This is a genomic window from Caulobacter sp. GW821-FHT09B08 (assembly GCF_059418225.1).
In genome coordinates, this window is sequence record NZ_JBWKPL010000003.1 from 325,114 (window position 1) to 439,198 (window position 114,085).

92 protein-coding genes and 2 tRNA genes (2 of these 94 running past the window's edge) are annotated in these 114,085 nt (G+C 69.3%); 35 read left to right on the forward strand and 59 right to left on the reverse strand.

What is annotated here, in order from left to right:
• On the reverse strand, window positions 1-498 hold the beginning of the coding sequence (locus tag AC07OA_RS12210; protein ID WP_494664076.1) for an S-(hydroxymethyl)glutathione dehydrogenase/class III alcohol dehydrogenase. 612 nt of this gene lie to the left of the window's left edge; 498 of the gene's 1,110 nt are visible here — the first part of the coding sequence; the start codon lies at window positions 496-498; its stop codon lies off the left edge, out of view.
• 116 nt (window positions 499-614) lie between these two features.
• On the opposite strand from AC07OA_RS12210, the gene AC07OA_RS12215 reads away from it, so the two are divergent.
• From AC07OA_RS12215 to AC07OA_RS12225, 3 genes are all read left to right on the forward strand, one after another.
• Window positions 615-1,484: a LysR family transcriptional regulator gene (locus AC07OA_RS12215; protein WP_494664077.1), complete on the forward strand. Its 870-nt coding sequence runs from the start codon at window positions 615-617 to the stop codon at window positions 1,482-1,484.
• Window positions 1,485-1,559: 75 nt separating this feature from the next.
• Window positions 1,560-1,973, forward strand: coding sequence for a hypothetical protein (locus tag AC07OA_RS12220; protein WP_494664078.1), 414 nt, complete (start codon window positions 1,560-1,562; stop codon window positions 1,971-1,973).
• Window positions 1,973-2,188, forward strand: a complete 216-nt coding sequence (locus tag AC07OA_RS12225; protein WP_494664079.1) for a helix-turn-helix transcriptional regulator — start codon at window positions 1,973-1,975, stop codon at window positions 2,186-2,188. Before AC07OA_RS12220 ends, AC07OA_RS12225 begins: the two co-directional genes overlap by 1 nt.
• Window position 2,189: 1 nt before the next feature.
• Here the strand turns inward: AC07OA_RS12225 and AC07OA_RS12230 are convergent, their stop codons facing one another.
• From AC07OA_RS12230 to AC07OA_RS12245, 4 genes are all read right to left on the reverse strand, one after another.
• On the reverse strand, window positions 2,190-2,615 hold the full coding sequence (locus AC07OA_RS12230) for a hypothetical protein (RefSeq protein WP_494664080.1): 426 nt from the start codon (window positions 2,613-2,615) through the stop codon (window positions 2,190-2,192).
• A gap of 41 nt (window positions 2,616-2,656) precedes the next feature.
• Window positions 2,657-3,940, reverse strand: a complete 1,284-nt coding sequence (locus AC07OA_RS12235) for a DUF1254 domain-containing protein (protein WP_494664081.1) — start codon at window positions 3,938-3,940, stop codon at window positions 2,657-2,659.
• A 79-nt stretch (window positions 3,941-4,019) separates the two neighbouring features.
• Entirely contained in the window at window positions 4,020-5,489 is a 1,470-nt protein-coding gene (locus AC07OA_RS12240; RefSeq protein WP_494664082.1) for an OmpP1/FadL family transporter, read from the reverse strand.
• A gap of 76 nt (window positions 5,490-5,565) precedes the next feature.
• On the reverse strand, window positions 5,566-6,387 hold the full coding sequence (locus AC07OA_RS12245) for an RNA methyltransferase (protein WP_494664083.1): 822 nt from the start codon (window positions 6,385-6,387) through the stop codon (window positions 5,566-5,568).
• A gap of 92 nt (window positions 6,388-6,479) precedes the next feature.
• Between AC07OA_RS12245 and AC07OA_RS12250 the strand changes: the two genes are divergently transcribed.
• Entirely contained in the window at window positions 6,480-7,493 is a 1,014-nt protein-coding gene (locus AC07OA_RS12250; protein ID WP_494664084.1) for a serine hydrolase, read from the forward strand.
• A 3-nt stretch (window positions 7,494-7,496) separates the two neighbouring features.
• Here the strand turns inward: AC07OA_RS12250 and AC07OA_RS12255 are convergent, their stop codons facing one another.
• Window positions 7,497-10,016: an ATP-binding protein gene (locus AC07OA_RS12255; RefSeq protein WP_494664085.1), complete on the reverse strand. Its 2,520-nt coding sequence runs from the start codon at window positions 10,014-10,016 to the stop codon at window positions 7,497-7,499.
• A gap of 207 nt (window positions 10,017-10,223) precedes the next feature.
• Here AC07OA_RS12255 and AC07OA_RS12260 point away from each other — a divergent pair, with 207 nt between their 5' ends.
• The 8 genes from AC07OA_RS12260 to AC07OA_RS12295 all read left to right on the forward strand — a co-directional run bounded on the left by AC07OA_RS12260 (window position 10,224) and on the right by AC07OA_RS12295 (window position 18,706).
• Complete coding sequence (locus AC07OA_RS12260) at window positions 10,224-11,438, forward strand: NADP-dependent isocitrate dehydrogenase (RefSeq protein ID WP_494664086.1); 1,215 nt, start codon at window positions 10,224-10,226, stop codon at window positions 11,436-11,438.
• Between the two features lie 406 nt (window positions 11,439-11,844).
• Entirely contained in the window at window positions 11,845-12,345 is a 501-nt protein-coding gene (locus tag AC07OA_RS12265) for a Csu type fimbrial protein (RefSeq protein WP_494664087.1), read from the forward strand.
• Window positions 12,345-13,061: a fimbrial biogenesis chaperone gene (locus AC07OA_RS12270; RefSeq protein ID WP_494664088.1), complete on the forward strand. Its 717-nt coding sequence runs from the start codon at window positions 12,345-12,347 to the stop codon at window positions 13,059-13,061. Before AC07OA_RS12265 ends, AC07OA_RS12270 begins: the two co-directional genes overlap by 1 nt.
• The gene (locus AC07OA_RS12275; protein ID WP_494664089.1) at window positions 13,039-15,435 is read left to right on the forward strand and encodes a fimbria/pilus outer membrane usher protein; all 2,397 of its coding nucleotides are present in this window, start codon (window positions 13,039-13,041) and stop codon (window positions 15,433-15,435) included. Before AC07OA_RS12270 ends, AC07OA_RS12275 begins: the two co-directional genes overlap by 23 nt.
• Complete coding sequence (locus AC07OA_RS12280; protein ID WP_494664090.1) at window positions 15,416-16,405, forward strand: Csu type fimbrial protein; 990 nt, start codon at window positions 15,416-15,418, stop codon at window positions 16,403-16,405. Before AC07OA_RS12275 ends, AC07OA_RS12280 begins: the two co-directional genes overlap by 20 nt.
• A 16-nt stretch (window positions 16,406-16,421) precedes the next feature.
• Complete coding sequence (locus tag AC07OA_RS12285) at window positions 16,422-16,928, forward strand: GAF domain-containing protein (RefSeq protein ID WP_494664091.1); 507 nt, start codon at window positions 16,422-16,424, stop codon at window positions 16,926-16,928.
• 79 nt (window positions 16,929-17,007) lie between these two features.
• Window positions 17,008-17,586: a DUF2939 domain-containing protein gene (locus AC07OA_RS12290; RefSeq protein ID WP_494664092.1), complete on the forward strand. Its 579-nt coding sequence runs from the start codon at window positions 17,008-17,010 to the stop codon at window positions 17,584-17,586.
• Window positions 17,587-17,722: 136 nt separating this feature from the next.
• On the forward strand, window positions 17,723-18,706 hold the full coding sequence (locus tag AC07OA_RS12295; RefSeq protein WP_494664093.1) for an AEC family transporter: 984 nt from the start codon (window positions 17,723-17,725) through the stop codon (window positions 18,704-18,706).
• Here the strand turns inward: AC07OA_RS12295 and eutC are convergent.
• Complete coding sequence (gene eutC, locus AC07OA_RS12300; RefSeq protein WP_494664094.1) at window positions 18,657-19,460, reverse strand: ethanolamine ammonia-lyase subunit EutC; 804 nt, start codon at window positions 19,458-19,460, stop codon at window positions 18,657-18,659. The genes AC07OA_RS12295 and eutC overlap by 50 nt on opposite strands.
• Entirely contained in the window at window positions 19,457-20,833 is a 1,377-nt protein-coding gene (locus tag AC07OA_RS12305) for an ethanolamine ammonia-lyase subunit EutB (RefSeq protein WP_494664095.1), read from the reverse strand. Before AC07OA_RS12305 ends, eutC begins: the two co-directional genes overlap by 4 nt.
• A 192-nt stretch (window positions 20,834-21,025) precedes the next feature.
• Here AC07OA_RS12305 and AC07OA_RS12310 point away from each other — a divergent pair, with 192 nt between their 5' ends.
• On the forward strand, window positions 21,026-21,892 hold the full coding sequence (locus AC07OA_RS12310; RefSeq protein WP_494664096.1) for a 3-keto-disaccharide hydrolase: 867 nt from the start codon (window positions 21,026-21,028) through the stop codon (window positions 21,890-21,892).
• Here the strand turns inward: AC07OA_RS12310 and AC07OA_RS12315 are convergent.
• From AC07OA_RS12315 to AC07OA_RS12325, 3 genes are all read right to left on the reverse strand, one after another.
• Window positions 21,889-22,542 (reverse strand): YidH family protein, encoded by a 654-nt coding sequence (locus tag AC07OA_RS12315; RefSeq protein ID WP_494664097.1) that lies wholly within the window; start codon window positions 22,540-22,542, stop codon window positions 21,889-21,891. The two genes, AC07OA_RS12310 and AC07OA_RS12315, sit on opposite strands and share 4 nt — an antisense overlap.
• A gap of 124 nt (window positions 22,543-22,666) precedes the next feature.
• Window positions 22,667-23,170, reverse strand: coding sequence for a hypothetical protein (locus AC07OA_RS12320; RefSeq protein ID WP_494664098.1), 504 nt, complete (start codon window positions 23,168-23,170; stop codon window positions 22,667-22,669).
• Window positions 23,171-23,263: 93 nt separating this feature from the next.
• A tRNA-Ile gene (locus AC07OA_RS12325) sits at window positions 23,264-23,339 on the reverse strand.
• A 166-nt stretch (window positions 23,340-23,505) separates the two neighbouring features.
• Between AC07OA_RS12325 and AC07OA_RS12330 the strand changes: the two genes are divergently transcribed.
• Window positions 23,506-24,252: an SIMPL domain-containing protein gene (locus AC07OA_RS12330; protein WP_494664099.1), complete on the forward strand. Its 747-nt coding sequence runs from the start codon at window positions 23,506-23,508 to the stop codon at window positions 24,250-24,252.
• A gap of 143 nt (window positions 24,253-24,395) precedes the next feature.
• Here the strand turns inward: AC07OA_RS12330 and AC07OA_RS12335 are convergent, their stop codons facing one another.
• Both AC07OA_RS12335 and panD read right to left on the reverse strand, forming a co-directional pair.
• Window positions 24,396-24,857: a hypothetical protein gene (locus AC07OA_RS12335; RefSeq protein ID WP_494664100.1), complete on the reverse strand. Its 462-nt coding sequence runs from the start codon at window positions 24,855-24,857 to the stop codon at window positions 24,396-24,398.
• The gene (panD, locus tag AC07OA_RS12340) at window positions 24,857-25,213 is read right to left on the reverse strand and encodes an aspartate 1-decarboxylase (RefSeq protein ID WP_494664101.1); all 357 of its coding nucleotides are present in this window, start codon (window positions 25,211-25,213) and stop codon (window positions 24,857-24,859) included. The genes AC07OA_RS12335 and panD overlap by 1 nt, the downstream gene beginning before the upstream one ends.
• A gap of 200 nt (window positions 25,214-25,413) precedes the next feature.
• Between panD and AC07OA_RS12345 the strand changes: the two genes are divergently transcribed.
• Both AC07OA_RS12345 and AC07OA_RS12350 read left to right on the forward strand, forming a co-directional pair.
• Window positions 25,414-26,097, forward strand: a complete 684-nt coding sequence (locus tag AC07OA_RS12345) for a hypothetical protein (RefSeq protein ID WP_494664102.1) — start codon at window positions 25,414-25,416, stop codon at window positions 26,095-26,097.
• 4 nt (window positions 26,098-26,101) lie between these two features.
• Window positions 26,102-27,001: a M23 family metallopeptidase gene (locus AC07OA_RS12350; protein WP_494664103.1), complete on the forward strand. Its 900-nt coding sequence runs from the start codon at window positions 26,102-26,104 to the stop codon at window positions 26,999-27,001.
• On the opposite strand, the gene AC07OA_RS12355 is transcribed toward AC07OA_RS12350, so the two are convergent.
• The 8 genes from AC07OA_RS12355 to glmU form a co-directional block, all read right to left on the reverse strand.
• Window positions 26,998-27,861, reverse strand: coding sequence for an alpha/beta hydrolase (locus AC07OA_RS12355; protein WP_494664104.1), 864 nt, complete (start codon window positions 27,859-27,861; stop codon window positions 26,998-27,000). The genes AC07OA_RS12350 and AC07OA_RS12355 overlap by 4 nt on opposite strands.
• A gap of 19 nt (window positions 27,862-27,880) precedes the next feature.
• Window positions 27,881-29,671: a long-chain-acyl-CoA synthetase gene (locus AC07OA_RS12360; protein WP_494664105.1), complete on the reverse strand. Its 1,791-nt coding sequence runs from the start codon at window positions 29,669-29,671 to the stop codon at window positions 27,881-27,883.
• Between the two features lie 46 nt (window positions 29,672-29,717).
• Window positions 29,718-30,659: an aspartyl protease family protein gene (locus AC07OA_RS12365; RefSeq protein ID WP_494664106.1), complete on the reverse strand. Its 942-nt coding sequence runs from the start codon at window positions 30,657-30,659 to the stop codon at window positions 29,718-29,720.
• Between the two features lie 69 nt (window positions 30,660-30,728).
• Window positions 30,729-32,108: a class II 3-deoxy-7-phosphoheptulonate synthase gene (locus tag AC07OA_RS12370; RefSeq protein ID WP_494664107.1), complete on the reverse strand. Its 1,380-nt coding sequence runs from the start codon at window positions 32,106-32,108 to the stop codon at window positions 30,729-30,731.
• An 84-nt stretch (window positions 32,109-32,192) separates the two neighbouring features.
• Entirely contained in the window at window positions 32,193-33,446 is a 1,254-nt protein-coding gene (locus AC07OA_RS12375) for an O-antigen ligase family protein (protein ID WP_494664108.1), read from the reverse strand.
• Complete coding sequence (gene gor, locus AC07OA_RS12380) at window positions 33,443-34,834, reverse strand: glutathione-disulfide reductase (protein ID WP_494664109.1); 1,392 nt, start codon at window positions 34,832-34,834, stop codon at window positions 33,443-33,445. Before gor ends, AC07OA_RS12375 begins: the two co-directional genes overlap by 4 nt.
• Before the next feature lie 75 nt (window positions 34,835-34,909).
• A complete protein-coding gene (gene rpiA, locus AC07OA_RS12385; RefSeq protein WP_494664110.1) occupies window positions 34,910-35,590 on the reverse strand; it encodes a ribose-5-phosphate isomerase RpiA in 681 nt (226 codons plus the stop codon).
• On the reverse strand, window positions 35,587-36,969 hold the full coding sequence (gene glmU / locus AC07OA_RS12390; RefSeq protein ID WP_494664111.1) for a bifunctional UDP-N-acetylglucosamine diphosphorylase/glucosamine-1-phosphate N-acetyltransferase GlmU: 1,383 nt from the start codon (window positions 36,967-36,969) through the stop codon (window positions 35,587-35,589). The genes rpiA and glmU overlap by 4 nt, the downstream gene beginning before the upstream one ends.
• A 69-nt stretch (window positions 36,970-37,038) precedes the next feature.
• On the opposite strand from glmU, the gene gph reads away from it, so the two are divergent.
• The 3 genes from gph to AC07OA_RS12405 all read left to right on the forward strand — a co-directional run bounded on the left by gph (window position 37,039) and on the right by AC07OA_RS12405 (window position 39,217).
• Entirely contained in the window at window positions 37,039-37,770 is a 732-nt protein-coding gene (gene gph / locus AC07OA_RS12395) for a phosphoglycolate phosphatase (protein ID WP_494664112.1), read from the forward strand.
• A 45-nt stretch (window positions 37,771-37,815) separates the two neighbouring features.
• Window positions 37,816-37,890: transfer RNA gene (locus AC07OA_RS12400), tRNA-Val, on the forward strand.
• Window positions 37,891-38,173: 283 nt separating this feature from the next.
• Window positions 38,174-39,217: a helix-turn-helix transcriptional regulator gene (locus tag AC07OA_RS12405; RefSeq protein WP_494664113.1), complete on the forward strand. Its 1,044-nt coding sequence runs from the start codon at window positions 38,174-38,176 to the stop codon at window positions 39,215-39,217.
• 123 nt (window positions 39,218-39,340) lie between these two features.
• On the opposite strand, the gene AC07OA_RS12410 is transcribed toward AC07OA_RS12405, so the two are convergent.
• From AC07OA_RS12410 to AC07OA_RS12430, 5 genes are all read right to left on the reverse strand, one after another.
• Window positions 39,341-44,791, reverse strand: coding sequence for an autotransporter domain-containing protein (locus AC07OA_RS12410; protein ID WP_494664114.1), 5,451 nt, complete (start codon window positions 44,789-44,791; stop codon window positions 39,341-39,343).
• A gap of 315 nt (window positions 44,792-45,106) precedes the next feature.
• The gene (locus AC07OA_RS12415; RefSeq protein ID WP_494664115.1) at window positions 45,107-49,726 is read right to left on the reverse strand and encodes an autotransporter domain-containing protein; all 4,620 of its coding nucleotides are present in this window, start codon (window positions 49,724-49,726) and stop codon (window positions 45,107-45,109) included.
• Window positions 49,727-49,904: 178 nt separating this feature from the next.
• Window positions 49,905-50,828 carry an AraC family transcriptional regulator gene (locus AC07OA_RS12420; RefSeq protein ID WP_494664116.1) on the reverse strand — a complete coding sequence of 308 codons (924 nt, stop codon included), beginning with the start codon at window positions 50,826-50,828 and terminating at the stop codon, window positions 49,905-49,907.
• Between the two features lie 65 nt (window positions 50,829-50,893).
• Window positions 50,894-51,931: an MBL fold metallo-hydrolase gene (locus AC07OA_RS12425; protein WP_494664117.1), complete on the reverse strand. Its 1,038-nt coding sequence runs from the start codon at window positions 51,929-51,931 to the stop codon at window positions 50,894-50,896.
• 39 nt (window positions 51,932-51,970) lie between these two features.
• On the reverse strand, window positions 51,971-52,633 hold the full coding sequence (locus tag AC07OA_RS12430) for a peroxiredoxin (protein ID WP_494664118.1): 663 nt from the start codon (window positions 52,631-52,633) through the stop codon (window positions 51,971-51,973).
• 150 nt (window positions 52,634-52,783) lie between these two features.
• Between AC07OA_RS12430 and pdxR the strand changes: the two genes are divergently transcribed.
• Window positions 52,784-54,274, forward strand: coding sequence for a MocR-like pyridoxine biosynthesis transcription factor PdxR (gene pdxR / locus AC07OA_RS12435; RefSeq protein WP_494664119.1), 1,491 nt, complete (start codon window positions 52,784-52,786; stop codon window positions 54,272-54,274).
• Window positions 54,275-54,401: 127 nt separating this feature from the next.
• Window positions 54,402-55,034 carry a cysteine hydrolase family protein gene (locus AC07OA_RS12440; RefSeq protein WP_494664120.1) on the forward strand — a complete coding sequence of 211 codons (633 nt, stop codon included), beginning with the start codon at window positions 54,402-54,404 and terminating at the stop codon, window positions 55,032-55,034.
• 72 nt (window positions 55,035-55,106) lie between these two features.
• Here AC07OA_RS12440 and AC07OA_RS12445 read toward each other — a convergent pair whose 3' ends face one another.
• The gene (locus AC07OA_RS12445) at window positions 55,107-56,378 is read right to left on the reverse strand and encodes a lipase family protein (RefSeq protein ID WP_494664121.1); all 1,272 of its coding nucleotides are present in this window, start codon (window positions 56,376-56,378) and stop codon (window positions 55,107-55,109) included.
• A 340-nt stretch (window positions 56,379-56,718) separates the two neighbouring features.
• Here AC07OA_RS12445 and AC07OA_RS12450 point away from each other — a divergent pair, with 340 nt between their 5' ends.
• The gene (locus AC07OA_RS12450; RefSeq protein WP_494664122.1) at window positions 56,719-57,669 is read left to right on the forward strand and encodes a LysR family transcriptional regulator; all 951 of its coding nucleotides are present in this window, start codon (window positions 56,719-56,721) and stop codon (window positions 57,667-57,669) included.
• 81 nt (window positions 57,670-57,750) lie between these two features.
• On the opposite strand, the gene AC07OA_RS12455 is transcribed toward AC07OA_RS12450, so the two are convergent.
• Window positions 57,751-60,045: a TonB-dependent receptor gene (locus AC07OA_RS12455; protein WP_494664123.1), complete on the reverse strand. Its 2,295-nt coding sequence runs from the start codon at window positions 60,043-60,045 to the stop codon at window positions 57,751-57,753.
• Between the two features lie 348 nt (window positions 60,046-60,393).
• On the opposite strand from AC07OA_RS12455, the gene AC07OA_RS12460 reads away from it, so the two are divergent.
• Complete coding sequence (locus AC07OA_RS12460) at window positions 60,394-61,713, forward strand: spinster family MFS transporter (RefSeq protein ID WP_494664124.1); 1,320 nt, start codon at window positions 60,394-60,396, stop codon at window positions 61,711-61,713.
• Window positions 61,714-61,811: 98 nt separating this feature from the next.
• Here the strand turns inward: AC07OA_RS12460 and AC07OA_RS12465 are convergent, their stop codons facing one another.
• From AC07OA_RS12465 to AC07OA_RS12475, 3 genes are all read right to left on the reverse strand, one after another.
• Complete coding sequence (locus AC07OA_RS12465) at window positions 61,812-64,001, reverse strand: TonB-dependent receptor (RefSeq protein ID WP_494664125.1); 2,190 nt, start codon at window positions 63,999-64,001, stop codon at window positions 61,812-61,814.
• A 152-nt stretch (window positions 64,002-64,153) separates the two neighbouring features.
• Window positions 64,154-65,512: a sensor histidine kinase gene (locus AC07OA_RS12470; RefSeq protein ID WP_494664126.1), complete on the reverse strand. Its 1,359-nt coding sequence runs from the start codon at window positions 65,510-65,512 to the stop codon at window positions 64,154-64,156.
• Between the two features lie 25 nt (window positions 65,513-65,537).
• Window positions 65,538-66,218, reverse strand: a complete 681-nt coding sequence (locus AC07OA_RS12475; RefSeq protein WP_494664127.1) for a response regulator transcription factor — start codon at window positions 66,216-66,218, stop codon at window positions 65,538-65,540.
• Window positions 66,219-66,383: 165 nt separating this feature from the next.
• Here AC07OA_RS12475 and AC07OA_RS12480 point away from each other — a divergent pair, with 165 nt between their 5' ends.
• A complete protein-coding gene (locus tag AC07OA_RS12480) occupies window positions 66,384-66,911 on the forward strand; it encodes a hypothetical protein (RefSeq protein ID WP_494664128.1) in 528 nt (175 codons plus the stop codon).
• Here the strand turns inward: AC07OA_RS12480 and AC07OA_RS12485 are convergent.
• Genes AC07OA_RS12485 through AC07OA_RS12505 form a run of 5 tightly spaced genes read right to left on the reverse strand, consistent with a single transcriptional unit; the run spans window position 66,908 to window position 71,567 of the window.
• Complete coding sequence (locus tag AC07OA_RS12485) at window positions 66,908-67,693, reverse strand: SDR family oxidoreductase (protein WP_494664129.1); 786 nt, start codon at window positions 67,691-67,693, stop codon at window positions 66,908-66,910. The two genes, AC07OA_RS12480 and AC07OA_RS12485, sit on opposite strands and share 4 nt — an antisense overlap.
• Window positions 67,694-67,705: 12 nt before the next feature.
• Window positions 67,706-68,524 carry an NAD(P)-dependent oxidoreductase gene (locus tag AC07OA_RS12490; RefSeq protein ID WP_494664130.1) on the reverse strand — a complete coding sequence of 273 codons (819 nt, stop codon included), beginning with the start codon at window positions 68,522-68,524 and terminating at the stop codon, window positions 67,706-67,708.
• Between the two features lie 4 nt (window positions 68,525-68,528).
• Window positions 68,529-69,287, reverse strand: a complete 759-nt coding sequence (locus AC07OA_RS12495; RefSeq protein ID WP_494664131.1) for an SDR family NAD(P)-dependent oxidoreductase — start codon at window positions 69,285-69,287, stop codon at window positions 68,529-68,531.
• Between the two features lie 10 nt (window positions 69,288-69,297).
• Window positions 69,298-70,080, reverse strand: a complete 783-nt coding sequence (locus AC07OA_RS12500; protein ID WP_494664132.1) for a carboxymuconolactone decarboxylase family protein — start codon at window positions 70,078-70,080, stop codon at window positions 69,298-69,300.
• Window positions 70,081-70,094: 14 nt separating this feature from the next.
• Window positions 70,095-71,567, reverse strand: coding sequence for an aldehyde dehydrogenase family protein (locus AC07OA_RS12505; RefSeq protein ID WP_494664133.1), 1,473 nt, complete (start codon window positions 71,565-71,567; stop codon window positions 70,095-70,097).
• A 185-nt stretch (window positions 71,568-71,752) separates the two neighbouring features.
• Between AC07OA_RS12505 and AC07OA_RS12510 the strand changes: the two genes are divergently transcribed.
• Window positions 71,753-72,451 (forward strand): FCD domain-containing protein, encoded by a 699-nt coding sequence (locus tag AC07OA_RS12510; RefSeq protein WP_494664134.1) that lies wholly within the window; start codon window positions 71,753-71,755, stop codon window positions 72,449-72,451.
• A gap of 3 nt (window positions 72,452-72,454) precedes the next feature.
• Here AC07OA_RS12510 and AC07OA_RS12515 read toward each other — a convergent pair whose 3' ends face one another.
• The 6 genes from AC07OA_RS12515 to AC07OA_RS12540 form a co-directional block, all read right to left on the reverse strand.
• On the reverse strand, window positions 72,455-73,129 hold the full coding sequence (locus AC07OA_RS12515; RefSeq protein ID WP_494664135.1) for a peroxiredoxin-like family protein: 675 nt from the start codon (window positions 73,127-73,129) through the stop codon (window positions 72,455-72,457).
• Window positions 73,126-73,500, reverse strand: a complete 375-nt coding sequence (locus AC07OA_RS12520) for a 4Fe-4S dicluster domain-containing protein (RefSeq protein ID WP_494664136.1) — start codon at window positions 73,498-73,500, stop codon at window positions 73,126-73,128. The genes AC07OA_RS12515 and AC07OA_RS12520 overlap by 4 nt, the downstream gene beginning before the upstream one ends.
• Window positions 73,500-75,068 carry an FAD-dependent oxidoreductase gene (locus AC07OA_RS12525; protein ID WP_494664137.1) on the reverse strand — a complete coding sequence of 523 codons (1,569 nt, stop codon included), beginning with the start codon at window positions 75,066-75,068 and terminating at the stop codon, window positions 73,500-73,502. The genes AC07OA_RS12520 and AC07OA_RS12525 overlap by 1 nt, the downstream gene beginning before the upstream one ends.
• A complete protein-coding gene (locus AC07OA_RS12530) occupies window positions 75,065-76,018 on the reverse strand; it encodes an ABC transporter substrate-binding protein (RefSeq protein WP_494664138.1) in 954 nt (317 codons plus the stop codon). Before AC07OA_RS12530 ends, AC07OA_RS12525 begins: the two co-directional genes overlap by 4 nt.
• Before the next feature lie 12 nt (window positions 76,019-76,030).
• Window positions 76,031-78,694 (reverse strand): TonB-dependent receptor plug domain-containing protein, encoded by a 2,664-nt coding sequence (locus AC07OA_RS12535; protein ID WP_494664306.1) that lies wholly within the window; start codon window positions 78,692-78,694, stop codon window positions 76,031-76,033.
• A gap of 105 nt (window positions 78,695-78,799) precedes the next feature.
• Window positions 78,800-79,645: a TauD/TfdA dioxygenase family protein gene (locus AC07OA_RS12540; protein ID WP_494664139.1), complete on the reverse strand. Its 846-nt coding sequence runs from the start codon at window positions 79,643-79,645 to the stop codon at window positions 78,800-78,802.
• 251 nt (window positions 79,646-79,896) lie between these two features.
• Here AC07OA_RS12540 and AC07OA_RS12545 point away from each other — a divergent pair, with 251 nt between their 5' ends.
• Window positions 79,897-81,234, forward strand: a complete 1,338-nt coding sequence (locus AC07OA_RS12545; RefSeq protein ID WP_494664140.1) for an LLM class flavin-dependent oxidoreductase — start codon at window positions 79,897-79,899, stop codon at window positions 81,232-81,234.
• Window positions 81,235-81,240: 6 nt separating this feature from the next.
• Here AC07OA_RS12545 and AC07OA_RS12550 read toward each other — a convergent pair whose 3' ends face one another.
• The 8 genes from AC07OA_RS12550 to AC07OA_RS12585 form a co-directional block, all read right to left on the reverse strand.
• Entirely contained in the window at window positions 81,241-83,073 is a 1,833-nt protein-coding gene (locus AC07OA_RS12550) for a DUF885 domain-containing protein (protein WP_494664141.1), read from the reverse strand.
• The gene (locus AC07OA_RS12555) at window positions 83,070-84,017 is read right to left on the reverse strand and encodes an ornithine cyclodeaminase family protein (protein ID WP_494664142.1); all 948 of its coding nucleotides are present in this window, start codon (window positions 84,015-84,017) and stop codon (window positions 83,070-83,072) included. Before AC07OA_RS12555 ends, AC07OA_RS12550 begins: the two co-directional genes overlap by 4 nt.
• Before the next feature lie 65 nt (window positions 84,018-84,082).
• Window positions 84,083-87,043: a TonB-dependent receptor domain-containing protein gene (locus tag AC07OA_RS12560; protein WP_494664143.1), complete on the reverse strand. Its 2,961-nt coding sequence runs from the start codon at window positions 87,041-87,043 to the stop codon at window positions 84,083-84,085.
• 254 nt (window positions 87,044-87,297) lie between these two features.
• Window positions 87,298-89,004, reverse strand: coding sequence for a M61 metallopeptidase family protein (locus AC07OA_RS12565; RefSeq protein WP_494664144.1), 1,707 nt, complete (start codon window positions 89,002-89,004; stop codon window positions 87,298-87,300).
• 194 nt (window positions 89,005-89,198) lie between these two features.
• Window positions 89,199-90,359, reverse strand: a complete 1,161-nt coding sequence (locus tag AC07OA_RS12570) for an aminotransferase class V-fold PLP-dependent enzyme (protein WP_494664145.1) — start codon at window positions 90,357-90,359, stop codon at window positions 89,199-89,201.
• Window positions 90,356-91,675, reverse strand: a complete 1,320-nt coding sequence (locus tag AC07OA_RS12575) for an APC family permease (RefSeq protein WP_494664146.1) — start codon at window positions 91,673-91,675, stop codon at window positions 90,356-90,358. The genes AC07OA_RS12570 and AC07OA_RS12575 overlap by 4 nt, the downstream gene beginning before the upstream one ends.
• A gap of 269 nt (window positions 91,676-91,944) precedes the next feature.
• The gene (locus AC07OA_RS12580) at window positions 91,945-92,340 is read right to left on the reverse strand and encodes a RidA family protein (protein WP_494664147.1); all 396 of its coding nucleotides are present in this window, start codon (window positions 92,338-92,340) and stop codon (window positions 91,945-91,947) included.
• A 123-nt stretch (window positions 92,341-92,463) separates the two neighbouring features.
• On the reverse strand, window positions 92,464-93,975 hold the full coding sequence (locus AC07OA_RS12585; RefSeq protein ID WP_494664148.1) for a M61 family metallopeptidase: 1,512 nt from the start codon (window positions 93,973-93,975) through the stop codon (window positions 92,464-92,466).
• A 225-nt stretch (window positions 93,976-94,200) separates the two neighbouring features.
• Between AC07OA_RS12585 and AC07OA_RS12590 the strand changes: the two genes are divergently transcribed.
• Entirely contained in the window at window positions 94,201-95,682 is a 1,482-nt protein-coding gene (locus tag AC07OA_RS12590; protein ID WP_494664149.1) for a S10 family peptidase, read from the forward strand.
• A 2-nt stretch (window positions 95,683-95,684) separates the two neighbouring features.
• Here AC07OA_RS12590 and AC07OA_RS12595 read toward each other — a convergent pair whose 3' ends face one another.
• Together AC07OA_RS12595 and AC07OA_RS12600 are read right to left on the reverse strand one after the other, a co-directional pair.
• Window positions 95,685-96,986 carry a metal-dependent hydrolase family protein gene (locus AC07OA_RS12595; protein WP_494664150.1) on the reverse strand — a complete coding sequence of 434 codons (1,302 nt, stop codon included), beginning with the start codon at window positions 96,984-96,986 and terminating at the stop codon, window positions 95,685-95,687.
• Window positions 96,987-97,008: 22 nt separating this feature from the next.
• On the reverse strand, window positions 97,009-97,989 hold the full coding sequence (locus AC07OA_RS12600) for an ornithine cyclodeaminase family protein (protein WP_494664151.1): 981 nt from the start codon (window positions 97,987-97,989) through the stop codon (window positions 97,009-97,011).
• Window positions 97,990-98,295: 306 nt separating this feature from the next.
• Here AC07OA_RS12600 and AC07OA_RS12605 point away from each other — a divergent pair, with 306 nt between their 5' ends.
• Window positions 98,296-98,778, forward strand: coding sequence for an Lrp/AsnC family transcriptional regulator (locus AC07OA_RS12605; RefSeq protein ID WP_165186719.1), 483 nt, complete (start codon window positions 98,296-98,298; stop codon window positions 98,776-98,778).
• Between the two features lie 122 nt (window positions 98,779-98,900).
• Complete coding sequence (locus AC07OA_RS12610) at window positions 98,901-100,181, forward strand: aminotransferase class V-fold PLP-dependent enzyme (protein WP_494664152.1); 1,281 nt, start codon at window positions 98,901-98,903, stop codon at window positions 100,179-100,181.
• 172 nt (window positions 100,182-100,353) lie between these two features.
• On the opposite strand, the gene AC07OA_RS12615 is transcribed toward AC07OA_RS12610, so the two are convergent.
• On the reverse strand, window positions 100,354-101,874 hold the full coding sequence (locus tag AC07OA_RS12615) for a S10 family peptidase (RefSeq protein WP_494664153.1): 1,521 nt from the start codon (window positions 101,872-101,874) through the stop codon (window positions 100,354-100,356).
• Window positions 101,875-102,125: 251 nt separating this feature from the next.
• Between AC07OA_RS12615 and AC07OA_RS12620 the strand changes: the two genes are divergently transcribed.
• From AC07OA_RS12620 to AC07OA_RS12630, 3 genes are all read left to right on the forward strand, one after another.
• Window positions 102,126-103,316 (forward strand): pyridoxal phosphate-dependent aminotransferase, encoded by a 1,191-nt coding sequence (locus AC07OA_RS12620; RefSeq protein ID WP_494664154.1) that lies wholly within the window; start codon window positions 102,126-102,128, stop codon window positions 103,314-103,316.
• 134 nt (window positions 103,317-103,450) lie between these two features.
• The gene (locus tag AC07OA_RS12625) at window positions 103,451-103,975 is read left to right on the forward strand and encodes a hypothetical protein (protein WP_494664155.1); all 525 of its coding nucleotides are present in this window, start codon (window positions 103,451-103,453) and stop codon (window positions 103,973-103,975) included.
• Window positions 103,976-104,083: 108 nt separating this feature from the next.
• Window positions 104,084-104,950 (forward strand): alpha/beta fold hydrolase, encoded by an 867-nt coding sequence (locus tag AC07OA_RS12630; RefSeq protein WP_494664156.1) that lies wholly within the window; start codon window positions 104,084-104,086, stop codon window positions 104,948-104,950.
• Here the strand turns inward: AC07OA_RS12630 and AC07OA_RS12635 are convergent.
• Window positions 104,947-106,563, reverse strand: a complete 1,617-nt coding sequence (locus AC07OA_RS12635; protein WP_494664307.1) for a GMC family oxidoreductase — start codon at window positions 106,561-106,563, stop codon at window positions 104,947-104,949. The two genes, AC07OA_RS12630 and AC07OA_RS12635, sit on opposite strands and share 4 nt — an antisense overlap.
• A 126-nt stretch (window positions 106,564-106,689) precedes the next feature.
• Window positions 106,690-107,475, reverse strand: a complete 786-nt coding sequence (locus tag AC07OA_RS12640) for a sterol desaturase family protein (protein ID WP_494664157.1) — start codon at window positions 107,473-107,475, stop codon at window positions 106,690-106,692.
• 153 nt (window positions 107,476-107,628) lie between these two features.
• Here AC07OA_RS12640 and AC07OA_RS12645 point away from each other — a divergent pair, with 153 nt between their 5' ends.
• Window positions 107,629-108,282: a TetR/AcrR family transcriptional regulator gene (locus AC07OA_RS12645; RefSeq protein WP_494664158.1), complete on the forward strand. Its 654-nt coding sequence runs from the start codon at window positions 107,629-107,631 to the stop codon at window positions 108,280-108,282.
• A 13-nt stretch (window positions 108,283-108,295) separates the two neighbouring features.
• Here the strand turns inward: AC07OA_RS12645 and AC07OA_RS12650 are convergent, their stop codons facing one another.
• Entirely contained in the window at window positions 108,296-109,021 is a 726-nt protein-coding gene (locus tag AC07OA_RS12650; RefSeq protein ID WP_494664159.1) for a glutathione S-transferase family protein, read from the reverse strand.
• A gap of 136 nt (window positions 109,022-109,157) precedes the next feature.
• Between AC07OA_RS12650 and AC07OA_RS12655 the strand changes: the two genes are divergently transcribed.
• Window positions 109,158-109,877 (forward strand): helix-turn-helix transcriptional regulator, encoded by a 720-nt coding sequence (locus tag AC07OA_RS12655; protein ID WP_494664160.1) that lies wholly within the window; start codon window positions 109,158-109,160, stop codon window positions 109,875-109,877.
• A 159-nt stretch (window positions 109,878-110,036) separates the two neighbouring features.
• On the opposite strand, the gene AC07OA_RS12660 is transcribed toward AC07OA_RS12655, so the two are convergent.
• The 3 genes from AC07OA_RS12660 to AC07OA_RS12670 form a co-directional block, all read right to left on the reverse strand.
• Entirely contained in the window at window positions 110,037-111,002 is a 966-nt protein-coding gene (locus tag AC07OA_RS12660; protein ID WP_494664161.1) for an alpha/beta hydrolase, read from the reverse strand.
• Between the two features lie 254 nt (window positions 111,003-111,256).
• Window positions 111,257-112,060: a TrmH family RNA methyltransferase gene (locus AC07OA_RS12665; protein WP_494664162.1), complete on the reverse strand. Its 804-nt coding sequence runs from the start codon at window positions 112,058-112,060 to the stop codon at window positions 111,257-111,259.
• Window positions 112,061-112,079: 19 nt separating this feature from the next.
• Complete coding sequence (locus AC07OA_RS12670; RefSeq protein ID WP_494664163.1) at window positions 112,080-113,351, reverse strand: MFS transporter; 1,272 nt, start codon at window positions 113,349-113,351, stop codon at window positions 112,080-112,082.
• 199 nt (window positions 113,352-113,550) lie between these two features.
• Between AC07OA_RS12670 and AC07OA_RS12675 the strand changes: the two genes are divergently transcribed.
• Window positions 113,551-114,085 carry the 5' portion of a LacI family DNA-binding transcriptional regulator gene (locus AC07OA_RS12675; RefSeq protein WP_494664164.1) on the forward strand. 527 nt of this gene lie beyond the right edge of the window, so 535 of the gene's 1,062 nt are visible here — the first part of the coding sequence; the start codon lies at window positions 113,551-113,553; its stop codon lies beyond the right edge, outside the window.

Here is a 114,085-nt window from a genome sequence, read left to right on the forward strand (position 1 = left end):
GTAGCAGGCGGTCTTGAACGGCGCGTCCTTGCGGATCTTGGCCACCGCGATCTCGGGCAGGACCGTGTAGTTCGAGAAGGTCGAGCAGCCCATGTAGTGGTGGATGGTCTGGCCCTTGTAGGAGAAGCGGCTGGTGCCGTCGGGCATCAGACCCTTGCCCTGGGTGGCGCGGATGGCCGTGCAGAGGTTGGTCTTGCCCGACAGGCAGCTTTTGCACTGGCGGCATTCGGGCGTGTAGAGCGGGATCACGTGGTCGCCGACCGCCACCGAGGTGACGCCCGCCCCGACCTCAACCACCACGCCCGCGCCCTCGTGGCCCAGGATCGAGGGGAACAGGCCCTCGCTGTCCAGGCCGTCCAGGGTGTAGGCGTCGGTGTGGCAGACGCCCGTGGCCTTGATCTCGACCAGCACCTCGCCGGCCTTGGGCCCTTCCAGGTCGACCTCGACGATCTCCAACGGCTGCTTGGCGGCGAAGGCGACGGCGGCGCGGGTCTTCATGGCGAGGTCTCCGGATTCTTGTTCAGCTCGTTCCTACGCCCCCAAGGCGTGGGCGATAATCCCGAACCGCGCAAAACATTATTGCACTGCTGGGACAATGGCCGCATGACCGCCCCATGAGCCGATGGGACGGGATCGACGAATTCGTGGCGGTGGCCGAGGCCGAGAGCTTCAGCCGCGCCGCCGCGCGCCTGGGCCTGTCGACGTCCGGGGTCAGCCGCGAGGTGGCGCGGCTGGAGGACCGGCTGCAGACGCGCCTGCTCTACCGCACCACCCGCAAGGTCAGCCTGACCGACGCGGGCCGCCTGTTCCTGGCCCGCTGCCGCGCCCTGATCCAGGAGCGCGACGCGGCCATGCAGCTGGTCGGCGAGGACGAGGGCGAGCTGAAGGGCCAACTGCGGATGACCTGCTCGTCGGCCTATGGCGAGCGCTACGTGGTCCCGGCCGTCAACGCCTTCGCCCTGGCCCATCCGCGCCTGTCGCTGCACATCGAGCTGGACGACAGCATCCGCGACCTGGTGGCCGATGGTTTCGACCTGGCCATCCGCTTCGGACGCCTGAGCGACAGCCGGATGATCGCCCGCCGCCTGGCCTCGCGCACCCGCCGCCTCTGCGCCGCCCCGGCCTATCTGGACAAGGCGGGCGCGCCGGAAACCCTGGCGGCCATCGCCGACCACGCCTGCGTCGTCGGGGCCAGCGAGACCTGGCTGTTCAACGAGGCCGGCCAGGAGGTGGCGGTCCGCCCGCGCGGCCGCTGGCGCTGCAACAGTGGCCAGGCCGTGCTGGACGCGGCCATCGCGGGCCTGGGTCTCTGCCAACTGCCCAACTTCTATGTCGACGGCCCCATCGCCGCCGGGACCCTGGTCCCGCTGCTGGAGGCGCACCGACCGGCCGACGAAGGCGTCTGGGCCGTCTATCCCCACCTGCGTCACCTGCCCGCCAAGGTGCGGCTGCTGGTCGAGCATCTGGAGGCCGCGCTGAAGTGATGTAAAATATATTTGACATCGAGGCGATCCGAGCGCACTCAATGTACAAGATTTTTTACATCACGGAGCGGGCCGATGCCCTATCGCGAAAAGAGCGCGTGGATTTCATTCTGGACCACCCTGGTGGTCTACGGCGCCTATTTCACCCTGTTCGCCAAGTCCGCCCTGGCCGGACAGCCCTTCGGGATCGGCCCGGCCTTCACCGCCACCATCGTGATCCTGGTGGTGCTGCAGATCGTCCTGCACGTGGCCGCCGCGATCCAGGCGCCCGACGACGCCAAGGCCGCCCAGGACGAGCGCGAGCGCCTGATCAGCCTGCAAGCCACCGCCGGGGCGTTCTACGTCTTCCAGGTGGCGGCCATGATGGCGGCGGTGACGGTCTATTTCTTCGACCGGACAGCCATGGCCAACGCCATGCTGGCCGCCCTGGCCGTGTCGGAACTGGCCCGGCACGGCGGCATCATCCTCGGCTATCGGCGAGCCTGCTGATGCCCGCCCCTCCGCCTATCAAGAACGACATCCGCCGCCTGCGCTTCGAGCACGGCGAGATGACCCAGGCCGACCTGGCGCAGCGCATCGGCATGACCCGCCAGACCATCGCCGCCATCGAGCAGGGCAAGTACTCGCCCTCGCTGGAAGCCGCCTTCCGCATCGCCCAGGTGTTCGGCGTGGGGATCGAGCGGGTGTTCCAGTGGGAGGGCTAGGTTAAAACTCCGCCACGCCGCCGCCTCCGAGCGCGACAATCGATGTCTCTCTATCGGTTGCCCGCAAGGTAGCCTGCCAGCCTTCATAGCCCGCCGAGTTGTTGAACAGATCCAATCGTGTGTTTCCGTCGAAGAGCACCCGCAAATCGGCGGTGACAGCGTCCAGCTCCACGCCCTGAACGATCCGCCCCTCGAAAAGGGCGTTGGCCTTCGCTTCACCGTCGACCGGCTCAGGCAAGCCAAATTGCTGAGCGTCATCTTCATCAGCAAGGGCGATCGTATCGTTACGGATGATCCGCCAAGGGACGGTAACGACGATCCTCGCCGCCTCACCGAACGAGAATGTCCAATCGTGCTCTCCGCGTCGTACCTGGCAAGCTCTTCGCTCTATCGCTCGCTGCAACTGGGTTTGCGGGTCAATCGACATGGGAGGAAGTTTTCATCACCTCCTCTTGGGCGCAACCCGCCTTAGACCTTCTCCACCGGCTTGAAGCGGAACCGCCCGTCCAGCAACTCGGCCCTGGGCAGGTAGGTTCGCAGGTACATCGCGAACGGGCCTGACTTCGGGGCAGGCAGCCAGTTGGACGAGCGGTCGCCGCCCGGGTCGGTGCGGCCGATCCACAGGTTCAGCGCACCGTCGGCCTCGCGCTTCAGACCCGCCGTGCGATCGCCGAGGGCGTAGCGCTTGAGCGGATTGTCGGTGAAGAAGAACTGGCCGTCGGCCGTGGCCTCGTACATCGACAGCGACCAGAAGCCGTCCAGCGGCAGGTCGGCGGGAAGGGGCAGGCGGTAGAGACCGTCGCCCGTGAACAGGCCCGCCCCGTCATCGCCGGCCGCCTTCATATACATGGCCTCGGCCACTGGCAGCGCGCCCAGCCCCGCCAGGGCGACCACCGCGCGATAGATATAGTCCTGGCCGTAGTCGCCCAGGTTGGCGCGCGGATAGGCCCAGCCGTCGTCGAAGGTCTGCCGTCCCTTGGCGAAGCGGGCGATCATCTGGGCCTGCTTGACGCCGACATCGGCCGCTCCGGCGTCGAAGGGTCCCGCGCCCAGGAAGGCGGCGGTCTTGCGCAGCACCTTCTGGTCGGTCGCCGGAGCAAGATCGGCGGCGAGCAGCTTGCGGGCCGTGTCGAAATAGTCGGTCGCCGGGGCGTCGCGCTCGACATAGGCCGGCGGCATGGGCGCCTTGGGTCCGGTCAGCTTGAAGCCGTCCTGCACCTTGTGGACCGCCGGCACATCGGCCTCGTCGACGACCAGCGTGCGGATCAGCAGCCAGGCGTGCGACGTGGCGATCCGCACCGGATTGGGCCCGTTCGACGGCTGGCCCGGCCCCACCAGGGTGAAGGTCCCGCCCTCCCCGCCCACGGTGCGCGAGCCCAGCACGGCGTTGTTGTTGGTGAACATGTCCATGATCGCCGCCGACCAGTAGCGCTTGCCGGTCGGCGGCACGGTCAGGGTGACCGGACCCCGGCTCAAATCGAGGAAGGCGGTGGAATAGAGCGTGTCGTTGTTGGGCGTGGTCACCCGGCGGGAGGTGTGGTCCGACAGCTCGCGGCCGTGGATCAGCGCGTTCATCGCCGCGCCGGGCGCCTTGAGGAACCGCGCGCGGGTGGTGGCCATCTCGACCATCGGCAGGGCGTAGAGCCAGGCCTCGGCGGCGGCCGAGATCTGGAAGCCCTGGGCGAGCGCGAAACCGCCCGCGCCCACCAGGCCCAGAGCACCGGCGCTCAGGAACAACTGTCGACGGTTCATGGCCGCCCCTCCCAACACTTGTTTGAGAGAAGAAGACGCCGGAACCGGGCGAGCGGCAAGCCCTCCCGGTTCCCAGCCGTCAGAACGTGAACCGCGCCCCGACGCCGCCAACCCAGCCCTTGCCCTCGGACCGGCCGCGCAGCGACAGGTTCATCGGGAAGGCCGTGCCGTCGTACAGCACCTGGTCGCTGTGGATCTGGCTTTCCTTCAGCTTCACGTAGCCGACGCTGGCGTCGAAATGCATGCCCTTCTTGGGGGTGATGGTCGAACCCACCGTATAGAGCATGCGGTCGCCGTCGGGTACGCGCGGGTCGCGGTACTCGTCGTTGGTGGGGGTCGGATCCTTCTGGACGCCGGCCCGCAGGGTCAGCCACTTGGCGGCGCGGAAGTCGGCGCCGACGGCGACATTGGTGGTGTCCTTGTAGAACTCGTGGACGGTGATCTGTTTGGGCAGCAGGGCCCCGGGCAGCAGTTGGCCCGCGCCCTTCAGGTCGACCACCACGTTGTCGAAGTCGCTCCAGCCGAAGCGCTGGACCTGGGCGTGCAGCGCCAGGTTCCGCATCGGCTTGACCGTCACCCCCGCCGTGGCGATCCACGGCAGGTCGAAGCTGGTCGTGGCCTCCTGCTTGCTGGTGACCAGCGAGAACGGCCCCTGGAAGCCGTAGATGGTCACGTCGCCGTCCAGGTGGTGCTTGTAGCCCGAGCGATAGCTGGCCCCGACCGTCAGGCGCTTGCCCGGATGCAATTGGGCGCCGGCGTTCCAGCCGAAGCGGGTGTCGCTGCCCTTGACCTCGATCTTGCCGTCCGGGAACGGGGCGGTCAGGTCGGGGCCCATCTGGCTGAAGGTGGCGTCGAAATAGTCGACATTGCCGCCGCCCGCGACGCTGAGCCAGTCGGTGACCCGCACCGACACCGCGCTCTGCAGGTTGATGTTCAGGAACCGCGACTTGATCGCGCCGTAGCGCACCCAGCTGTCGCCGTCATAGGTGGTGATGGCGTTGAACGGGGCGTTGATCCCCACGCCGAACGAGATCCGGTCGGTCACCGGCATGGCGAAGGCGAAGTTGGGGACGATCGACTTGGGGATCGGGTCCTTGGCCACCGAATTGCCGCCCACCGGCAGGGCCGGTTGCAAGGGGATGTTGGGCAGGCTGTTCAGGGTGGGGATCAGCACCCCGTTGGTCAGGCCCGGCAGCACGCCGCTGAGCAGGCCGGTGACGCCGTTCGGCAGGCCCGGGATCGGCGTGCCCAGCACCGCCGGGACGTTCAGGGTGGGCCGCTGCAGGGTCGAGCCCTCGTCGGTCACCGTGCCCTTGACGAACACCCCGAAGGCGCCGTTGTAGAACTCCTTGTCCTCCAGCCGGCTGATCGCCGCCGGGTTCCAGAACATCGATTCCGCGCCGACATCGGAGACCTCGCCAGAAAAGGCGCGACCCGCGCCCTTCACCGACTGTTCCTGGATGTAGAAGGCTCCCGCCGCCGCGCTCGAGGCGCAGACCATCACGCTCCCGGCCACGCCCAAGGCGAGCCAGGTCCGAAGACCCTTCATCACGATTTCCTCCCTGTCGGCCAACCGACATTGGCCGTTCAGGCCCGAAACGTGGCCGGAGAGATTTTGGTTCCGCTTAGACCTGGGAGCCGTCTTCGTCTTCCGCAACGGAAGGCGGCGCAAGGGTTTGCGCGGTCTTGGCGGCCAGCTTGGCCAGCACCCGACCGCGCCCTTTCGACAGGGCGGTGATCACGCCGCGGAAGGTGCGCACCTCCTGCTCGGTCAGCCGGGCGCGGGCCAGCGGCGCGCGCAGGTTGCGCACCATCGAGGGTTTCTTCTCGGGCGGATGGTAGAAGCCGGCCTTCTCCAGCTCGTCCTCCAGCTGGCCGTAGAGGCCCAGCAGGCTGGCCTGATCGGCGGGCTCGGCGACATTGTAGTCGAACCGCGCCCAGGGCCGGTCGTCGACCGTCATCCGCCATTCGTAGGCGTTGATCGACACGGCCTGGGCAAGGTTCAGCGAGCGGAAGCGCTCGTCGATGGGGATCGAGACGATGGCCTGGCACAGGGCGATGTCGTCGGTCTCCAGCCCCGCCCGCTCGCCGCCGAACAGCAGGCCCACCGCATGGCCCTGGGCCACGTCCTCGGCCAGGTGGCCGGCGGCCTCGCGCGGGGTGTAGACCGGCAGGCGCGTCTCGCGCGGGCGGGCCGTGGTGGCGAACACCAGCTTCAGGTCGGCGATGGCCTCGGGCAGGGTCTCGAACACCTTGGCCTCGTCCAGCGGCCAGTTGGCGCCCGAGGCGCTGGCCCAGGCGCGCTCCTGAGGCCAGCCGTCGCGCGGCTTGACCAGGCGCAGGTCCGACAGGCCGAAATTGGCCATGACGCGGGCCACCGCGCCGATGTTCTCGGCCAGTTGCGGCTGGTTCAGGATCACGCAGGGCGGAAGATGCTTCGTCGTCATCGCCACCCTTTGCCGCCGGACCGCCGCGCGGTGCAAGCCCCCAAGATGACGGTTCGTGCGTTTAGCCCCCGGTCAAGCTCGCCGGAACCGCCATGCTCAAGCACGCCACAGCCCTTCTCCTGACCCTCTCGCTGGCCGCCTGCGGCGAGCCGCCGATGCTGGGCCAGAAGGACCCGCTGTTCGACCGCGAGAAGATGACCGCCCAGTTCCAGGCCGTCGCCGACCGGGTCGCGCCGGGCACGCTGGGCGTGGGGGTCGAGGACCTTTCCACCGGCCAGATCATCGTCTTCAACGGCGACAAGCGCTTCCCCCTGCAGGGCGTGGCCCGGGCTCCGCTGGGCGCTGCGGTCATGGCCGAGGTCGAGGCGGGCCGGCTCAAACTCGACGAGCCGATCGTGATCGAGGACGTCGACCTGTCCCCGCCGCCCAGCGCGATCGCCGACGCCTGGCCGAACCGGTCCGTCTACACCGTCCGCGAGCTGCTGGAGCGCGCCCTGGGCGAGGGCGACAACACCGCCGCCGACGTGCTGATGAAGCGGATCGGCGGTCCCGGCGCGGTCACCGCCTGGCTGCAGGGCCGCAAGGTCATGGCCCTGGACATCGACCGCTACGAGCGCCAGGTCCAGCCCGAGAGCCTGGGCGCGGCCTCGTTCCGCGCCGGCTGGAAGGGCGAGGCCGCCTGGCGCGCCGCCCTCGATCAAGTCCCCGCCCCCGACCGCCGCCGCGCGACCCTGGCCTATCTGGCCGATCCGCGCGACACCGCCACGCCCCTGGGCGCCCTGCGCTTCCTGGAGGCGTTGAACCAGGGCGAACTGCTGGATCAGGACGCCCGCCGCCAGCTGGGCCAGATCGCCCGCCAGAACACCGCCGGCGGAGCCCGCCTGAACGCCGCCCTCCCCGACGGCGCGCGTCTCACCCACCAGCCCGGCACGGCCCGCACCGACACGGGCTTCACGCCCGTGGTCTCCGACATCGGCGTCTACACCCTGAAGGACGACCGCAAGTTCGCTGTCGTGGCGTTCGTCAAGGGCTCGGCCCTGCCGGTCGCCGAGCAGGAAAAGGCCATCGCCGACGTCGGGCGCATCGTGATCAAGGCGGCGAAATAGGCCCTATTCGGCCGGCGTGAAGGCTGCGGCGGGTTGGCTCATTCGCGTGCGGGCCAGGGCTTCCAGCAACTGCTGGGGCCGCACGGGCTTGGCCAGGTGCAGGTCGGCGCCCACGGCCTTGGCGGCGGCGACGTGCTCTTCCATGGCGTTGGCGGTCAGCATGATCAGCAGCACCGGATCAGCGCCGGCGGCGGCCTCGCGCTCGCGGATCAGGCGGGTGGCGGTCAGGCCGTCCATCACCGGCATCTGCATGTCCATCAGGATGGCGTCGAAGCCCCCGGGCGTGAAGGCGTCCAGGGCTGCCTGGCCATCCTCGACCAGGGTCAGGGCCACGTCGAACGGCTGCAGGATGATCTCGACGACCTTCTGGTTGGTGGGGTGGTCCTCGGCGACCAACACCCGCAGCCCCTCCAGCGAGATCTCCTCCTCCTCGTCGAAGACCTCGTCCTCGACAGCGCGGGCGCGTGGCAGGGGCAGGTCGACCTGGAAGATCGCGCCCCGGCCCACCACGGCGCGGGCGTCGATGGCGCCGCCCATCATCTCGGCCAGGGCCGCGCAGATCGACAGGCCCAGGCCCGTGCCGCCGAACTGGCGAGTGATCGACTGGTCGGCCTGGACGAACCGCTTGAAGAGGCGCCGCCGCACGGTGTCGTCGAAGCCCACGCCGGTGTCGGTGACGGTGAAGGTTAGGCCTCCGTTCGCCATGTGATCGGCCCGCTCGACGGTCAGGCTGACCCCGCCCACGGCGGTGAACTTCACGGCGTTGGCCAGCAGGTTGTTGAGGATCTGGCTGATCCGCCCGGCGTCGCCCAGATAGCTGCCCTGCAGGCCCGGCTCGATCGACCAGCGGAACTCCAGCCCCTTGGCCTCGGCCGTGGCGCGGTGCAACTCGCCCACGCCGCCGACCAGCTGGGCCAGGTCGAAGGGCGCGGGGGTCAGCTGGAACTGGCCGGCCTCGATCTTGGAGACGTCCAGGATGTCGCTCAGCACCTGCTCCAGCAGACGGCCCGACGAGGTGACCAGGGCGGCCAGCTCGCGGCGGCGCTCGGGGTCGGTCTCCTCGGCCAGGCGGTCGCCGATGGCGATGACGCCGTTCAGCGGCGTGCGCAGCTCATGGGACATGTTGGCCAGGAACACGCTCTTGGCCTGGTTGGCGCGCTCCAGCTCGGCGGTGCGCTCGGCGACCCGCTCCTCCAGCGAGCGCAGCAGTTCGATATTGCCGTCGCGCTGGCTGCGCAGGGTGCGGGCCAGGGCGCCGATCTCGTCGGCGCGGTCTTCGATGGGCTGGGCCTCGACGATCTCGCCGGTGCGGTGGGCGTCGGCCAGAACCCGGAGCGGCCGCTCGACGGTGTGGCGCATCACCCGGTAGAGCGCCGCCACCTGGATGATCACCCCCAGCACGCCGAACAGCAGCACCCACGAAGCCGTCTTGACCGCCGACCAGACCAGGTCGTCGGACGGAAAGCTCATCAGGAAATACCAGTCGGGCTCCTTCAGCCGGCCGTAGGCGATGACCCGGTCGTTGTTGCGGATCACCCCGACGTCGGCGCCGCGCTCGCGGATTTGGCGGACGGCCTCGCTGACCCCTTCCTGGGTCTGGGCCCGCACCAGGGTCTGGACATCGACCACCCCGTTCTTGGCCAGGCCGGGCGCGGCGATCAGCTCGCCGTCGGACGAGACGATCATGTTGCGTCCGCCCGGCAAGGCGTCCTCGACCGCGCGCAGCAGGTAGGAGTCCAGCGACAGGCTGGTGCCCCAGGCGCCCAACTGCTTGCCGCCGAAATCGAAGGGCGTCATGCAGGCCGAGTTCAGCCCCCGCCCGCTGGGATCCGACAGCAGCTTGCGCAGCTTGGTGCACTTCATCACCCGCTGCGGGTTCTGGGTCGGCAGGGTCAGCAGGGTCATCTCCTCGCCGCTGACGTCGAAGTTCGCCGGCGCCTTGTGCCGGTAGTACATCAGCCGGTCCGGGCGCTTGGGTCCGAACATCACAAGCCGGGTGTCGGGCGTGAAGAAGTAGAAGTTATCGTAGCGGTTCAGCTCGGCCTCGCCGGTGTGCGACACCACTTGGGTGGCGGCCAGCATCAGGGCTTTCTGTTGCGGGGTCAGGGTGTTGGCGCGCGGCAGGTAGCCGCCGATGCCGTAGGTGTAGTCGCCGTCGACGACGCCGCCGTCGTACAGGGCGTCGGCCGTGCGCCGGGTGCCGTCGGGCTGGAGCGGGAACTGGGCATCGAACTCGCGGTCGACCGTGGCCGGGTCCAGCGCCTTCAGCCGCCGCTCCAGGGAATCGGTCGCGGCCTGGTGCACCTTGACCAGGTCGGAGAACAGCCGGTCCTCGGTCTTGACCCGCTCGCCCACATATTCGGTCAGGTGCCGGATCTGGGCATCCGCGGCCGCGCGCTGCACGAAGACGAAGGTCACGGCGGTGGCCACGCCGGTCACCGCGATCGACAGGATCGCGACGATGGCCAGCAATCGCCGGGCCAGCGGCGAGGTGACGTCGGTGATGGCTCGGCGGCTCTCCACGCCCTGTCCTACCTCACAAGCCTCAATCAAGAATTTACGCGCCGAAATAGGGACTTACGCTGCGTCAGGTCGCCTACGGACCGTCTCATCGCGACCTCGGCTTTCCCCCCGACGCGCAACAGTCTATAGGCACGCCGTCCGCGCCGCTCCCAGGCCCTGTGCGCCAAAGAGTCACAGGCGCGCCACCGCGAGAGGAAAGACCCCGCAATGGCCAAGATTAAAGTCGCCAACCCCGTCGTCGACATGGACGGCGATGAAATGACCCGGATCATCTGGAAGCTCATCAAGGATAAGCTGATCTTCCCGTATCTGGACCTGGAACTGGACTACTACGACCTGTCGGTCGAAAACCGCGACGCCACCAACGACCAGGTCACGATCGACGCGGCCGAGGCGACCAAGAAGCACGGCGTGGCCGTGAAGTGCGCCACCATCACTCCCGACGAGCAACGCGTCACCGAATTTAACCTCAAGAAGATGTGGAAGTCGCCGAACGGCACGATCCGCAACATCCTGGGCGGCGTGATCTTCCGCGAGCCGATCATCTGCCAGAACGTGCCGCGCCTAGTGCCGGGCTGGACCCAGCCGATCATCGTCGGCCGTCACGCGTTCGGCGACCAGTACAAGGCCACCGACTTCCTGTTCCCGGGCAAGGGCACGCTGTCGATCAAGTTCGTCGGCGAAGACGGCCAGACCATCGAGCACGAAGTGTTCAAGAGCCCGTCGGCCGGCGTCGCCATGGGCATGTACAACCTCGACGAGTCGATCCGCGACTTCGCCCACGCCTCGTTCGCCTACGGCCTGGGCCGTGGCTATCCGGTCTACCTCTCCACGAAGAACACGATCCTCAAGGCCTATGACGGCCGCTTCAAGGACATCTTCCAGGAGATCTACGACGCCGAGTACGCCGAGAAGTTCAAGGCCGCCGGCATCCACTACGAGCACCGCCTGATCGACGACATGGTGGCCTCGGCCCTGAAGTGGTCGGGCGGCTATGTCTGGGCCTGCAAGAACTACGACGGCGACGTGCAGTCGGACATCGTGGCCCAAGGCTTCGGCTCGCTGGGCCTGATGACCTCGGTGCTGATGACCCCGGACGGCAAGACGGTGGAAGCCGAAGCCGCCCACGGCACCGTGACCCGCCACTACCGCCAGCACCAGAAGGGCGAGTCGACCTCGACCAACTCGATTGCCTCGATCTTCGCCTGGACCCGTGGCCTCGCCCACCGCGCCAAGCTGGACGACAACGCCGAGCTGGCCAAGTTCGCCGCCACCCTGGAGAAGGTCTGCATCGACACCGTCGAAAGCGGCTTCATGACCAAGGACCTGGCCCTGCTGGTCGGCGACAAGCAGTCGTGGCTGACTACCGAAGGCTTCCTCGACAAGATCGACGAGAACCTCCAGAAGGCGATGGCGGCCTAACCGCCCCGTCCTCGACGGATCGAAAGCAGCGCCCCTCGGGAAACCGGGGGGCGTTTTTCGTTTCCGGAGGCTCTGCGGATGCGTCGCGCCCCTGCGACATAACGACCGCTCAATTACGATCCGTTTCGGAGCAAAATTAAGACCTCCGGTGGCGTCCAACCTCCGCGATAGACAACCAAAACTTGCGTTTTCCTTGTGAGCGTTGGGTTTGCCAAGCAACGCTCGACGAACAAAGGTCGACAATCCGACTCTAACCCTTTAGGCGAGCATCAAGAATCCACCACAACTGTGTGTCGAGACGTCGCACCCGTTTCCTAACCCCTGTTAATCACCCGGCAAGCGCGAACCTACATCCCTGACGCGTAGTCTCGCGTAAATCCGCGCGAGCTGGGTAATGGGGTGCGCTATGCAAAAAGCATACGTTTCAGTTTTCGCGGTCGCAGTACTTGCGTCGCTCGGCATCGCTTCGTCGGCTAATGCGGCGACGGCCAGCAGTTCATTTCAGGTCAACTTGACCATCCAGGGCGAATGCAAGGTGCAGTCGGCCTCGAACGTCAGCTTCGGCTCGCACGGCGTGATCGACGCCAACATCGACACGACCAACTCGATCGGCGTGCAATGCACCAACTCCACGCCCTATACGGTCGCCCTGAGCGCCGGCGGCGGCACGGGCGCCACGGTCGCCAGCCGCAAGATGACCAGCGCCGCCAACGACACGGTCTCCTACGCCCTCTATCGTGACGCGAGCCGCACCCAGCTGTGGGGCGTGACCCAGAACGTCGACACCCAGGCCGGCACCGGCAACGGCGGCGTGCAGACCTACACCGCCTACGGCCGGGTCGCGGCCCAGTCGACCCCCGCCATGGGCGCCTATAGCGACCTCGTGTCGGTGACGATCACCTACTGATGCCCCGCCGCCCCCTCCTCGCCGCCGCGCTGACCGCGCTCATGGCCTCGGCCTGGGACTTCAGTCCCGCCGTGGCCTCGACCCTGCGCGTCAGCCCGGTCGGCCTGGACCTGCCCGTCGGCCAGAACGCCGCCACGCTCAGCCTGTTCAACGACGACGTCGCGCCGTTGAACGTGCAGATCCGGGTGTTCCGCTGGCGGCAGGTGGACGGCAAGGACGTGCTGGAACCGGCCACCGAAGTGGTCGCCAGCCCGCCCATCGCCAAGGTCGCGCCCGGCGCGGCGCGCACCGTCCGCGTCGTGCGGCTGGACGCCAAGCTGCCCGAAAAGCAGGAGTCCTACCGCCTGATCGTGGACGAACTGCCGCCGCCGCTCAGCGAGGGCGGACGGCAGGTCACCCTGCTGATGCGCCACTCCATCCCGCTGTTCTTCGCGGCCTCGACCGACAAGGCCCGCATGACCTGGAAGCTGGCCGGTTCCGCCGACGCCCAGAGCCTGACCGCCAGCAACGCCGGCGGCCGCCATCTGCGCGTCTCCAACCTGCGCATCGTCGACGGCGCCGGCGCGGTCCTGGCCGAACGCAAGGGGCTGGTCGGCTACGCCCTCCCCGGCTCGACCATGGCCTGGCCCGCCGGCGCGTTCCCGTCGTCGGCCGGCCTGCACCTGCTCGCCGACACCGACACCGGCCCGATCGATGCGCCGCTCGCCGGCGATTGAGGCGGCGCTGCTGGTCATGACCGCCGCGGCCCTCCCAACCCCCGCCCTCGCCCAGGACATCCCGAACCTGCCGCCCGCCGCCCAGGCGACGGGCGCGGAGGCGTTGCAGCTGGAGGTCTGGGTCAACGGCGTGGGCACCGGTCTGGTGGCCGCCGTCGCCCGCGACGCCGACGGCCGGCTGTCGATGAGCGCCGAGGAATTGCGGGCCGTGGGCCTGGCCTCGCCGCGCCGCGTCGGCGAACAGGCGCTGGACGCCATTCCCGGCCTCACCGCCACCTATGACGAGATCGGCCAGCGCCTGCTAGTCGAGGCGTCCGTCGGCACCCTGCTGACCCAGCGCTTCGACCTCAGCCCCTCCAGCGCCGAGAGCCTGTCCGCGCGCCAGGACACCGGGGCGGTGCTGAACTACGCCGTTTCGGCCGACGGCGGACAAGGCGAAGACGACGACCTGGGCGTGGACGGCCTTGGCCTGTCGCTGGACGCGCGCGTCTTCGGCAAGTTCGGCGCCCTCGATACCGCCGTCTCGGGCAGCTACGCCTCGGGACAGGGCCGTCTTGTGCGGCTGAACAGCACCTGGAGCTGGTATTCGCCCCGACACGCGATGAACGTCCGGGCGGGCGACTTCATCAACGCCGGCTTCTCCTGGACCCGGCCCATCCGCATGGCCGGCCTGCAGATCCGCCGCGACTTCGCCACCCGGCCCGACCTGATCACCATGCCCTCGCCGCGCCTGTCGGCCAGCGCCGCCGCGCCGTCGATCCTGGACCTCTATGTCAACGACGCGCCGGTGCTGTCGCGGCGGGTGGGCGCGGGCCCCATCGAGGTGGACGGACTGCCGTCCTCGCGGGGCTTCAGCCAGGCCCGCCTGGTGCTGCGCGACGAGGCCGGCCGCCAGACCGAGATCGTCGCCCCGTTCTTCACCACCCCGCTGCTGCTACGGAAAGGCTTCGTCGACTACGCGGCCGAGATCGGGGTCGCCCGCCGCTACTACGGTGTCCGCTCCAACGACTATGCCGACATGCCGCTGGCCACCGGCAGCCTGCGCTACGGGCTCACCGACGCGGTCACCCTGGAGGGCCATGCCGAGGGCGGCGCGGGCATCGCCAACCTGGGCGGCGGCTTCGCCGTCGAGCTGGACGGCCTGGGCGTCGCGGCCCTGTCCGCCGTCGGCAGCCACGACGGCGACCATGCCGGCGCCCTGGTCTCGGCCGTCTTCGATAGCCGTTTCGCCGGCGTCTACATCTCGGCCATGTCGACCTATGCCGACGCGGACTATCGCGACCTGGCCGCGGCGACCTCGGGCAAGTGGCATTGGAGCAACGGCAAGGTGGTCGGCGACCAGCCGCCCCGCTCGGTGAACCAGATCACCCTGTCGACGCCCGTCGCCCTCAACCCGTTCCGGCGCGGCGCCGAGGCGGCCACCCTCAGCCTGGGCTACACCGCCCAGCAGAGCCAGGACGGCATGAAGCGCACCGTGTTCAACGGCTCGCTGCGCCAGACCCTGAACCGCCGCATCACCGTCTACGCCACCGGCTATGTCTCGCGCGGCGAGCGGCGCGATGCCGGCGCCTTCTTCGGCGTGGCCATCCCGCTGGGCGGCAGCGTCTCGACCACGGTCGGCGCCCAGGTCCAGGGCAGCGACACGGTCGCCTTCGTCGAGGCCAGCAAGGCCGAGGACCAGGCGGTGAACACCACCGCCTGGCGCCTGCGCGTCGAACAGGGCGCCAGCTCCGAGATCGAGGCCCAGGGCGTCTATCGCGCCCGCACCTTCCGCCTGTCGGGCGTGGCCCAGCGCCGCGACGGCCTCACGCGCCTGCAGGGCCAGATGGACGGCGCGGTGACCTGGATGAAGGGCGGGGCCACCCTGGCCAACCGCCTGGACGGCGCCTTCGCCGTGGTCGATGTCGGGGCGCCCGACGTGCCGGTGCTGTTCCAGAACCAGAAGATCGGCCGCAGCGACCGCAGCGGCCGCCTGGTGGTGCGCAACCTCTCGCCGTTCGACGACAACAAGATCGCCATCGATCCGCGGCTGCTGGCCCTGGACCTGGAAGCCGCCGACACCGAGAAGTCGGTCGTCCCCTTCGACGGCGGCGGCGTACTGGTGCGCTTCGGCGTCGCCAAGGCCCCGCCTTCGGCCCTGGTCACCTTGCGCCGCCCCGACGGCGCCTTCGTGCCGCCTGGCGCCGAGGCCGTGCAGGCCGGCTCCGACGAGCGGGTGATCGTCGGCTATGACGGCCAGACCTTCCTGACCGAGCTGAAGCCCGACAACACGCTGACCGTCCACCTGGAGGACGACGCCACCTGCGTCGCGCGGTTCGCCTTCGCGCCCAATCCGAAAGGAGGCGCCGGTGTCGTTGAAGCGATCTGTCGCTAGGCTCTCCAGCCTGCTGGTCCTGAGCCTGAGCTTCGGCGGCGGCGTCTTCCTGACCGTCGCCCCGAAGCCGGCCCATGCCGGCAGTTGCTCGGTCTCGGTCAGTTCGGCCAACTTCGGCTCGACCATCAGCCCGCTGACGGCGGGGGTCGTCGACACCACGGCCAACCTCAATTTCAGCTGCACCGGCATGACGCCCGGCCTCGCCGTCTCGCTGTGCCCCAGCCTCGACGCCGGCTCGGCCGGCGGCGACGGCGCCGGCGGTCGCCTGCTCAAGACCAGCGGCGGCGTCAGCCTGCCCTTCCAGGTCTATCAGGACGCCGCCCGCACCCAGACCTGGGGCTCGGCCAGCTTGCTGATGTTCGGCGCGACGCCGACGATCACCGCCACGCCCAGCGCCGCCGGCACGGTCAACGTCAACCAGACGCTCTACGGCCGGATCTGGACCACCGCAACCACCGTGCCCGGGAGCTACACCACCGACTTCGTCGCCCAAAACTTCTTCTGGGGCCTGAACCTCCTGACCTGCGCGGGCGTCACCATCGGCTACAGCGCCCCGCCGGCCACCTTCACCTTCCGCGCGACCCTGGTTCCCGACTGCCAGGCGACGTCCAGCTCGGTCGAGTTCGGCAGCGTCGGCGTGCTGACGGCCAACAAGGACGGCCAGGGCGGCCTGGGCGTCACCTGCACCTCGGGCACCACCTACAGCGTCGGCCTGGACAACGGCCTGACCGGAACCGGTCCGACGGCGCGCAAGATGAAGAAGGGCGCCGAGGCGGTCACCTACGGCCTCTACAAGAACAGCGCCCGCGACCAGCCGTGGGGCGACCTGGCCGCCGGCGCGGGCTTCGTGGCCGGCGGGACCGGCACCGGCGCTTCCCAGCCCTTCACGGTCTACGGACGCGCGCCGCCCCAGACCACGCCTTCGCCCGGCGCCTATGCCGACACCGTCGTCGCCACCGTCACCTACTAGTTCAGGGGATTTTCAGATGCTGCCCGTGCAAGTCTACCCGGCCGACGACATCGCCCGCGTCGCGGCGCTGCAGAGGCTCAAGATCCTCGACACCCCGCCGTCGGTGGAGTTCGACCAGATCGCCTGGTCGGCCAAGATCCTGTTCGACGCGGCCGCAGCCTTCGTCACCTTCGTCGATTCCGAGCGCCAGTGGCACAAGGCCCGGGCGGGTTCGGAGGTCCCCCAGGTCGACCGCCGCGCCTCGTTTTGCAGCCACTGCATCGCCTTCCGCAGCCCGCTGTGGATCGAGAACGCCCTGGAAGACCCGCGCGTGTTCGACAACCCGCTGGTGACCGGCCCGCCCTTCCTGCGCTTCTATGCCGGCGCGCCGATCCGCGACCCGCGCGGCTGGATGCTGGGCACGGTCTGCGTGGTCGACGTCCAGCCCCGCGCCTACGACGCCAACCTGGAGAAGGGGCTGATCGCCCTGGCCGGCATGGCCTCGAGTCTGCTCGAACGGAACGCAACCGCCTCGGCCGCGTAAACGGTTTTCAGGGAACGGCCTTGCGGGCCGGACCCGAACCGCATTCTATGCGGCGTCAACCATGCGGCGGGGGCGCGCGATGACTGTGCAGAAGCGACTGTGGGACCTCGTCGTCCTGGCCATCGTCATCTTCGCGGCCGCCTTCGCCACCGCGCCCTGGTTCGCCTTCCGCGCCCTCAAGGCCGCCGCCGAGTACGAGGACGTGCAGGCGATCAGCGAACTGGTCGACTTCCCCGCCGTGCGCGCCAGCCTGACCGCCGAACTGGACGAGAAGAAGCCGGCCGCCGTCGCCCCGGCCGAACCGCCCTCGATCTGGCGCGACCCTCTGAGCGTGTTCAGGAAGGCCATCGCGCCCATCGCCCCGCCCGAGCCCAAGGTCGACCGCTACCTGACCATCTCGGGCCTGTCGGCCCTGACCCGAGGCTACGCGCCCGGCAAGGCGCCCGGCGTTCCGCCCAAGCCGATCACGGCGATGGAAAAGGCCAAGGCCGCCATCGCCGGCCCCCACGCCGCCATCGCCTATTGGGATCCCAACCGCGTCCGCGTCAGCGTCAAGCGCCCCGGCCAGCCGGAGAAGGTGACGGTCTTCACCTGGCGGCGCGACAAGCTGTTCACCTGGCGGCTGGTGCACGTGCGCCTGCCCGCCGACGAGCGGTGAGAGGGCCTCTCCGGCGCGACGCTGGACCACCCGGCTGCGCCAGTGCTATCGACCATGGCCTTGTTTCGGCCCCAGTCGTTCGGGGTCGGCCCTTTGGGCGACACGCAACGTCGTCCCGTAGCTTCCTGGTAGCGCCTTGATCGATCTCCTGCTCGACGTGCCACAGCGGGTCCTGCCGTTCTTCCTGCTGGTCGCCGCCGGCGTCACCCTGGCGCGGCTGCGCCTGTTCGACGCCCGCATGTCGACGGGCCTGTCCAGCTACGTCTATTGGATCGGCTTCCCCGCCCTGCTGGTGCATTCGCTGTCGCGGGTAGGCGTTCCGGACCGCGGCATGACCCTGGGCCTGGTCGCCTACGGCGCCTGCGCCCTGCTGGTGGTGGCCCTGATGGCGGCCATCGGCGCGGCCCTGCGCTGGACGCGCGAGGAGCGGGCCGGCGGATCGCTATCGGCCAGCCTGGGCAACAGCGCGTTCCTGGGCCTGCCCATCGTCGCCTCGGTCCTGGGCCCGGAGGCCGCCCGCCTGTCGGCCGGCGCCGTGGCGGTGGATTTCGTGGTGGTGGCCGCCGTCGGCGTGGGCCTGCTGGGCTGGGCCGGCGGCCGCTCGACCTGGCGCTCGCTGATGCAGGCCCTGCGCAACCCGATCGTGCTGGCCGCCCTGACCGGCTCGACCATGGCCCTGCTGGACCTGTCGCTGCCCAGCGTGCTGGACCGCTCGGTGGCCGCCGCCGCCGCTTCGGGCAGCCCCGTGGCCTTGGTCGCCTTGGGCGTGGCCCTGGGCCTGACCGGCCTGCCGGCCGCCGGCGTGCCCTGCGAGCCCAGCGACGAGCCGCCCCCGCCCATTCCGCGCTGGACCCCGATCGTCGTGGCCGCCGTGGGCAAGCTGCTGGTCCTGCCCGCGCTGGTCTGGCTGGCCACCGGCTGGATCGACTCGTCCCTGCCCTTCCGCCTGGGCGCGACCCTGCTGGCCGCAACCCCGACGGCGGTCAACGTCTTCATCCAGACCAAGGCCTACAGCGTGTTCGAGCGCGGCGGGGCGCGGATCGTGGCCCTGACCACCGCCGTCTCGTGCGTCAGCCTGTCGGTGGTGGCGGTCCTGCTGGAACGCTTCGCGGCGGCGTAGCCGTCAGCAGGGCGGTATCGCTCTCGTCCTTCAGCCCCACGCCGGTCAGGCCCAGCCGCAGGGCCTCGCGTGCGTGCCAAGCCAGCTTGAACGCCGCCGCCGCGTAGCTCAGCCCCTCGCCCCGGATGTTGGACACGCAGTTGCGCTCCGCATCGGTGCGGCCGACCTTGGGCGCGAAGGTGATGTAGGCCCCCAGGCTGTCGGGCGACGATAGGCCCGGCCGCTCGCCCACCAGCAGGATCACCAGCCGCGCGCCCAGCAGCTCGCCCACCGCGTCGCCCAGGGCCACCCGCGCCTGGCGGGCCACCACGACCGGCCCCAGGCGCCAGCCCGCCTCGCGCGCCGCCGGCAGCAGGGCCTCGATAAGCGAGGCGGCATGGGCGTGGACGGCGGTGCTCGACAGGCCGTCGGCCACCACCACCGCCAGGTCGCAGGCCCCGCGCGTGCGGCCGATCAGGGCCGAGCGCCCCGCCTCCGACAGGCTGCGCCCCAGGTCCGGCCGCCGCAGATAGGCCGCCCGGTCGGGCGCTGCGCTGTCCACGATCACGGTCTCTAGCCCCAGGGTCTGGATCGCCTCCGCCACCGCCTCGGCCTGGAAGACCTTGTGGACCGCGTCGCGGGCCTGGGCGTGGGCCAGGGCGAAGCCCAGCACCTCGGAGGTCGGCAGGCTGGACCCCGTCCGCCCCAAGGCGATGCGGGCGGGCGTGTGACGGCGCAAGGCGCTCCAGGGATCGGGCGTAATCGGCGCGCTCACGCCGAGACGCCCAGCAGCGGATGGCCGGCCGTGCGCGGCGCCAAGCGCCCGTCGGCCCCGACGATCCGCGAGCGCTCCAGCCAGGCCTCGAACTCCGGCGCCCGCTTCAGGCCCAGCAGCTCGCGCACATAGAGGGCGTCGTGGAACGAGGTGGACTGGTAGTTCAGCATCACGTCGTCGGCGCCCGGCACGCCCATGACGAAGGTGACCCCCGCCGTGGCCAGCAGGGTCAGCAGGCTGTCCATGTCGTCCTGGTCGGCCTCGGCATGATTGGTGTAGCAGACGTCCACCCCCAGCGGCGCGCCCAGCAGCTTGCCGCAGAAGTGGTCCTCCAGCCCGGCCCGGATGATCTGCTTGCCGTCGTAGAGGTATTCGGGGCCGATGAAGCCGACCACGGTGTTGACCAGCAGCGGCTCGAACGCCCGGGCCACGCCGTACGCCCTGGCCTCCAGCGTCTGCTGGTCCACCCCGTGGTGCGCCCCCGCCGACAGGGCCGAGCCCTGGCCGGTCTCGAAGTACATGACGTTGTCACCGACCGTGCCGCGCCCCAGTGAACGACCGGCGTCCAGGCCTTCCTTCAACAGGTCCAGGGTCACGCCGAAGCTGGCGTTGGCGGCCTGCGTGCCCGCGATCGACTGGAACACCAGGTCCACCGGCGCGCCGCGCTCGATCAGCTGGATCGCCGTGGTCACGTGGGTCAGCACGCAGGACTGGGTGGGGATCTCGAACCGCTGGATCAGGTCGTCCATCAGCCGGGTCAGGTCGGAGAGGACGTTCAGACTGTCGCTGGCCGGGTTGATGCCGATCACCGCATCGCCGCAGCCGTACAGCAGGCCGTCCAGGATCGAGGCGGTGATCCCGGCCGGATCATCCGTCGGATGGTTGGGTTGCAGCCGCACGGCCATGGTCCCGGGCAGGCCGATGGTGTCGCGGAAGCGGGTGGTGACCTTGCACTTGGAGGCGGCCAGGATCAGGTCCTGGTTGCGCATCAGCTTGCTGACCGCCGCGACCATCTCGGGCGTCAGGCCCGGGGCCAGGCGGGTCAAGGCGGCGGACGTGGCGATCTCCGACAGCAGCCAGTCGCGGAACTCGCCCACCGTCAGCGAGGCCACAGGGGCGAAGGCCGCCACGTCGTGGCCGTCCAGGATCAGGCGGGTGACCTCGTCGGCCTCGTAGGGGACGAGGGCTTCGGTCAGGAACGCCTTCAGCGGCGTGTCGGCCAGAGCCATCTTGGCGGCGACATTGTGCTGGGCGCTGGAGGCGGCGATCCCCGCCAGGGCGTCGCCCGAACGCGGCGGCGAGGCCTTGGCCATCAGGTCGGCCAGGGTCTCGAAGGTCCAGGTGGTTCCGCCCAGGGTCGCGCGATAGGCCATGGGCGCGAGGGTGGCGCCGAACGGGCGGGCTGGGAAGCAATGGCCGTCGGCGACCGCGTCCTTTCAAGCTTCGCCCGCTCGATGCGCGCCGCCGCTCAAAAGCCTGTCATCGCGCCGCTCCAGGCGAGGCTTGAATAGACAACGCTGTCAGTTAGGCTGCGCCACCGCCGAGAACAGGCGCCGGGAGGACCCATGCTCAAGATCCTGACTTTCGCCCTGGCGCTGGGCCTGGCCACGCCCGCCCTCACCGCCCCCGCCTTGAAGCTGACCGAGGTCCCCAAGGCTTCCGGCCCGGCGACCTCGCTGTTCAACGGCAAGGACCTGAAGGACTGGAACGCCTGGCTGGGCTATGCAGACCCGGCCCTGACCTATACGCGCCCCGCCATCGCTCCCATCGGCGCCACCGCTCAAAGCGCCGACATCTTCAAGGTGGTGGTCGAGGACGGCCGCCCGGCCCTCTACGTCAACGGCAAGACTTGGGGCAGCCTGGTCCACAAGGGCGACTTCCAGAACTATCACCTGCGTCTGCAGTACAAGTGGGGCAAGGGCCGCTGGGCGCCGCGCCAGGACCAGGCCCCCAACAACGGCCTGCTCTACCACTCGCACGGCGCGCCGGGCGTGGTCTGGGGCACCTGGAGCCAGGCGGTGGAGTTCGAGATCATGACCGGCTCCATCGGCATGGTCGTGCCGGTAGGCGACGCGATCGAGGCCACGACCGACGTCGTCGACGATCCCGCCCTGATCCCGCCGAAGTTGCGCTACGCCCTCGGCGGCCGGGCCAAGACCGTCAAGGGCGGCACGGCCGACTGGAACGTCGAGGCCGCCAGCGACGCCGAGAAGCCGGCCGGCGAATGGAACACCCTGGACCTCTACGTGCTGGGCGACCGCGCGATCCACGTGGTCAATGGCGTGCCGGTGCTGGAGGTGCGAGACCTGAAGGCGGATGGTGCGCCCCTGACCCACGGCGCGATCCAGCTGCAGTCTGAGGGCGCCGAGACCTTCTTCCGAGACATCGTGCTGGAGCCGATCACGGCGCTGCCGAAGGTGGTGGCTCCCTAGCCGAACACCGCCATCTTGAAGACCATGTTCAGGATCGCCGCGAAGCCCAGCATCAGCAGGCCCAGCGAGACCATGAAGGTGATCGAGACCGGGAAGCTGCTCTCGCCGTGGATCAACCCCTGGCGCTTCATGTCGGCCCGGGTGCGCTTCAGCTCCAGCATGAACTGTACGTGGTGGATCATGCCGACGATCAGCATGGCGATGCCCAGCAGCACCAGGATGATGCCGAAATTGCGGGGCGCGTTTGGATTGGCGATGGTCCCCGCGTCGTGCAGCTTCTGGAAGGTCTGGTAGATCGTGAAGCCGAAGCCGATCAGCGACAGCGAGGTGCGGATCACCGACATCAAGGTCCTGTCGTCGCTCATCCGCGTGCGCTGGAACGACATGCCCGTGCGCCGCATCGACATCTCGGTGCGGCTGGTCGACAGGTTGGTGCGATAGGTCGACAGGTCGGTCCGATATTCCGACAGGTCGGTGCGATGCTCCGACAAGTGGGTGCGGTGCCGCGACAGCTTGGTGCGGTGGGTGGAGAAGATCGTCGAGGCTTCATCCGCCGCGACCCCGCCGACTTCCGGAAAGGGCGGCAGCGGCGTCTCCACGATCCGCTCGGGACGAACGGGAACCGGCTGGGACTGCGACGTGTCCGGCATGGAGCGACCTCGGCGTTTGACCACGCGCCGACCATGGCTCGCCCGCCCCCCGACCGGCCATCGGGTTATCCCCTAGTTTGGCCGCTGTTGATTCCGAGAGTTGGTAGGCCCGGAGCGAATTCGCTTAGTGACGAACCAGAGCATAGTTCAGAGCGATCGCCCCGGCGGCCCACAGAAGGCTTTCGAAGAATACCGGCGCGGCGACGATCATGTCTTCCGAAGCGATCTCCCTGAAATCCGGATCGTTGCGCTTCAGGACCATCAAAAGATTGGCGCCCGCGAAAAGCGGCCAGAGGAGCGTGGCGACAGGCATCCAGGCGATGCCCGCTAGAACGTCTCTCCAAGTGGCCTTTTGCGCCATCCTCTCGACGGCAAACATCGCGACACGCATCGAGGCGGCCCAGACGATCAATCCCAGAGCCAGGTAGTCCGGCCACCACGACGGAAGTTCAAACGGCAACACGTTGACTAGCCACCCAAACAAGGTCGTGGCGACCACGCGCGTGAAGGCTCGCCAAGCCGATATCCACTCGCCCAGTTGTTCCTGCCATCGGACAAGATCGCCGACGAGCCCCAGCAGTCCCAGCGCGCCAAGCACGGCGAACGGTTGCCGCAGCAGAGTTTTCATTCACGCCCCCGCGCTGCCCCAAGCCCGCGTGGCGACGACGGCGGCTCACGGGGCTCCGACACTCTAGCGCGAACGACGCGTCACAAAAGGCGGTGGTAGGCCCGGCAGGACTCGAACCTGCAACCAGACCGTTATGAGCGGTCGGCTCTAACCATTGAGCTACAGGCCCCCGTTACGCGATGCGCGTCCCTGCCCCAGAAAGGCGAAGCGGGAGGACGGGTCGATTAGCATGGGCTGCACGCGGCTTAAAGGTCCGGTTCAGGTTGAGCCTGTCAGGAGTGGAACCGTCCGCCGCCGACAACGCTTGTGAGGCCGGCCGCATGGAGAGAACGAGTATGACCGCCCTGATCACCCGCCCCAAGTTCCGGGCCGCCTCGCTGGCCGTCGTCGGCGCCCTGCTGGCCTCGGCCGCCGCCCTGCCCGCGTATGCCGACAGCGCCGACGCGGCCTTCCGCGCCACGACGCTGAACCTGTCGGCCGCCGGCGAGAGCAAGGTGACGCCCGACCTGGCGACCATCACCCTGGGCGTCCAGACCGACGGGGCCACCGCGGCCGGCGCCCTCTCCGCCAACGCCGCCCAGATGACCAAGGTGGTCGCGGCCCTGAAGAAGGCCGGCATCGCCGAGCGCGACATCCAGACCTCGAACCTCAGCGTCAATCCGCAGTACGTGTACGAGCAGAACCAGCCGCCCAAGCTGAACGGCTACCAGGCCAGCAACCAGGTGACGATCCAGGTGCGCGACCTGACGAAGCTGGGTCAGACGGTCGATGCGACGGTCAACGCCGGGGCCACCAATGTGGGCGGCATCAGCTTCGGCCTGCAGAACCCGCAGGCGGCCGAGGACGCGGCGCGGCTGGACGCGGTCAAGGCCCTGCAGGCCAAGGCCGACCTCTATGCCAAGGCCACCGGCTACAAGATAGTGCGCCTGGTCAATCTGGGCGAAGGCGGCGGCTACACCCCCGCCCCGCCGATGCCGATGTACGCCATGGCCAAGATGGAACGCGCCGATAGCAGCCCGGTCTCGGCCGGCGAGCTGAAGGTGCAGGTGAACGTCTCGGCGACGTACGAACTGGCGAAGTAGGCCGGAGCGGCGACCACTTGCCCCCTTCGCGCCTCCGGCGCTCCTTCCCCCATAGGGGGAAGAGGACTCCGGAGGCGCGTCCTCCGCCCCCTACGGGGGCGGACAGACGGCGAAGCCGTCAGGTGGGGGCAAGTGCGTGCGCCTCAGAGCCCCGCGTTCGCGAACGCCTCTTCCACCCGCTCCTGCACCTCGCGGCCCGGCAGGGCGCGTTCGCCTTCCATGACAGCGACGTAGTACAGGCCGGTGTCGGCCTTGCCCTCGCCGACCGGCACCGGGCCCATGGCCCAGCCGACGGTGTTGACGCCGGGGCCCGAGGGGCAGCTGGCGAAGCGCGACGGCTTGCCGACCGCGCCTTCCAGCACGGTCTGAGCCGTGGTCGTCGCCCCGCCGCAGGTGGGCAGGTTGCGGGCGCAGGTGATGTAGCCGCCGCCGGTCCACACCACCTTGCCGGCCTTGTCGGCCAGCAGGACGCAGGTGTTGGGCCCGCCGATAGCGCGGCCCACGGCCTCGGACAGCCGCTGCTCGTCGACGCCGGCCGGCAGTTTCGGAGAACAGGCGGCGAGGGTCAGCCCCGCCGCGAAAAGGAGAACGGCGGGGGCGCGCATCAGGCGGCCTTCTTGATGTGGTTGCCGTCTTCCAGCAGCACCACGGTCGGGGCGTAGTTGCGGGCCTCCTCGGCCGGCAGCTGGCAGTAGGCGACGATGATCACGGTGTCGTTCTTCTGCACCAGGCGGGCGGCCGCGCCGTTGACGCCGATCACCTTCGAACCGCGCGGCGCGGCGATGGCGTAGGTGGTGAAGCGGGCCCCGGTGGTGACGTTCAGCACGTCGACCTGCTCGTTGGGCAGGATGTTGGCGGCGTCCAGCAGGTCGGTGTCGATGGCGATCGAGCCTTCGTAGTCGAGATCGGCCTGGGTGACGGTGGCCCGGTGAAGCTTGGCCTTCATCATCGTCAACAGCATGGCGATATCCCCTTATCCTTTTGAAACGCTTTGGGATTTCCCGGGTCGCCACACACATGACCCGTGATCAGTCAGGTCCTATAGCCAGGAAGCGCCGCCCATTCAATCGCGGCGCGATGGTCGCGTCCGGCTCAACACAGGTTAACAGCGCCGCTCCGGCGCCCTATGGTCGCATAACGGCGTGATGCGAGGGGGCTCTCATGCGACTGATGACGGGACTATTGCTGGGCGGGATCCTGGCGGCGGGGGCGCTGGGGGCGGCGGTCTCGCAGACGCGGGTCGATCCGGCGACCGGCGCTCAGGTTCCGGGCGCGGCGCCCGCCACCACCAACAACAACGCCACCGCGGCTCAGTTGGCGGCGCGTCGCGCGGCCCTGGTCGCCAACCGCCAGACCGGCGGCCGGGTCGACTGGCAGGCGGCGGTCGGGGGCCTGCGCCAAAGCGGCGGAGCCGGCGAGCGGCTGGCGCCCAATCTCAACCAGGCCGCCGTCGACATGACCCGCGTGCCGATCCTGCTGCCGGTCGACGGGGACCTGACGGCCGGGGCGCGGATCTATTCGTTCGGCGACTACTACACCATCACCGCCGACGCGCCGGGCGTGGGCGTCTCGCTCAGCGGCACGACCACGGCGGTTCCTCTCGGCGCCGACACGCCGCTGAAGATCGAGGCCGTGGGACCCGAACGCGTGACCTCGCAGCGCACGGTGGACGGCCAGTTGATCAGCTTCGTGCGCTATGGCGTGCTCTACACGGTCGAGGTGCGTTGCGACTCGCCCACCGACCCGCGCTGCGCCGACGACAACTACGCGCGCGGCCTGTTCGCCAAGACGACCGCCGTGGTGATGGGCGCTTCCGCCCGCGCCGCCGCCGGCCTGGGGGGCTGAAGCCATGCGCAAGCTGCTGATCCTCTCCCCGCTGGTCCTGGCCTTGGTGTTGGGCGCCTGCGATGACAAGACCAAGCCGCCCGCCCCGGTCGGCGGCGAGATCAAGACCCCCGCCTCGCCCGAGCCCGGTCCGCCCACGCCCGAGGACGAACCCAGCGACGGCGGCGCCGAGCAGCCGTCCAGCGAGCCGATCCCGCCCGCGCCCGGCCCGCCGGCCCAGCCCGCGAACCCGCCCGCGCCCTCGCCGGCCACCTTCAACCACGGCGCGCCGGGCGACATCCCGGCCGGCCAGGGCCACGGCTATCTGGACCGCACGGTGTGGTCGCCGACCATGTGCTGGCCGCTGCAGGACGACGCCTTCGCCAATTCGCAGGTCTACGGCCACGGCGGCGGCATGGGGCCGGCCGGCACCAGCCAGTGCGACACGGTCAACTACGCCCTGCCCTGGCACGACACCTTCTGCGAGGCCCGCTCGCGCGACAATCCGCTGTGCGCCGGCGGCGGCACGGGCCACCAGGGCCAGGACATCCGTCCCGGCACCTGCAAGAAGAACCTCCACTGGGCCGTGGCCGCCGAAAAGGGCGTGATCACCGACATCGGCAGCTACACCGTCACCCTGACGTCGTCGGCCGCGCCGCACCGCGTCTATCGCTACCTGCACATGCAGATGGCGGCCCTGGCGGTGAAGGAAGGCGACACGGTCAACGCCGGCCAGAAACTGGGCAAGGTCAGCAACGACTTCGGCGGCACGCCCACCACCATCCACCTGCACTTCGAGCTGCGGTCCGGAGTGGCGGGCGTGACCACCGACGGCAAGCCCGTGGTGCTGCACACCTTCCTGCCGCCCTATATGAGCCTGGCCGAGGCCTATCAGCGCAAGCTGAACGGGGGGACCTGCTCCTAGAGCCGGGCCTTGAGGAACGTCGTCATCTCGGCCAGCACCGGCGCCTTGCTCCGGAAGGGCCGCGACAGGGCCAACACCGTGTCGGCGTGGTTCAGGCCCGCATAGTGGCGCTCCTCCACCGTCACGCCCTGAGCGCGGAGGGCGGCGGCCAGGATCCGGGTGTTGCGCGGCCGCACCGTGGTGTCGTCGTCGCCCGTGGCCAGGAAGGCCGGAGGGCTGTCGGCGCGGACGTACCGCGCGGGCTGGGTGCCCGGCAGGTCGGCGGCCTCGCCGAAGGTCCGCTGGGTGACCGGCCCGTCCAGCGGCAGGAAGTCGTAAGGTCCCGAAAGGCCCGCGAAGGCGCGCACGACCTTAGGATCGACCCCGGCCGCCTTCAGGTAGCGGTCGTCCAGGGCCAGCATGGCGGCGTTGTAGGCCCCCGCCGAGTGGCCGATCAGCACGATCCGCCCCGGATCGCCGCCCAGCGCACGCGCATGATCCACGGCCCAGCGCACGGCCAGGGCCCCGTCCTCGACAAAACCCGGATAGCGCACCGCCGGATAGAGCCGATAGTCCGGCACGATGGTCAGAAAGCCCTGCGCCGCCAGCGCCCGCCCGACCCAGCCGTAGTCCTGGCGTCGTCCCGAGTCCCACGAGCCGCCGTAAAAGAACACCGCCACCGGCCCGGGCGTCGTCTCGCGTCTGGGCGCGTAGACGTCCAGCTTCTGTCGCGGATCATCCCCGAAGGCGACGCCATGTTCGCGCACCTTCGCGGCGTCCTTGGGCGTGAAGGTCGCGAACAGCGACAGGGGCGAGCAGGCCGAGGCCGCCGACGCTGCGAAGGCGATCAGTCCGGCGCGGCGCGTCATCGATCCGACCATGCCGCCCGCCCCGAAGTCCCTACAGCTTGTAACCGCCCGCCAGGATCTTGGTGTGGACCGCCTTGGTCAGCTTGACGTAGCCCTTGCCCGGATCGCGGAAGTACAGCGGGTCCTTGGTGTTGGCGGGGTCGAAGCCCTCCTTCACCAGGTCGATCTTGCGGTACTTGAAGGTGCCGGTCGTCTCGATCTCGGGCTGCAGGCGCACGAAGATCGGGCGGGCATAGGCGGGCAGCTCGCGGTCGACATAGTCGGCCAGGGCCGCGATGTCGAACTCGGGACCCACCACCAGGGCGGCCATGCCGGCCTTGCCGTCGAGATCGCCCACCGGCACGCCGTAGACATTGACCTCTTTCACGCCGGGCACCGCCGACAGGCGCTCGGAGACCTCGCTGGTGGCGACGTTCTCGCCCTTCCAGCGGAAGGTGTCGCCGATGCGGTCGACGAAATAGAGGTAGCCGTCGCTGTCGGTGCGCATCAGGTCGCCGGTGCGGAACCAGGCGTCGCCCTTGTCGAACACGTCGTGCAGGATCTTCTTCTCGGTGGCGGCCTTGTCGGCATAGCCCGTGAAGTTGGAACGGGCGTCGCTGGCGATGTGGCCGATGCACTCGCCGATCTCGCCGGGCGCGGCCTCGATGCAGCAGCCGTTGGGGCCGCGCACGGGCATCTCGGCCTCGACGTCGAACTTGACGATGCGGATGTTGAACTTCTTCTTCAGATAGCCCGGAACCCGGCCGATGGCCCCGCGCCGGCCGTCGAAGTTGAACAGCGAGACGTTGCCCTCGGTCGCGCCGTAGAACTCCAGCACCCCGCCCACCTTGAAGCGGTCCAGCATCACGTCCCAGACGTCGGGGCGCAGGCCGTTGCCGAAGATCAGGCGGATCTTGTGGGCCCGCTCGTTGGGGCTTTCGGGATGGTTGGCCAAGTAGCGGCACAGCTCGCCGATATAGACGAACATCGTGCACTGCTCGGCGACCACGTCGTCCCAGAACTGGCTGGCCGAGAACTTCTTGCGCAGCACCACCGCCCCGCCGTTCAGCAGGGCCGCGCCCATGGCGCAGAGGCCGCCGGTGGCGTGGTACAGCGGCAGGGTCACATAGATGCGGTCGGTGGCGCGCGAATCGGTCGAGCCGGCGAAACCGCGCATGTAGAGCTGGGCCCGCATGTGGGTGATGCGCGCGGCCTTGGGCAGGCCGGTGGTGCCGCTGGTGAAGATGTAGAGCGCGGTGTCCTTGGCGGTCAGGCCGTTGCGGGCCGTCAGGCGGTCGGGACGCAACTGGCTGCAGCTCTTGAGCGCATTGACCAGGTCGCGCTGGTCGCCGTGGACCGGTCCCAGCACCCACTGCTGTACGTGGCGCTCGAGCGTGCCCTTCACCTGCTCGAAGCAGGGCGAGGTCTCCGGATCGACGATGCAGTGCAGGGCGTTGGAGATGTTCAGGCAGTGGGCCAGGGCCGGGCCGGTCAGCTGGTTGTTGATCAGGGCCGTGGCGACCCCGACCTTGGACAGCCCATACCAGATGGCCAGGTATTCCAGGCGGTTAGGCATGAACAGGGCCACGGTCTGGCCGCGGGTGATCCCCTGCCCCTTGGCCCAGTGGGCGTAGCGGTTGGCGATGGCGTCCAGCTCGGCATAGGTGACCGAGCGGCCTTCGAACACGATGGCCTGGCTGCCCGACCACTTGTCGACGGCGGCTTCCAGATCGTCGCAGATCAGGTTGGTGCTTTCAGGCGCGATGGATTTCACGCGCTTAAGCGTGCGCGAGAGTCCCTTCAGGAACTTCAACTCGCGTTTCAACCGGGCAGGCAAACTCATCGACGCACTCCGTTCAAACAACCATTGGAGAGCGCCGAGCGGCGGGTCAAGATAGGCGGGAGCTTCGTTTGGCCGAAGTTGCCCGCATTTGGAACTGCACGTTGCCTCGGTTGAAATCCAGGGCGATGGTTTCGAAGATGCTGAGAACATCGTTCCCGATCAGGATCGCGGGCCGGTCGTTCAGTCCCCAGTACTCGAAGGTGTGGATCGGGCCGAACACCACCGGCACGTTCAGCAGCGTCATCTTGCCCAGCCGGAAGCGCCGCAGCGCCGCCAGGCGACCGGCCATGGTCTGGCCGGTGACGCTGGACAGCTCGATGTCGGCCCAGTCACGGCTGACCGAACGGCTGCGGATCGCCAAGTCCATCAGCGCCTTGTTGCCCACCGTGGTGGTCGAGCCAGTGTCGAGGAAGGCCAGGACCGGATCGCCCAGCAGCCGGCCGTCGAGCAGGTTCAGGCCGCTCTGGTTGATCTTGACCGGCACGGTGAAGGCCAGGTCGTCGCCGCGCGGAGCCCGCGCGCCCATCCGCATCTGATTGCGGGCGAAATCCAGGATCATCGCCTGCGAGCCCAGCCAGTCCTGGCCCAGTATGCCCGGCACGCGCAGGTGACGACCCGAGACGATCGACAGCGTCATGTCCTTGCGGACCCGATGGCCTACCGACAGGGTCTCGACGGCCACGGTGTCGACCTGCTCGACCCCGGCGATGCTGTGCAGATTGACCTTGGCCCCGCGCGTCAGCCCCAGCTGGTCGGCCAGGTCGCTGGAGATCACCGAGGAATTGGCGCCGGTGTCGATCAGGAAGGCGTAGGGGCCGCGACCGTTCACCCGGACCTGGACGGTCAGCCGGTTCTTGAGGTCCAGCGGCTTGGTCGCGGCCGTCAGGGCGGTGTCCGTGAGATCGAAAGCTCGGGCAGGAAAACCGGGCGCGGCGGCCAAGGCCAGCAAGGCGGCCAGACCACGCCTGGAAACCACGGTACTGTTCATCGAGCGCCCTCCTTATGACAAGGACGCTACACCCCGCTTAGTCCGACCGCCAGCTTTGACGGAACCTTGTTATCCCGTGGCCAAACGTCGCTGGTCGTCGCGGGCGGCCTTTAGCTTCTCGGCCACCAGGAACGCCAGCTCCAGGGCCTGCTCGCCGTTCAGGCGCGGGTCGCAGTGGGTGTGGTAGCGGTCGGCCAGGTCGGTTTCCGACACGGCGCGGGCGCCGCCCAGGCATTCGGTGACGTTCTGGCCGGTCATTTCCAGGTGCACGCCGCCCGGATGCACGCCCTCGGCGTGGGCGATCTCGACGAACGACTTCACCTCCGAAAGGATGCGGTCGAACGGACGGGTCTTGTAGCCGGTCGAGGCCTTCAGCGTGTTGCCGTGCATCGGGTCGGTGGCCCAGACCACAGAGCGGCCGGCCGACTTGGTGGCCTTCATCAGGCGCGGCAGGCGGTCGGCGATCTTGTCCGAGCCGAAGCGGCCGTACAGGGTCAGGCGGCCCGGCTCGTTGTGCGGGTTCAGCACGTCGATCAGGCGCAGCAGGTCGTCGCCTTCCATGGTGGGGCCGCACTTCAGGCCGATCGGGTTCTTCACGCCGCGCATGAACTCGATGTGGGCGCCGTCCAGCTGGCGGGTGCGCTCGCCGATCCACAGCAGGTGGGCGCTGGTGTCGTACCAGTCGCCCGAGGTGCTATCGACGCGGGTCATGGCTTCCTCGAAGCCCAGCAGCAGGGCCTCGTGGCTGGTGAAGAACTCCACCCGGCGCAGATCCGGCTGGGTTTCGGGCGTGACGCCGACCGCCGCCATGAAGGTCAGGGCCTCGGAGATCTTCTCCGACAGCTCGCGGTAACGCGCGCCCTGCGGGCTGTCGCCCACGAAGCCCAGGGTCCAGCGGTGGATGTTGTAGAGGTCGGCATAGCCGCCGCTGGCGAAGGCGCGCAGCAGGTTCAGGGTCGCCGCCGACTGGCCGTAGGCCTTCAGCAGGCGGTCCGGATCGGGCTGGCGCTCCTCGTTGGTGAAGTCCATGCCGTTGATGATGTCGCCGCGATAGGACGGCAGGGTGACGTCGCCGATGGTCTCGATCGGTTCGGAGCGCGGCTTGGCGAACTGGCCGGCGATGCGGCCCACCTTCACCACCGGCTTGCCGCCGGCGAAGGTCAGCACCACCGCCATCTGCAGGATCAGACGGAAGGTGTCGCGGATGTTGTCGGCGTGGAATTCCTTGAAGCTCTCGGCGCAGTCGCCGCCCTGTAGCAGGAACGCGCGGCCCTCGGCCACCTCGCCCAGGGCCGACTTCAGGCGGCGGGCCTCGCCGGCGAAGACCAGCGGCGGCATCTGGCGCAGGGTCTGCTCCACGCGCTCCACCGCGCCCGCGTCGGGGTAGTCGGTCGGAACATGCTTGGCGGGCAGCGCCCTCCACGACGACGGGGTCCAACGGCTGGTCATGACGGTCTCGAACTTCTCGAAAGGGAGCGGCTTTTATCCCAACCGCGCCCGGAAGGCAAAATCATTGCGACAAAGGCTGCAAAATCACGCCAGAGGGGTAAGTTCGTCCAGATCGGCCCATCGCGGCTCGACCGTGGCGCGCGCCAGGCCGCAGGCGATCAGGGTCAGGGCGCCCAGGGCCAGCCACCACTCCTGCCAGATCCCGAAGCTCAAACCTCCGATGACCAGGTAGCTGACCAGGGCCCCGGCGGCCATCGCCGCCTCGCCCGGCGCGCGCTCGGCGGCGCGGACCACGCCATAGGCCAGCCAGCAAAAGAACACCCCCGCCAGGGCCGCGCCGATGGCGCCCAGTTCCAGCCACAGCTGAAGCTGGGCGTTGTGGGTGTGCAGCGGGATGGCCAGGCCGAAGGTGCGGCTGGCGTCCAGGCCCCAGCCCCGGAAGGGATGGGTCTGGACGTGGTCGGCGGCGAAGGTCCAGATGTTGAGCCGCGCGTCCCACGACGGCGGGACCAGCTTGTGCAGCCAGGCCACGAAGCCGGTCTCCACCCCGATCAGCACCGCCAGCGGGGCCACTACGAACGGCGCGGCCACCAGCACCAGCAGCAGCTTGGCGCCGTTGCGCCCGAAATAGCGCACCAGCAGCCAGGCCAGGCCGCCGGCCGCCAGGGCCGCCAGGCAGGCGTCGGAACTGCAGAGCACCGAGGTCGCCACCGTGCCGCCGATCAGCAGCAGGATCAGGCGCGGTCCATGCAGGCGCGACAGCACCAGCGACACGGGCCAGAACAGCAGGGCCAGGGCGTAGGTCGACAGCGAGACCTTCACCATCGCCTTGTCGGGCCGGATCGTCTCGCCCGTCACCAGATACAGTTTCTGATACAGGGCCGCGCCGGTCATGGAGTCCACCGCGGCCACGACGGCCAGGACCACCGCGCCATAGGCCATCACCCGCGCCGCGCGCCCGGCGCCGGCCTCGGACAAGCCGCGCAGGGCGACCACGGCCACGCCGTAGGTCGCCAGCTGTAGGAACAGCTTGAGGCCCGTCAGGGTCTCGATGTCGTCATAGCCCTTCAGGGTCGACGGATCGACCGCCGCCGGGCTCCAGGTCATGCTGACCGCCGCCCACAAGGCCAGGGCCACCAGGATCAGCAGCGGCGGGGCGGACGCGCGGCTGAACCGCAGACCCGGCAGGGCCAGAAGCCCCGTCAGGGCCAGCAGCGGCGCGAAGCCCAGTGGCGCTCCGTAAGCCAGCAGCGGCGTCATCACGACCAGGAAGATCGCGACCCCGCTCAGCCAGGGCGTGCGCCGTGCCGAATCCCCGGCCCAGGCCAGATCGGTCACGCGCTGATTCCGAGCGGCATGTACTTGTCGCGCATGGTCACCAGTTCCTCGGCCAGGGTCGGGTGCACGGCGCAGGTCGAGTCCCACTGCGGCTTGGTCACGCCCATCTTCACGGCGATGGCGGCCATCTGGATGATCTCGGGCGAGTCCGGTCCCACCACGTGGACCCCGACCACCTTCTGGTCGTCCTGCTTGACCACCAGTTTCATCAGGCAGCGGTCCTGGCCGCCGTAGAACACGCTCTTCATCGGCCGGAACACGGCGCGATAGATGTCGACCTTGCCGAAGGCGTGGCGCGCCTCGGCCTCGGTCATGCCCACCGCGCCGATGGGCGGCTGCGAGAACACCGCCGAGGCCACCATGTCGTGATCGAAGGTGGTGGGGTTGTCGTAGAATTCGGTCTGGGCGAAGGCCGCGCCCTCGCGGATCGCCACCGGGGTCAGGTTGATGCGGTCGGTGACGTCGCCCACCGCCCAGATGTTGTCGACGCTGGTCTTGGAGTGCTCGTCGACCTGGATCGCACCGCGCTCGTTCAGTTTCACGCCCACCTTTTCCAGGCCCAACCCCTCGACGTAAGGGTCCCGGCCGGTGGCGAACATCACCGCGTCGGTCTCGAAGGTCAGCTCGTTGCTCAGCGTGCTGACCAGGCCCGCGTCGGTCTTCTCGATCTTCTTGTGGTCGCAGCCCAGCACCACCTTGATGCCGCGCTTCTCCAGTTCCTCGGCCAGATGCATGCGCACGTCGTCGTCGAAACCGCGCAGGATGTTGGCGCCGCGATAGAGCAGCGTCGTCTGCACGCCCAGGCCGTTGAAGATGGAGGCGAACTCCACGGCGATATAGCCGCCGCCCACCACCAGCACCCGCTTGGGCAGGGTGGGCAGGTGGAAGGCCTCGTCCGAGGTGATGCCGTACTCCGCGCCCGGGAAGTCGGGCTTCCACGGACGGCCGCCGGTGGCGATCAGGATCTTGCGGGCGGTGTAGCGGCCCGCGTCCTTGGAGCCCTCCTTGGGCAGCACCTCGACGGTGTGGGCGTCGATGATCTGGGCGCGACCGTGCAGCAGGTGCGCGCCGGCCTTCTGCAGGTTGGTGACATAGATCCCCGACAGGCGGGCGATCTCGACGTCCTTGTCGTGCAGGAAGCCTTTCCAGTCGAAGCTGGCCTCGCCGATGGTCCAGCCGTAGCCCTTGGCGGTCTTCAGCTGGCTGGTCACCTCGCTGGCATAGACCATGAACTTCTTGGGCACGCAGCCGCGGATCACGCAGGTGCCGCCCACGCGGTACTCCTCGGCCACCGCCACCTTGGCCCCGCTGATCGCGGCCAGGCGCGCGGCGCGCACCCCGCCCGAACCGGCGCCGATGACGAAGAGATCGAAGTCGTACTCGGCCATCGCGGCGCTCCGGGTCACTAGGGTCGGATGGGCCGCGCGACGGGACCGCGCGGCCGGAAGACGGAGGATATGGGTCTAGGGGACCAGCTTGACCACCCCTTGGTCGGTCCCCACCAGGGCCTCGTCGGCCAGGTCCAGGAACAGGCCGTGGTCGACCACGCCGGTCACGGTCTTCAGGGCCGCGCCCAGGGCCGCCGGCTCGGCGATCACGCCCGAGGGCATGTCGTAGATCACGTTGCCGCCGTCGGTGACCACGATGCCCCGGTCGGCCATGCGCAGGCGCGGCGGCAGGAGGTCGAACTCGGCGGCGATGTCGGCCAGGCGCTGGCCGGTATGGACGTGGCCGAAGCGCACCACCTCGATGGGCAGCGGGAACTTGCCCAGCACGTCCACCTTCTTGGCCGCGTCGGCGATGACCACGCAGCGCTTGGAGGCCTCCCAGACCAGCTTCTCGCGCAGCAGGGCCGCCCCGCCGCCCTTGATCAGCGACAAGCCCGGTCCGACCTCGTCGGCGCCGTCGACGGTGAGGTCGATGGACTTAACGTCGTCCAGCGCCGCCAGGGGGATGCCCAGTTCGCGGGCGAGATTGGCCGTGGCCTCCGAGGTCGGCACGCCGCGGATGTCCAGCTTGCGCGCGGCCAGGGCCTTGACGAACCAGGCGGCCGTCGAGCCGGTGCCCAGGCCCACCACCATGCCGTTCTCGACGAGCGCGGCCGCGGCCTCGCCCGAAATCCGCTTCTGATCGTCGGCGCTCATTTCCCGTCCCTCTTGGCCTTGGCGGCCGCTTTCATGGCCCGGAACCTGGTCGCCCAGCCCGGCTTGTCGCTCTGCGGCGCGCGAGAGAGGGCCAGGGCCCCGTCCTCGACGTCCTTGGTGATCACCGAGCCCGAACCGGTCATGGCCCCGTCGCCGATGCGCACCGGCGCGACCAGGGCGGTGTTGGAGCCGATGAAGGCGCCCGCCCCGACATGGGTCTCGAACTTGTCGAAGCCGTCGTAATTACAGAAGATCGTCCCGGCCCCGATATTGGCCTTGGGTCCCACCGAGCCGTCGCCCAGATAAGACAGGTGATTGGCCTTGGCGCCGGCCCCGACCTTGACCTTCTTGACCTCGACGAAGTTGCCGATGTGGGCGTCCGGGCCGATCTCGGCGCCGGGTCGCAGGCGGGCGTAGGGACCGATCAGCGCCCCCTCGCCCACAACCGCGCCCTCCAGGTGGCTGAAGGCCTTGATCACCGCCCCGCTCGCGACGCTGACGCCCGGGCCGAAGACCACGAACTGCTCCACCGTCACCCCGGCGGCCAGCTTCGTGTCCCAGCACAGGTGGACGGTGGACGGCGCGGGCATGGTCACGCCCTCGACCAGGAAGGCGTTGCGGCGCGCGGCCTGCCAGACGGCCTCGGCCGCCGCCAACTCGCCCTGGGAATTGACGCCCTGCACCGCCGCCTCCGGCGCGAAGGCCGCGCGGGTCGACAGGCCCCGGTCGTGGGCCAGGCCCACCACGTCGGTCAGATAGTACTCGCCCTTGGCGTTGTCCTTGCGCACCTGGGAGAGCAGGTCGAACAGCACAGCGCGGTCGCCGGCCAGGACGCCGGAATTGCAGTGCTTGACCTGCTTGACCGTGTCGTCGGCCTCCTTCTCCTCGACGATGCGCAGCAGCACATGGCCGGGGGCCAGGATCAGGCGGCCGTAGCCGGTGGGGTTGGCGGCCTCGAAGCCCAGCACGGCGACATCGGCGCCCTTCTCTCGGGTCGCGAACAACGGCTCGATGGTCGGGGCGGTCAGCAGCGGGCAATCGGCATAGGTGACCACCACGTCGCCGTCGAAGTCGGCCAGGGCCTCGCGGGCGGCCAGCACGGCGTGGCCGGTGCCCAGGGGCGGGTCCTGCACCACGGTGGAGCCCTCGCCCAAGCGCTTGCGCGCGTGCTCGCCCACCTGCGGGCTGTGGGCGCCGACCACCACGACGACGCGCTCGCAGCCCAGGGCCTCGGCGGTGTCGATGGCGTGGTCCAGCATGGTTCGGCCGGCGATCGCGTGCAGCACCTTGGGCGTCGGCGACTTCATCCGCGTGCCTTGGCCGGCGGCCAGGATGACGGCGGCGCGTTTGCGGCCTGGAGCCGAAGCGGGGCTGGTCATGGGCGAAGCGACTCCCGAAGCACGGACCAAAGTTGCATTAGCCGCGCGTTTAGCCGAAAGGCCAGAGCCATGCATGCCCAGAACGACATTCTAAACGGCCAAATCCTGCGGGGGGCGACCATCGCCTTCGACCTCGACGGCACCCTGGTCGACACCGCCCCGGACCTGGTGGCCAGCCTGAACCTCATCCTCGCCGAGGAGAGCCTGCCGGCCCTGCCCTTCGACGACGTGCGCAAGATGGTCGGGCGCGGGGCCAAGGCCCTGCTGGAGCGCGGCTTCGCCGCCGCCGGCGCGCCGCTGGACGCCGACCAGGCGCCCCAGCTGGTCGAGCGCTTCGTGGCCCTGTACCTGGGCCGCATCGCCCACGAGAGCGCGCCCTTCCCCGGCGTGGTCGAGGTCCTGGTGACCCTGCGCGCCGCTGGGGCCAAGCTGGTGGTCTGCACCAACAAGCTGACCCACCTGTCGGTGGCCCTGCTGGACGCTCTGGACCTGACCCGCCATTTCGACGCCGTGATCGGCGCCGACAGCGCCCCCGCCCCCAAGCCCGACCCGCGCCACGTGCTGGCCGCCATCGCGGCCGTCGGCGGCGATCCGGCCCGCGCGGTCATGGTCGGCGACAGCATCAACGACGTCCTTTCGGCCAAGGCCGCCGACGTCCCCGCCCTGCTCGTCTCGTTCGGCTACACCGAGGCCCCGGTCGAGACCCTGGGCGGAGATCTGTTGATAGACGCCTTCTCCGACGTGCCTTCGGCGTGCATCTCGCTTTTGACCACTTGCGCCCCCGAAACGACCGGGCTATAGGCCCCCTCCTCTCGCGGCGAGGTCTTCGAACCTCACCGACACGGCGGATGCGTAGCTCAGCGGGAGAGCACCTCGTTCACACCGAGGGGGTCACAGGTTCAATCCCTGTCGCATCCACCATTTTCCTCCCATAATTCAATTTCTTATGCGACGTCGCGCGGATCAATTCCGCGACCGTCACGCCAGTAAACTCACTTTCGCGCCGCTGAGCGCCAAGAGCGAACTCCGCCTCCGCTCCAGAAGCCGGACATTGCCCCGGCCGTTCGCGGCTCCAAGCGCGTGGCGCACGGAACATCGCAAGCTCGACGGAAGAAAACCGATGACCTCGCGCGGAAACTGTTTACCAAGCTGAATATAGCGCCTTTGTGTTTCCCGGGCGCTTTGCCGAGTGTCAGGATTTTGCGTGCCCGCTTCCCGTTCTTTTTCCTGGGACGTCTCCACCGACACCCTGCCCGACGCATTCGAGCGCTACATAGTCGGCATGGCGGATCTCTATGAGGTCTCCGGCATTAGCGACCATGACCGGCGGCATTTCTACAACAGGACTCGCTCGGCCCTCACCGAGTCCGGCGTGATCGGACAAGGACGCTCGGTACGCCAGACCTTGTCACGAGGCGCCGCCACGCTGCGCCGGTCCGATCTCGACGGCCTCAATCTGCTCATCAACACCGCCGCGGTCGTCGGCGACGCGGACGGCCACGAGGTCCGGGCGGCGCCGGGCGCGATCCAGTTCCGCGATCTGTCCCGGCCTTCGGCTTCCAGAGCCGACCTCATCGATGTCATCAGTCTGCTGGCGCCCCGCGCGGTGGCGCCGCCGTCCCTCATTTCCAAGGATGCGCATGGCCTGGTCATTCCGCCCGACCAGCCGGGAGCCCGCCTGCTCCAGGCTCACCTGACCAGCCTGGTCGAGCTCGTCGAAAGCCTGAGCGAAGAGGAGATCGAAACAGCGATCCAGGCCGCTCTTCTGATCGCCGCGCGCATCACCGGTCTGGAGATCGCGATCCCCGGACCGGAGATAACCGCGCTGCAGCGCACCGTTCGCCGGGCCGCCGCCGACTACATCGAAAGCCGGCTGAACGCCCTCGAACCCGTCATCGACAGTGACGCGATCGCCCGCGCCGCGGGCGTATCGCGCGCGACGCTCTATCGCGCCTTCGACGCGGATGGCGGCGTCAATCGCTATGTCCAGGATCGCCGCCTGCATCACGCCCGCCGGGCGCTGCGCCGGCGGATGGGTCCAAGCCCGACCATAGCCGACATCGCCAGTCAGCACGGCTTCGCCTCCTCCACCCATTTCAGCCGTCAATTCAGGGCCTGCTTCGGCTACTCGCCCTCCGAGGTCGAGCCGCCCCAGGTGCCCCGGGATGTTTCGATGTCGGACGGCCCGATCCGCCATGACGTTCTTGTCGATTGGCTGAAGACGCTGGAGACGAAACTGACCGACTGACGTCTCCAGCCGGGACGGCCCAATCAAGTCGGATACGGCTGAAAAGAAACAGCCCCCTTTCGGGGGCTGTCGCCTTTCGAGCAGCGGGCCGGCGCGAAACGCCGGCCCGTTTCCTTTCGCGGCCTAGAACCGCCAGGAGCCGCCGGCGCGGATGGCCTGGGCTTCGTAGCGATCGCCGTAGGTGGCGTCGTAGGTGACGCCGAAGCGGGCGCGATCGCCGGAGAACAGGTCGGCTCCCAGCTGCAGCGCCAAGGCGTTGGCGTCGTACTTGGCGCCGGTGACCACGAAGCGGTTGACCCCGCCCACGAAGGCGTTCGAGGTCTCGCCGACCAGGTCGCCGGTGGTCAGACGCCAGGCGACCGAGGCGTGCGGGCGGAAGACCGAGCCCCCGACCCCGACGTCCGACTTCAGCTTCAGGCCGAGATCGACCACGCCCAGCTCGCGCTTGACGCCGTCGACATCCAGGCGGGCGAAGCCGCCGGTTTCGACCGCGTCGTCGCTCTTGACGCTCAGATAGGCGCCCGAGACGAACGGCTCGATCACCGCCGCGCCGAAGGCCAGCGGCGCGGAGACTTCACCGAACAGCTGGGCGGTCTTGGCGTCGTACTTGCCCTTCACCCGATCCTGGGCGCCGGGGAAGGAGACGGCGCGGGCGGTGTCGATCGACGACCAGGCATAGCCGCCGCCGACACTGGCCTTCAGCGGACCGAACGCCGAGGCGGCGTAGACCGCCACCTGGCCGCTGGTGCTGTCGGCCTGACTGCCGCGGGCGGCGACCGTGGCGCGGCCGTCGTTATAGGCGGCCGCGACGCCGATGCGGGTCCCGCCCACCACGGTGTCGCCGCCGACCACGAGGCCCGAGCTCTTGGTCTTCAGGCCCGCGGCGCCGGCGCCGGCGTCCAGGCTGTTCCAGCCGGCCAGGACGTCGCCCCAGCCGCCGGTCGCATCGGCCGGAGCCGAGGCGCGGTTCTGAACCGCTTCGCGCAGGCGGCCGGCGTCGCTGACCAGCAGGGTCGAGACATCGGCGTGGATCTGGCCGTCCAGGGCGTTGTAGCCCTCGACCGAACCGACGGCGCTCTGGGTGACCAGGGCGTCGTAGACCGCCGAGCCCTGGCCCTGCGCTTCGGCGGCGCGGGCCGTGTTCGCCTGGTTCGCGGTGGTCGCGAAGCTGGCGAAGCGGATGTCGTTGCGCAGCAGGTTCAGGCGCACGGCGTTGGTCGTGTAGGTCAGGGTCGGCGTCAGGAACGCCATGTTGCTGGTCACGCCGGCGAACTTGCCGACGACGCCGCCGGCCGAGGCGACGATGCCGTACTGCGACAGGCGCTGGTACTGGGCGGTCGGACCGCCGGCCAGGACCTGGACAGTGACGCCGCTCTGGATCGTGGTCACGCCCGTCACGTCGATCAGGTCGTGCTCGCCGGTGGGCAGCACTTCAGCCTGGTAGACCGAGCCGGTGGCGAAGGTGAAGTCGCCGTTGACGTGCAGGGTGCCGGGCGAGTTGCCCGGGCCCACGATGCCGCCGCTCTGCACCAGGACGTCGCCGCCGATCGTGCCCGAGCCGCCCAGGATGCCGGCCGAACCGACCGTGACGTCCGAGGTGACCGAGCCGTTGATCTTCAGCTTGCCGAAGCCAACCGTGGTGTCGCCGGTGTAGGTGTTGGCGCCGGCCAGGTCGATGACGCCGCCGCCGGTCAGGGTGAACGAACCGGTGCCCGTGATCGCGCCCGAGAAGGTGGTGGTGTCGGACTGGTTCACGGTCAGGGCGCCGCCCTGGATCGAGATCTGGCCGGTCGAACCGCCGCTCAGGTTGGTGACGGTCTGGGTCAGGCCCGAAAGGTCCAGCAGGCCGTTGTCGACCTGGACCTCGGCGGTCGAGGGCAGGTGCAGGATGCGCACCGTGCCGCCCTGCACCGTGGTGGTGCCGGTGAAGCCGTACTCGCCCGACAGCACCAGGCGCTGGTCGCCCTGCTTGATCAGTTCGCCCGAGCCGGTGATGTCGCCGGTGTAGTCGTACTCGTCCGAGCGGTTGAAGATCACCGTGCCGCCGATGGCCAGGTCGCCGACCAGCGAGCCGGTCGTACCGCCGGCGCCGATCTGCAGCGTGCCGCCCGAGCCGACCGAGACGTCGCTGGTCAGTTCGGCCGTGGTGATCAGCTTGCCGCCCGAGATCGTGGTGGCGCCGAAGCTGGTGTCTTGAGTGAGGGTGAACTGGCCCGACTGCACCGAGGCGGTCTCGAAGCCGAACACGCCGCCCAGGGTCTGGGCGTTGACCTGGCCTGCCCCCTTCAGGGTCAGGGTGTCGTGGCCAAGGCCCGCGTCGATGGCGCCGCCGAAGCTGGCGCCCGCCAGGACGGTCAGGTTGTCGTCGCCAGCGCCGAACAGCACCGCGCGCGAACCGGCCGCGCCCGTGATGTAGCCCGAGGTGGTCAGGTCGGCGCCGTAGCCGGTGGTGACGCCGGTGGTCTGCGAGCCGTTGATGGTCAGGGTCTTGAATTCCAGACCCACGCCGCTGGTCGAGGTGACCGAGGCTCCGGCCGCCACGGTGACGGTCGACCGGTGCAGAGCCGAGATCGCGGCGCCGTTCAGATCGCCCGAGGTCTCGCCGGTGATGGTCACGACGGCGTCGTGGGCGGCGCGGACGTCCAGGCCCTTGCCGCCGGCGCCGATGGCGACCGCGCGACCCGAGGTGACCGTCGCGTCGCCGTTCTTGGCGATGCCCTGGATGGCGACCGCGCCGGCGCCGGTGATTTCGGAGTCCTGGCTGCGGACCGTGACGACGTCGCCTTGGGCCATGATGCCCAGCGTGCGGTCGCTGGCGGCGCGCGCCTTGCCGCTGTCGATGGTCACCGAACCGCCGGTCGAGATGCCGTAGACCGCCGAGGCGTAGGCGCCGACCGCCGAGGCGTCGACACTCTTGATGGTGATCGAACCGCCGCCCGACGACATCGCGCCGATGGCGTCGGCGGTGTAGTCGCCGTTCAGGCCGACATTGGTGGTGTGGGTCGCGCCGGCGTCGATCGAGATGTCGCCCGTCGTGCTGACGGCGTAGATGCCCATGTCGCCGCGGTTACCGACCGTGATGTCGCCGCTCTTGATCTTGATCGCGCCGTCCTGGGTGTAGGCGAAGACGCCGCCGTAGCCGGCTTGGATGGTGTCCGACGTGATGTCGATCCCGTCCTTGCCGTAGACATTGATGCCCGAGGCGTTGTCGGCGGTGATCGAACCGCTGTCGATGGTCACCTTGCCGGTGTTCTCGACCCAGATGCCAACGCCGTTGCCGCCCGAGGTGTGGATCGTGTCGCTGGTGATGTGGACCTGACCGGTCCCGCCCGCCGGCGTATGCGGCGTGCCGTAGACCAGGACGCTTTCGGTCTGATCGACGCGGATGCCCTGGGCGCCGTAGCCGGTGGTGGTGATCGAACCGCTGGTGATGTCGACCGGGCCGGCGGCGCTGGCCGCGTAGATGCCCGACGACGTCCGGTCAGGCTGACCCGTGACACCGGCCTTGTCGCCCTTGGTGCTGATCGTGCCGCTGACGATGGTCACGCCTTCGCCGCCCAGCGCGCGGATGCCGGCCGCGCCGTGGCTGGCGGTCGAGATCGAGTCGCTGGTGATCGAGATCAGGCCGGGCGTTTCGACCTGGATGCCGCTGGCGGTGAAGCCCAGGGTGGTGATGTCGCCGCTGTGGACGGTGACGTCGTCGCCGCCGAAGGCCACGATGCCGTAGCCGTTCCAGCCCTTGGTGCTGATCGTGTCGCTGGTGATGGTGGTCGCGCCGAGATAGTCGACCGCGATGCCGGCGCTCTGGTCGCCCGCCGTCTCGATCGAACCGCTCTTGATCGACAGCGCACCCGTACCGGCCAGGGCGGCATGGTCGGCGTAGTTGAAGTTGCCATCCTGGTCGACGAGGATGCCTTGCGACCACAGGCCGGCGGTCGAGATCGCGCCGCTGTCGATGGCGATGTCGCCTTCGTTGGTCCAGGTGTAGATGCCGCGCGCCCACGTGCCCAAGGTGGTGGCCGTGCCGCTGGTGATGTCGATATTGGCCTTCTTGCTGAAGGTCAGCGCCATGATGGCGTCGACGGTGTTGCCCTGGTAGTTGCCGGCCGTCGAGGCCGTGCCGCTGACGATCGTCACCCCGCCGCCGCCGTTGGCGTAGATCGCCCGGCTGCCGTTGCCCGTCGCCGAGGCGTTGGTGCTGTTGATGTTGATCGCGCCATTGCCGGCCGAGGCGTAGATCGCCCACGAGCCCGCGCCGGCCGTGCTGGCCGTGCCGCTGGTGATGTCGATGCCGCCGGCGGTGCTCTGGGCGCTGATGGCGTTGGCGAACACCGAGGCGCCGTTCAGGACGGCCGTACCGCCCGTCGCCGTGGCCGTGCCGCTCTTGATCGAGATCGACCCCGCGCCGGTGGCGTAGATGGCGCTGGCGCCGTTGCCGGTGGTCGAGGCCGTGCCGCTGTTGACGATCATCGCCGTGCCGCCGCTGACATAGATGGCGTTGGCCAGGCGGACGGCGTTGTTCTCGTAGATCGACGAACCCAGGGTGCTGGTGCTGGTCGCGGTCACGTTGACCGTCTTGCCGGCCGTGGCCGTGATGCCGAAGGCGCCGTCGCCGGTGGTCGACACCGTGCCGCTGGTCAGGGTCACGTCGCCCAAGACGGCGACCGCGTTGATCCCGGTGTCGCGCTTGCCGGTGGTGGTGAGCGTCTGGCTCGTGCCGACGACATTGCCGGTGTAGCTGCGCGCCAGCAGGCCCGAACCGTAGAAGGTCGAGCCGAACTCCGAGACGTTGGCGCCGCCGGTCGAGATGATCGAGCCGCTGGTGAAGGTGACGTCCTTGGCGGCGACCAGGGCGACAGCGCCGCTGCCGTGCGTGGCGGTGATGTTGTTCAGCGTCGCGTTCACCGCGCCGCCGATGGTCACCGAGCCGCCCGGCAGGGCGTTGGTGTAGGCGAAGGCCCCGACCGTCTGGCCGCCGACGCCCGTGCTGACGGCGCCGTCGATGTCCAGGACGATGTCGCCTGAACCGGAGGTCGCCTGGACGGCCGAGCTGTAGGTGCTCTGGCTCGACAGCTGCTTGCCGGTGATCGAGATATTGCCGCTGTCGCTCAGGCCCGTCACGGCGTCGTTGGTGCGGTCGGCCGTGCCATTAAAGGTCAGGGCCGTGGTCTTGACGTTGGTGGTGTCGAGGGTGATCGCGCCGGTCGTGGTCTTGACCAGCACGCCCAGGCCGCCTTCGCCGGCCGCGCCGTTGCCGATCACGCCGACGGCGTTGACCGTGACCTGGCCGGTCGTGCCGATGATCTTGATCGCGGGAGCATCGGTGTTGCTCACCGTCGCATTGGTGGCGTTCAGGGTCAGCCCGTCAGCGCCGGCGGCATAGTCGAGACCAGTGGTGATCGTTCCCGCCGGGCAGGTCACGACGCCCGCGACCGCGGCCCCGCACGGATCCGCGGCGAGGGCCGCGACGGGTTGAACCAGCAACGACAAGCCCAAGGCGGTGCCCGCCATCAGTCGCACCCGGCCGGCGCGGCCTTGATCGTTCTTGCGGTTGAAGTGTCCGGTACCCGACATAGTATTCCCCCAAGGATTCAAAACACGAAGCGGCGCGCCTTACACGCTCATCTGCGGCTTCGTAGTTCTTGGGAAAACATTTCGAATTAGTATCCGATCGATAAATAGAATTTCGATCGTCAAGATTTTTAATAAACGTATCCAAAAATCTCAAAAAATGAGACGCACAGGCACTTCGACGCCGAATATTTCTTTCACATCGCGATGGAATTATCTTTCAGGCGCCACCCCGACTGGAACCGCACACTCGCCAATCGAGCGCCTTCGCGAGCGGGTGTGCGCTGTCCCCAGCGCACACCCGCTCGCGACCTCGACTTAGAACCGCCAGTTCAAGGCAGCGCGAGCGCCATGGTCTGTCGCGCGGTCGCCGTAACTTCCGGAATAGCTGAATCCGAACGACACCGCCTTGCTGAGATCGGCTTCGAGACCCAGGTCGACGGCGATGCTGTCCTTGTCGATCGGCACGCCCGCGATCGTGAACGACGGACCGGTCGCGAAGGCCAGGTCGACGGTCGGCGTGCGACCTTCGAACGCATGGCGCAACGCGGCCACGCCGGTGAAGCGCAGACCCAGGTCGCCGGCGTCGATCGCCGTCTGGGCGCGCAGGCCCAGCGAGCCGTAGGTCACGTGCTCGTCGCCATCGCCGCCGTGCAGGGCCGCGACGCCGCCCTTCTCGTTCATCTGGCCGTCGGACAGCGAGACATGCGCCAGACCGGCGAAGGGCTGCAGCATCATGCCGCCCAGTTGGCGCTTCAGAGCCACCTCGCCAAAAGCCTGGAAGGTGCGCACCGAATAGTCGCTGGACAGCGTCTCGTCGAACCCGGTGAACGCCACGCGCCGCGCGGCTTGGACATCGTTCCAGGCATAGGCGCCGCCGAGCTGGAACGAGACCGCGCCACGCGCGGCCACGACGTAGCCGCCCAGGTTATAGGTGTCGACCTCTTGCTTGGCCTGGGCGGTCTTCAGCTGGCTTGAGCTGTAGCCCAACGCGAGGCCCGCGCGGACGGACTGGCCCAGCGAGCGGTCGAAGCCGGTCAGCAGGCCCTGGATATCGCGATCATAAGCCTGCGCGTTGCCATCGCTGTCCGCATCCCCCCAGGCGCCGAACGCGCGGCCCCACATCGACAGGCCTTCGGCGCCGGCCAGGTCACCGCGCGCCAGCATGGCGTCGCGCACGAAACGGGTGTCCTGGATCAGCGAGGCGCGCAGGCTGGCATAGTCCGAGCCGGCCAACTGGTCGAAGGCCTGATTGGCCTGGTCGGCCGAAAGATTGACCACGGCGTCGTAGATCGGATTGTCCCAGCCCAGGCCTTCCGTGGCCCCGCCGACCGCGACCTGGTTCGGGGTCAAGCCGATGTCGGTGAAGCTGATGTCGTTGCGTCGAAGCCGCAGATAGACGTCGTTCCCCTCATAGCGGAGCGAGGGATCGAGGAAGGCCAGGTTCGAGGTCACGGCGTCGAACTTGCCGCCGGCCGAAACGCCGCCGTCGGCATGCAGGATCAGGTAGCTGGTCTCCGGGCGGTAGGTCCCCGTCCCCGCCAGGACCTTGACGGTCCCGCCCTGGATCGTGGCCACGCCGGAGGCGACGATCTTGTCGGATTGCCCGGCCGCATTCGCCTCGACCTCGAAGACCGAGCCCGGCTTGAAGGTGACGCCGCCGGCGACGTTCAGCGTGCCGATCGAGTTGCCCGGCGCGATCGTGCCGGACACGACCGTGGTCCCCACCGTGCCGACACCCTGCAGACGACCGCTGGACCAGACGTCCAGGGTTCCGCCCAGCAGGCCGTTCACCGCCAACGTGCCTTGCTCGACCGTGGTCGCGCCGGTGAAGCCGCCGGAGGCGCCGGTCAGCTCGGTCTTGCCCGCGCCGACCTGGCGAAGAACGCCCGAGCCGCTGATGCGCCCAGCGAAGGTCAGGCTGTCGGAGCGATCGAACACCAGCGCGCCGTCAGCGCGGACGGAGCCGACGATCGAGCCCGTCGTCCCACCGGCGCCGAGCTTCAACTGCGCGCCTGAAGCGATGCCCGTGCCATCGACATAGGTGTTGTCGGCGGTGAGGGTGACGTCGCCCTTCAGGATGGCCACCCCGCCCGAGCCCGAGATCAGGCCACCGAAGGTGATGGCGTCCGACCGGTCGAAGGCCAGCACGCTGTTGTTGACGACGTCGCCGGCGATGGAGCCAGAGGTCCCGCCATCGCCGATCTGCAGCGTGCCGCCCTGGATGGTCGTCCCACCGGCATAGGTGTTGGCGCCCGTCAGGATCAGCGTGCCGGCTTCGGTCTTGATCAGGCCGCCCGCGCCCGTGATCGCCACGCCGACCTTGGCGCCGTCGGCAAGGACACGGATCTCGCTGCCGCCCGCGACGGTGACCAACTGGCCGGTCCCGGTCAGTTCATAGCCCTCGTCGACGAACTGCAGGCCCTGGAAGCTCTGCGCGCCCTCCACCGTGATCTGGCCGCCCGCGAAGGCGCCCGCGTCCTTGAAGATCGCGTAGTGGCCCGCCCAGCCGGCCGGGGCGTTGCCGCCCTGGTTCAGCCATTGCGTGCTGGCGGCGTTCCAGACGCCATCGCCGCCCTGCCAATGCTGCAAGGTGTCGTCGCCGACGATGGCGGCGTTGCTGATGAATAGGTCGACCCGGCCGCTTCCCGCCTGCAGCGCGTAGTTCACGTTGCCCAGCGACGGCGTGGCGCCGATCACCGCCGTATTGGCGGTCAGGGCGCCGCCATAGGTGACGAGGCGATAATAGCCCAGGCCGGCGACGCCGTCAGCCGAGGCCGCGCTCTGCGAGAGATTCACCGTGCCGTTCAGCGCCAGGTCGCCGCTGACCACCACGCGGTCGCTGACGCCGGGCGAGGCCGACGACGCGCCCGGCGCGCCCAGCTCGATGTCGAGGCTGGAGCCAGCCTCCAGGGCCAGGTCGCCGTCGACCGACAGGGATCCGACGGAATTGCCGGGAGCCAGATGGCCGCCGCTCTGGATTGTGGTGTCGCCCACCGTCCCCGAACCACCCAGCGTCGCGTCGGAAGCGACGGTGATCGTCGATCCGGCCAGCGAGCCGTTGACCGACAGGGTTCCAGCTTCGACCATGGTCGAGCCGGTGAAGCTGGAGGAATCCTGAGTCAGCACCAGCTTCGCGGAGCCGGCCTTTCGGAACTCGCCCGCGCCCGAAAGCACGAACTCATGGACTCCGTCACGGCTCTGATCGAGGGTCAGGAACGCGCCGCTCGCGATGGACGCGTCGCTGCCGAAGAGGCCGGCCTCGGTGATCACGCCGCCGCCCGAGATCGTCCAGTTCGACGCGGATTCGCCGGTCAGGGTCAGCGTTCCCGCCCCTGTCTTGGTCACCGCCCCGCCGCTGGAGATCTGGCCGCGATAGACGCCGTCGAACGCCTGGTCGAAGACGACGCCGCGGCTGCCGGCGCCTGTGCCGAAGACCACGCTGCCGGCCAGGCTGTTGCTGTCGCCCTTCAGCACGCCTTCCAGCAGCGACCAGGTCTGATTGCCCGTGCCGGTCAGGGTCCAGGTGCTGGCGCCCAGCTTCTCGAAGGTGTCGAAGCCCATATAGCCGTAGCCGTCGGCGGACCCGTCCGACCCGATATGCGAGGCGTCGAACGTGTCGTCGTCCGCGCCGCCCAGGGCCAGCACGTTGTTGGAGCCGCCGCCGGACACGACCACGATGTCACGGATCCACGAGCCCGCGTGAAGCTCCAGACGGTTGTCGTCGCCAAACAGCTGGATCGCGTAGGCGCGCTGGAAGCTCACGCTGACGCCGCCGATGATCGTGCCCGAATTGATGATGGTGGTGGAGCCGGTGCTGGCGCCGACCACACCCCTGCCGCCAGCGCCTCGCTGGATCGCGTTGGAGGCTGGGCCGCCCGCCCCGCCCTGGATCGTTCCGGCGTTGATCAGCAGCCCCGGCTGGCCGCCCGTGAAGACGATGCCTGCCCCGCCGGCGCCGGAATACATCCCGCTGAAGTTGCCGTTCCCTTGCCCGCCGACGCCGCCGGCGATGACGCCGGTCGCGCCGTTCTCGATCGTGCCGCCCCAGGCGATCACGCCGATGCCAGCCGCCCCGCCGTTCGAATAGCCGTAGCCGCCCTCGCCCCCGGTGATCGTGCCCGCGTTGGCGATGGTTCCCAGGTTGCTGAGCACGCCGGCGGCGCCGGCCCCGCCCCAACTGGTGAAGGTGCCGCCTGCCCCGCCTGTGATCGTGCCGCTTTGGACGTTCAGCGTACCGCCGTTGTAGAGGAACAGGCCCGCGCCGCCGTTGCCGAACGAACTGCCCGTGCCGCCCGTGATGGCGCTGGCCGAGCCGCCCGCGCCGCCGTTGACGGTTACCGAGCCGCCGTTCAGCAGCACCAGTCCGACGCCGCCACCACCACCACCACCGCCACCGCCGGCGTTGCCCTCGCCGCCGTCGCCGCCCGTGACGTCATAGCCCGCGGTCGACAGTTGAACATTCGCGCCCGTCAGCACCAGCCCGCCGCCGCCGCCGCCACCGGCCGCGTTGCTGCCGCCATTGGCGCCGTCCGTGGCGGCGAAGTCGACGGCCAGCGAGGCGGTTCCGGTCGTGGCGAGCTGCCAGCCCAGGCCGCCATCGCCACCGAGACCGCTGCCCCCACCGCCGCCGCCGCCGGCCGAAAGGTCGTTCAATGCTCCGGGCTGCCCCCCGGCCTGACTGCCGTTGGCGCCCGCCTCGGCCGAGCCGGTCGGCGTAGCGGCCGCGGCCCCGCCGTAGGCTCCGACGCCAGAGGCGCCGCCGCCGCCGCCCGCGATACCGCCCTGGGGCGTGTAGGGGCCATAGCCGGCGCCGGCGCCGCCGCCCTGAGTGATCTGGGCCTGGGCCTGCGCGGTCGTAAGACCGACCGCCAGCGCCAGCACCGCCAGCGAGACAGAATTGCGGATGACTCGAACCTTCGAAAACTGCTGCACCATCGCACCTGCTACTGGCCCGCTTCACCCGGGCGTCGTTGATTGCTGGGGCTGGCGCCGAGCGCCGAGGTCTCCGAGGAGTCGCAGTCGCCCCCCGACTGCATGTCTGGCCGTCAGGTGCCATGGGCGAGAGGCCCCGCACTATGCGATCCCGGCATGAACGGCCGGGGACGGACGAAGGTCAGTGCATGTTCCGGCGCAAGGTCTCGGAGGGACGCTCGCCGAAGCGGAGGCGGTAGGCCTGGGCAAAGCGGCCCAGCTCCCAGAAGCCATAGCGCATGGCGCTGGTCGTCACAGGGCTGTCGGCCGGATCGGACGCCAGCAGCTCGGCCCGCACAAGGTCCAGTCGGCGATTGCGGGCGTAGCGAACCGGGCCTTCGCCAAGGAACTCCAGGCAGGCCAGGTTCAGCGTCCGCTGCGCCACCCCGATCGCCGCGCAGATGCCGCTCAGCGACAGCATCTCCTCGGGACGCTCCTCGAGGGCGCGCTCGAAACGGGCGACGATCTGGCGATGCCGTCCGATCGCGGCGCGGTCCGGTTTCACCAGACCCTGGGAGAGACAGGCCAGCAGGCTGTCCATGACCGCGCCGGACAAGGCCTTGGCCGGCTGGGGTTCGTCGATGACCCAAGGCGTCTGCTGGATCACGCCCGAGACGTCGCCCATCAGGCCGACCAGCGCCGCCATCTCCCGCGCGGGCGCGACGAACATCCGGTCCTCGTCCAGCGGAACCTCGGGCTGGGTCGCCCAAAGGCCCCGCCCCTGCTCGGCCAGGAGATCGAAGGGAACCGTGATGATGCCGAAGGCCCAGGGCATGTCCTGCGGCGAACTGGTGACGGTCCGCGCGTTCGGTCGGAAGTGGAAGATATGCCGGCCGTGCAGCTTTCGCCCCGAAACACGACGAACGATGGCCGGTTCGGTGGCGAACATGAACGTATGAACGCCGGGAATATCGGCCGATTGAGGAATGCCCTGGGCGAAGCGGCCCGCGCCGACGTTCAGCCCGCCGATCGTCGCGCGGGCCAGCATTCCGTCGAACCGCCGGCCGGCCTGCCCCAAGGGACTGGGGCTGGCGCCGGCGTTGATGTCTCCGATCGCCAGCGCCATCGCCTCGGGATCGGAGAAGCGACGGAAGAGGCTTCGTTGAGGCGCGGGAATTTGCGGCGAAGATGTCATTGTGGCTTGTCCAGACCGTAGCCGGCTTCGCGCCAGGTCTTCAGGCCCCCGTCCAGGGCCGTGGCGCGCATGAAACCGAGACTGCGCAAGGTCGCCGCCGCCAAGGTCGAGATCTTGCCGAACTCGCAACAGGTGACGATGCGCAGGGTGGGATCGGGGATCGCCTCGTTGATCCGCAGCTCCAGTTGGCCGCGCGGCAGGTGCATCGCGCCGGGAATGTGGCCGGCTTTGAAAGCGCCCTCCTCTCTCACGTCCAGCACCAGCAGGTCGTTGGGGCGTCGTCCGATCCGGCTGTGCAGCTCTTCCAGTCCCATGTGAGGCACCTGGGCGGCGGCCTCCGCCAACAGCTGGTCGACCGTCTTGCCGCCCGTCATGTTGGTGCGCAGGGCCTCCGTCAGATGGGTGGGAGCCGCCAGGTTCAGCTCGCGCATCATCTGGACGAACTCCGCCCGCTCGCGCTTCTGCAGGCGGGGGTTTTCAGCGATCTCGGCGCCCAGCGTCGAGTGGGACCGGCCCTTGTAGTCGTGGGCGGGGTAAACCCACAGAGCCGGGTCGAGGGTCAGCAGCTTGCCGAACAGGCTGTCGTACAGCTGGTCCGGATCGCCGGTCGGCAGATCGGTGCGGCCCGTGCCGCCGCCGATCAGCAGGGTGTCGCCGGTGAACACCCGGTCCCGCACCAAAAGGCTTATGGAGTCACGCGTGTGCCCCGGCGTGTGCAGCGCCCGGATCCGCAGGTTGCCGACGATCAACATGTCGTCGTCGTCGAGACGCAGCTGGGCATGCGGCGCCGGGCTGAGCGCGTGCATGACCGTGGGCGCGCCCAGCAACTCGGCCAGGTGTTTGGCGGCCGAAAAATGGTCGGCGTGGGTGTGGGTGTCGATGACGTAGCGGATCCGCAGGCCATCGCGATTGGCCAGAGCCCTGTAGCGGTCGATCTGGCCGATCTCCGGATCGATCAACACCGCGCCCAGCGTATCGGGACAGCCGACCAGATACGACTGGCAGCCGCCCGTGGCGATCTGTTCGAAGATCATCTCAGCCTCCTATCCCGCCGCCGTGGGGCGCACTTCGCGTCAGCCCCGAGGTTGGGCGACGACCCGCAGATAAGGCTTCAAGGTCTTCCAACCCTCCGGATACTTCGCCCGGGCCTGCTCGTCGGTGACGCTGGGCGGGATGATCACGTCCTGGCCCGGGCGCCAGTTCACAGGCGTCGCCACCGTGTGACGGGCGGTCAGCTGGCAGGAGTCCAGCAGCCGCAGAACCTCGTCGAAGTCACGCCCGGAGGTCATCGGATAGATCAGCATCGCCTTGATCTTCTTGTCGGGCCCGATGATGAACACCGCGCGCACCGTGGCGTTGTCGGCGGCGGTTCGGCCCTCGGAGGTCACGCCCGCGCCTTCCGGCAGCATGTCGTAAAGGGTGGCGACGTGCAGGTCGGTGTCGCCGATCATCGGATAGTTGACCGCGTGCCCCTGGGTTTCCGCGATATCGGCGGCCCATTGCGCATGGTTCTCGACCGGATCGACGCTGAGGCCGATGACCTTGGTCTGGCGCTTGTCGAACTCCGGCTTCAGCCCCGCCATGTAGCCCAGTTCGGTGGTGCAGACCGGGGTAAAATCCTTGGGATGCGAGAACAGGATGGCCCAGCCTTCGCCGATCCAGTCGTGGAAATTGATTTCGCCGTGGGTGGTCTTGGCCGTGAAGTTCGGGGCCTCGGAATTGATCCGCAGCGACATCGTCGATCTCCGTGACAGATGGGCGTCGAGACCACGGACCGCGCTTTCCACGAGTCGATCGGCTAACGCTGACGTTGTAACGAGCTTCGCTTTTAGAGACTTGCGTGGTCGTGCAAAATACCCACTTTTGGCGCAACGGAGATAACCACTTTGCCGTCGCGCGTCGCCACATCAGCCGCCGTCGCGGACACGACCCTGTTGTCGGTGGTGCTGGATCGCGCGGCGCTCGAACCCTTGGGGCGTCAGCTTTATCTGCGGATACGCGACCTGATCCTGCAGGAGCGGTTGGCGGCCGGCGCCAAGCTCCCGTCGAGCCGTAAACTGGCCGTCGAACTGGACGTCTCGCGCACGGTGACCTTGGCGGCCTACGACCAGCTTTCGGTCGAAGGCTATCTGGAGGCCCGGCACGGATCGGGGCACTATGTCCGCGCTCTGAACCGGCGCGCGGCCGGCGCGGCGGCCGCCACGCGGCCATCCCCGCTGTCGACCGACCACGACGTCGAGACGCCGAAGTCGCGCGGCCGCCCCTTCGATCCCGACGCACCCGCCTCGGCGCTGTTTCCGGTCCGGATCTGGGCCAGGCTGATGGCCCGGGGCTGGCGGCGCGAGGGCCAAGCCGCCATCGGCTTCGATGACTGGGCGGGCCTGCCCTCGCTACGCACGGCGATCGCCGGCTATCTGCGCGGACTGCAGGGACTGGACTGCACGGCCGCGCATGTTCTGGTCACCGGCGGCAACGCGGACGCCTTGCAACTGATCACGCGCGCCCTGGGGGCGCCGGAGGCACAGATCTGGATCGAGGATCCGGGCCATGTCGGCGCCCGCCAGACGCTGCGGCGCGAAGGCTTGACGGTGGTTCCCGTGCCGGTGGACGCGGAGGGCCTCGACGTGGCGGCCGGCCAACGCCTCGCCCCGAACGCACGGTTCGCCTTGGTCACGCCGTCCCGCCAGTTTCCTTCGGGCGCGCCGCTCAGCCTGCCGCGGCGCGTGGCCCTGATCGACTGGGCGCGGGAGACCGGAGCGATCATCATCGCCGACGACTACGATAGCGAACTGCGCTTCGCCGGCCGACCGATGGCGACCTTGTCGAGCCTCGACCAAGGCCAGGCCGTCCTGGCGATCGGGGGCTTTTCGAAAGTCACCTTTCCGGGACTGCGTCTGGGCTACGTGGTCGGGTCACCGTCCCTGATCGCCAGGCTGGCCCAGGAGCGGGCCCGTGACGGCGCGCCCGTTCCGACCGCGGCCCAGCCGGCCCTGGCCGAATTCATCGCCAGCGGCGGCCTGGGACGACACCTGCGCGCACTACGCCATAGCATGAGCGCCCGGCGCCTGGCGCTCGCCGCCGCGCTGGAGAAGCGGCTTGGCGATGTGTTGACCGTCGCTCCCCAGGAGGTCGGCCTGCATCTGGCGGCCGTCCTGAACGGGCCTCTGCCGGGCTGGGAGTCGGACGCAGCCTTCGCGGCCTTCGCCGCGACGCGCGGCCTCGATCTGGATCCGCTGTCGACCCACGCCGGCGCGGCGGAAGGCCGCCAAGGCTTCCTTCTGGGCTACGCCGCCTGGGACGAGGAAAGGCTGACCGCCGGTGTGGAAACCCTAGCGGCTCTTCTGGAGGAAGGTTCTTCCGGAGCCCGTTTGCCATGACCGCGCATCGAGGCTTGCCGTCTGGCGATTCAGTTGCGGCAATTGCCAACTGTTTTTGCGCGCGGCGACATTCCTCCCGTCCGGCGGGACTGGTTCTTGGTGGTCACAGACAGCAAGGAACCGTCCGTTGAGCTATATCGCCACCAACGCCCGCCCGATGATCGTCGGCCAGCCCGTCCTCGTGGTCATCGACGTCCAGAAGGGCGCGTTCATGCCGTGGGAGCCGACCGAGCGCCTGCCGCTGCTGCCTGACCGCGTCGAGCGCATGCACCGCGTGCGCACCCTGGTCGACGCCGCCCGCGCCGCCGAGATCCCGATCGTCTTCTTCAAGGAAGTGCATCGCCCCAACATGATCGACTTCGGGCGCGAGTTGGACGGCCGCGAGGACGTGCACTGCATCGAGACCTCGCCGGGCACCGAGTTCGCCTTCGAGGAGATGGGTATCGTCGAGGGCGACTACCTGCTGGCCAAGCGCCGCTACTCCTGCTTCTACGGCACCGAGCTGGAGATCCTGCTCAAGGGGCTGAAGGCCGAAACGCTGATCCTGGCCGGCGGCTTCACCGACGTCTGCGTGCACTACACCTTCGTCGACGGCCACCAGGGCGACTACTATTGCCGCGTGGTCGAGGACTGCGTCACCGGATCGTCGGTCGAGGCCCACGACGCGGCGCTGAACGCCATGGAATACATGCAGACCGGCGCGCGCCGCACCGCCGCCGAGGTCATCGCCGCCTTCGCCGAGGTCCCCGCGACGGCGTAGCGCCCTGTCGCACAAGACGAAAAAACGACCCGGCGGCCCAATCAGGGCCGCCGGGTTTTTCTTGTCCGGCCCTCAGCTTTCCGGGGTCTGCAGCGGGCCGGGCGGGACCAGGGCCGGGCACAGGTTCTTGACCGGCCTGTCCCGCAGCACCGTCTCGACGAAGGCCGGCGAGTGGGCGCGCGAGCGCATCACCGCGCTGCCGTGAGTGGCGTGAGGGTAGTAGCGCCACTCCACCACATTGCCCGCCGCGCACATGGCCGAGACGAAGTTGTACTGGCTGACGGTCTGGGCGTCGGAATCGGCCAGGCCCGTGCCGACGAAGACCGGCGTCTTGATGCGGACGTCCGGGAAGTCGCTCAGGGCGTCGGCCCGCGCCTCCAAGGCGTCGATGGGGCGCTTGTAGAGCTGGTCCACAGGCAGCTTGATCTGGTCGGCGAAGGCCCGCAGCCCGCCCATGCAGGTGGTCTGGGCCTTCTCCAGCATCGGCCAGCCGGCGGCCGAGATGTAGTCCTCGGCCTTGATCCCGGTCGGGTCGACCGATCGCGCCGTGCCCAGGAAGTAGAGAATCTCGTAGGCCGTGTTCCCGTAGGCGTCGCGGTCGGTATAGAGGCTGGGCAGCGGCTCCTGCTTGGCGCCGTTCAGGGCGTTGGTGTGGGCGACGATCCCAGTGGCCACCGTACCCTTAATGTGGAGGTCGGGGGCATAGGTCGGGGCCAGATAGGCCGCGGCGATCGCCGCGCCCGAGCCCTGCGACTGGCCCATGGTGACGACGCTGTTCTTGAGCAGCTGGGGATAGGCGCCCAGCGCCGCGCGAGCGCTGTCGAGCACCGCCTGGCCTTCGGACTTATACTGCAGGTACGGATGCGGGCCGGGCGTGCCCAGCCCCTCGTAGTCGGTGGCGACGATGGCGTAGCCGGCCTCCAGCCAGGCGCTCAGATAAGCCTGGTCGCGCTCGGAGCGGGGCATGAAGGACGGGGCGCAGACGTCGGCCACGCCGGTGGTGCCGTGGGCCCAGGCGATCAGCGGCCATCCGCCCTTGGGCGGCGCGCCCTTGGGGAAGAACAGGCTGCCCGAGACCGTGGTCGGCCGCTGGGCGTCCAGCCAGGCGACGGAGCTGTAGAGGATGCGTTCGCTCCGCCCTGCCCCGGCCAGCGACACCGACGGTGCCAGGGACTCGGTGCGCAGCATCACGCCGGGCTTGGCTGGGATGGCGTCGGTCCAGGTGTAGAACGGCGTGACGCCGCCGTCGCCGGCCCAGAGATCCGACGCGGCCAGGGCGCCCATCGGCCCCGCCAGGATCGACGTCGCCGTCAGCAGGGCCGCGAATGTCTTGCGGGCGGTCATGGTCGTATCCTCGCGAAATCCGAGCGCATCCGGCGCTCTCGATAGTTGCCGAAAGAGGAAAGCCCGAACGGCTTGCCAGCCGCCGCGCCGGGTGCTGAACCTCTCGTTGCGGCGGACAATTTGGCGGTGCGCGCCGACGCATGAAATTGAGGCAAACCGCGACCCGTTTCCGTCAGAACCCCGCCAATTGGGCGCTCAAGGGCCGCCAGGAAGCCGGTGGCGTGGTCGCCCATGCTAAGCCGGTCTCACCCTCACCCTGAAGCTCGGCCCCACATTGAGCCGGTTTCGCGAGGGCCTGAAATATTGCCCTTGGCAATGATACTTGCCGGAGGATCGAAGTTTGGAACTGGGTCTCAAGCGTTTCACCGGCAAGGTCAGCGACAACGACCTGCGCCTGTTGCGGACCTTCGCCACGGTGGTCAAGCACGGCGGCTTCGTCGCCGCCGAGTCCGAGCTGCAGATCGGCCTGCCGTCGATCAGCCGCTACATCAAGGACCTGGAGATCCGCCTGGGCGCGCGGCTGTGCGACCGCGGCCGGCGCGGCTTCACCCTGACCGCCGAGGGCGAGCGGGTGCACGAGGCCTGCGAGAAGCTGTTCGACGACCTGGACCTGTTCGAAAGCCGCGTGCGCGACATCCACGCCAACCCGGCCGGCGCCCTGCGCATCGGCATGGTCGACGCCCTGGTCAGCGATCCCAACTTCCAGATGGCCGAGGCTTTCGACACCTACAAGGCCGCCTTCCCCAACGTCTATTTCAACATCAACACCACTACCTCGAACCTGATCGAGCAGGCGGTGATGGAAAACACGCTGGACGTCGGCATCGTCTTCGAGCGCCGGCGGATGGAGCAGCTGAACTACCACTTCCTCTACGAGGAGGTCAGCCACCTCTACTGCACCGAGGACCACCCGGCCTGGAAGAAGCGGCGCGAGGCGGCCAATCCCGACGACATCTCCAGCTTCGACTTCGTGGGCTATCCGTTCGAGCACGAGATGGAGCGGCTGGGCGTCAGCGGCCTGCTGCGGCGCACCGCGACGGTCACCCATATGGAGTCGATCGCCATGCTGATCGCCTCGGGGCGCTATCTGGGCTTCCTGACCGAGCACTATGTGAACGCCTTCGGGGCCGGCAAGCGCTTCCGCAAGATCGCGCCGGAGACCTTCTCCTACGCCAGCAAGATCTCGGTGATCACTCGCCAGGGCGCGGTGGCGCCGCTGGTGGCCGCCTTCATCGACCATGTCGAGGCGATGTCCGACCGCGCCCTGACGCCGCTGAGCAAGGCCAGCTAGGGGCGAGCTCTTCCCCGAAACGCGAAACGGCGGGCTCTTCTCGCGAAGAGCCCGCCGCCTTTCGTCGCCTGTGGCTGGCCCCTAGAAGCTGGCCTTCAGGTTCAGGCCGACCGTGCGGGGACGCAGCGGCAGGCCTTGGCTGATGAACAGTACCGACGGCTTCTGGATCAGCTTGTTCTCGTCCAGCAGGTTCTTGGCGAACAGCGATAGCTCCACGCGATCGAAGCTGACGCCCAGGCCGGCGTCGACCAGGTCGTATTCGGGACGCAGATAGTCGGTGTTGGTCTTCGAATAGGAGCCGTAGCTCTTGCCGGTGTGCGACCAGTTCAGGCTGGCGAAGCCGTTCACCCGGTCGGTCAGCGGCCGCTGGTAGTCCAGGCCCAGGCTGAAGGTGTTTTCCGGCACGCCGAGCAGGTGTGAGCCGTCGACCGCCCCGGTGCCCGTCGCCGCGTCGGTGATCTTGGCGTCGGTGACCGCCCCCGAAGCGCTGAGCGTCAGGTTGTTGGTCAGCATGGCGCGCAGCTCGATCTCGCCGCCCTGGCTGCGGGCGTTGCCGGCGTTGGCCGTGGTCACCGAACCGCAGCTGGACAGGCGCAGCGACTGCTGGATGTTCTTCCAGTCGATGTAGAAGGCCGAGGCGTTCAGCGTCACCCGGCCGCCGAACAGCCGGCTCTTGGCGCCGCCTTCGTAGCTCCACAGCGAGTCCGCGCCGTAGTTCTTGACGTTGGTCAGGCCCAGGGCCGCGACGTCGGCGGCGCAGAACGAGGTCAGGGCGTTGTTCTGGCCGCCCAGGCGGAAGCCCTTGGCGGCGCTGGCATAGACCGAGACGTCGCGATTGACCTCGTAGTTCAGGGCGAACTTGGGGGTCAGGGGGCTGGACTTGGTCTTGGCGGTGTCGGTGGCGGGCGCGCCGTCGGCCAGCCAGCCGCCCTCCTCCAGGCGGTACTTGCTGGTCGCCGACACCTGGCGCACGCCGACCGTGGCCTTCAGCTTGTCGGTGATCTTGTAGGAGCCCTCGGCGAACACCGCCGCCTGCTTGTTGCGGCGGGTGGAGTTGAAATAGCCGATCAGGCCGTCCGGCGTGGCGTAGCCCAGGGCGTCTTCCGAGGTCGTGCCGTAGACGTCGGCGATCGCCTGCGTCAGGCCCAGAACGTATTCATGGTCGAGGCTGGTGACCTTCTGGGTCGAGAAATAGGCGCCGACCTGCCACTCGTAGCGCTTGCCGGACTCCGCCAGCGACGGCGAGGCCAGGCGGAATTCCTGGCTCCAGGTGGCGACCGCGTCCTTGTTGGACATCACGCCGGGCAGGGCCGCGATGGCCTCGTAGTCGTCGCCGTAGTCGGGGTCGAGCACGCCGGCCACGTAGTCGCTGTCATAGATCGTGCCGTCGAACTGGCGGTCGAACTTGCGATAGGCATAGCCGGTGATCGAGCTGAAGTTCAGGCCTTCGAAGCCCTTCTCGATCGTCAGGCTGGGCACGAACAGCGTGTCTTCGCTGGGCTCGCGCACCGTCCGGTTCTCCTGGAAGCCCGGCAGGCGGGGCTTGGTGATGCCGGTGTCGTCGGCGGCGGTCTGCTGCCACAGCACCATGGGCGTGATCTTCAGGTCGTCGGTCGGCTCCCACAGCAGGGTGGCGCGCACCGCCGTGGTGCGCTCGGCGTCGACGTTCTTGTTGTCGACGACGCCGGCGGGCGTGACGTGATCGATGAAGCCGTTGGTGTAGTCGCGCTGGACCGCCACGCGCAGGGCGGCCGTCTCGCCGATCGGCAGGTTGACCACGCCGCCCAGCTGATAGTTGGCGCCGCCGCCCTTGGTGGTCGAACCCTCGGCCTCGACGCCGCCCTCATAGGTGTTCAGGCGCGGAGCCTGGGTGATGAAGCGCATGGTGCCGCCCAGCGAGCTGTCGCCGTAGAGCGTGCCTTGGGGGCCACGCAGCACCTCCACATGGTCCAGGTCGAACAGGCGCGGCAGGGTGACGCCGGTGAAGAACTGGTTGGGGATCGTCAGCGAGACGTCGTTCAGATAGACGCCAACCGTGGCCGAGCCCTGCGACGAGCTGATGCCGCGCAGGGTGATGCGCGAAAGGCCGCTGCTGCCGGTGTTGGTGAACGACAGCCCCGGCACCGTGCGGGCCAGGTCGCCGTAGTTGGCGATATGCTGCTTTTCCAGTTGGTCGCCCGACAGCACGCTGATGCTGAGCGGCACGTCGCGGAGGTTTTCCGAACGCTTCTGCGCGGTGACCACCACCTCGGGCACCATGTCCGCATCCTGGGCCAGGGCCAGGCCCGGCAGGAAGGGCGTCGACAGAGCCGCGCCCAGCAGGGCCAGTTTGAGGCCGCGTCCCCGCCGACGCGGCGTCGTGAACTTCGATTGCATCAGAGTATCCCCTTGTAAGTTCAGCCGACGACGGCTTGCGCCCTACGTTGAGGGTGATGGCGGATGCGGTTCGCCGCGTTCATGGGAGGGAACGGGCGGCCCTGTCTCGCTCAAGCCGGTCTGGAAGGCGAGGATTTGGCAGGATCCGTCCACCGAGAATGCCGCGATGCACAATCATAGTTGCGGGAATTCCGAAGTGTCGTGGCCAAGCTTGCGAAGGCGCCGCGCCGACCCGAGCCCAGGCGGGGCCCTTCGTTACGCCACGCGCGAAGCATAGTTGCGCAGATCGCCATCTTCCCGAGACGAGCGGCGTGCTTTGTCCAAGGCTCACGCTCTTACGGATTGAAGATGGCCCAACCCGCGTCGCTCGGCACGCCCGCCCCCGCTCCGGCTCCGGCTCCGGCCCCGGCATCGTCCGACAAGGTCGCCGCGCGAGCCTGGATCGTCCTGGTGATGCTGGTCTGCGTCTATACCTTCAGCTGGATCGACCGCTTCCTGCTGATCATCCTGATCGACCCGATCAGCAAGGACCTGAAGGTCTCCAACACCGAGATCGGCCTGCTGACGGGGTTCGGCACCTCCCTGCTCTATTCCCTGGCCGGCTTCCCCATCGCCCGCCTGGCCGACAAGGGCTCGCGCAAGGTGATCATCACCAGCGCCATCGGGGCCTGGAGCGCCCTGACCGTGCTGAGCGGGTTCGTGAGCAACTTCTTCGGCCTGGCCCTGGCGCGCTTCGGCATCGCCATCTCGTCGGCGGGCTGCTCGCCGGCCGCCTATTCCCTGATCTCCGACTACTTCCCCCAGGCCCGGCGCGGCGCGGCGATCGCCATCTACAGCCTGGGCATCTCGATCGGCATGTGGGCCGGCCTGACCTTCGGCGGCCTGCTGGAGGACCATTTCGGCTGGCGCAGCGCCTTCCTGATGGTCGGCTTCCCCGGCATGGCCATGGCCGCCCTGTTCTTCCTGGTGGTGCGCGAGCCCAAGCGCGGGGCCTATGACGGCGAAGCGGCCGATACCGACCGGCACTATTCGCTCAAGCAGGCCGCCGGCCACATCCTGGGCCATCCCTGCTTCATGCTGATCGCCCTGGGCTTCGGACTGACCTCGGCCTCGGCCAGCGCCTTCGAGAACTGGGTGCCGACCTACATGATCCGCGTCCAGCACATGAGCTCGACGGACGTCGGCTCGATCAGCGGCCTGTTCCAGGGCGTGACGGGCTTTGTCGGCACCTTGATCTTCGGCTTCGCCGCAGACCGCCTGGGGGCGCGCGACGTGCGCTGGTACCTGTGGCTGCCGATCGTCGGCTTCTGCGTCATGGCGCCGTCGACGATCCTGTTCTTCCACGCGCCCGGGAACTGGGCCTATCTCTGCTACTTCATGACCGAGCTGGCGGGATCGGCCTTCTCGGCTCCGCTGTTCGCCGCCGGCCAGATGCTGCTGCCGCCGCGCCTGCGGGCCGTGGGCATGGCCAGCATGCTGTTCGTGCTCAACGTGGTGGGCATGGGGGCGGGACCGTTCCTGACCGGCTGGCTCAGCGACCTCTTCGTCGGCGGCGGCGCGGCCGAGGGCCTGGCCCCGTCCATCACCGTCATGCAGCTGTCAGGGCTCTGCGGCATGGGCTGTCTGATCCTGGCTTCGCTGCGCTTGAAACGCGCCACCGCCGGCTAAGCCCGAAACAGGTGAACTTGAACGCGAAACCCCCGCGCGTCGGGCGACGCGCGGGGGTCCTGTTCGCTGGGCGCGGAGACTAGCGCCCCGCCGGATCCCTAGAAGCGGGCGTTCAGGCCGACCCGCACCGCGCGGGGCGAGCCGGGCGAGATGTTGTTGTTGCTGTCGGCGTACAGGAAGTAGTGCTCGTCGAGCAGGTTCTCGACGTTCAGCTGCAGGTCGAAACGCGGGTTGATCTTGTAGTAGAGCGCCCCGTCCACCCGGGTGTAGCCCGACAAGGCCACCGTGTTGTCGGTGGCGGCGAAGCGCTTGCCCATGCTGGTCACGCCCAGGGCCCCGCCGAAGGTCTTGGTCGGGTCGTAGCGCAGCCAGATCGCGCCGGCGTTTTCCGGAACGTGGTTGACGCGGTTGCCGGCCTTGACCGTTGCCGACTGGGAATCCAGGAACTTGGCGCTGGTGTAGGTGTAGGAGGCCACCACGCTCAGTTGGCTGGTGATCTCGCCCTGGGCGCTCAGCTCCAGGCCCTTGGAGCGCTGGCGACCGATCGGAATGGTCGGCGAAGCGGCGTTGTTGGGATCGCTGAGCGCCAGCACGTTGTCGCGATCAAGTTGGAAGATCGCGCCGGAGACGTTGAAGGTCGGCAGGATGTCCCATTTCACGCCCAGCTCGTAGTTCTCGTACTTCTCCGGATCCAGGCTCTGGTTGGAGAGGTTGAGCGCGGACAGCTGGTCGCCGCCGCGCGGCAGGTAGCTCTTGGAATACGAGGCGTAGATCGAGGTCCGCGCATCCGGCTTGAAGATGGCTCCGACCCGAGGCGACCACAGATTGTCGGTCGCGCTGAAGTCACGCTGGGCGGTGGGAGCCAGGAACGGGTTCCGGTTGGTGACGTCGGTCTTGTAGTGCTCGTAGCGAACGCCGGCGACGATCTGGAACTGGGGCGACAGCTCGATCTGGTCCTGGACGTAGCCCGCGGCCAGTTTGGCGGTGCTGAAGTTGTGGCCGCTGGTGGCCGCCTCGCGCCACAGGATGTCAGGCCGGTTGATCCGGGTGTTGCTCAGCGGCGCGAAGATCGTCTGCACGCCGGTGGGGTTGGTCGTCGTGGGGAAATAGCCCTCGGTGCGCAGGTTGCTGGTGGTCTGACGGCCGAACTCGGCGCCGACCAGCACGGTGTGCTCGACCCCGCCCGTGGCGAACTTCGCATTGAAGTCGGTCTGGTTGATCAGGTTCCGACGCTTGGCGCCGTTGTTGTAGGCGCTGATCGCCACGATGGAGCCCGGGGCGTAGACGCCGGCCGGAAGGCCCGCCGGGTTGGTCTGGGCCGTGGTGTTGACCGCGCCCGGGAAGACGTTCTGGTAGAAGCGGTCGTAGTAGGCGTAGCGGGTGCGGTTACGGATCGACATCGTGTCGCTGAACCGGTGCTCGACGAAGACCGTGCCGGCGCTGGAATCGATCCAGTTGGGGCTCTGGGCCGGATCGCCGAAGAACTGGCTGCGCGGCGTGTCCAGCGGCTTGCCCTGGTAGGACGAGACGCCCCGGTCGCCGATGCGCTTGTCATGGAAACGCTCGTAGCCGACCGTGACGGTGGTGTCCGGATCGACCTTGAACGTGGCGGTCGGGTTGAAGCCCCAGCGCTTGTTCCAGACGCCGTCGCGGAAGCTGCCGCTGTCCTGCCAGACGCCCGCCCCGCGCAGCGAGATCGTGTCGCTGACCGGCGCGCCCAGATCGACCTGGGCGCGGTAGTGGTCGTAGCTGCCCACTTCGAAGCGGGCGCTGCGGTGATCCTCGCCGTCGGCGACCTTGGTCACGCGATTGATCAGGCCGCCGGTGATGCCGCGACCGAAGATCATGGCGTTGGGGCCTTTGAACACCTCCAGACGCTCGATGTTGTAGAGGTCGCGATAGCTCTGGGTGTCGTCGCGCACGCCGTCGACGAAGAAGCTGGCGGTCGTGGAATTGCCGCGGAAGCTCAGGGTGTCGCGGTTGTTCTCGCCCTGCGAGGCGAACACGCCCGGCACGTAGCGGACGGCGTCGCCGATGCCGTTGGCGGCCTGGTCTTCGATCTGCTTGACCGACACGACGGTCACCGCCTGCGGCACGTCGATCAGCGCCGTCGGCGTCTTGGTGGCCGAGGTGATGGCGTTGGTCTTGTAGGAGGTCTGGCCGGTGACGGTGACGCCGCTGACTTCGGTCGAGGTCTGGGCCAGGACGGGCGTGGCCAGCAGGACGGCGCCCGAGGCAATCAGGATCGCGCGCAGCCGCGCACCGTGTGAGAGACGAGAATTGAGCATGGAGAGCACCCCAGAGATTGCCGCATTATTTGCGAACGACTTTCATTCGCGGCTATTAGCGCCGGGGCGGGCTTGGTCCAGTTCAAAACGTCTAGGTTGGGAATTTGTATAGTTTCCGCAACCTTACGGGAATGTTCGCGACTTCCAGGAGGTCAGCCCGGGGCCTCTATCGTCGGCAGGTCGATGACGAAGATCAGGCCCCGCGGCGAAGGCTCCACGACGACCGCGCCGTCGTGCGCCTTGACGATCGCCGCGACGATGCTGAGCCCCAGGCCATGACCCGGCGACGAGCGGGCCGGATCCAGGCGCACGAAGCGCTCGAAGATCCGCTCCCGCGCGCCGGCCGCCACGCCGGGGCCGTCGTCGCGGAAGACCAGCGCGAGGCGGTCGCCGGCCTGTCTCAGCGTGATGTCGATCGTTGTGGCCCCTTGAGCGTGGGTCAGGCTGTTGTCGAGCAGGTTGGCCAGGGCGCGCTGCAGCAGGCGCCGATCCCCCTTCAGCCAGACCGGCGCGAGGTTCGACCGTAGCGCCAGCCCCGCGGCCTCCAGGGCCGGACCATAGGCCTCGGCGAGTTCGCCGATCGCCTCGTCCAGGGCGACGGCCGCGAAACGTTCGCGCACCGCGTGGCCCTCGATCTCCGACAACGCCAATATGCCCGTTATCAGGTCCTGCAAGGCCTCGACCTCGCCGATGGCGACATGCAGGCCTTGTCGGCGCGCAGACGCGGTCCTGGCCGCCTCCAGCTCTTCCAGGCGCGAGCGCAGGCGGCCTAGCGGCGTGCGCAGGTCGTGGGCGATGTCGCCCGAGACCTGTCGAAGGTTGTCCATGAGGGCGCCGATGCGATCGAGCATGCGGTTGAGCACCTGGGCCAGCCGGTCGAACTCGTCGTCCGCCCCCTCCAGCGTCATGCGCCGGGAGAGATCGCCGGCCATGATCATCTCCGCCGAGGCCTTGATCGCGTCCAGGCGGCGCTGGACGATCCGCCCGAAGCCGACCGCGGCCAGCACGCCGATCACCAGCACCAGGCCGAAATTGACCAGGAACAGCTTCAGCAACGACAGGTCCATCTGGGCCAGGCCGGTGCGGTCTGCGGCCACCACCAGACGTCCGCCGCCGGGCAGGGCCTGGTTCATGGCCTGGGCGATGCCCACCGTGCCGTCGGGCCGGGCGAAGCGCACGAACTCGCTCCAGCCGGGCGGCGGCGGCGCCCCCGCGAACCGGCCCGCCACGCGCCGCCCCTGGCCGTCGAGCACGATGTAGCCCATACCGGCGTCGACCTCGGACTTGTCGGCGAGATAGCCGATGGCCGGCGACGGAGCGTGGTCACGGGTGCGGACGGCGCGGACCATCGCCGCCAGGCCGTCGTGCTGGTGGATATCCGTCAGCGAGCGGATTTCGAGTTCAATACGACGATCCAGCTGCCGCTCGATCTCCTCGTGAACCAGGCTGTAGGTCAGCAGACCCACCAGGATATTGAGGACGCCCGAGACGGCCGCGACGATCGCCACCATGCCGCGAAGGGTTCGCGGTCCACGCTTAACCGCCATCGTCTTCCATCATGTAGCCCGCGCCCCGCACGGTTCGAATGGCGCTCCTGGCGAACCCCTGGTTCAGCTTGCCCCTCAGCCGGCTCATATGGGTTTCGACGATGTTGGTCTTGGGATCGAAGCCGAAGTTCCACACGCGATCCAGCAGCATGGTGCGGGTCACGACCCGGCCGGGATTGCGCAGCAGCTGCTCCAGCAGCGAGAACTCGCGGGGCTGCAGGTCCACCGGACGCCCGCCGCGCCGCACCTCGCGCCGCAGCAGGTTCATCTCCACGTCGCCGACCCGCAGCACCGACGGCGTGTCCCCGACCGGACCGCGCCGTCCCAGGGCGGTCACGCGCGCCGCCAGTTCGGCGAAGGCGAAGGGTTTGACCAGATAGTCGTCGGCGCCGGCCTCCAGCCCGTCGACCCGGTCGACGATCTGCGACATGGCGGTCAGCAGCAGGGCCGGCGTGGTCTTGCCGATGGCCCTCAGCGAACGCAGCACCGACAGGCCGTCTAGCCCCGGCGTCATGCGGTCGAGAATGAGCACGTCGTATTCGCCGGCGCCGATCTTCAGCATCGCCGCGCGCCCGTCGGCCTCGGTCTCGACGTGATGGCCTTTTTCACGAAGACCCCGCGCGATGTAGGCGGAGGTCTCGGCGTCGTCTTCCAGCAGGAACAGGTTCACCGGCCGGCTCTCGCCGCGCCTAGGACAACTGCTCGAATTACCGCGATATTGGCCCGATTATACAATTTCCCAACCTTGCGCGCGGTCCGTCGACAGGACGCATCCTGACGCTATCCGTTTCGTGACGCGAATTCCTCGCATTATCACGAGCGCTCGAAACCTGCCATGTCCGGCCCGTTCCTCACCGCCAGATCGTCGCGCCGCCGACCGGTCCGCCCACGTCGGATGCCGGGGACGGCGTACGGCGCGGAACCGGCCGCGCCTCACGATCCGCGCCAGGCGATCCGTCCCACGGTCCTCCAGCAATGCGCGGCGCGCGGCGTCCGGCTCACGGAAAACCGCCGCAGGCTGTTGGCGGTCTTCGACGAGATCGGATCGCCGATCGTCGTCGAGGAAGTCTGGATGAGAAGCCGGGAGCTAGGGCTGGACACCACCCGCTCGACCCTCTTTCGGCTGGCCGCCGACCTGGTGAAGTCCGGCGTCCTGGAATCGGTCGGTCCGGAGACCAGACGCGACCGGTACGCCACGCCCTTGTCGGTGCCGATCGAGATCGTCTCTCCAGGCCTGGAGACGCCGCGACGCGTGCATTCGCCGGCCTTGGGCGAGTTGCTGGTGGAGGCCCTCGCCGGACTCGACGAACCACTGGCGGGACGCCGGATCGTCATCTCCGTGGTCGATGAGACACTGGGCTAGGGCCGCAGCACCCAGCCGCCGTCGACGTGCAGCGTCTGGCCCGTGATCCAGGCGCCCGCGTCCGAGCACAGCAGCAGCAGGGCGCCGACCAGTTCGTCCGGTTCGCCTTGCGCCCGGCTGGCGACGGTCATGTTGAGGAACTGCAGGAACGGGGAATCGTCGGGCACCAGCTGCTTGCCGGCGTCGGACTTGACGTTGCCCGGGGCGATGGCGTTGGCGGTGATGCCCTCCTTGCCCAGGCTCTTGGCCAGGGTGGTCGTCAGCCCCACCAGGGCCAGCTTGCCGATCCCGTAGATGCCGATCGCCGGGAAGGCCCCGCCGGAGGTCTGGTTGACGATGCGCCCACCGCCCCGCTCGCGCATGGCCGGGATCGCGGCCTGGGAGCAGATCAGGGCTCCGGTCAAATTGACGTTCAGCGTGCGGTTCCAGTCCTCCAGCGGGACGGTGGCGATGTTCTGGTGGCCCAGCTCGGCCATCAGGGCGGCGTTGTTGACCAGGATGTCGACGCCGCCAAACGCGGACCTGGCGGCTTCGACCATGGCCTGGGCCGAGGCCGGGTCGGTGATGTCGACACGCACGCCCAGCGCCCTGCCCCCGGCCGCGAGGATCTCGTCGGCCACCGCCTTGGCGCCGGCCTCGTTGATGTCGGCCACGACCACCGCCGCCCCGGCCTGGGCCAGGCCCAGAGCGTAGGCCCGGCCGATGGAATTGCCGCGCCCGCCGGCCCCGGTCACGATCGCGACCTTGCCGTCCAGGCGGAACTGATCGATCGAAAACGTCATGGCTCTTGCTCCTCAGAGATCTTGACCGGTGGCCGCCGCCAGGAAGCCGGAGGCGGCGTCGCGCAGCGTCTTCATGCCGGGATGGCCCGGCAGGACCGCCTCCAGCAGCTTCACGTCCTTGACCAGCAGCGGCGCGCCGTGGGCGAAGGCCTGGGGGCTGGGCAGACGCGCATAGACCTCCAGGCCGAAGCTGCGTCCGCTACTGGCCTTGATCAGTTCGGCCAGGGCCTTGCGGTCCACGCCCTGGGCCTCGCCCGCCGCCAGGGCCGCGTGGGCCAGACCCATATTGGCGGCCATCAGGGCGTTGTTGACGATCTTGGCGCGCTGGCCCGAGCCCGCCGGGCCCAGGTGCACGACCGCGCCGGCGAAGCTGTCGAACACGGGCTGGGCCAGGGCGAAGGCCTCGTCGGAGCCGCCGCACATCACGGTCAGGGTCCCCGCCGCCGCGGCCGGACCGCCGCCGCTGACGGGCGCGTCGAGGAAGTGGATGCCACGCGCCGCGCAGCGCTGGGCCAAGGCCTCGCAGGTCTCCGGCAGGACGGTGGCGTGGATCACCAGCACCGAGCCCGAGCGCAAGGCCGGGATCAGGGCGTCGCACACCGCCGCCACGCCCGCGTCGTCGACCACGCAGACGCCGACCACGTCGCAGGCCGCGCTCAGTTCGGCGACCGAGCCGGCGGCGACGGCGCCCTGGGCGACGAACGGCTCCAGCGCCTCGGGCCGGCGAGCCCAGACGGTGAGCGGATGGCCGGCGGCGCGGATGCGCTCGGCCATCGGGCCGCCCTGGCTGCCCAGGCCGATGAAGCCGACCTTGATGGGGGTGACAGTCATGCGATCAGCCCGCCGTGATGCCGGCGTCGAGATTGATGCAGGCTCCGTGGAAGCCGCGCCCGGCGTCCGAGGCCAAGAGCAGGATCGTCTCGGCCACGTCGTCGACCTCGACCACGCCGCGCACGGGCGAGAACCGCTTGATCAGTTCGATGTCGCAGTTCTCGGGCGGGCGGAAGTTGACGGCGATGTTGGTGATCATGCCGCCCGGCGCCACGGCGTTGATGCGGATGGGCTGCTTGATGAACTCCATCGCCATGGCCTTGGTCATGCCCACCAGGCCCCACTTGCTGGCGCAGTAGGCCGCGGCGTAGGCCTCGCCGATGAACGCCGCCGACGAGGCCACGTTGACGATGGCCCCCTTGCTTTCCAGCAGGTGCGGGATCGCGGCCTGCGACAGCAGGAAGGGCGCGGCCAGGTTCACGTCCAGGGTCCGCTGGAACTGGTCCAGCGGCATCTGGGCCGTGTTGGCCAGGTAGATCAGGCCCGCCACGTTGCACAGCGCGTCCAGCCGCCCGAACCGCGCCACGGCCGCCTCGACCGCCGCCGCGCAGGCGGCCGGCTGGGACAGATCGGCGGGATGGACCAGCACCTCGACCGCGGCGCCGTCCAGCAGGGCCCGGGTCTCGGCCAGGCCTTTCTCGTCCAGGTCGACCAGGCACAGGTGCGCGCCCGCCCCGGCCAGCTTCAGCGCCGTGGCCCGGCCCAGGCCCGAGGCGGCCCCGGTCACCAGTGCGACCCGGCCGGTCATGTCCTTGCTGCTCATCGCTCTTTCCTCACCCGTTCCACGGGAGGCCGGCCGCGACCTTCCGGGACATCTCGAAGACCACGCTCTGGATGAACGACGCCTTGGGCCAGCCGGCGTGAACGCCGTACTGCAGGACGAATTCCTGCATCTCGTCGGGCGCGCAGTTGCCGCTGGCCATGGCCGCGTGGATATGACTCTTGATCGGGATCTCGGCGCTGGACTCGCAGACGCCCACCAGGGTGATCCACCGCCGCGCGCGCTGGTCCAGGCCCGGCCGCAGCCACATCTCGCCGAACACGAAGTTGCGGATCGCCTCCAGATAGGGCGAGGCCGGCGGGCCGCCGGGGAAGGTCATGACGTTGACGAACTCCGCCGCCCCCTCCTCGCTGCGCACGGCCGGATCCCAGGCCTGCGCGCGGATCGGCGGACAGGCGGCGTCCGGCAGGTCCAGGGCGTCGGCCACGCGGGTGACCGCCACCTCCAGCGCCCCGCCCTTGGTCCAGCCGCCGTAAACCGACAGGTGTAGGGCCGCCTCGCGCAGTTCGGCCAGGTCGAGCGCACCGGTCGTCAGCGCGCCGCGCACATAGCCGTCCAGATGGCCGCCCGCGTCGTTCGCCATCGCCGCCCCGGCCAAGGCGATCAGGAACCGTGCCCGCCGGTCCAGGCCCGGGCGCGACCAGACCTCGGCGAACACGAAGTCGCGCCAGCTTTCCGCATAGGGCGTGGTCGGCGCCGGCCAGGCGGCGCCGGTGACCTCGACGGCGACGGCGTCTCCGCGCGCGCTGCGCTCGGCGGGATGCAACAGGGTCATGGTCGGGCCTCGCTTCAGGGCTGGAGATTGACCCAGACGTTCTTGACCTGCTGGAACTCGCGCAGGCCCTCGACGCCGCCCAGCCGGCCGTGGCCGGAGTGCTTCATGCCGCCGAACGGCACGCAGGGGGTCATGGCCTCGCCCGAGCCGTTCACCTGGATCTGCCCCGCCTGCATCCGGCCCGCCACGCGGTGGGCGCGGGCGAGGTTGGTGGTGTGGACATAGGCGCCCAGGCCGTAGTCGCTGTCGTTGGCCAGGGCGACGGCCTCGTCCTCGCTGTCGAAGGGCGTGACCACCAAGACCGGGCCGAAGACCTCGTTACGGGCGATCTCGCTGGCGGGATCGACATCGGCCAGCACCGTGATCGGCAGGAAGTAGCCCTCGCCGTGATCGCCGCCCAACCGGCCGCCGCCGGTCACCAGACGCCCGCCGGCCGCGACGCCGCGATCGACCAGGCCCGAGATGCGGTTCAGCGAGGTCTCGGAGATCACCGGCCCCATGATGGTGTCCGGCGCGAAGGGGTCGCCGACCTTCACGTGCCCGGCCATGGCCGCCAGCATCTGGAGGTAGGGCTCGTAGACCGACCGCTCAACCAGCAGGCGGGTGCCGTTGACGCAGCCCTGGCCGTTGGCGCTGACCGCGCCCGAAAGCCCCCGCTTTGCGGCGGCCTGAAGGTCGGCGTCGGCGAAGACCAGCACCGCCGACTTGCCGCCCAGCTCCAGCCCGACCGGCTTGAGGCTGGCGGCGGCGTTGACCAGGATCTTGCGGGCCGTGGCGCCGCTGCCGACGAACTCGATCTTGTCGATGCCGGGATGGGCGACCATGGCCTCGCCGACGTCCGCGCCGCCGGTGACCAGATTGACCACGCCCGGCGGGAAGCCGGCCTGCTGGATCGACTCGACGAGTCGCATCACGCTGTAGGGCGCGAGATCGGGCGCCTTGACGACGATGCAGTTGCCGGCTGCCAGGGCCGGCGCCAGCACCATGGTCGCGGCGAACAGCGGGCCGTTCCAGGGCACGATCGCGCCGACGACGCCATAGGGCTCATAGGACACGTAGTCATGCGCGGGACCGCCCCAGGTGGCGATGGTGCGGCCTTCGATCTTGTCGGCCCAGCCGCCGAAATAACGGAACTTCTGGGCCGCGTCGTAGGACATGTGCGGGCCGGCCAGCACGATCGAGCCGTTCTCGGCCGTCAGCACCGGGGCCATCTCCTGGGCCTGGGCTTCCAGCAGGGCCGCCAGCTTGAACATCAGGTCGCGGCGCTTGTCGCCAGGCATGGCGCGCCAGGCCGGGAAGGCGGCGCGCGCGGTCGCCACCGCGCGGTCGACGTCCGCCGGACCGGCCATGCGCAGCTCGCGCGTGACCGTCGCCGTGCCCGGATAAATATGTGCGTGGAATTCGCCGCCGCCCCGCTCCTCGAACGCGTCGCCGATGATGACCGGATAGCGCGGCAGCATGTCCGCGACGGGCTTCTGGAACGTCATTTCCCGCTCGCCTCCTGCGTCCCGGTTGCGTTCAAGCCGACGCCTTACCCGGAGACTTCCCTTCGATGCCGGATCATAAATATGCATATTAATCGGGAGTCAATCGGCGAATCGGTGTCGATCTGCGGAAATTTTCAATATATCTATGCGTTGAATTATCCCGTTCGGATGGAAGGAGACGCGGCGTGAGCGGCGAGACCCAGCGACGCAACCTGGTGGGAAGGACCGCCGACCGCCTGCGCGACATGGTCTTCGCGGCCGAGCCGGACAGCCTGATCGGCTCGCTGCAGGACCTGGCCAAGGCGCTGGAGGTCGGCATCGTCACCCTGCAGCAGGCGGCGCGGGTGCTGGAGCACGAGGGTCTGCTGGACGCCCGCCGCGGGCCGGGCGGCGGCTACTACGGTCGACGCCCCGACGCCGCGGCCCTGGAGCGCTCGATCGCGGCCTATCTGCGGTCGAACCCGACCTCGTTCGAGGAGGCGCTGAACATCACCTCGCTGCTGTTCAACGAACTGGTGCCGGCGGCGGCGGCCTGTTCGGACGAGGCCCTGCGGGGGGAGCTGGAGCGGTTGCTCCCGCGCCTGGAGGCCTGCCGCACCGCCGCCGACTGCGGGGACTTCGAAAGCGACTTCCAGGACCTGCTGTTCCGGATGGTCGACTGGCCGCTGTTCAAGCTGCTGACCGACGTCACCCTGCGGGTCGGGGTGACCAAGGCGGGGCGGCTGCTGCGCGACGGCGACCAGGCCGTCGCCGACTGGCGCGAGGGCCGTCGGCGCATCGTCGCGGCGATCCTGCGGGGCGACCGCGAGCTGGCGCGCTTCGAGGCCGACCGCAGCAACCGCCGCGTGGTGTTGCAGGGTATCGCGAACTACGCGGGGTCGTAGACCTCAGCCCACCGGAACGGCGGCCAGCGCCCGGACAGCGGCGATCACCGGCTCGGCCTCGGTGCGGACCAGCCAGTCGGGGCTGACGTCGGCGAAGGTCACCACCTGGTCGCGGCCGATCACCACCACGGTCGGCTGCGGCAGCTCCCAGGTCCCCGTGCCCGTGGTGTCGCCGATGAAGCTGCCCTTGGCGCGCTGAGCGGCCTGGCTGGCCTCGTCGGCGGTGTAGAGCACGCCGAACCGCCGTCCCAGGGCGTTGTCGGGATCCGAGGCCACCTTGAAGCTCAGGTCGTGGCGCGTGCGGATTTCGGCCAGGCGCTCGGGGATCTGGGGGCTGACGGCCACCAGCGGCACGCCCAGGGCCTTCAACGTCGGCTGCAGCGCCCGCTCGTAATAGGGCAGAGCGATGTTGCAGGCCGGGCAGCCGGCGAAGCGGAAGAACACCAGCACCACCGGCCCCTTGGCGGTCAGGCTCTTGAGGGTCAGCTCGCCGCCCTCGACGTCCAGCAGGACGAAGGGCTCGACCTTGTCGCCGGCCTTGATCCAGGCGGACGGGTCGGCCTGCTCCACCAGCGTCGCGCGCTGGTCGATATTGACCTGCAGGGCGGCCGGATCCCAGGTGCGGACGCGTTCGGCGTGCAGGTCGGCCAGCAGCTTGGCCAGGCTTTCTTGGCTCATGGGGTCGTCTCCTTGGTTGCAGAGCGTTCGATGGCGGCCAGCCGCGCGCGCTCGAAGATCGAGCCCATGCGCCAGTGCTGGTTGGTGTGGGTCGCGGTGTGCTCGCCCCAGCCGCTGTCGCGGCGGAAGGCGCCCAGCTGGCCCGAGGCCAGGGCCTGTTCGGCGGTGATCCCGACCGGCTTTTCGCAATCGGGCCAGACGAACAGGGCGTCGGTCGGGCAATAGAGCTCGCACAGCAGGCAGGTCTGGCAGTCGCCCTGGTGGGCGATCACCGCCTTGCCGTTCGGCCCCACGGCCAGCACGTCGCTGGGACAGGCGTCCACGCAGTCGCCGCAGCCGCCGCAGCGATCCTCGATGACGACCTCGATCATCAGGCCACCTCCGCCTGGACCGCGACGGGCTCGAATTCGGTCCAGACCCGGTCGAGGCCTCCGGAGCGCTGGCGCGCGGCGAACCGGGGATCGAGGCCGGTCACGTCCTCGCGGCGGTGCATGCCCCGGCTCTCGCGGCGGGCCAGGGCCGAGGCCTTGCTCCAGCGCCCGGCGGCGACCAGGGCGGCGGCCTCGCGGGTGCGCAGGGACGCCCTGCCCTCGCCGCGCGCATGGGCCGACAGCTCGCCCCAGACGTCCTCCAGCCGCTCGACGGACTGGGCCAGAACCGGGCCGCGCCGGAAGATGTTGCGGTCATAGGCATTGAGCTCATCGCGCACGGTCTGCACAGCCGCCTTCAAATCGACGGGACGCTCGGCGCGGCTGGGCCGCAAGCCCGCGCGGCCGGTCGCCACGACCAATTCCTCGGCCCGCGCGCCCTGCCCCAGCGCCAACCGGGCCGCGCCCGCGCCGGCCCACTGGCCCGACGACAGCGCCCAGGACGAATTGACCGCCCCGCCGCCGGAGATCGCGCCGGTCACCCGCTCGCGGCTGGCCGCGTCGCCGGCCGCGAACAGCCCCGGCACCTGGGTCTGGCAGGCCTCGTCCACCACCCGCAGCCCGCCGATGCCGCGCACCGTGCCCTCGGCGTGCAGGGTCACCTCGAAGCGGTCGCGATAGGGATCCACGCCCCGCCGGTCGAACGGCAGGACGAAGTTGGGCTGCACCTGGGGCATGACCGCCTGGATGTCCCGCGGCACCCGGTCCAGGCGGCAGTAGAGCGGCCCGGCCAGCAGGGCCTTGGCCAGATGCGGGGTGACGTCCGGCCCCGGCGGGATGTCCAGCTCGCGGTCGTCGGCGTCGAACCACCGCGCGAAGGTATAGGCCATCGAGCGGACCATGTTCGTGCCGGCCATGGCGGCGGTGTAGTAGTTGGTGAACTCCATGCCCGACAGGTCGGCGCCGGCCTCGACGCCCATCAGCAGGCCGTCGCCGGTGTTGGTGGCCGAGCCCAGCAGGCGCGAGGCGAAGGCGCAGCCGCCGGTGGCCAGCACCACCGCCCCGGCCCGGATCGTCCACGGCGCCTCGCCGCGCAGGGCGATCCCCGAAGCCCCGGCGATGGCGCCGTCGCCATGCCTCAGCAGCTCCACGGCCGGATGGTGGTCGAGGATGCGCACGCCCGCGTCCACGGCCAGGGCGCGCATGGCCCGCATGTATTCGGGCCCGCGCAGACCGCGATAGAAGACCTCGCCCCGGTCGTCGCGCGAGAAATCGTAGTGGCCGGCCAGGGTCGGCAAGCTGGTCCAGGTGAGGTCCAGGATCCGCCGCATCCAGTCCGGATCGCCCAGGCCCAGCGAGCGCGTCAGCCGGTCGGCCACCGCCCCCTCGCGGCCCTCGGGCGGGACCCACCAGTGGCCCGGACCGGCCGTGGCGGTGACGCCGCTGGTCCCGCAATGGCCCTTGTCGGCCAGAACCACGTTCGCCCCCTCGCGCGCGGCGGCGATGGCGGCCCAGGCCCCGGCCAGGCCGCCGCCGATCACCAGCACGTCGGTGGCGAGGGTCAGGCTCACGGCGCGACCGCGGCGTTGAATGACCGATCGAAGGCGCCGGCCGGATCGCGGGTGGAGGTCACCGCCCCGGCGGCCCGGAAGCGGTCCAGCACCGCCGTCGCCTCGGCTACGGCCTGGTCGTCGATCTGTGTCGGCGCGATGCGGTAGTTCTGGACGGTATAGAGCGCCACGTCCGGCGACAGGCCGGTTTCCTTCGACAGGGCCGCCGCGAACTCCTGAGGGTGCTCGCCCGCCCAGCGCCGGGCCTTGGCCAGGCGGCGCAGGAAGTCCTCGACCTGCGGACGCTTGCCGGCGATGGCCGCCTCGCTGGCCGCCTCGAAGCCGTAGCCGCTGAGCCGGCCCTCGCCGTCGGCCAGGATCACCGCGTCGTCGTGCAGCCGGGCCAGGGCGACGTACGAGCCCCAGGTCACCCAGGCGTCGATGGCGCCGCTGGCGAAGGCGGCCTTGGCGTCGCCGGGACTGAGAAACACGATCTGGACGTCGGCAGGTTTCAGCCCCGCCTCCTCCAGCAGCTTCAGCAGCAGGTAGTGGCCGATGGAGCCGCGCCCGGTGGCGATCTTCTTGCCGCGCAGGTCGGCCACGCCGCGATAGGACGCGCCCTTGCGCACCAGCAGGGCCGTCGAGGACCCGCCGCTCTTGCCCGCTTGCACCGCCTTGATCTTGGAACCGCCGGCATAGGCGAACAGGAACGGCGCATCCCCAGCCTCGCCCAGGTCGACCGCCTGGGCCGCCACCGCTTCGAGCAGTGGCTGGGCGGCGGCGAACTCGCTCCATTCGATCTTGTAGGGGGTCCCTTCCAGGGCGCCCGAGGCGATCAGGATCGCCTTGGTCCCGCCCCTCTGACTGCCGACCTTGAGGACGGTCTGGTCATCCTTTCCGTCGGCGGCGCTGCAGCCGGCCAGCAGCAGGGCGGCGGTGGTCAGGACGGCGACGAGGCTGCGTCTTTGCATGGCGTCTTCCCTCTAGAAACGCTGGGTGACGCGACCGTACCAGTAGCCGCCGGTGATGCCGAAGGGCGAGAAGAGGCCGAACTGGTTCATGCCGCTGTCGGTGTTGACGATGCCGATCTTGTCGGGGTGCTGGTCGAACAGGTTGTTGGCGCCGACGGCCACGGTGGTGTTCGGACGGACGTCCCAGGCGATGTCGAGATCGGTCACCCACTTGGCGCTGTAGGTGCGGTCCAGGTTCGCCGAGGTCCCGGCCTCGGTGTACTTGCCGTAGCGGGTGGACCGCAGGTTGGCGCTGACCGGACCCCGGACCCAGGCCGCGCCCAGGATGGTCTTCTTGCGCGGCGTGCCGATGGTCAGGTCGGCGATCTTCTGGCGGTCGAACAGCACCAGATTGGGGTTCACCGCCTTGAGCACGGCGGGCGTGGCGATCTGCTCGCGGATCTTGGTCTTGTTGAAGGCGTAGGCCGCGTTGAGGTTCAGGCGGCCGAACTCGCCCAGGTCCAGCGCGTATTCGCCGACCAGGTCGATGCCGGTCGTCCGCGTCGAGACGGCGTTGGTGTAGTAGGTCGCCACCAGGCCCTGCGGGAAGCGGGCCAGCAACGGAGCCAGGGCCGGCTGCGAGGCCAGTTGGGCGGCGGAGAGATCCAGGTTGCTGGTGTCGACGATGCGGTCGTCGATGTCGATCTGGTAGGCGTCCAGGGTGATCCGCAGCCGGCTGGTCGGCTCGGCCGTGATCCCGAAGCTGTAGTTGGTCGAGGTCTCCGGCTTCAGCGGCGTGGCGCCCAGGACCTTGGCCTCGGCGCTGTCGGTGCGCAGAACCTTGGTCGGATAGGTCAGGTATTCGCCGGGCGTGCAGGCCGCGCCCCGGAAGGTGTTGTTGGGCGCGGCGGCGCACAGGCTGCCGGAGATGGTCGAGCTGGCGAAGATCTGCTGGGCCAGCGAAGGGGCGCGGAAGCCGTTGCTGATCGTCCCGCGAATGGCGTAGCCGGGCAGGAACTCCCAGCGGGTGGTGATCTTGCCGCTGGTGGTGTCGCCCACGTCGCCGGTGTAGCGCTCGTGCCGCGCGGCCACGCCGACGTACCAGTTCTCCGTCAGGTTGGTCCCGACGTCGACATAGCCGGCATAGACGTTGCGGCTGATCGAGCCGGCGTCCTCGGGGGCGGCGCCGCTGTAGGAGGCCAGGCCCGGATTGGGTCGCAGGCCGGCGAAGGGCTGGCCGGCCGGGATCACATAGTCGCCGACGATGTAGGACGCCTCGTCGCCGGGATAGATCTTGAAGTGCTCGTAGCGCTGCTCCAGCCCCCACGACACCTGGACCGGATGCGCCAGCACGCCCTCGAACTCGCGCGTGACGTCCAGGTTGTTGGTCCACTGCTGGAACTGGTGGGTCGACAGGTGGAAGTAGTTGGGACTGTTCGGACCCAGGGTGGCGTTGATGGTGTTCTCGCCGTCCAGCTGGGCGTGGTCCTGGGCGAAGGTGGTCGACAGGTCCCAGTCCCAGCCCTTGGCCTGACCGCGCGCGCCCAGGGTGGTCTGGAAGTCCAGTTCGAAGATCCGGCGGAGGGCGTTGAAGCCGTAGGGATAGACCTCGGGCAGCGAGTTGCGGTTCTGCGGTCGTCCCGCCGTGACCCCGGCCACGGGCGCGAGGTTGGGCAGGAAGCTGCCGGTGTTCTTCTTGGACGAGCGGTGGCTGAGCGTGCCGGTCGAGTAGAGCGTCAGGTCGTCCACGGGCAGTTCGGCGTTGTAGGACGCCGCCAGTATGTCCTCCTCGCCCGGGCCGTAGCCCCTGCCCCAGTAGTAGCGGTCGGCGGTGGCGTCGCGCGGGTCGGGGGTGACGGTGGTCACCCCGCCCACCGTGGTGACCATGGGCTGGAAGATGTATTGCGCCGTCGACGGGACCGAGCGCGAGGCCGCCTCGTTGTTCTTCCAGTTCAGGGCCAGCTGGACGAAGCCGCCCCGCCCGCCCAGCGGCAGGCCGTAGTTCAGGGTGGCGCTGCGGGTGTCGCCGTCGCCCAGATAGTTCTGGCCGCCCTGGTAGCTGAACGACCCGCCCTTCGCGTCCTGCTTGAGGATGATGTTGATCACGCCGGCGATGGCGTCGGAGCCGTACTGGGCCGAGGCGCCGTCGCGCAGCACCTCGATGCGCTCGATCGCGCTGGCCGGGATCAGGTCCAGGTCGACCGGCGCGCCGCCGCGTCCCACCCGGGCCAGGTTGTTGATCAGGGCCGTGCCGTGGCGGCGCTTGCCGTTGACCAGGAACAGGGCCTGGTCGCCGTTGAGGCCCCGCATGGTGATGGCCCGCACCGTCCACGAGGTGCCGCCGCCATTGATGCCCGGCAGGTTGAACGACGGGATCAGGGTGTTGAGCACCTCCTTCAGGCCCACCTTGCCGGTGGCGGTAAGCTGGGCATTGGAGACCACGTCCACGGGCACGGGGCTGTCGGTGACGGTGCGGCGCACGCCGCGCACGCCGGTGACGATGACGCCCTCCACGGCCGTGGCCGCGTCGTCAGCAGGCGGGGCATCGACCACGGGAACGGCGGCGGCGGGCAGGTCAGCCGCCTTGGCCTGGGTGGCCAGGGCCGCCACGGTCAGGACCGAGGCGCAGGCCAGCAGGCCGGCGCGGGAAGCCAGGAAGGGAACGGGGCGCGCCAGGACGCGCGTCGAGGAAGGCAGAGTCAAAAGAAGGTCCCCCGCGCGGGGCCGGTGGCCGCCGCGTCGTGTCGTTGGTCTCGAAGAGAGGAAGGTCGCCCGCCGCTGGCCCCACAGCGGGCATCCGGTTCAGGCCTGTCGGCGGTCGCGGTACGGGATGTCGTCGGAGCCGATCAGCACCCGCTCCATCACCCGCGGGAAGTCGCCGTAGTCGCGCACGGCGTAGTGCAGGCCCGCGCGGTTGTCCCACAGGGCCACGGAGTTGGGCCGCCAGCGGAAGCGGGCGTGGTGTTCCGGCTTCTTGACCTCGTCATAGAGCCGCGCCAGTAGCGCCCGGCTCTCCTCCGGCGCCAGATCGACGAACCGGGGCTTGAGGCTGAAATTGATCCAGAAGATGTCCTCGCCGGTCTCCGGATGGGTGCGGATCGCCGGGTGGGCCACCAGCGGATAGCGCTCGCCGGCCCGGTTGAGGGCGCTCTGGTAGTCGTGGATCACATAGAGGTCCTCGACCGCCGCCTTCAGGTCGTCGGGCAGGCCGCGATAGATCGCCCCGCCATCCGCCCAGATGGTGTCGCCGCCCACCTCGGGGATGTGCACCGCCTTCAGCACCGCGCCGAACGACGGGTTGATCCGCCAGCTAGTGTCAGTGTGCCAGTGGTTCTCGCGGATGTCGTAATCCTTGAACGCCTGGGCCGAGATCGGCTGCACCGCGCGGTGGCTCTCCACCCCGCCGGTCGGATGGGCGTAGACCTCGCCGAAGTTGGCGGCGAAGGCCAGCTGCTGGTCGCGGTCGATGTCCTGGTCGCGGAAGAACAGCACCTTGCGCTCCAAGAGCAGGGCCTTGAGCGCCTCGCGCTGGGCCCGGTCCAGCGGCTGGCGCAGGTCCAGGCCCTCGACCTCGGACCCGATGGTGGGGTTCAGCGGAACGGTCTTCAGTCCCGCCTTTTCGCGAATGCCGGTGATGGTGGCGCTCATGGCCTCTCCTCGCCTGGTGGGTTCCACAACGAGCGGCAACATGGGTGATCGCGACAAGCAGCGCGAAACAATAATCCTCCAACCCGACTTAGAGATTTATATATCCACCCTTCAAATACATCAGTTCTTCGCCAGCCATACAAAGCTCATAAGCACCACAAACAATACTCATAAGACCTATTCGCCAAACTCCATTGCGATTGAACACTCACGGTGACAGTCATGCCGCCGAACATCTCTCGGAGGCCGCGATGGCGAAGCGCAGACAATTGAAGCTCGGCCACATGATCGAAGGGGCCGGCCGCACCTGGACCGACTGGCGTCACCCGGACGCCCAGCCCGGCGCCAGCACCGACTTCAAGTACTACAGCCGCGCCGCCCAGCTGGCCGAGCGGGGCAAGTTCGACTTCGTGTTCATCGCCGACAGCCTGTCGATCAACGCCAAGTCCAGCCCGCATTACCTGAACCGGTTCGAGCCGATCACCATCCTGTCGGCCCTGGCGGCGGTGACCGAGCACATCGGCCTGGTGGCCACGCTCAGCGTCACCTATTCCCAGCCCTTCAACGTGGCCCGCCAGTTCGCCTCGCTGGACCACATCAGCGGCGGCCGCGCGGGCTGGAACGTGGTGACCTCGTGGCTGGAGGGCACGGCCGAGAACTTCGGCAAGGACCAGCACCTGGCCCACGACACCCGCTACCGCCTGGCGGCCGAGTATCTGGACGTCGTCCAGGGCCTCTGGGACAGCTGGGAGGACGACGCCCTGGTGCACGACAAGGCCAGCGGCGTATTCTTCGACCCCGACAAGCTGAACACCCTGAACCACAAGGGCGAGTTCCTGTCGGTGAAGGGACCGCTGAACATCGCCCGCTCCCGCCAGGGCCAGCCGGTGATCTTCCAGGCCGGCGCCTCGGACGATGGCCGCAACCTGGCGGCCAGGAGCGCCGACGCGATCTTCGTCGGCCACGGCGGCATCGAGGACGCCCGGACCTACTATGCCGACGTCAAGGCGCGGGCCGCCGGCTTCGGCCGTGATCCGGACGACCTGTTCATCCTGCCCGCCGCCGCGCCGATCATCGGCTCCACCGAGGCCGAAGCCGAGGCCCGTTGGCAGGAGCGCGCCGAGCTGGTGTCCATCGAGTCGGCCCTGGCCATGCTGGGCCGCGGCTTCAACGACCACGACTTCACCGCCTACGACCTGGACGCACCCTTCCCCGACGTCTTCAGCAAGGGCTTCAACAGCTCGCAGTCGGCCACCCTGAAGATCGCCCAGGCCGTCGAGCAGGAGAATCTGACCCTGCGCCAGGTGGCCCTGCGCTTCGCCACCCCGCGCGGCGACCTCGTCGGCACGCCCGAGCAGATCGCCGACAAGTTCGAGCTGTGGCTGGAGACCCGCGCCTCGGACGGTTTCGTGATCGGCGAGTCCCTGCCCGGCCAGTTCCAGCTTCTGGTGGAAGAGGTCGTGCCGCTGCTGCAGAAGCGCGGCCTGTTGCGCGAGGACTACGAGGGCTCGACCTTCCGCGAGAACCTGGGGATCGAGGTTCCGGCCAACCGCTTCACCGCCGCCAAGGCCCGGCGCGCCGTGGCCTGACAGGCGTCAGGCCTGGGCGGCGGTCCAGTCGGCCACGAAGCGGTCCAGCACGTCCAGCGGCATGGCGCCGGCGGCCAGCACCGTGTCGTGATAGGCGCGGATGTCGAACCGCTGGCCCAGGGCCTGGCGCGCGCGCTCGCGGATCGCCTGCCACTTGGCGTGGCCGATCTTGTAGGCGCAGGCCTGGCCGGGCCAGCCGCAGTAGCGCTCGACCTCGCTGGTCATGCCGCGCTGGCTCATGCCGACGTTGTCGACTAGATAGGCGATGGCCTGCTCGCGCGACCAACCCTTGGCGTGGATGCCGCTGTCGACCACCAGCCGCGCGGCGCGGAACAGCATCGAGCGGTAGTAGCCGATCTTGCCGAACGGATCGTCGGCATAGAGGCCCAGCTCGTCGCCCAGCTGTTCGGCATAGAGGCCCCAGCCTTCCGAATAGGCGGTGAAGCCCATGTCGCGCAGGAGGGGGTGAACCTCGGGTCCGGCCTCGCGGGCGATCGAGATCTGGTGGTGGTGGCCGGGCACGGCCTCGTGAAAGGTGATGGTCGGCAGCTGCCAGTCCGGACTGGCCCCGACCAGGCGCATGTTGATGTAGTAGATCCCCGGCCGCGAACCATCGGCCGATCCCGCCGAATAGTAGGCGCCCGGCGCCCCGGCCTGCTGGTCGAGCGGGGTCGGTCGCACCTGCACCGCCTGCTTGGGGAAACGCCCGAACATCCGGGGCATCTGGGCGTCCATCGCCGCGATCAGGCCCTGCACCCGGGACATCAGCCGGACGCGGCCCTCGTCGGTCTCGGGATAGAGGAAGCGCGGATCGGTGTTCAGCGCCCCGATGCGCGCGCCGACGGTCCCCTGGGTCAGCCCCTGGGCTTTGAGCAGTTCGTCGGCGCGGGCCGAGGCCTCGGCCAGTTGCGCCAGACCCAGGCGGTGAACTTCGTCGGCCGAGATTCGGCTGGTGGTGTTGGAGAGCACGGCCCAGTCGTAATAGGCCGCGCCGTCCGGCAGCCGGCCCACGCCGGCAGCGTGGGTCGCCTTGGGGCGCGAGACGCTCAGGGCTTCCAGTTGACGCGCCAAGGCCGGTTGGACGGTCTGGGCCAGGATCCGCCCGGCGCGGTCCGACCAGTCGCCGGAAAGCCCGCTGTCGGCGACCTTGCGCCCGAAGCCCGCGACCAGGGTCGAAGCCCCTTCCCCGGCCTGGGCCGTCACGCCGGCCAGCGCCTTGTCATAGAGGAAGTCCGGCGGTAGCACGCCGCGCCCGGCGTCTTCCCGGAACCGCGCGGTGTCCTGGTCCAGCGCCGCGCCATAGGCTTGCAACCGCCCCAGCCAGGCCTCGGCGTCGGCGGCGGTCTTGATCTCCTGGCGGCCCAGCAGGTCGGGCACGCCGCGATAGGCCCCGGCGCTCTGGGTGATGACATAGGGGCTGGGATCGCCGACCGCGCCGTAGGGAAAGCGCCTGGCGCCTTCCAGCGAGACCTGGCGGTCGAACAGCACGGTGTCGTAGGCGTTGCGGGCGCGCGGGGTCAGGCGGGCGCGGTCGATCCGCTTGAGCGCCGCGACGTCGGCGGCCAGAGCGGCGCGGGCCCGCTCGGCGGCGGCGGGCGAGCGGTCCGACAGCTTGCCCCGCGCCCAGGCGTAGGCGGGGTCCTTGTCCAGGCCCAGGCTGGTGATCCGCTCGGGCGAGCGGGCCAGGCCCTCGGCGTGGAGGCGGTCCAGCACCTGGGTCAGGCGGGCGTCTTCCGAGCCCGCCGCCAGGGCCGCGCCGGGCGTCAGGGCCAGGGCCGCGACCCCGCCCAGCACCTGGCGGCGGTCGGCTCCGGCGGATCGTTTGTCGCGAGCGGTCATGCGTACTCCGAAGAACTCAGGCGGTCGCACAGCGCCTTGGCGGCGGCCAGGTCCTGCACCACGTGGCCCAGCGACTTGTAGACGGTCAGTTGGTCGTCGGACTGTCGCCCCGGCAGGTCGCCCGACAGCACCTGGCCGATCTCGCCGACCACGTGGTCGTCGTCGACCAGTCCGGCGGCCTTGGCGTGCAGGAACTCCGCGCCCTGGGCGAGCACGCCCTCGCGGCTGTCGGCGACGAAGCGGGCGCGGACGACCAGGTCGTGATCCACCTCGGTGGGACCGGCGACGCTGGAGCCCACCAGGTTGACGTGGGTCCCCGGCGCCAGCCAGCGGCCCATCAGGATCGGCTCGCGCGCCCCCGAGACCGTGCAGACGACATCGGCGCCCACCACGGCGGCCTCGACGCTGTCCCATACCGTGACGCGGCCCGGCAAGGTCGCAGCCAGAGCCTCGGCGGCCTCACGCCGACGGCCCCACAGGCGAATTTCCGTGAACGGACGAACCAGAAGCAGAGCCTCGGCATGACTGCGGGCCTGCTCGCCGGTCCCGAGGATGGCCAGCACCCGGCTGTCGGGCCGCGCCAGGGCGTCGGTGGCCACGGCGCTGGCGGCGGCCGTGCGGATGACGGTGACCTCGCCCGCGTCGACCAGCCACTGTGGCCGGCCGCTCATGGCGTCGAACAGCACCACCAGCCCTTGGTGGGACTGGCCGCCGCGCGCGGCGTTGTCGGGAAAGACGCTGACCAGCTTGGCGCCGAACGGATCGGCCCCGCCCAGGGCGCCGGGCATCACCCCGAACATCCGCCCCTGGTCCAGCGGGATGACGGATCGCAGCAATTGGCGGGTCTCGCCGGCGGAGAAGGCGATCATCGCCTCGCGCACCACCGGGATGCAGACCGCGTACGGCAGGCCCTGTCGAACCTCGGAGGCGCTGATGAACCTCATGGGCGATGGTCCTGGACGAAAAGGCATGGCCCCCGCGCGAGGCGGGGGCCGGTAGGGACTACGGTTTAGAACCGCGCGTTCAAGCCGAGGAAGAACTGGCGGCCGATGATGTCGCCGTAGGAACGGCTGGGATACGAGGTCATCTCGTCGGTCAGGTCGGTGACGCCGGCGCGCACGGTGTACTTGCCGAAGTCGTAGCTGCCCGAGAGGTTGTGACGGATATTGGCCGCCACGGTGGGGTTGGGGTTGGTTTCGATGGTCGCGCCCCAGGCCGTCAGGGCTTCGGGCATGTAGTCGACCGAGTAGTACAGCTTCAGCGGCCCACGCGAATAGCGCAGGTCGAAGCGGCCGCGCCAGTCGGGCATCTCGACCGTGCCGTCGATGCGGCTTTCGTCGAAGCCCGTGACCGAGGTCTCGTAACGGGTGTTGTGCGTCGCCTCGAGGCCGAACTCCAGCGTGCCGTAGTCGTGGTCCGGGAACAGGTTCGACAGCGGCAAGCGGTAGTTGATGTTGTAGACCTCGCCCCGATAGTTCACCCGACCGGCGTTGTAGGTGGTCGATATGGCCGTGGTCACGTAGCCGTTGGCGTCCCGCGTGAAGGTGCCGCAGACGTCCGGCGACGGCGAGGCGGAGTCGTAGCAGGTGGCCAGGAAGTCGGCCGCCGTGAACTCCGAGATGCCGTTGGTCAGGTCGATCTCCACCCGGTCGGCGATGATCGTCAGGCCCGGGATGAACGACGGCTGCAGGATGATCCCCAGGGTCCGGGTGTCGGAGACCTCGTTCTTCAGGTCCCGGTTGCCGCCCGTGGTGATCAGGGTGTTGGTGAAGTTCTCGGACGGATCCTGGAACGTCGCCAGCGCGCCGTAGCCCGGATTGGCCGCGAACAGCGCCTGGCAGTTGGCGCGGCGGTTGGCCGGGGCCGGGCCGGCGTTGATGCGGTCGGAGTCGCAGGGGTCCACCTGGATCGCGCCCAGGGCGGTGCGCGACGGGGCGAACAGCTGGTCCAGGGTCGGGGCGCGGAAGTTGCGGCTGCGCGAACCGCGCAGGGTCACGCCGCTGACGATCTCCCACTGTAGCCCCGCGCCCCAGACCTTTTCGGTGCCGGCGATCGAGTGGTCGACGATGCGGTACGAACCGTCGAACTCCAGGCGCTTGGCGCCCGGCAGGGTGAAGTCGCCGCCCAGGATCGGGACCAGCACCTCGCCCGACAGTTCGTGGGTGTGGAACTTGCCCGAGGTCGCCTCGGTGGGCACGCCCGCGCCAAGCAGGCCCAGCTGATCGGCCGTGAACGGGGTGTAGCGCGCCCATTCGTGGCGATACTCGTAGGCGGCGCTGAACTTGGCCTTGCCGGCTGGCAGGCTGATCAGGTCGCCGCCCAAGGTGGCCAGGACGTCGTCCTGGGTGTTGCTGTAGTCCAGGCCGCTGGGCGCGGTGACATAGGCCCGCGCGGCGGCGCTGACATTGCCCGAACCGAAGATGTTCAGCGGGGCGCAGGCGGCGTCGTCATTGGCGGTGCTGGCGTCGGCGTTGACGCTGCAGACGATGTTTCCGGCGCCGTTCTTGACCGCCGAGGCGGCCTTGTAGAGGCGTTCCGTGTTGACGCCCCAGCCGGCCTGGGTGCCTTCGGTGCCGGCGTGGCTGGCGGTCAGGCTCCAGTAGAAGTCGCGGTCGGCGCGGTTGAAGTCGCCTTCCAGCGACAGCAGGGCGCGGTAGGTGTCGGTGGTGTACTTGATCTCGCGGGTCGGCAGCAGATCGGACCAGGCCTTGGACAGGAACAGCGGCGCCCCCGCGCCGAAGGACGGCCGCGCGGCGGTCAGGGCCGCCAGGGCGGTCGTGCTGAGATACGGGTTGGTGGCGAAGAACGGGATGTAGCCCGAGCCGCTGTCGGTGCTGTTGAGCACGGTGTTGGAGGCCAGCGAGCCGTAGGGGTCGCGGCCGACGGTGTTCGAGTACAGCAGTTCGCCCGAGAGCTTCACGTGGTCGTTGATGTCGTAGTGGCCGATCAGATTGAGGTTCTTGCGCTCCACGCCGGTGCGCAGGGTCGCCAGGTCCTGGTAGGCGAAGCCGTCGCCGCCGCTGGCGAAGGGCACCGTCAGGAAGGTGCCGGGATCATAGGCGGCCACTTCGCCGGCGGCATTGAACTGCTGGGGCGTTCCGGCACTGCGCAGGAAGAACGACGGCACCGGGGCCGGGGTCGTGAAGATCACGCCGGTGTAGTTGAAGGCGTAGAACTTGGAATTGAACGCCGGCGTCAGGGCCGAGATACCGTCGGTCGGCCCCGTGTCGTTCGGGTTCGAATAGGTCACGCGGCCCAGGTTGGTCAGCGGCCGGTCGCGGTCGTACAGCGGGTCGGTCTTGGACCATTCGGCGTTGATGGCGAAGTTGCCGCGGCCGTCGGCGAAGTTCTTGCCGGCGGTGGCGCGCAGGCTGGGCTTCTTGTTGTCGCCGCGCGAAGAGATCCCGTACTGGGCGTCGACCTCCACGCCCTCGAAATCGTCCTTGAGGATGTAGTTGACCACGCCGGCGATGGCGTCCGAGCCGTAGACGGCCGCGCCGCCGCCCTGGACGATCTCGACGTTCTTGATCAGACCGACGGGGATGGTGTTGGCGTCCACCACGCGGTCGCCCAGGCCCGACGACGAGGTCACCGTGCGGCGGCCGTTGACCAGGGTCAGGGTGCGGCCCGCGCCCAGGCTGAAGAGGTTGGGAAACTGCTGGCCGGCGCCGGCCGCGTCGCCGCTGCCGTCAGCCTGGCCGTAGGTCGGCGCGATCGACGAGACCTGGTTCAGCGCCTCGCCCGCCTGGACGTAGCCGCGCTCGGTGATGGCTTCCTGGCCGATGACGGTGACCGGCGCCGGCGTCGAGGTCTCGGCGCGGCGGATGCGCGAACCGGTGACCACCACCTCGGTGACGGTCTCCGAAGCGTCCTGCGCCTGGACCAGCGCGGGCGTGAAGCTGGCGGCCAGGGCCGCGCCGCTGACGATCGTCGTGGCCAGAAGACGGCCCCGGGTCGAAGAGTTTCGCATGATACCCCCTTATGGTTTTGGAACGCGCTCTTCCCCAAGCGACGTCGATGGGAAATCGCCCGACCCGATCCGCCAGGCGGTCGGTCAAGTCGCTTCCACACCAGAAGGCTAGGCCAAGGGGGGCGGCTTATCTTTTCGTTCTTCGAACCGTCGCAAGGGCGACATACATGGATTATGCGGCGCGCCCCGTCGCCGAGCATCGTCTATGTGAGGCTTGGAAAGGCGGCGCAATCGTCATCGCGCCGCCTATCACCTCAGAAGCGGCAGGCCTCGGGACCGGCGTCGGACGCCTTGGCCCAGACGATCCCTTCCACGCCCGCGCCACGCGGCAGGAAGGTGACGGTGCGCTCGGCGCCGTCGCGCTGGAGCTTCAGAGTCAGGGCGCGCGTCTCGTCCTTGCGCGCCTCCAGCATGCCGCTCTCCGACAGGATGCGGTCGCCATCGCGCACCCCGGCCTTGTCGGCTTCCGAGCCGGCGATCAGGCCACGCACGATGCGCTCGTCGTTCAGCGAGGCCCGGTCGAAGCCCAGCTCGAAGGTCCGCATGGTCTTGGGCGTGGTCACCAGGCAGCCGGCGAAGCGGTTGGCGGGATGCAGGATCTCGCCGCTGGCCATCGCCTGATAGCCGGCCTTGGCCTTGTCGGCGCCGATCTCCTTGCCGATCAGCTCCAGCCAGGTGTCGATGGTGTAGGGCTGGTCGGCCTTCTGGCGGCGGTAGATCTCCTTGACCACGTCGTCGAGGCTGCGCTTGCCGCCCGAGGCCGCGCGGATCGCCGCGTCGGTGTCGACCAGATAGAGGAAGCCCCGCCCATAGGGCACGGTCTGGGCGGTGGGATCGCTCCAGAAGATCTTGGCCGCCGCCGGATTGCTCAGGCGGATATAGGGGTTGGTGTAGTAGGCGGCGGTCTTGTCGTTCAGCGACTCCACGAAGGCGTCCAGCGGCAGCACGCCCGAGCGGTAGGACAGCATCATCGAATAGAACTCGGCCGTGCCCTCGCTGTACCAGGCCGTGTCGCCGTGCTCGCCCTGCATGGACGGCCAGTTATGCGCCATCTCGTGCGAGACCAGGCTCTGCAGCGCCTCGGGCGTAGGCTTGTCGCTGGCGCGGTAGCCGAACATGAAGGAGCTGGGCAGGGCCGTGCCGCCTGTGCCCGGATAGGGGTTCTGGCGAATGAAGACGCGGTAGGTGGCGTCGCCCGTGCCGAAGAACTCGGCCATGGCGGCGTGCAGCGTCTTGATCCGCGCGCCGAAGGCGTCGGCGGGGAACGGCGGGTCGCTGAGCCAATAGAGCCCGAAGCCGTCGGCCGCGCCCGGCAAGGTCTTGAGCGGACCGGCGGCGTAGAACGAGAACGACAGCCGCTCGGGCGGCCCCACCGTGTCGACATGGCCCTCGCCCAGGGACGAGACGCCCCGCGAGCCCTTCGGGGCCTGGGACAGGTCCCAGTCCAGGGCGATGCGATAGGGCTTCTCGCCGGGCGGCACGGCCAGGAAGGTTACGCCCGCTCCGGCGAAACCGCCGCTCTCTTCGCGCAGGTCGAACAGCGGGCCGTTGTTGGTGGCGGCGGTGATCTGGCGGGGCGCGGCGCGGTACTCCACCACCACGTCGCCGACCGTAGCGCGGGAGACCTTCCAGCGGCGATAGACGCCCTGCGGGGTCGGCGGCTCCTCGTCGGCCGTCAGGGCCAGGGGTCCGGACGCGTCACGCGCAGTCAGCCCCTCGCCCAGCATCTTGGAGCCGGGAATCCCGACCAGCCGCACCGGCAGCCGCACCAGCACGTCGCCGGCCGCCAGGGCGGGCGCCTGGATCGTCTCGCGCACCCCCATGTGGCTTTCCGCCCCGCCCTCGGCATGGGGCGTCAGCTGGATGGCCAGCTTGGGCAGGCCAGGCTCGGCCGCCTGGGCCGCGCCCGCGCAGAGCGCCAGGGCGGCGGCGCAGGTCATCATCGAAAAGCGGTTCAGCATCATCGCCCCCAAGGCTCACATCGTTGCGGCAGACTATGCCGAACTCTGGACAAGACTTTGAATTACTTTGTTTTTAGGTTCGAACCAGAACGCCCGAACCTGCATGATCCAGCCTTCGGCGCGCCGCGCGACGCAAGAGCCATCCAAGTCCCCGCCGTCATGCCGAAACTTTGCATAGTTCTTGCGCCCTCCGGTCAGTCCCAGAGCGCCTTCACCAGCGCGTCGATGTCGTCGACGTCGTTGAACAGGGTGGGCGCCACGCGCACGCGGTCCTCGTAGACCGAGGCGAAGACGCCGGCCGCCTCCAGCCGCGCGCCGGCCTCGGCAAGCCGCGGCGGGGCGAAGGCCAGGATCGGAGTCGCCGGATCGTCGGGGGTCAGGATGCGGGCGCCCAGGCCCGCCAGCCGCTCGCGCAGCGGGACCAGCAGGCCGGCGCGGTGACGCGCCAGGGCCTCGACCCCGACCGACAGGATGTAGTCCAGGGAATGGTGCAGCTGGGCCACCGCGCCGTCGGCCATGGTGCCCATGCCGAAGGCCCCGGTCGCGTCGGGCCGCGCGCGCCACAGCACCGGCGGATCGGCCTCGGGCTGGGCGATCATCTCGCTGACCTGGCGGTAGCCGAACGCCGTGGGGTCCAGCCGGTCCAGCCGGTCGGCGCGGGCGTAGAGGAAGCCCACCCCGAAGTCGCCCATCAGCCACTTGTAGGTGGCGCAGGCGCAGAAATCGACGCCGGACGCCTTGACGTCGAACGGGGTCGCCCCGGCCGCCTGGATGATGTCGGCATAGACCAGCGCGCCGTGGCGGTGGGCCAGGTCGCAGACCGCGTCCAGGTCGTGGCGGAAGCCGTTGTAGTTGGAGACCAGGGATACGGCGACCAGGTCGGTGGGCGTCTTCAGGGCCGCTTCCAGGTCGGCCAGCTCGATGCGGCCGTCGCGGGCGGGCAGCACCTCGACGTCCAGACCGTTCTCGGCCAGGCGCTCGTAGAGGTACAGCGAGCCGGTGAAATGCAGGGCGTCGGTGACCACCCTGCCCTTGCCGCCGCTGAGGCCCAGAGCCGCCAGCACCGCGTTCTCGCCGGCCATGGTGCTGGGCACGAAGGCGATCTCGCCGGGCGCCGCGCCGATCAGGGTGGCGAACATCCGCTGCACCGACTCGCGCACCGTGGCGTCGTCGTGGGGCGAGTTGGCCGCCCCGCCCATGCGGTACTCGGCGTAGCGGTCGAGAGCCCGGCGCGCGCCCAGGCTCATGGGGTGCATATAGGCCGAGTCCAGGTGGATCCGCGCCATGGGGCCGAAGTCGGCGCGTCGGGCCGCGCCCAGCGGCCTTTCCGAGAGAGGGGCCAAGACCAGCGTCATGCCGCAGCCTCGCGGCGGCCGCGCGTGGCGACGTAGTAGACCATGCCCACCGCCAGCCAGCCGGCCAGCAGCACATAGGGCCGCCAGTCCGAACCCAGCCCCAGGGCCGCGACGATCACCGCCACGACGATCCCGATCACCGCCAGGATCTGGGCGCCGCCACGGCTGAATGGCAGGCGCGCCTGGGCGTGCAGCTCGGGATGGTGGCGGGCCATGTTGAACGCCGCCAGGCACGAGCCGGCGTACTTCATCATGGTCGGGATGTTCACCGCCAGCAGCAGGAACAGCAGGCTGGACGGCAGGACCACGCAGGCCGCCGTCAGCAGGAAGGCGACGATGGTGGCGCGATGCGGCGTGCCGAACTTGGGGTGCAGGGCGCCCAGGCCGGAGGGCAGCACGCCCGAGCGGCCCATGGCGTAGAGGAAGCGGGTGAAGACCAGGAAGATGGCGTTCATCGACTTGGTCAGGGCCAGCAGGGCCGCCCCGACGATCAGCGGCTTGGCCCACGGCCCCAGCGACACCTCGGCCGCCGCCAGCAGCGGCGCCTTGCTGGACGCCAGGCCTGCGGGACCGACCAGGCTGAGCGCGGTGAAGGCGATGGCGCCGTAGACGACGACGGTCAGCACCAGGGCCAGGGCCAGGCCCAACGGCACAGTGGTCTTGGGATTGCGCACTTCCTCGCCGACCTCGGTGGCGGTCTCGATGCCCAGGAACAGCTGGATCATCAGCGGCAGGGCCGCCAGGATCGGCGCCCAGCCGCCGGCGGCGGCCTCGGCGAACAGGTGCGCCTGCAGGCGCGACGCGCCGGCCGCCACGAACACGGCGAACACCGCCAGCAGCAGCGCCATCAGCACCGTCTGAGCCCGGGCGGCGACCTTCACCCCCACGTAGTTCAGGCAGAAGATCGCGAAGAACAGGGCCAGCATGGTCGGCGCGGCCGGCAGGTCGACCACCATCGACAGATAGCCGACCAGCACCCGGCCCAACACGATCATCACCACCGCGTTGCTGAGGATGCGCATCCACACCACGGCGAAGGCGATCCACGGCTTGGTCAGGATGCGCTGCCACTCGTAGGAGGCGGCGGTCTTGGGCAGGGCCGAGGCCATGTAGGCGTAGACCAGGGCGAAGACGACCATCGGGATCGCCGCCAGTCCGGCCGCGATCAGGATCCCCGCCCCGCCGACCTGGCTGGCCGGCCCCAGCACCGAGAAGATCGCCGCGCCGATCGCGGTGCCGGCGCCCAGCATCACCAGGTCGATCAGGCCGACCCCATGCTTCAAGGCCGGCGACGAGGGGGTAACAGGGCCGGTCATCGTGAGGGACGCACTCCAGAATCTCGCGCCCGCCCGGCAGCCGTCTTGCACGGGGCGCGCGAGCGCCGCGACCCGCACGGTCGTCGACACCCCCTCCCCCGAACAGCCGGCCGCGCGGACGCGACGTCTTGCAGGATGAGCATAGGACCAGGGTCTCGCATCAACTATTCGAACTTGCCCGGGTCGGCGCGAAGGCTGGTCGAATTAGTCTCGTCCGGCCGATAAGGTGGATAGTTCCTGCGCGATACCGCCGGACCTTGGCTTGGCCTTCAGGAACCCGGCGCAGTGGCGGGACGGGCGGCCACGACCTCGATCTCGACCAGGGCCTCCGGGAAGACCAGCGCGCCAACCACGGTCGAGCGGGCCGGCCGCCAGTCGCCGAAGCGCGCGGCATAGACCCGGTTGAACTCGCTAAAGTCGTCGGCGCGCGTCAGCCAAACCGTGGTCTTGGCGACGTCGGCCAGGGTCAGGCCCGCCATGGTCAGGATCGACTCGACGCCGTCGAACACCACCTGGGTCTGCTCGGCCACGTCGCGCCCGACGATCTTGCCGTCCCGCAGGGCGATCTGGCCGGAGACGAACACCAGGTCCCCGACGCTGACGGCCTGGGACAGCGGCAGGATCGTGCCGGTGGGTCCGGTCAGCGGCGGTCCGACGATTTCCATGGGGCGACTCCGGGTGGGATAGAGCCGCCCTGTATGTCGCAAGCTCGCCGCATAAGCCTGGCGTTCTAGCCGCCGGTCACGCGATCAACGCATGGATTATGCGAGATCGGCGGCCTTCCGGCATCACCAACGCTTGCAAGTCGCGTCCGGCACGCCCTTGACCCGATCCCAGCCGAAGCCCTCGACGCTCTTGCCGTCCACCTCGTAGGTCCTGGCCACGCGGGTGAAGCAGGGGCCGTAGGCGCCGGCCACCGGCGTCCAGGGCTTGCCCGCCAGGACGCGGTCCTCGAACTCGACGGCGGCCTGGGGACCCAGCTCCTTGACCACCATGGCCTTCCAGGCGGCGTGGTCGAACTTCACGCCCTTTTCGCGGCTGACGAACATCGGGGCCAGCATGTCGTCCAGCTTGCGCTTGCCCTTGGACTTGGCGCGGATGCGGGCGTCCAGGTCGGCCAGATAGGTGGCGCTGCGCATGTAGGGCACGTGGCGGATGTTCTCGACCGAGAAGCCGGACTCGGCGATCTTCTCGGCCGACCAGTCGCGGGCTGGCGAGCCGTAATAGCCCTTGGCGGTGTCGTTGATCTCCTGGGTGAACTCGTCGACCGTCGTGAAGCCGCCGCGCAGGGGCAGGAGGCTGGTGTAGTAGGTCGTCAGCCCCTCGCTGAACCAGCTGCTGACGCCTTGCGGCGCCTCGATGCCGCCGGTCCACTGGTGGATCATCTCGTGGGCGAAGGTCTCGCGCGGCCCTTCGGCCTTGGGGTCGAACGGCGCGGCGCCGCGCGACAGCATGAACGCCCCCGGCAGGGCCGTGGCCCCGCCGACCGGCGCGGTGTCCAGGAAGCGCATGAAGATGCGGTAGTCCGGCGCGGGATCCAGATATTTGAACGACTTGGCCAGGTAGCCGTAGAGCCCGGCCGACCAGGCCATCTCCTTGGCCGGATCGAAGGGGCCGTTGCCCAGCCACACGCCGCTGAAGCCGTGACCCGAGCCCGAGGCCGGATAGCGCCCGACCGGACCGGCCATGTACCAGGTCTGCAGCAGCTTCTCGACGCCGCCCTTCAGCGCCACGTCGCCCTCGCCGAACGCCGTCTCGCCGGTCGAGCCGGCCGCCAGGTCGGAGACGTCCCACTTCAGGCTGAGGTCGGCGGCGTCCAGGTCTTCCGGCACCACCATGAACCCAGCCAGGGAGCCGCTGACCCCGCCCGCCACGGGGCGCATGCCGAACGGCGGACCGTTGCGGTCGCCGACGGGCTGGACCAGGGCGCGATAGGCGATCGTCACCGGATACTTGACCGCCCGCTGGGCCTTCCAGTGGCGGTAGTAGGGGAAGCCGCCGGGCTGGGGCGGATCGTCGGTCGCCGCCAGGGGAACCTCGCCGTCGGCGTCGGTCACCTTCAGGTCCTTGATCCGCTCGGCTACCTTCCAGGCGCCGGGATAGATGACGGGGGCGGTGATGGTCAGCGGACGCTCCGCCTCGGCGTCGAGCGTCGAGCGCACCTCGATGCCAGAGACCTCCGGCTGGCCGTTGCGCACCGGCTTGAGCACCGTCGTGAAGCTGGACGCCGCCAGGGCCTGCCCGCCGGCCGTGGCCAGCAGGGCGCTCAGAAGGATGGAGCGAAACGCGGTCTTGGACATGGACATCCCCGGACTGGAAGGCGACGCCCGCATTGTCCGCAAGGTCGCTTCGGCTTTCTATGCGAAGTTCCCGAACGCCCCGATGCGGCGCGCATAGGCCATGCGCTTGCCCGCCCGGCCCGGGCGATGTCTATGCGCGGCCTTCGGACGGTCCGGCGAGAATGCAAAGATAATCTTCCGTCCCGCCGATAGGCTCGATAGGTCGACGAGCTGGAGACCGCACCCATGACCACTCTGACCAAGCGCGCCCTGCTGACCGGCGCGGCGCTGGGCGCCGGCGCCCTGGCCGCCCTGCCCGCGCTCGCTCAGGAGGCCAGGACCGGCGGTCCCTTCGTGGCCAAGAAGCGCGGCGTGTTCAATGGCAAGAAGGTCGACTACGTCGCCACGGTCGGCGAGACCGTGCTGACCGACGCCCAGGGCGCGCCGACCCTGCGCCTGGTCTCCACCAGCTACGTGGCCGCCCCCGCCTCGCCCGCGCGGCCAGTGCTGTTCGTGTTCAACGGCGGCCCCAGCAGCTCTTCGGCCACCCTGCACACGGTGGCCCTGGGTCCGCGCCGCGTGGTCATCGCCCAGGACGTCAAGGCGCCCCAGCCGCCGCCCCAGCTGGTCGACAACGACGCCACCGTGCTGGACGTCGCCGACCTCGTCTTCATCGATCCGGCCGAGACCGGCTTCTCGCGCATCGCGCCGGCCGGCTCGCGCGAGCGCTTCTACAGCGCCGACGGCGACGCCCAGTCGATCGCCGACTTCGTGGTCGCCTGGAGCAAGGCCAACGGCCGCGAGGCTTCGCCCAAATACGTGCTGGGCGAAAGCTACGGCACGGTCCGCGCGTCGCTGATGGCCGGCAAGCTATCGGCGGTGATGCCCTTGGAAGGCGTCTTCCTGTTTGGCCAGGCCGCCAACATGATCGAAACCAGCCAGCGCGCGCGCAACATCGTCTCCTACGCCACCAACCTGCCGCAGCTGGCCTCCATCGCCGCCTATCACGGCCGCGCCGACACCGGCGGGCTGGCGCCCATGGCCTTCATCGACCAGACCTATGCCTGGGCCATGAGCGACTACCTGCTGGCCCTGGCCAAGGGTCAGGACCTGCCGGCCGACGAACGCCGCAAGATGGCCGACAAGCTCCAGGCCCTCACCGGCATCGGCGCCGACTACTACCTGGCCCACGACCTGGTCATCACCAAGACGACGTTCGGGCGCGAGCTCTTGAAGGATCAGGGCCTGATCCTGGGGACCTACGACGCCCGCTACACTGGCCCCGCCCCGGCCCCGGGCGCGCGTCCGGTCGATCCGGCCGGTCCGATCACCGCCGCCATCGAACCGATGATCGCCGAGCAGCTGAAGAGCCTGGGCGTGACCTGGCCGCTGGCCGACTACCGCGCCATCGCCCCCGGCAGCGACGCCTGGACCTGGAGCCCGACCGGCGGCATGGGCGGCCCCTTCTGGGACTACGACTATCCGGCCCAGATCCAGAAGGCCTTCAAGGCCAATCCGAAGTTCCGCCTGATGGTCGGCACCGGCATCTACGACCTGACCACCACGGTCGGTCCGGCCCGGTACCTGGCTTCCAGCAGCGGCTTCCCCCGCGAGCGGGTGTTCCTGCGCCAGTATGTGGGCGGCCACATGGCCTATTCGCACCTGCCCAGCCTGAAGGCCTTCACCGACGACATCCGTGCGTTCGTGACGGGCGGGACGCCGGCCTGAGGTCAGGGGGCGGCGGCCCCCACGTCATCGCGATAGACCTTGCCGCCCTTCATCACGAACTTCACCCGCTCCAGTTCGGTGATGTCGGCCAGCGGATCGCCCGACACCGCCACGATGTCGGCGAAGCGGCCGGCCTGGATCGAGCCCACACGGTCCGAGGCGCCCAGCAGGTCGGCGGCGTTGCGGGTGGCGCTGAAGATGGCGTCGGAGGGCGTCACGCCCGCGTCGACCATCACCTTGAACTCGCGGGCGTTGGCGTCGAACGGGATCAGGCCGGTGACGTCGGTGCCGAAGGCGATCTTCACCCCGGCGGCGTTGGCGGCGTGCAGCATCTTGAAGATGATCGGCACGATGGTCTGGGCCTTCTCGGCCGCGCCGGGATTGGCTTGGCTGGGCGCGGTGCGGGCCATGTCGGCCACCAGGCGGCCGATCAGCACGGTGGGCACCAGATAGGTCCCGTGGGCCTTCATCAGCTTGAAGGACTCGGCGTCGGCATAGCTGCCGTGCTCGATGGAATCGACGCCCAGGCGGACGGCGTTGTCGATGGCCGCCTTGCCGTGGGCGTGGGCGGCGACCTTCATGCCCAGGCTGTGCGCCGTGTCGATGGTCGTCTGGATCTCTTCCGGCGTCATCAGCATGTGCTTGGGATCGTCGCCGATGGAGCCGACCCCGCCGGAGGGCATGATCTTGATCAGGTCGGCCCCGCGCCGCTTGTGGTCGCGCACGGCCTTGATCGCCGAGTCCGCCCCGTCGATCACCTCGTTGCCCCAGTCGTCGTTGTGCCAGGACTCGTCGATGCCGTTGCGCGGATCGCTGTGGCCGCCGGTCGGGCCCAGGGGCTCCAGCGACACCCACATGCGCGGACCGACCACGTCGCCACGCTCGATGGCGCGCTTGAGGGCCGCGTCGGTCCCGCCGTCGGCGCCGACGTTGCGGATCGAAGTGAAGCCACCCAGCAGCAGCTTGCGCGCGCCCACCGTCGAATGCAGGGCGTCGTCCAGCAGCGAGCCGGTCAGCTGGGTCGTCAGCCCGCCGCGCCGATAGGTGACGTGGGTGTGGGTGTCGATCAGCCCCGGCAACACTATGGCCTTGGACAGGTCGATCACCCGCGCCCCGGCGGGCGCAACGAAGCCGTCCTGCACGCCGACGATGCGGTCGTCATGCACCAGGATCGAGACCTGGGCGCGCGGCGTGGCCGAGACCCCGTCCAGCAGGCGGCCGGCATGGATCACCAGGTCCTCGGCCCAGGCCATGGCGGGAGCCAGGGCGACGGCGGCGGCGACGGCGAGGGTGCGAAGCTTCATGGACGTTTCCGACGTGAAGGGTTCAGCCGCGCGCCTGGACGTGCAGCCAGGCGGTGACGGCCAGGTCTTGGGCGGCGTGGCCCAGCGACTTGTAGACGGTGATCTGGTCGGTGCCCTGGCGGCCCGGCGCGGCGCCGGCCAGCACCTCGCCGATCTCGGCGGCTATGGCCTCGTCGCCGACCAGGCCGGCGGCCTTGGCGCGCAGGAACTCGCCGCCGTGGACCAGCACGTGCTCGCGGTGGTCGACGATGAAGCGGCTGTCGCGCACCAGTTCGCCGTCGATCTCGGCGGCCATCGGACCGCTGGAGCCGACCACATTGACGTGGGTCCCGGGCGCGACCCAGGCGCCGTGCAGGATCGGATCGACGGCGGCGGAGACGGTGCAGACGATGGAGGCCTGCGCCACGGCGGCCTGAACGTCCGGCGCGGCCTCGACCTTCAGCTCGGTCCGCGCGGCCATGTCTTCGGCGAAGGCCTTCGTGCGCTCGGCGTCACGCCCCCAGACCGTCACGGACGCCAGGGGACGGACGAGCGCGATGGCCTCGATATGGGCGGCGGCCTGACGGCCGGTTCCCAGGATGGCCAGGCGGTCGGCGTCGGGACGAGCCAGGGCGTCGGTCGCCACGGCGCTGGCGGCGGCGGTGCGGATCGCCGTGACCTCGCCCGCGTCGGCCACACAGACCGGCGCGCCGCCGGCCCCGTCGAACAGCACCACCACGCCCTCGTGCGCCTTGCGCCCCTGGCCGTCGTTGAACACCGACACCAGCTTGGCGCCGAACACCTGCGTATCCAGCAAGGCGGCGGGCATGATCGCGAAGGTCTTGCCGGGATCCAGGGCGATGAAGCTGCGCAGCAGCTGGCGGACGCGGTCGCTGGACAGGGCGATCATCGCCTCGCGCACCGGCTCCAGCGCCGCCGAGACGGTCAGCATCCCCCGCACGGCCGCCGCGTCGAGCACCATCAAGGACGGGTCTGGCAGGGACGGGTCATGCGGCGCGTTCATTCGGGATCCTTGTGAGGTCGGCGCAGTCTAGCCAGGGTCGGGCGACTGATCCTTGCGATTTCGACGTTCGACGGAAAGCCGCGCGCATAGGCCATGCGGCCCGACTACCGCACTCCGCATGATCCTCGCGGCCGGAACGCTTCCCGCGCCTTGAAATCGCACGGCGGACAGGCGCCGAACGCCGTGGTCGGCCCAACCGCTGGGCGCCGTCGCGGGCAAACCCCGAAAAAGCACGCCGACAGCTAAGACTTGCACGTCGGAGCGTCACGACACATGCTTCATCCAAAAAAGAAGTCGGAGGAACATATGTCTTTCAAGCCTGACGCCATCGATCTGAAGATCCTTGAGGTCATGCAGCGCGACGCGTCGCTGTCGTCGTCGGAACTGGCCGAGCGCGTGGGCCTGTCGCAGTCGCCCTGCTGGCGGCGGATCCAGCGCCTGCGCGAGGAGGGCTACATCAAGGCCGTCGTCGCCATCGTCGACCAGGAGAAGCTGGGCTTCACCATGCAGATCTTCGCCCAGGTGAAGATGACCACCCTGAACGACGAGGACCGCGAGAAATTCCACCGCGCTATCCGCAACACCCCGGAAATCCTGGAGTGCTGGACCGTCTTCGGCGAGATGGACTGCATGCTGAAGATCGTGGCGCCCGACGTGAAGTGGTACCAGGACTTCATCTTCCACGTGCTGCTGAAGCTGCCCGGCGTGGTCGACGTGCGCTCGATCGTCACCCTGACCGAGACCAAGAGCACCACCGCCGTGCCGCTGAAGGCGCGCGGCTTCCGCTGATCGCGCATAGGCTATTCGCGCGCGCTCCGACCGGCGGACCAGAACGAACGGACTATTCCGGCCCGCGCGGCTAACCTCTGCGCCTTGAGACTTGCCGGCCGGTCCGGCCCAGGAGACGTCCGTTGAAGTTCACCCGACGCGCCCTTGTCGCCGCCGCGGCCCTGTCGCCCACGCTGAGCGCCCCCTTGGCCCGGGCCGGGGACGCCCCCACGGCGGCCACCGCACCCGCCACGCCCGACGCGCCGATCGCCCTGCCCGCCAAGTCGGCCTTCGCCAAGATGCCGGTGACCTATCTGGACTCCGGCTCGACCCACCCCATGCCGCTGGGGGCCAAGGCCGCCCTGGAGGAATATCTCCGCTACAAGACCCGCGACGGCTCCACGCCCGACTACAGCTACGGCGCCAAGGAGAAACTGGCGGTCCACACCTTCGCCGAGCTGGTCGGCGCCTCGCCCGACGAGCTGTGCGTGATCCAGTCCACCACCATGGGCGAGAACCTGGTGCTCAAGGCCCTGGACTTCCCGAGGGCTGGCGGCCGGATCGTCACCGACGCCCTGCACTTCTTCGGCTCGTTCTACACCTATGGCGAGTTGGGCAAGGCCGGGGTGGACGTGGTCACCCTGCGCATGACCAAGGACGGCCGCATCGACATGGGCGAGATGGCCGCGGCGGTGAACGACAAGACCCGGCTGGTCTCGATCAGCCTGGTCTCCACCGTCAACGGCTTCGAGCACGACCTTAAGGCCGTCTGCGACCTGGCCCACGCCCACGGGGCCTATGTCTATGCCGACATCGTCCACGCGGCGGGCGTCGTGCCCGTCGACCTGCGGGCCAGCGGCGTCGATTTCGCCGCCTCGTCCTCGTACAAGTGGCTGATGGGCGATTTCGGCCTGGGCTTCCTCTATGTGCGCAAGGAGATCCAGGCGAAGATCCCGCGTCCGTGGTGGGGCTACGAGCAGGTCGCCAGCTTCCAGTCGCACGTCTTCCCCTACGATCCGCCTGGGACGACCGTGGCCGACGCCGCCGGGGCCGACACGGCCACGGGGCGCTTCGGCATGGGCACCACCTGCTGGACCGGCATGGTGCAGCTGTCCTACTCGCTGCCCTGGATCAAGGCCGTGGGCGTGGAGCGCCTTCAGGCCCACCGCCAGCCCCTGGCCAAGGCGATCCAGGACGACCTGCGCCGTCGCGGCTACGAGCCGCTGACCCCGCTGGACAGCCGCACCCAACTGGTCGCCTTCGCCTTGAAGGACGCCCGCGCCAAGCTCTCCGAGCCGCTCAAGAAGGCCGGCGTGACGATCACCGTCTCGCAGAACCGGTTCCGCGTCTCCCTGGCCGCCTTCAACGACGCCAACGACGTGGATCGCCTGCTGGGGGCGCTGCCGAAAGCTCCGCCGGCTTAAGGGACCGGATCCTTCTCCCCTTGCGGGAGAAGGTGTCGGCGCAAGCCGACGGATGAGGGGTCGCACAGACGCAAAACGCCGCGACGGCTGAGAGGCTGTCGCGGCGTTTCTGTTCTTCAACCCCTCACCCGACCTCCTTCGGAGGCCACCCTCTCCCGCAAGGGGAGAGGGATCACGGCCGCCCCGCCGCCACGAAGGCCTTCAGGGCGGCGTTGAACTTGGCCAGGTTGTCGTCGCCCTCGTAGACGCCGTGCGGGCCGTCGAAATAGGCCGCCGTCAACCTGTCGGCGGGGATGCCGTCCTGGTCCAGGGTGTAGCGCGCGGCGTAGGCGGGCGTCGTCAGGTCGTAGAGGCCCGCGGCCCAGAACAGCCGCAGCTTGGGATCGGCCTTCATCGCATCGCCGACCGCGACGTTGACGTCGTGATTGCCCTCGTGGTCCCAGGCCGAGTTCACGATGAAGTTCAGCGCGTAATAGGGCTCGGTCGTCTTGAACTTCAGGTCGTCGACGATGTAGCGGCCCAGGGTCGGGTTGGGGATCGCGCCCAGGCTGGCCGGGTTGAACGCCTTGTTGTCGGCCGGCGCCGCGCCGGGCGCGCGCTTGGGCATCACGCCCAGGGCCGGATCGTCGATCGCCCCTTCCTGCCCCGGCTCCAACGGCGCGGTCACCCGCACGTCCAGCAGGCCCGTGCGCAGGGTCTGGTCCTTGAGCAGGTTGAACATGAAGTCGTTCTTGGACAGCCGCAGGTTCTTGGACTCGATCAGCTCGACCGGCAGGCCGGTCAGCTGCGACATCCGCTCGGCCACGCCATGGCGCTCGGCGGCCGGCAGGCTGGAGCCCTTGATCAGGGCGGTGACATAGTCGCCGCGCGCGAAGTCCAGCGCCTCGTCGAACGCCTGCTGCACGGTGCGGCCCTTGCGGTCGACGCGGTTGTGGTACCAGGCGCCGGCGGCCATGGTCGGCAGGGCCGCCACATAGGGCATCTCGCGCCCGTCGGCATCGCCGACCAGGGCGATCAGGGCCACGCCGTCGAAGTGCAGGTCGGGCGCTACCTTCAGGATCATCGCCGCCCGCGTGGTGCCGTAGCTCTCGCCGGCCATGTAGCGCGGCGAGGCCTCGCGCTTGTTGGCCTTCAACCACTGCTGGATCGCCGAGGCCACGGCCTTGGCGTCGCCGGTGCGGCCGTACCAGGCCTTGGTGTCGGCGCCCGGGAACGGACGGCTGAAACCGGTGCCCACCGGGTCGATGAACACCAGGTCGAAGGCGTCCAGCGGGCTGAATGGATTGGCGCGCAGGGGCGCGTCCTTGGGCGCGCCGGCCTCGGCCTTCCGCATCGGCCCCAGGGCGCCCAGGTGCAGCGGCGAGGACGAGGCGCCGGGACCGCCGTTATAGACGAACATCACAGGCCGCTTGGCCGCGTCCTTGACGTCGCGGGTATAGGCGATGGTGAAGATGGAAGCGCCCGGCTGGCCGTCGGCGCCGGCCACCGGATAGTCGGCGACGGTGGCGGTGTAGGCCACGGCCTGGCCGTTGAAGACGCCCTTGTGCTGGGTGACGGCGACCTGCGGAGCTGGCGCGGCGCCGGCGGTCTTGGCGGGCGGCGCGTCCGGCGCGGCGGCCCAAGCGGGGGCGGTCAGGGCCGTGGTGGCCAGCAGCAGGACGGCGGCGAGCGCGCGGGTGGTCGCGGTCTTCATGATCGAACTTGGTCTCCCCTCGCCGGCCCGGCCGACGCTCTGGAACTCTAGCCGCCGCCGCCCACAATATCTTTGCAATCGGCGCTCCGACCCAGCCCCCGCCACATAACTTATCCACGCCCGACTGACGTCACGCATAGGGGGCGCGATATTGGCGACCGAGAGCCTGGAGATCGCAAAGAAACTCCGGCCAGTCGCCTTAGGCTTGCAATGCCGCTGATCGAGCGGCGCGCTCGAGGCCCAGACCACACTTGGATTTCCCCGCCCCCTCCGCGCCGGAAGGCCGCCCAGGCCAGGCCGACCGGCTGTTCTCAGCCTCGACCTATTCGGACTGGGTGCGCGAGGGCATGCGCCTGCGGGCCGAGCATCCCGCCACGATCCCTCTTTTCGAAAGCACCATCGAGGAACCCCTGCCGGCCCTGATGGAGGTGATCCGCCACGCCTTCTCGCTGAGCGTCTCGCCCCGCTATGTCAGCGTGTTCGCCGGCGGCAACCGGTTCGCCATCGACGCCCTGGCCCGGCGGTACGGCGTGGGCGCCGACCGCATCCTGACCACCACTGGCGCGACCAGCGCCCTGGGCCTGGTGCTGAAGGGCCTGATCGAGGACGACAGGGACCATGTGCTGGTCGAAAGCCCGGGCTTCGACCTCCTGCTGCGCGTGGCCCACGAGAGCCGGGCCGACGTCGAGACCTTCGCCCGGCGCGCGCCCGACTTCGCCGTCGACCTGGACGACCTGGCGCGCCGGATCGGCCCTCGCACCCGCGCCATCGTGCTGACCAATCTGCACAATCCGTCCGGCGCCCTGATCCCGGACGCCGACCTCCTGAAGATCGCCGCCCTGGCCGCCGAAGTCGGGGCGCGGGTGATCGTCGACGAGGTCTATGCCGACTTCGCCCGCCCGAAGCTGGCGCGCTCGGCCGCCGTCCTGGCCGAAAACGTGATCGCGGTCTCCAGCCTGACCAAGGTGTTCGGCCTGTTCAGCCTGAAGTTCGGCTGGATCTGCGCCGCGCCGGGCGACATCGCCCGCATCCAGGCCCGCTCGCCGGAGGGCGACATCGGTGTCTCCAAGCTGGCCCACGCGGTGGCCGCCCAGGTGCTGGAGGAGTCCGAGGTCTTCGACCTGCACTGGAAGCGCCTGCTGGCCGAGACCCGTCCGGTCGCCGAACGGCATCTGCAGGCCATGGTCGCCGACGGCCTGCTGGAAGGCGAGATGCCGGCCTTCGGCAGCATGGCCTTCCCGAAGGTGGTCGGGATCGACGACACCCTGGCCCTGGCCAAGGCGCTGTGGATCCGGCACGACCTGCTGGTGGCGCCCGGCGAATATTTCGGCTGTCCGGGACATATCCGCCTGGGCTTCGGATCCGAGCCCGCCGTGCTCGACCAGGCGCTGGGACGGCTGCACCGCGCCCTGGCCGAAACGGCCCGCCAAGGCCCTCGCTGAAGCGGGAATAAAGTATGCGCCGGGCGCTTGCCGCGCTGTGTGTACGAATAAATCCACCGGCCGATCCGGACTAGAGTCCTCGAACCGACACAGGCGCTCGGCGCCGACCGTCGCGAAGGCTCGCAGGACCCGTCATGACCACCGCCAAAGCCCCGGCCGCCAAGCCCGCCGGCCGCATCGACAAGAGCCAGCAGCCGCGCATGCGCGAACTCTACCAGTCCGCCATCGCCTCGCAGGGCTGCATGCGGCGAATGCTGGAGGACCTGGGCCTGACGATGCGCGTGCTGACCCAGCGGCTGTCGATCCTGCGCAGCCTGGGCGTGGCCAAGACGGTGACCCTGCACGACCCCCTGGCGCGCGGCAGCAACCACTGGTGCGTCAACTGGGTGCGGATGGCGTCGATGACGCCCGACCACGTCGCGCGCTTCGAGACCGACCTGGTCGCCGACGAGGCCGTGTCCAGCGCCCAGCGCGTGGCCGGCGGTTTCGACTACCGCCTGTCGACCCACCACCGCGACTGGGCCGAGGCCGCGCGGTGGGCCCACGGGCTGCGCTGCCGGCCGGAGGTGGCCGAGGTCCAGCAGATCGCGGTGCGCCACCTCTTCGGCGACGACCTGCCGGGACTGGTGCTGCGCACGGCGCCCCGCCTGGCCGACTGACCCCGTTTTCTTCCCCCCGGCGATATCCTTCGCCCTCGCGTTGCCCACACGGCGCGGTTGGCCGGATAGTCCCTCGAGCGACCGCACAAGCGGCGACGGGAGGACATCATGGCGCGCATCTCCATCTCCGGCGTGGGCGTCGAATACGAACTCCTGGGCCAGCCCGGCGCGCCGGCCGTGGCCATCACCCCGGGCGGACGGTTCGCCAAGGACATGCCGGGGATCCGCGAACTGGGCGAGGCCCTGGCGGCCGGCGGGCGGCGGGTGCTGCTGTGGGACCGTCCCAACTGCGGCGCCTCCGACATCTCGTTCGACGCGGACGGCGAGTCCGAACTGCACGCGCGCACCCTGCTGGGACTGATCCGCGAGCTGGACCTGGGCCCCACCGCCCTGGCGGCGGGTTCGGCCGGATCGCGGGTGTCGCTGATCGCCGCCGCGCGCGGTCCGGACCTGATCTCGCACCTGGCCCTGTGGTGGATCAGCGGCGGGATCGTGGGGCTGATCAGCCTGGCCAACTACTACTGCGTGGACTACGCCCTGGCCGCCAGCGCCGGCGGCATGGAGGCCGTCGCCGCCCTGCCCGGCTGGGCCGAGCAGATCGCCCGCAACCCGAAGAACCGCGACATCCTGCTGGCCCAAGACCCGGCGGCCTTCATCCGCAAGATGGAGCAGTGGGCGTCCGTCTACCTGCCCGTCCCGGACTCGCCGGTGCCGGGCATGACCCCGGCCGACTTCGCCGCCCTGAAGATGCCCGTGCTGCTGTTCCAGAACGGCGCCAGCGACCTCAGCCACACCCGTTCCACCAGCCAGTGGGTCCACGAGCTGATCCCGCACTCGCAGCTGCGCGATCCGCCCTGGCCGGACCAGGAATGGAACCAGCGCTGCTTCAGCGTCCTGCCCGACGGCCGCCGGGGCCTGTTCGCCGGCTGGCCGGCCATGGCTCCGGCGATTCTGGACTTCACCGCCCGGGGCTAGCGGCGGTCCTCCAGGATCATCGCCGCGCCCTTCTCGGCGATCATCACGGTGGGGGCGTTGGTGTTGCCCGAGGTGATGGCCGGCATGATCGAGGCGTCCACCACCCGCAAACCCTTCAGGCCCCGCACCCGCAGGCGCTCGTCCAGCACCGCGCGGTGATCGTCGGCCGTGCCCATGGCCACGGTGCCGACCGGGTGGAAGATGGTGGTGGCCAGGGCCTTGGCGGCGGCCAGCAGGGCCTCGTCGGTGTAGGCTTCGGCGCCCGGCCGGAACTCGATCGGCGCGTAGCGGGCCAGGGCCTCCTGCCCCATGATCCGCCGCGCCCAGCGTAGCGAGGCCACCGCGATCCGGCGATCCTCCGGCGTCGACAGATAGCGCGGATCGATCCGGGGGGCGTCGGCCAGGCCCGGCCCTGACAGCGTGATGCTGCCCCGACTGGTGGGGCGCAGGTTGCAGACGCTGGCGGTGACCGCCCCGAACCGGTGCAGGCCGTCGCCCCACTTGTCCAGGCTCAGCGGCTGGAAATGGAACTGCAGGTTGGGCGTGGTGAAGCCGGGGTCTGAGCGGCAGAACATCCCCAGTTGCGACGGCGCCATGGTCAGGGGCCCCGACCGCCGCAGGGCGTAGTCGACGCCCATGCCCAGGCGCCGGACCAGGTTGGCGTAGTCGGTGTTGAGGGTGCGCACCCCGCTGACCTTGAAGACCGGCCGGATTTGCAGGTGGTCCTGCAGGTTGGCGCCGACGCCCGGCAGGTGATGCTTCACCACCACGCCCGCCCGTTGCAGGTCTTCGGCGTCGCCCAGGCCCGAGCGCTGCAGGATCAGCGGCGAGCCCACGGCCCCGGCCGCCAGGATCGCCTCGCCGGCCACCCGGGCGGTCAACATCTGGCCGCCGCGCCGCATCCGAACGCCCGTGACCCGCCGCCCGTCCAGCACCAGCCGCTCGACCTCGACCCCTGTCTCCAGCCGCAGGTTGCCGCGCTTGAGCACCGGCTTGAGGAAAGCCGTGGCCGTGCTCCACCGCCGGCCCGCCCGCTGGTTGACCTGAAAATAGGACGAGCCGGAATTGTCGCCGCCGTTGAAGTCGTCGACCGCCGCCACCCCGGCCTGCTCGCCCGCCTGGCGGATGGCGTCCAGCACGTCCCAACGCACCCGGGGATGCTCCACCCGATATTCACCGCCCGACCGGTGGTGGTCGCCCATGGGGGCGGCGTGGTCCTCGTGCTTGAGGAAGTACGGCAGGACGTCGGACCAACCCCAGCCGGTCAGCCCCTTCTGCCGCCAGCCGTCATAGTCCTGGGCCTGGCCGCGCATGTAGATCATGGCGTTGATCGACGAGGAGCCGCCGATCACCTTGCCGCGCGGATAGGCCAGGACACGGCCGTCCAGGCCCGGCTGGGCCGTCGTCTCCAGCAGCCAGTCGGCGCGCGGATGGCCGATGGCGAACAGGTAGCCGACCGGGATGTGGAACCAGATCCAATCGTCCTTGCCGCCGGCCTCCAGCAGCAGGACCTTGACCGACGGGTCGGCCGACAGGCGGTTGGCCAGCACGCAGCCGGCCGATCCCGCCCCGACCACCACATAGTCGAACTCGCCCAGGTCGATCTCGCCCAAGTCGCTCTTATCAACCACGCTTCCCGAATCCCCCACCGCCGCGCTTGGGTGCGCGATCAGCCCGCAAGCTGGGGCAAGCGAGCCGCGATGGGAAGCGTCGGACGGGCCTCATCGCCGCGACGCTGTTCAGGCCTGAGCGGGCTCCTCGGCCAAGGCGGCGGGACGGCGGGCGGGCGCGGCTTGGCCGCGGGTCTCGAAATCGGCCTCGAACTTGGGCCGCATGGTGCCGCACAGCCGGTCCCAGATCGTGGTGTAGCCCCCGAAATTATAGCGGAAGTACTTGTGGTGCTGGTCGTGGAAGGTGGTGGTGATGAACCACTTGGTCGCCCAGCTCTTGTTCCACCAGCGGGGGAAGAACTCGTAGCCGGCGTGGACGTACAGACCCATGATGATGTTGGTCGGGCCGATCAGCGCCATGGTCGCGTCGTGGACGGTGAAGACCGACAGGAACAGCGGCACGAAGCCGCCGTTGATCAGCGATTCCAGCGGGTTGACCGACAGAGTGGTCAGGAAGTTGGGCGCGGTCGACTTGTGGTGCAGCTTGTGCACCCAGCTGTAGAACGGCTCCTTGTGCATGGCGCGATGCAGCCAATAGAACCAGGTGTCGAACAGGAAGAAATAGGCGGCGTATTCCAGGGCGATCACCCACCAGGCGGCGGGCTGGGGGTTGAAGGCGATCACGCCGTGGGCCTTCAGCCAGGTGGTCGGCATGCCGATCAGGAAGCCCGAGACGACCAGGTTGATCGCGGCGAAGATCGCCTCGTTGCGGAAGATCGACCAGCGGAAGCCCTTGGGCTGGATCTTGCGCGCCTTGAAGAAGCCGGTGGTCACACCCACCGCCAGCCCGCCGATCAGGAACAGGACCAGCCACAGGGTCAGAAGGTTCTCGCCGTTCATCCAGGCCTTGATCACGTCGCTCGCTCCCGATGCGGATTGCGCCCCACGGCCTGTTCATCGCGGCGCGCCCGTCCTGGGTCAATTTAAATATACGTAATCGTATATTTTGTCGCACATCCGCTCGGATGCGGGCTGGACAGGGCGCGCGGCTGGCCGCATCGAAGGCGGATGAACGACCAGACCTCGAAGCCCGCCGCCGGGCGCGCGAAGCGGGGACGGCCCAGCAAGGCCCAGGCCGAGGCTATCGACCAGGCCATCCTGGAGGCCGCCCGCGCCTGCTTCCTGGCCGCCGGCTTCGACGGCGCGACCATGGAGGCCATCGCCGACCAGGCCGGGGTCACCAAGGTCACCCTCTACGCGCGCTACCCGGACAAGGCGGTGCTGCTGCGCGCGGTGCTGGAGGCGCGGCTGGCGGCGTGGTCGGAGAAGGCCCGCCAAGTGCGCTGGGTGCAGGGCGACACCCTGGAGGCGCGCCTGAAGCACTGCGCCCAGCAGATGCTGCGATGGAGCCGCTCGGAGGATGTGCGGGCCTTCGACCGGCTGCTGCAGTCTAACCTGCGCGCGCCCGATCCGGTGGCCAGGGAACTGCAGCAGGTGGTGCGCGCCCCGATGCTGGACATGATCGAGCGCGACATCGCCGAGCACGCCGCGCGCGAGGGCCGTCCCGTCCAGGACCCCCGCCGCGTGGCGGCGATCTTCATGGGCATGCTGCGCGGCTTTTCCGATCTGGACGATCCGGCGCCGGCCGATTTCGACCGGGCCATCGCCGCCTTCGCCGACCAGACGGTGGCGATCCTGCTGCGGGGCCGCGACGCCTGGTGAGGCGCGCCCTTCCCTACGCCGCCTGGCACATCTGCGGCGCGAAGTCGGGATAGTATCCGGCCATCATCCGCTCGGCGAAGCCCACCAGGTTGGGCAGGCTCTCGGCCCTGCGGCGCAGGGGGGAGTCGAAGAACGGCGTCAGGATCTGGGCCAGCATGGCGAAGACGATGGCGTCCACGCTGGTGGGCCGGTGCCCCATCATGAACGACTTGTCGCCCAGCATCTCCGACAGGGCCGTCAGCGACCAGGCGCCAAGCTCCAGGATCTCGTCCGGCGAATGGCGGGCGATGCCGACGGCCTTCAGATTGGTCTGGACCGCGCCCAACAGGCCGTCGATGGCGTCGGCGCGGGCCTCGCCCGGCATGCCGTCGAACCAGCGGGCCGGGCCCTTGGCGAAGTTGTCATCGTCGAAGAAGCGGAAGTGGCAGCTGGCCCAGCCCAGGTGGTTCTCGACCATCCGCTCGATCGCCCAGGCCTGGCCCCGCTGGGCCTTGCTGAGCCCCGCGTCCAGGTCGACGCCGTAGCTGCGCTCGACATAGGCGCGGATGAAGGTGGAATCGGCGACCTTGATCCCGTCGTCGTCGATCCAGGGCAGCTGGCCCTTGGGCGAGGTGTCGGGCGTGGCCTGGACCTTCTGGTACCAGAGGCCCGCCATCTTCAGATGGATCTCGGTCTTGGTGACATAGGGGCTGCCCTCGGGAAGTCCGTAGGCGGGTCCGGTGGCGTAGAGCGTGATCATGGTGGTCTCTCCCTGCTGAGCGAGCCGCTTGGCGAGACTTCCGAGCCGCCTCTGGAAGCCGCGTGTTGCGACATTCGGACGCTACCGCCATCCTGCTGCCAGCATGCTGTCAGCATCGCTCCAGCAGAGTGGCCCCATGAGACGCGCCGAACGCCTTTTCCAGATCATCCAGATCCTCCGCCGCAACCGCGCCCCGGTCACGGCCGACGCCATGGCGGTGGAGCTGGAGACCTCCAAACGCAGCGTTTATCGCGACATCGCCGCCCTGATCGGCCAGAGGGCGCCCATCCGCGGCGAGGCGGGCGTCGGCTACGTGCTGGAGGCCGGATACGACATGCCGCCCCTGATGCTGACACCCGACGAGATCGAGGCCGCCGTGCTGGGGGCCCAGTGGGTCGCCGGGCGCGGCGATCCCGTCCTGGCCACGGCCGCCAACGACCTGATCGCCAAGATCGCCGCCGCCGTCCCCGAGCAGTTGCGGCCTTACGTCCTGCAGCCGGCCACCGAGGCGCCCCGCGCCTGGCGCGCCCTGCCCGACGGCCTGGACATCGCCCAGACCCGGGCCTGGATCCACGCCGGCCGCAAGATCCGCCTGGACTATCGCGACGAAAAGGGCGCGGTCAGCCAGCGGACGATCTGGCCGATCACCGTGGGCTATCGCGACACCGTGCGCCTGCTGATCGGCTGGTGCGAGCTGCGCGCCGACTTCCGCAACTTCCGCACCGACCGGGTCGAACGCGCCGAGTTCCTCGACGAGCGCCACGGCCAGCGGCCCGGCGTGCTGCGGGCGCGGTGGCAACGGGCGCTGGAGGAGGAGCACCGCCGCTGGCGCGAGTCGCACGGCGAGGGGTGCTGACCGCTAGTCCTCCTCACCCGTGAAACGGGGGAGGTGGCGCGCTGCGAATACGCAGCGTGACGGAGGGGGCGTTTGGGCGGTGGCTGGACGCCCCCTCCGTCACGTCGCCTATCGGCGCCGCGCCACCTCCCCCGCTATGCGGGTGAGGAGGAAGCCTCGTTAAACCCCGTGCTTCTTCGCAAACGCCGCGAACAGCTCCGGCCAGGCCGCCACCGTCTTGCCGGCGATGGAGCGCAGGCCGAAGCCGTGGCCGCCCTCCTCGAAGACGTGCATCTCGGCCGGGATCTTCTTGGCCCGCAGCGCGGTGAACATCAGGATCGTGTTGGCCGGCGGCACCGCCCCGTCGTCGGCGGCGTGGACCAGGATCACCGGTGGCTCGCGCCCCGTGACAGTCTGGTCGGGCGAATAGGCCGCGATCTGCTGCGGCGTCGGCGACGGTCCCAAGAGCTGCTTGCGCGAGCCCGCATGAACCGGGCCGTCGGCCATCGAGATCACCGGATAGATCAGGCCCGACAGGTCCGGCCGCGCCGACAGGTCGTCGACGGCGTCGACCCGCTCATAGACCTTGGCGTCGAAGCGGACGGTCAGGCTGGCCGCCAGGTGCCCGCCCGCCGAGAAACCCATGATCGCCACGCGGGCGGGGTCGAAGCCCATCGCCGTCGCCTTCGAGCGGGCCAGGCGCAGGCCGCGCTGGGCGTCCTGCAAGGGGGCGTCGGCGCCCGCGCCCCAGTGGTCGCCGGGCAGGCGGTAGACCAGGACGAAACAGGTATAGCCGCGATCCGCCAGCCAGCGGGCGGTCTCGAAGCCTTCCTTGTCGGTGACCACGCGCTCGTAGCCGCCGCCGGGCATCAGCACCACCGCCGCGCCGTTGGGCTTGGCCGGCCGGAAGACGGTCAGGGTGGGCTTGCGGGTGTGGGTCACGGCCCGGTCGCGCGGGCCGCCGATCACGGTGCGGTCGATCAGGGTCTCGACGGCGGTGACGCCTTGGGAGCCAGGCGGGTCGCCGGGCCACAGCGGCAGGATTTCGGTCGGATCGGCCGGCGCGGGCCCGGCGCAGGCCGCGTTCCCCAGCGAAGCCAGAAGGCCGCCCGCCAGGCTGGCCAGGGTTCCCCGACGGTTCAACATGCGACCTCCCTAAGCGACGCGGAGGGACCGTATGGCGGGGCAGGCTTGGCGGCAAGTAACCGGTGTCAGCCTTATGGCTGGACTTTTCGCACCTCCCCCTCAACCGTCATCCTCGGACTTGTTCCGAGGACCCATGTTTCAGCCGAGTTGTCGTTGCAGGGTGCGCGCGGCGCTGACGGCGTCCGACCATCGAATGACAGCGAGGCGTACAGATGGGTCCTCGGAACAAGTCCGAGGATGACGGGCGTTGAGGACTAGCCCGCGAACCGCAGGTGATGCAGCACGATCCCGCTGGTTGTGGCCACGTTCAGGGAGTCGAAGCCGTTCGCCATCGGGATGCCGACCGTCCGCGCCCGGTCCATCACCGCCTGGGAGAGGCCCGGCCCCTCGGCCCCCAGCAGCACCGCCGCGCGGGCCGGTGGGACCAGCCGCGCCAGGGTCTCGTCGGCCGCCGGGCTCAGCGCCAGGGCCTGGAAGCCGTGGCGTTCCAGCAGGCCCACCACGTCCTCGCCCGGCGCCAGCCAGGCGGTGGGGACGCTGAGCGTCGCCCCGCTCGAGACGCGGATGGCCTTGCGGTAGAACGGGTCGCAGCAGTCGCCGTCCAGGATCACCCCGTCCGCGCCGAAGGCGGCGGCGTTGCGAAAGATGCCGCCCAGATTGTCGTGGTTGGCGATGCCCATCAGGACCAGCACCACCGCCCGCTTCCCCACGCGCGCCAGCAGGTCCTCGGCCGACAGCGGCGCGGACTTCTCGCCCACCGCCAGCACGCCGCGATGCAGGTGGAAGCCGGCGATGGCGTCCAGCACCGCCTGGCCCGCGATATAGACCGGCGCGCCCTCCGGCAGTCCCTCGAACACGTCGGAAAGCTTGTCGGCCCGCTTGCCGTCGATCAGAAGCGAGCGCACCCGGCCCGGCGCGTCGCGGACGAAGGCCCGCAGCACCGTCTCGCCCTCGGCGATGAACAGGCCCTGGCGGCCGACCAGGTCGCGTTCCTTGATGTCGCGATAGGCCGCCACGCGCGGGTCGTCGGGATCGTCGATGGGGATCAGGTCGGCCAAGCAGCCCTCGCGGTCGGGATTACCGCACGCCCCGTATCGGAAGGATCGCCAGTCCGCCAGCCGCCGCCAGCCCCGCGGCGACCAGATAGAGCGACTGGTAGTTCACGTGCGACGGCCCTAGGAACCACAGGGCCAGCATCGGGGCCAGGGCCTGGGGCACGGTGTTGGCCAGATTGATCAGGCCCAGGTCCTTGCCGGCGTCCTTCTGCGAGGGCAGCAACTGGCTGACCAGGGCGATGTCGACGGCGTAGTAGCAGCCCACCCCGCAGCCGAAGATCACAAAGCCCAGCACCACCACGGGCCAGCCGGGCACCAGCGAGAAGGTCAGCATCGCGGCGGCCAGGGTCAGGGCCGCGCCGGCGGCGAACAGCTTGCGGCGCTTGAGGCGGTCCGACAGCATTCCGCCCAGCATGCCGCAGCAGACATTGGCGCAGGTGGCCACGGTGGTCAGCAGGGCCATGCCCTGCTCGGGCCGCCGGCCGGGGAACAGGTCGGAATAGTGCAGCGCGTCCTGCAGGTAGAACAGCATGTAGCACTGGGTCAGGGTGATCGCGACCAGCACCATGAAGCGGCTCAGCCACGCCAGGGCGAAGCTGGGATGGGCGCGCGGATCGATCCACAGCTCGGCCAGGAAGGCGCTCCAGCGGAACGGCGGGCGCTCGTCGCGGGCCAGGGGCGGATCGTTGAGACTCAGGGCGAACGGCGCGACGGCCACCAGCAGCACCACGCTGATCGCCAGGTAGCGCGCGGCCTCGCCGACCAGCAGGCCGCCCACCAGCACCGCCCCGGCCATGGCGCCGATGGGGTGGCCCAGGCTCAGGAACGCCGCCACCCTGCCCTTCTGGGCGTCGGGCACGCGGTCGGGCAGCACCGCCAGCATGGCCGAGAACAGCAGGTTGAACGCCAACTGGAAGCCGACCACCCCGACCAGCAGCTTCAACTCGGTGTCGGCCGTCATGATGAAGAAGTACGAGGCCACCGTGGCGAGCCCCCCTACCACCATCCACGGCCGCCGGCGGCCGAAGCGCGAGGTGGTGCGATCGCTGATCGCCCCGGCCAGCAGGTTGGCCAGGCTGGCGGTGATCGCCCCGAAGATCGCCACGTGGCTGAGCAGCACCGCCTTACCGGCCGAATCGATGGCCTCGGCCTTCAGCGGCAGCAGCACCTGGAACAGGGGCATGAAACTGACATAGGCGCCGATCTGGGCCAGGGTGAAGGCGGCGATGAAACTGGGCTTCACCGGCAGTGTCGGTCTGGCCTTGTCGATCGCGTCCGCCTCCACCGCCGTCATCACGCCTCCCCGCACCAGCCACGGTCTGCGCCGCGATCGCCCGGACACTGGCCCCGGCCGCCGGAGGACACAAGTCCGCCCATCGCCCAATCCACTCGCGCGCCGGTTTTTTTACGCGCGGAGCGTCGCCTTGGGACGCGCCTTTGCTCTAGGCTGGCGGGATGGAGATGAGTCCCAGCAACCCTGACTTGGCGAACCCATGGCGTCGGTGACGATCTACGACGTAGCGGCGCGCGCCGAGGTCTCGATCAAGACCGTCTCCCGCGTCATGAACAACGAGCCCAACGTGCGGCCGGCGATGCGCGAGCGCGTGCTCGAGGCGGCCGGCGCCCTGGGCTACGCCCCCAACCTCTCGGCCCGCAGCCTGGCCGGCTCGCGCTCGTTCCTGATCGCCGTCTTCGTCGACGCCTCCCTGACCCTGGACCACTGGCGCAGCGAGGGCGGCTCGGACTACCTGCAGCGCATCCAGCTGGGGGCCACGGTCGAGACGCGCGGCGCGGGCTATCACCTGCTGGTCGAGCTTATCGACCACGACGGGCCGCGCATCCGCCAGGAGGTCAACGCCCTGCTCGGCGCGCTCAAGCCCGACGGCGTGATCCTGACCCCGCCCTCGTGCGACAACGCCGTGGTGCTGGAACTGCTCGACAAGGCCGGCATCCCCTATGTGCGCCTGGGCCCGGAAAAGCCCGAGGGCCTGGGTCCGCGCGTGCACATGGACGACGTGGCCGCCGCCC

What these genes read in the sequence shown, in the direction of transcription:
- AC07OA_RS12550 (WP_494664141.1), bottom strand. Translation starts at nt 83,073, where the DNA reads ATGACCGCTCGCGACAAACGATCCGCCGGAGCCGACCGCCGCCAGGTG.
- AC07OA_RS12460 (WP_494664124.1), top strand. Translation starts at nt 60,394, where the DNA reads ATGGCCCAACCCGCGTCGCTCGGCACGCCCGCCCCCGCTCCGGCTCCG.
- AC07OA_RS12345 (WP_494664102.1), top strand. Translation starts at nt 25,414, where the DNA reads ATGCGACTGATGACGGGACTATTGCTGGGCGGGATCCTGGCGGCGGGG.
- AC07OA_RS12630 (WP_494664156.1), top strand. Translation starts at nt 104,084, where the DNA reads ATGGCGCGCATCTCCATCTCCGGCGTGGGCGTCGAATACGAACTCCTG.
- AC07OA_RS12645 (WP_494664158.1), top strand. Translation starts at nt 107,629, where the DNA reads ATGAACGACCAGACCTCGAAGCCCGCCGCCGGGCGCGCGAAGCGGGGA.
- AC07OA_RS12625 (WP_494664155.1), top strand. Translation starts at nt 103,451, where the DNA reads ATGACCACCGCCAAAGCCCCGGCCGCCAAGCCCGCCGGCCGCATCGAC.
- AC07OA_RS12305 (WP_494664095.1), bottom strand. Translation starts at nt 20,833, where the DNA reads ATGGCCTATCGCGCGACCCTGGGCGGAACCACCTGGACCTTCGAGACC.
- AC07OA_RS12490 (WP_494664130.1), bottom strand. Translation starts at nt 68,524, where the DNA reads ATGACTGTCACCCCCATCAAGGTCGGCTTCATCGGCCTGGGCAGCCAG.
- AC07OA_RS12580 (WP_494664147.1), bottom strand. Translation starts at nt 92,340, where the DNA reads ATGGAAATCGTCGGACCGCCGCTGACCGGACCCACCGGCACGATCCTG.
- AC07OA_RS12420 (WP_494664116.1), bottom strand. Translation starts at nt 50,828, where the DNA reads ATGGCGCTGGCGATCGGAGACATCAACGCCGGCGCCAGCCCCAGTCCC.
- glmU (WP_494664111.1), bottom strand. Translation starts at nt 36,969, where the DNA reads ATGACCAGCCCCGCTTCGGCTCCAGGCCGCAAACGCGCCGCCGTCATC.
- AC07OA_RS12360 (WP_494664105.1), bottom strand. Translation starts at nt 29,671, where the DNA reads ATGAGTTTGCCTGCCCGGTTGAAACGCGAGTTGAAGTTCCTGAAGGGA.
- AC07OA_RS12515 (WP_494664135.1), bottom strand. Translation starts at nt 73,129, where the DNA reads ATGAGCCAAGAAAGCCTGGCCAAGCTGCTGGCCGACCTGCACGCCGAA.
- AC07OA_RS12470 (WP_494664126.1), bottom strand. Translation starts at nt 65,512, where the DNA reads ATGGTGGCGATCGTCGCGGCCGTCTCGGGCGTCCTCAATATCCTGGTG.
- AC07OA_RS12650 (WP_494664159.1), bottom strand. Translation starts at nt 109,021, where the DNA reads ATGATCACGCTCTACGCCACCGGACCCGCCTACGGACTTCCCGAGGGC.
- AC07OA_RS12500 (WP_494664132.1), bottom strand. Translation starts at nt 70,080, where the DNA reads ATGACCCTGTTGCATCCCGCCGAGCGCAGCGCGCGCGGAGACGCCGTC.
- AC07OA_RS12530 (WP_494664138.1), bottom strand. Translation starts at nt 76,018, where the DNA reads ATGCAAAGACGCAGCCTCGTCGCCGTCCTGACCACCGCCGCCCTGCTG.
- AC07OA_RS12555 (WP_494664142.1), bottom strand. Translation starts at nt 84,017, where the DNA reads ATGAGGTTCATCAGCGCCTCCGAGGTTCGACAGGGCCTGCCGTACGCG.
- AC07OA_RS12250 (WP_494664084.1), top strand. Translation starts at nt 6,480, where the DNA reads ATGCTCAAGCACGCCACAGCCCTTCTCCTGACCCTCTCGCTGGCCGCC.
- AC07OA_RS12330 (WP_494664099.1), top strand. Translation starts at nt 23,506, where the DNA reads ATGACCGCCCTGATCACCCGCCCCAAGTTCCGGGCCGCCTCGCTGGCC.
- AC07OA_RS12415 (WP_494664115.1), bottom strand. Translation starts at nt 49,726, where the DNA reads ATGGTGCAGCAGTTTTCGAAGGTTCGAGTCATCCGCAATTCTGTCTCG.
- AC07OA_RS12215 (WP_494664077.1), top strand. Translation starts at nt 615, where the DNA reads ATGAGCCGATGGGACGGGATCGACGAATTCGTGGCGGTGGCCGAGGCC.
- AC07OA_RS12355 (WP_494664104.1), bottom strand. Translation starts at nt 27,861, where the DNA reads ATGGTCGGATCGATGACGCGCCGCGCCGGACTGATCGCCTTCGCAGCG.
- AC07OA_RS12365 (WP_494664106.1), bottom strand. Translation starts at nt 30,659, where the DNA reads ATGAACAGTACCGTGGTTTCCAGGCGTGGTCTGGCCGCCTTGCTGGCC.
- AC07OA_RS12315 (WP_494664097.1), bottom strand. Translation starts at nt 22,542, where the DNA reads ATGCCGGACACGTCGCAGTCCCAGCCGGTTCCCGTTCGTCCCGAGCGG.
- AC07OA_RS12455 (WP_494664123.1), bottom strand. Translation starts at nt 60,045, where the DNA reads ATGCAATCGAAGTTCACGACGCCGCGTCGGCGGGGACGCGGCCTCAAA.
- AC07OA_RS12670 (WP_494664163.1), bottom strand. Translation starts at nt 113,351, where the DNA reads ATGACGGCGGTGGAGGCGGACGCGATCGACAAGGCCAGACCGACACTG.
- AC07OA_RS12660 (WP_494664161.1), bottom strand. Translation starts at nt 111,002, where the DNA reads ATGTTGAACCGTCGGGGAACCCTGGCCAGCCTGGCGGGCGGCCTTCTG.
- AC07OA_RS12465 (WP_494664125.1), bottom strand. Translation starts at nt 64,001, where the DNA reads ATGCTCAATTCTCGTCTCTCACACGGTGCGCGGCTGCGCGCGATCCTG.
- AC07OA_RS12585 (WP_494664148.1), bottom strand. Translation starts at nt 93,975, where the DNA reads ATGTCCAAGACCGCGTTTCGCTCCATCCTTCTGAGCGCCCTGCTGGCC.
- AC07OA_RS12445 (WP_494664121.1), bottom strand. Translation starts at nt 56,378, where the DNA reads ATGACCGCCCGCAAGACATTCGCGGCCCTGCTGACGGCGACGTCGATC.
- AC07OA_RS12225 (WP_494664079.1), top strand. Translation starts at nt 1,973, where the DNA reads ATGCCCGCCCCTCCGCCTATCAAGAACGACATCCGCCGCCTGCGCTTC.
- AC07OA_RS12485 (WP_494664129.1), bottom strand. Translation starts at nt 67,693, where the DNA reads ATGACGTTTTCGATCGATCAGTTCCGCCTGGACGGCAAGGTCGCGATC.
- AC07OA_RS12480 (WP_494664128.1), top strand. Translation starts at nt 66,384, where the DNA reads ATGTCCGGCCCGTTCCTCACCGCCAGATCGTCGCGCCGCCGACCGGTC.
- AC07OA_RS12560 (WP_494664143.1), bottom strand. Translation starts at nt 87,043, where the DNA reads ATGCGAAACTCTTCGACCCGGGGCCGTCTTCTGGCCACGACGATCGTC.
- gor (WP_494664109.1), bottom strand. Translation starts at nt 34,834, where the DNA reads ATGGCCGAGTACGACTTCGATCTCTTCGTCATCGGCGCCGGTTCGGGC.
- AC07OA_RS12430 (WP_494664118.1), bottom strand. Translation starts at nt 52,633, where the DNA reads ATGTCGCTGCGGATCAATTCCGAGGCCCCGAACTTCACGGCCAAGACC.
- AC07OA_RS12275 (WP_494664089.1), top strand. Translation starts at nt 13,039, where the DNA reads ATGCGCCGCTCGCCGGCGATTGAGGCGGCGCTGCTGGTCATGACCGCC.
- panD (WP_494664101.1), bottom strand. Translation starts at nt 25,213, where the DNA reads ATGCTGTTGACGATGATGAAGGCCAAGCTTCACCGGGCCACCGTCACC.
- AC07OA_RS12605 (WP_165186719.1), top strand. Translation starts at nt 98,296, where the DNA reads ATGTCTTTCAAGCCTGACGCCATCGATCTGAAGATCCTTGAGGTCATG.
- AC07OA_RS12615 (WP_494664153.1), bottom strand. Translation starts at nt 101,874, where the DNA reads ATGAAGACCGCGACCACCCGCGCGCTCGCCGCCGTCCTGCTGCTGGCC.
- AC07OA_RS12410 (WP_494664114.1), bottom strand. Translation starts at nt 44,791, where the DNA reads ATGTCGGGTACCGGACACTTCAACCGCAAGAACGATCAAGGCCGCGCC.
- AC07OA_RS12595 (WP_494664150.1), bottom strand. Translation starts at nt 96,986, where the DNA reads ATGAAGCTTCGCACCCTCGCCGTCGCCGCCGCCGTCGCCCTGGCTCCC.
- AC07OA_RS12235 (WP_494664081.1), bottom strand. Translation starts at nt 3,940, where the DNA reads ATGAACCGTCGACAGTTGTTCCTGAGCGCCGGTGCTCTGGGCCTGGTG.
- AC07OA_RS12425 (WP_494664117.1), bottom strand. Translation starts at nt 51,931, where the DNA reads ATGATCTTCGAACAGATCGCCACGGGCGGCTGCCAGTCGTATCTGGTC.
- AC07OA_RS12335 (WP_494664100.1), bottom strand. Translation starts at nt 24,857, where the DNA reads ATGCGCGCCCCCGCCGTTCTCCTTTTCGCGGCGGGGCTGACCCTCGCC.
- AC07OA_RS12350 (WP_494664103.1), top strand. Translation starts at nt 26,102, where the DNA reads ATGCGCAAGCTGCTGATCCTCTCCCCGCTGGTCCTGGCCTTGGTGTTG.
- AC07OA_RS12220 (WP_494664078.1), top strand. Translation starts at nt 1,560, where the DNA reads ATGCCCTATCGCGAAAAGAGCGCGTGGATTTCATTCTGGACCACCCTG.
- AC07OA_RS12600 (WP_494664151.1), bottom strand. Translation starts at nt 97,989, where the DNA reads ATGAACGCGCCGCATGACCCGTCCCTGCCAGACCCGTCCTTGATGGTG.
- AC07OA_RS12520 (WP_494664136.1), bottom strand. Translation starts at nt 73,500, where the DNA reads ATGATCGAGGTCGTCATCGAGGATCGCTGCGGCGGCTGCGGCGACTGC.
- AC07OA_RS12290 (WP_494664092.1), top strand. Translation starts at nt 17,008, where the DNA reads ATGACTGTGCAGAAGCGACTGTGGGACCTCGTCGTCCTGGCCATCGTC.
- AC07OA_RS12540 (WP_494664139.1), bottom strand. Translation starts at nt 79,645, where the DNA reads ATGAGCGCCACCATCACCGGCATTCGCGAAAAGGCGGGACTGAAGACC.
- AC07OA_RS12265 (WP_494664087.1), top strand. Translation starts at nt 11,845, where the DNA reads ATGCAAAAAGCATACGTTTCAGTTTTCGCGGTCGCAGTACTTGCGTCG.
- AC07OA_RS12320 (WP_494664098.1), bottom strand. Translation starts at nt 23,170, where the DNA reads ATGAAAACTCTGCTGCGGCAACCGTTCGCCGTGCTTGGCGCGCTGGGA.
- AC07OA_RS12310 (WP_494664096.1), top strand. Translation starts at nt 21,026, where the DNA reads ATGCTCAAGATCCTGACTTTCGCCCTGGCGCTGGGCCTGGCCACGCCC.
- AC07OA_RS12505 (WP_494664133.1), bottom strand. Translation starts at nt 71,567, where the DNA reads ATGACGTTCCAGAAGCCCGTCGCGGACATGCTGCCGCGCTATCCGGTC.
- AC07OA_RS12370 (WP_494664107.1), bottom strand. Translation starts at nt 32,108, where the DNA reads ATGACCAGCCGTTGGACCCCGTCGTCGTGGAGGGCGCTGCCCGCCAAG.
- rpiA (WP_494664110.1), bottom strand. Translation starts at nt 35,590, where the DNA reads ATGAGCGCCGACGATCAGAAGCGGATTTCGGGCGAGGCCGCGGCCGCG.
- AC07OA_RS12545 (WP_494664140.1), top strand. Translation starts at nt 79,897, where the DNA reads ATGGCGAAGCGCAGACAATTGAAGCTCGGCCACATGATCGAAGGGGCC.
- AC07OA_RS12495 (WP_494664131.1), bottom strand. Translation starts at nt 69,287, where the DNA reads ATGAGCAGCAAGGACATGACCGGCCGGGTCGCACTGGTGACCGGGGCC.
- AC07OA_RS12655 (WP_494664160.1), top strand. Translation starts at nt 109,158, where the DNA reads ATGAGACGCGCCGAACGCCTTTTCCAGATCATCCAGATCCTCCGCCGC.
- AC07OA_RS12270 (WP_494664088.1), top strand. Translation starts at nt 12,345, where the DNA reads ATGCCCCGCCGCCCCCTCCTCGCCGCCGCGCTGACCGCGCTCATGGCC.
- AC07OA_RS12240 (WP_494664082.1), bottom strand. Translation starts at nt 5,489, where the DNA reads ATGAAGGGTCTTCGGACCTGGCTCGCCTTGGGCGTGGCCGGGAGCGTG.
- AC07OA_RS12565 (WP_494664144.1), bottom strand. Translation starts at nt 89,004, where the DNA reads ATGCTGAACCGCTTTTCGATGATGACCTGCGCCGCCGCCCTGGCGCTC.
- AC07OA_RS12260 (WP_494664086.1), top strand. Translation starts at nt 10,224, where the DNA reads ATGGCCAAGATTAAAGTCGCCAACCCCGTCGTCGACATGGACGGCGAT.
- AC07OA_RS12245 (WP_494664083.1), bottom strand. Translation starts at nt 6,387, where the DNA reads ATGACGACGAAGCATCTTCCGCCCTGCGTGATCCTGAACCAGCCGCAA.
- gph (WP_494664112.1), top strand. Translation starts at nt 37,039, where the DNA reads ATGCATGCCCAGAACGACATTCTAAACGGCCAAATCCTGCGGGGGGCG.
- AC07OA_RS12285 (WP_494664091.1), top strand. Translation starts at nt 16,422, where the DNA reads ATGCTGCCCGTGCAAGTCTACCCGGCCGACGACATCGCCCGCGTCGCG.
- AC07OA_RS12570 (WP_494664145.1), bottom strand. Translation starts at nt 90,359, where the DNA reads ATGACGCTGGTCTTGGCCCCTCTCTCGGAAAGGCCGCTGGGCGCGGCC.
- AC07OA_RS12590 (WP_494664149.1), top strand. Translation starts at nt 94,201, where the DNA reads ATGACCACTCTGACCAAGCGCGCCCTGCTGACCGGCGCGGCGCTGGGC.
- AC07OA_RS12575 (WP_494664146.1), bottom strand. Translation starts at nt 91,675, where the DNA reads ATGACCGGCCCTGTTACCCCCTCGTCGCCGGCCTTGAAGCATGGGGTC.
- AC07OA_RS12230 (WP_494664080.1), bottom strand. Translation starts at nt 2,615, where the DNA reads ATGTCGATTGACCCGCAAACCCAGTTGCAGCGAGCGATAGAGCGAAGA.